At 39.8% G+C, this 115,343-nt stretch carries 87 protein-coding genes and 1 tRNA gene (1 of these 88 running past the window's edge); 54 read left to right on the top strand and 34 right to left on the bottom strand.

Annotated features, from left to right (window positions below):
* The 3 genes from cydD to trxB form a co-directional block, all read right to left on the bottom strand.
* On the bottom strand, nt 1-1,328 hold the 5' portion of the coding sequence (gene cydD / locus PSF67_RS10590; protein WP_272676884.1) for a heme ABC transporter permease/ATP-binding protein CydD. Its footprint begins 439 nt before the window's first position; the window shows 1,328 of its 1,767 coding nt (coding positions 1-1,328); it begins with the start codon at nt 1,326-1,328; its stop codon lies beyond the left edge, outside the window.
* A 414-nt stretch (nt 1,329-1,742) separates the two neighbouring features.
* A complete protein-coding gene (locus PSF67_RS10585) occupies nt 1,743-3,422 on the bottom strand; it encodes a DUF7057 domain-containing protein (RefSeq protein ID WP_166266516.1) in 1,680 nt (559 codons plus the stop codon).
* Nucleotides 3,423-3,604: 182 nt separating this feature from the next.
* Nucleotides 3,605-4,564, bottom strand: a complete 960-nt coding sequence (gene trxB / locus PSF67_RS10580) for a thioredoxin-disulfide reductase (RefSeq protein WP_004909448.1) — start codon at nt 4,562-4,564, stop codon at nt 3,605-3,607.
* A gap of 536 nt (nt 4,565-5,100) precedes the next feature.
* On the opposite strand from trxB, the gene lrp reads away from it, so the two are divergent.
* The 6 genes from lrp (at nt 5,101) to PSF67_RS10550 (ending at nt 14,135) form a co-directional block, all read left to right on the top strand.
* On the top strand, nt 5,101-5,595 hold the full coding sequence (gene lrp, locus PSF67_RS10575) for a leucine-responsive transcriptional regulator Lrp (protein WP_004256338.1): 495 nt from the start codon (nt 5,101-5,103) through the stop codon (nt 5,593-5,595).
* A 424-nt stretch (nt 5,596-6,019) separates the two neighbouring features.
* Complete coding sequence (locus PSF67_RS10570; protein ID WP_272676883.1) at nt 6,020-9,682, top strand: DNA translocase FtsK 4TM domain-containing protein; 3,663 nt, start codon at nt 6,020-6,022, stop codon at nt 9,680-9,682.
* A gap of 88 nt (nt 9,683-9,770) precedes the next feature.
* Nucleotides 9,771-10,391: an outer membrane lipoprotein chaperone LolA gene (gene lolA / locus PSF67_RS10565; protein WP_102138454.1), complete on the top strand. Its 621-nt coding sequence runs from the start codon at nt 9,771-9,773 to the stop codon at nt 10,389-10,391.
* Nucleotides 10,392-10,477: 86 nt separating this feature from the next.
* Nucleotides 10,478-11,821 carry a replication-associated recombination protein A gene (locus PSF67_RS10560; protein WP_272676882.1) on the top strand — a complete coding sequence of 448 codons (1,344 nt, stop codon included), beginning with the start codon at nt 10,478-10,480 and terminating at the stop codon, nt 11,819-11,821.
* A 108-nt stretch (nt 11,822-11,929) separates the two neighbouring features.
* Entirely contained in the window at nt 11,930-13,222 is a 1,293-nt protein-coding gene (gene serS, locus PSF67_RS10555) for a serine--tRNA ligase (protein ID WP_004256329.1), read from the top strand.
* Nucleotides 13,223-13,406: 184 nt separating this feature from the next.
* A complete protein-coding gene (locus tag PSF67_RS10550; RefSeq protein WP_102138456.1) occupies nt 13,407-14,135 on the top strand; it encodes a sulfite exporter TauE/SafE family protein in 729 nt (242 codons plus the stop codon).
* On the opposite strand, the gene PSF67_RS10545 is transcribed toward PSF67_RS10550, so the two are convergent.
* From PSF67_RS10545 to PSF67_RS10535, 3 genes are all read right to left on the bottom strand, one after another.
* On the bottom strand, nt 14,121-15,014 hold the full coding sequence (locus PSF67_RS10545) for a LysR substrate-binding domain-containing protein (RefSeq protein ID WP_272676881.1): 894 nt from the start codon (nt 15,012-15,014) through the stop codon (nt 14,121-14,123). The genes PSF67_RS10550 and PSF67_RS10545 overlap by 15 nt on opposite strands.
* A gap of 152 nt (nt 15,015-15,166) precedes the next feature.
* Nucleotides 15,167-15,973 carry a BPSS1780 family membrane protein gene (locus PSF67_RS10540; RefSeq protein ID WP_102138458.1) on the bottom strand — a complete coding sequence of 269 codons (807 nt, stop codon included), beginning with the start codon at nt 15,971-15,973 and terminating at the stop codon, nt 15,167-15,169.
* Between the two features lie 345 nt (nt 15,974-16,318).
* Nucleotides 16,319-16,786, bottom strand: coding sequence for an Lrp/AsnC family transcriptional regulator (locus PSF67_RS10535; protein ID WP_166184659.1), 468 nt, complete (start codon nt 16,784-16,786; stop codon nt 16,319-16,321).
* Nucleotides 16,787-16,935: 149 nt separating this feature from the next.
* On the opposite strand from PSF67_RS10535, the gene PSF67_RS10530 reads away from it, so the two are divergent.
* Entirely contained in the window at nt 16,936-17,358 is a 423-nt protein-coding gene (locus PSF67_RS10530; protein ID WP_102138460.1) for a DUF2000 domain-containing protein, read from the top strand.
* A 47-nt stretch (nt 17,359-17,405) separates the two neighbouring features.
* Here the strand turns inward: PSF67_RS10530 and pflA are convergent, their stop codons facing one another.
* The 4 genes from pflA to PSF67_RS10510 form a co-directional block, all read right to left on the bottom strand.
* Complete coding sequence (pflA, locus tag PSF67_RS10525) at nt 17,406-18,203, bottom strand: pyruvate formate lyase 1-activating protein (protein WP_229597552.1); 798 nt, start codon at nt 18,201-18,203, stop codon at nt 17,406-17,408.
* Nucleotides 18,204-18,324: 121 nt separating this feature from the next.
* Nucleotides 18,325-20,607 (bottom strand): formate C-acetyltransferase, encoded by a 2,283-nt coding sequence (pflB, locus tag PSF67_RS10520; protein ID WP_102138461.1) that lies wholly within the window; start codon nt 20,605-20,607, stop codon nt 18,325-18,327.
* Nucleotides 20,608-20,677: 70 nt separating this feature from the next.
* A complete protein-coding gene (gene focA, locus PSF67_RS10515; RefSeq protein ID WP_166184656.1) occupies nt 20,678-21,535 on the bottom strand; it encodes a formate transporter FocA in 858 nt (285 codons plus the stop codon).
* Nucleotides 21,536-21,997: 462 nt separating this feature from the next.
* On the bottom strand, nt 21,998-22,771 hold the full coding sequence (locus PSF67_RS10510; RefSeq protein ID WP_166184653.1) for an IclR family transcriptional regulator: 774 nt from the start codon (nt 22,769-22,771) through the stop codon (nt 21,998-22,000).
* Between the two features lie 346 nt (nt 22,772-23,117).
* Between PSF67_RS10510 and PSF67_RS10505 the strand changes: the two genes are divergently transcribed.
* The 3 genes from PSF67_RS10505 to PSF67_RS10495 are packed head-to-tail and all read left to right on the top strand — an operon-like array spanning nt 23,118 to nt 26,997.
* On the top strand, nt 23,118-24,011 hold the full coding sequence (locus PSF67_RS10505; protein WP_166184650.1) for a dihydrodipicolinate synthase family protein: 894 nt from the start codon (nt 23,118-23,120) through the stop codon (nt 24,009-24,011).
* A 51-nt stretch (nt 24,012-24,062) separates the two neighbouring features.
* Nucleotides 24,063-25,376: an MFS transporter gene (locus tag PSF67_RS10500; RefSeq protein WP_102138465.1), complete on the top strand. Its 1,314-nt coding sequence runs from the start codon at nt 24,063-24,065 to the stop codon at nt 25,374-25,376.
* Between the two features lie 25 nt (nt 25,377-25,401).
* Nucleotides 25,402-26,997: a UxaA family hydrolase gene (locus tag PSF67_RS10495; protein WP_272676880.1), complete on the top strand. Its 1,596-nt coding sequence runs from the start codon at nt 25,402-25,404 to the stop codon at nt 26,995-26,997.
* A 67-nt stretch (nt 26,998-27,064) separates the two neighbouring features.
* On the opposite strand, the gene ycaO is transcribed toward PSF67_RS10495, so the two are convergent.
* Nucleotides 27,065-28,819, bottom strand: a complete 1,755-nt coding sequence (gene ycaO / locus PSF67_RS10490) for a 30S ribosomal protein S12 methylthiotransferase accessory factor YcaO (protein WP_272676879.1) — start codon at nt 28,817-28,819, stop codon at nt 27,065-27,067.
* A gap of 194 nt (nt 28,820-29,013) precedes the next feature.
* Here ycaO and ansB point away from each other — a divergent pair, with 194 nt between their 5' ends.
* Entirely contained in the window at nt 29,014-30,057 is a 1,044-nt protein-coding gene (gene ansB, locus PSF67_RS10485; protein WP_102138468.1) for an L-asparaginase 2, read from the top strand.
* 535 nt (nt 30,058-30,592) lie between these two features.
* Entirely contained in the window at nt 30,593-31,990 is a 1,398-nt protein-coding gene (chiP, locus tag PSF67_RS10480) for a chitoporin ChiP (protein WP_102138469.1), read from the top strand.
* Nucleotides 31,991-32,156: 166 nt separating this feature from the next.
* Here the strand turns inward: chiP and PSF67_RS10475 are convergent, their stop codons facing one another.
* From PSF67_RS10475 to ybfF, 8 genes are all read right to left on the bottom strand, one after another.
* Nucleotides 32,157-32,690 (bottom strand): bactofilin family protein, encoded by a 534-nt coding sequence (locus tag PSF67_RS10475; RefSeq protein WP_272676878.1) that lies wholly within the window; start codon nt 32,688-32,690, stop codon nt 32,157-32,159.
* A 634-nt stretch (nt 32,691-33,324) separates the two neighbouring features.
* Complete coding sequence (gene fur, locus PSF67_RS10470; RefSeq protein ID WP_004256285.1) at nt 33,325-33,774, bottom strand: ferric iron uptake transcriptional regulator; 450 nt, start codon at nt 33,772-33,774, stop codon at nt 33,325-33,327.
* 269 nt (nt 33,775-34,043) lie between these two features.
* The gene (fldA, locus tag PSF67_RS10465) at nt 34,044-34,571 is read right to left on the bottom strand and encodes a flavodoxin FldA (RefSeq protein ID WP_004256261.1); all 528 of its coding nucleotides are present in this window, start codon (nt 34,569-34,571) and stop codon (nt 34,044-34,046) included.
* Nucleotides 34,572-34,725: 154 nt separating this feature from the next.
* Nucleotides 34,726-35,019, bottom strand: coding sequence for a LexA regulated protein (ybfE, locus tag PSF67_RS10460; RefSeq protein WP_102138471.1), 294 nt, complete (start codon nt 35,017-35,019; stop codon nt 34,726-34,728).
* Between the two features lie 169 nt (nt 35,020-35,188).
* Nucleotides 35,189-37,288 (bottom strand): type I secretion system permease/ATPase, encoded by a 2,100-nt coding sequence (locus PSF67_RS10455; RefSeq protein WP_272676877.1) that lies wholly within the window; start codon nt 37,286-37,288, stop codon nt 35,189-35,191.
* 3 nt (nt 37,289-37,291) lie between these two features.
* Nucleotides 37,292-38,620, bottom strand: coding sequence for an HlyD family type I secretion periplasmic adaptor subunit (locus PSF67_RS10450; RefSeq protein ID WP_231068403.1), 1,329 nt, complete (start codon nt 38,618-38,620; stop codon nt 37,292-37,294).
* Complete coding sequence (locus tag PSF67_RS10445) at nt 38,617-40,722, bottom strand: peptidase domain-containing ABC transporter (protein ID WP_272676876.1); 2,106 nt, start codon at nt 40,720-40,722, stop codon at nt 38,617-38,619. The genes PSF67_RS10450 and PSF67_RS10445 overlap by 4 nt, the downstream gene beginning before the upstream one ends.
* A gap of 242 nt (nt 40,723-40,964) precedes the next feature.
* Nucleotides 40,965-41,741, bottom strand: coding sequence for an esterase (gene ybfF / locus PSF67_RS10440; RefSeq protein ID WP_166185614.1), 777 nt, complete (start codon nt 41,739-41,741; stop codon nt 40,965-40,967).
* A gap of 325 nt (nt 41,742-42,066) precedes the next feature.
* On the opposite strand from ybfF, the gene seqA reads away from it, so the two are divergent.
* From seqA to kdsB, 13 genes are all read left to right on the top strand, one after another.
* Nucleotides 42,067-42,612: a replication initiation negative regulator SeqA gene (gene seqA / locus PSF67_RS10435; protein ID WP_102138476.1), complete on the top strand. Its 546-nt coding sequence runs from the start codon at nt 42,067-42,069 to the stop codon at nt 42,610-42,612.
* 56 nt (nt 42,613-42,668) lie between these two features.
* Nucleotides 42,669-44,303, top strand: coding sequence for a phosphoglucomutase (alpha-D-glucose-1,6-bisphosphate-dependent) (pgm, locus tag PSF67_RS10430; RefSeq protein ID WP_272676875.1), 1,635 nt, complete (start codon nt 42,669-42,671; stop codon nt 44,301-44,303).
* Nucleotides 44,304-44,591: 288 nt separating this feature from the next.
* Nucleotides 44,592-45,683, top strand: coding sequence for a 3-phosphoserine/phosphohydroxythreonine transaminase (gene serC / locus PSF67_RS10425; RefSeq protein ID WP_272676874.1), 1,092 nt, complete (start codon nt 44,592-44,594; stop codon nt 45,681-45,683).
* Nucleotides 45,684-45,804: 121 nt separating this feature from the next.
* Complete coding sequence (gene aroA / locus PSF67_RS10420) at nt 45,805-47,082, top strand: 3-phosphoshikimate 1-carboxyvinyltransferase (RefSeq protein WP_195698462.1); 1,278 nt, start codon at nt 45,805-45,807, stop codon at nt 47,080-47,082.
* 188 nt (nt 47,083-47,270) lie between these two features.
* Nucleotides 47,271-47,954: a (d)CMP kinase gene (gene cmk / locus PSF67_RS10415; protein WP_102138480.1), complete on the top strand. Its 684-nt coding sequence runs from the start codon at nt 47,271-47,273 to the stop codon at nt 47,952-47,954.
* A gap of 173 nt (nt 47,955-48,127) precedes the next feature.
* On the top strand, nt 48,128-49,801 hold the full coding sequence (gene rpsA / locus PSF67_RS10410; protein ID WP_004909559.1) for a 30S ribosomal protein S1: 1,674 nt from the start codon (nt 48,128-48,130) through the stop codon (nt 49,799-49,801).
* Between the two features lie 56 nt (nt 49,802-49,857).
* Entirely contained in the window at nt 49,858-50,145 is a 288-nt protein-coding gene (ihfB, locus tag PSF67_RS10405) for an integration host factor subunit beta (protein WP_004256221.1), read from the top strand.
* Between the two features lie 461 nt (nt 50,146-50,606).
* Nucleotides 50,607-52,919 carry a DNA internalization-related competence protein ComEC/Rec2 gene (locus tag PSF67_RS10400; protein WP_272676873.1) on the top strand — a complete coding sequence of 771 codons (2,313 nt, stop codon included), beginning with the start codon at nt 50,607-50,609 and terminating at the stop codon, nt 52,917-52,919.
* A 36-nt stretch (nt 52,920-52,955) separates the two neighbouring features.
* On the top strand, nt 52,956-54,701 hold the full coding sequence (msbA, locus tag PSF67_RS10395; RefSeq protein ID WP_166268065.1) for a lipid A ABC transporter ATP-binding protein/permease MsbA: 1,746 nt from the start codon (nt 52,956-52,958) through the stop codon (nt 54,699-54,701).
* Nucleotides 54,698-55,696 carry a tetraacyldisaccharide 4'-kinase gene (gene lpxK, locus PSF67_RS10390; RefSeq protein ID WP_272676872.1) on the top strand — a complete coding sequence of 333 codons (999 nt, stop codon included), beginning with the start codon at nt 54,698-54,700 and terminating at the stop codon, nt 55,694-55,696. The genes msbA and lpxK overlap by 4 nt, the downstream gene beginning before the upstream one ends.
* A gap of 400 nt (nt 55,697-56,096) precedes the next feature.
* Nucleotides 56,097-56,312, top strand: a complete 216-nt coding sequence (locus tag PSF67_RS10385) for a cold-shock protein (RefSeq protein ID WP_102138484.1) — start codon at nt 56,097-56,099, stop codon at nt 56,310-56,312.
* A gap of 139 nt (nt 56,313-56,451) precedes the next feature.
* Nucleotides 56,452-56,631, top strand: coding sequence for a Trm112 family protein (locus PSF67_RS10380; RefSeq protein ID WP_004256203.1), 180 nt, complete (start codon nt 56,452-56,454; stop codon nt 56,629-56,631).
* Between the two features lie 5 nt (nt 56,632-56,636).
* Nucleotides 56,637-57,383 carry a 3-deoxy-manno-octulosonate cytidylyltransferase gene (gene kdsB / locus PSF67_RS10375; RefSeq protein WP_102138485.1) on the top strand — a complete coding sequence of 249 codons (747 nt, stop codon included), beginning with the start codon at nt 56,637-56,639 and terminating at the stop codon, nt 57,381-57,383.
* Nucleotides 57,384-57,470: 87 nt separating this feature from the next.
* Here kdsB and elyC read toward each other — a convergent pair whose 3' ends face one another.
* Nucleotides 57,471-58,298, bottom strand: coding sequence for an envelope biogenesis factor ElyC (elyC, locus tag PSF67_RS10370; RefSeq protein ID WP_272676871.1), 828 nt, complete (start codon nt 58,296-58,298; stop codon nt 57,471-57,473).
* Nucleotides 58,299-58,654: 356 nt separating this feature from the next.
* On the opposite strand from elyC, the gene cmoM reads away from it, so the two are divergent.
* The 9 genes from cmoM (at nt 58,655) to PSF67_RS10325 (ending at nt 77,075) form a co-directional block, all read left to right on the top strand.
* A complete protein-coding gene (cmoM, locus tag PSF67_RS10365; RefSeq protein ID WP_102138487.1) occupies nt 58,655-59,443 on the top strand; it encodes a tRNA uridine 5-oxyacetic acid(34) methyltransferase CmoM in 789 nt (262 codons plus the stop codon).
* Nucleotides 59,440-60,765: a chromosome partition protein MukF gene (mukF, locus tag PSF67_RS10360; RefSeq protein WP_272676870.1), complete on the top strand. Its 1,326-nt coding sequence runs from the start codon at nt 59,440-59,442 to the stop codon at nt 60,763-60,765. The genes cmoM and mukF overlap by 4 nt, the downstream gene beginning before the upstream one ends.
* Complete coding sequence (mukE, locus tag PSF67_RS10355) at nt 60,746-61,471, top strand: chromosome partition protein MukE (protein ID WP_102138489.1); 726 nt, start codon at nt 60,746-60,748, stop codon at nt 61,469-61,471. The genes mukF and mukE overlap by 20 nt, the downstream gene beginning before the upstream one ends.
* The gene (mukB, locus tag PSF67_RS10350) at nt 61,471-65,913 is read left to right on the top strand and encodes a chromosome partition protein MukB (RefSeq protein ID WP_272676869.1); all 4,443 of its coding nucleotides are present in this window, start codon (nt 61,471-61,473) and stop codon (nt 65,911-65,913) included. The genes mukE and mukB overlap by 1 nt, the downstream gene beginning before the upstream one ends.
* Before the next feature lie 318 nt (nt 65,914-66,231).
* Nucleotides 66,232-67,983 carry a L,D-transpeptidase gene (ldtD, locus tag PSF67_RS10345; protein WP_272676868.1) on the top strand — a complete coding sequence of 584 codons (1,752 nt, stop codon included), beginning with the start codon at nt 66,232-66,234 and terminating at the stop codon, nt 67,981-67,983.
* A gap of 389 nt (nt 67,984-68,372) precedes the next feature.
* Complete coding sequence (locus tag PSF67_RS10340; protein ID WP_102138492.1) at nt 68,373-68,921, top strand: YcbK family protein; 549 nt, start codon at nt 68,373-68,375, stop codon at nt 68,919-68,921.
* A 39-nt stretch (nt 68,922-68,960) separates the two neighbouring features.
* Nucleotides 68,961-69,608, top strand: a complete 648-nt coding sequence (locus tag PSF67_RS10335; protein ID WP_195698466.1) for an MBL fold metallo-hydrolase — start codon at nt 68,961-68,963, stop codon at nt 69,606-69,608.
* Nucleotides 69,609-69,837: 229 nt separating this feature from the next.
* Nucleotides 69,838-71,172, top strand: coding sequence for an anthrax toxin-like adenylyl cyclase domain-containing protein (locus PSF67_RS10330; RefSeq protein WP_272676867.1), 1,335 nt, complete (start codon nt 69,838-69,840; stop codon nt 71,170-71,172).
* A 77-nt stretch (nt 71,173-71,249) separates the two neighbouring features.
* On the top strand, nt 71,250-77,075 hold the full coding sequence (locus PSF67_RS10325; protein WP_272676866.1) for a calcium-binding protein: 5,826 nt from the start codon (nt 71,250-71,252) through the stop codon (nt 77,073-77,075).
* A gap of 102 nt (nt 77,076-77,177) precedes the next feature.
* On the opposite strand, the gene PSF67_RS10320 is transcribed toward PSF67_RS10325, so the two are convergent.
* The 4 genes from PSF67_RS10320 to pncB form a co-directional block, all read right to left on the bottom strand.
* A complete protein-coding gene (locus PSF67_RS10320) occupies nt 77,178-78,368 on the bottom strand; it encodes an amino acid aminotransferase (RefSeq protein ID WP_102138495.1) in 1,191 nt (396 codons plus the stop codon).
* A 406-nt stretch (nt 78,369-78,774) separates the two neighbouring features.
* Entirely contained in the window at nt 78,775-79,887 is a 1,113-nt protein-coding gene (gene ompC / locus PSF67_RS10315; RefSeq protein WP_272676865.1) for a porin OmpC, read from the bottom strand.
* Between the two features lie 672 nt (nt 79,888-80,559).
* Nucleotides 80,560-81,960, bottom strand: a complete 1,401-nt coding sequence (asnS, locus tag PSF67_RS10310; RefSeq protein ID WP_206276670.1) for an asparagine--tRNA ligase — start codon at nt 81,958-81,960, stop codon at nt 80,560-80,562.
* Between the two features lie 490 nt (nt 81,961-82,450).
* Nucleotides 82,451-83,665 carry a nicotinate phosphoribosyltransferase gene (pncB, locus tag PSF67_RS10305; RefSeq protein WP_102138499.1) on the bottom strand — a complete coding sequence of 405 codons (1,215 nt, stop codon included), beginning with the start codon at nt 83,663-83,665 and terminating at the stop codon, nt 82,451-82,453.
* Nucleotides 83,666-84,235: 570 nt separating this feature from the next.
* Between pncB and pepN the strand changes: the two genes are divergently transcribed.
* From pepN to PSF67_RS10290, 3 genes are all read left to right on the top strand, one after another.
* Nucleotides 84,236-86,854 carry an aminopeptidase N gene (pepN, locus tag PSF67_RS10300; RefSeq protein ID WP_272676864.1) on the top strand — a complete coding sequence of 873 codons (2,619 nt, stop codon included), beginning with the start codon at nt 84,236-84,238 and terminating at the stop codon, nt 86,852-86,854.
* A 325-nt stretch (nt 86,855-87,179) separates the two neighbouring features.
* On the top strand, nt 87,180-88,190 hold the full coding sequence (gene pyrD, locus PSF67_RS10295; protein ID WP_102138501.1) for a quinone-dependent dihydroorotate dehydrogenase: 1,011 nt from the start codon (nt 87,180-87,182) through the stop codon (nt 88,188-88,190).
* A gap of 265 nt (nt 88,191-88,455) precedes the next feature.
* Complete coding sequence (locus PSF67_RS10290) at nt 88,456-89,001, top strand: cell division protein ZapC (RefSeq protein ID WP_102138502.1); 546 nt, start codon at nt 88,456-88,458, stop codon at nt 88,999-89,001.
* 133 nt (nt 89,002-89,134) lie between these two features.
* Here the strand turns inward: PSF67_RS10290 and PSF67_RS10285 are convergent, their stop codons facing one another.
* Complete coding sequence (locus tag PSF67_RS10285) at nt 89,135-90,250, bottom strand: YcbX family protein (RefSeq protein ID WP_166268059.1); 1,116 nt, start codon at nt 90,248-90,250, stop codon at nt 89,135-89,137.
* Between the two features lie 98 nt (nt 90,251-90,348).
* Between PSF67_RS10285 and rlmKL the strand changes: the two genes are divergently transcribed.
* The 6 genes from rlmKL to rmf all read left to right on the top strand — a co-directional run bounded on the left by rlmKL (nt 90,349) and on the right by rmf (nt 98,408).
* Nucleotides 90,349-92,457: a bifunctional 23S rRNA (guanine(2069)-N(7))-methyltransferase RlmK/23S rRNA (guanine(2445)-N(2))-methyltransferase RlmL gene (gene rlmKL, locus PSF67_RS10280; RefSeq protein WP_272676863.1), complete on the top strand. Its 2,109-nt coding sequence runs from the start codon at nt 90,349-90,351 to the stop codon at nt 92,455-92,457.
* Nucleotides 92,458-92,468: 11 nt separating this feature from the next.
* On the top strand, nt 92,469-94,376 hold the full coding sequence (locus tag PSF67_RS10275) for an ABC transporter ATP-binding protein (RefSeq protein ID WP_272676862.1): 1,908 nt from the start codon (nt 92,469-92,471) through the stop codon (nt 94,374-94,376).
* Between the two features lie 30 nt (nt 94,377-94,406).
* Nucleotides 94,407-95,681: a membrane integrity-associated transporter subunit PqiA gene (gene pqiA / locus PSF67_RS10270; RefSeq protein WP_102138506.1), complete on the top strand. Its 1,275-nt coding sequence runs from the start codon at nt 94,407-94,409 to the stop codon at nt 95,679-95,681.
* A complete protein-coding gene (gene pqiB, locus PSF67_RS10265) occupies nt 95,678-97,327 on the top strand; it encodes an intermembrane transport protein PqiB (protein WP_102138507.1) in 1,650 nt (549 codons plus the stop codon). Before pqiA ends, pqiB begins: the two co-directional genes overlap by 4 nt.
* Nucleotides 97,327-97,881, top strand: a complete 555-nt coding sequence (gene pqiC / locus PSF67_RS10260) for a membrane integrity-associated transporter subunit PqiC (protein ID WP_166185312.1) — start codon at nt 97,327-97,329, stop codon at nt 97,879-97,881. Before pqiB ends, pqiC begins: the two co-directional genes overlap by 1 nt.
* Nucleotides 97,882-98,237: 356 nt before the next feature.
* Nucleotides 98,238-98,408 carry a ribosome modulation factor gene (gene rmf, locus PSF67_RS10255; protein ID WP_004256131.1) on the top strand — a complete coding sequence of 57 codons (171 nt, stop codon included), beginning with the start codon at nt 98,238-98,240 and terminating at the stop codon, nt 98,406-98,408.
* Nucleotides 98,409-98,539: 131 nt separating this feature from the next.
* On the opposite strand, the gene fabA is transcribed toward rmf, so the two are convergent.
* The 3 genes from fabA to PSF67_RS10240 form a co-directional block, all read right to left on the bottom strand.
* The gene (gene fabA / locus PSF67_RS10250) at nt 98,540-99,058 is read right to left on the bottom strand and encodes a bifunctional 3-hydroxydecanoyl-ACP dehydratase/trans-2-decenoyl-ACP isomerase (protein ID WP_004909641.1); all 519 of its coding nucleotides are present in this window, start codon (nt 99,056-99,058) and stop codon (nt 98,540-98,542) included.
* 96 nt (nt 99,059-99,154) lie between these two features.
* Complete coding sequence (locus tag PSF67_RS10245) at nt 99,155-100,891, bottom strand: AAA family ATPase (protein ID WP_195698471.1); 1,737 nt, start codon at nt 100,889-100,891, stop codon at nt 99,155-99,157.
* 208 nt (nt 100,892-101,099) lie between these two features.
* Complete coding sequence (locus PSF67_RS10240; protein ID WP_004909646.1) at nt 101,100-101,276, bottom strand: GhoT/OrtT family toxin; 177 nt, start codon at nt 101,274-101,276, stop codon at nt 101,100-101,102.
* Nucleotides 101,277-101,449: 173 nt separating this feature from the next.
* Here PSF67_RS10240 and matP point away from each other — a divergent pair, with 173 nt between their 5' ends.
* Nucleotides 101,450-101,917, top strand: coding sequence for a macrodomain Ter protein MatP (gene matP / locus PSF67_RS10235; protein ID WP_166185307.1), 468 nt, complete (start codon nt 101,450-101,452; stop codon nt 101,915-101,917).
* A gap of 182 nt (nt 101,918-102,099) precedes the next feature.
* Here the strand turns inward: matP and ompA are convergent, their stop codons facing one another.
* On the bottom strand, nt 102,100-103,158 hold the full coding sequence (gene ompA / locus PSF67_RS10230) for a porin OmpA (RefSeq protein WP_210850282.1): 1,059 nt from the start codon (nt 103,156-103,158) through the stop codon (nt 102,100-102,102).
* Between the two features lie 355 nt (nt 103,159-103,513).
* Nucleotides 103,514-104,035: an SOS-induced cell division inhibitor SulA gene (sulA, locus tag PSF67_RS10225; RefSeq protein ID WP_166268055.1), complete on the bottom strand. Its 522-nt coding sequence runs from the start codon at nt 104,033-104,035 to the stop codon at nt 103,514-103,516.
* Nucleotides 104,036-104,266: 231 nt separating this feature from the next.
* Between sulA and PSF67_RS10220 the strand changes: the two genes are divergently transcribed.
* On the top strand, nt 104,267-104,881 hold the full coding sequence (locus PSF67_RS10220; RefSeq protein ID WP_272676861.1) for a TfoX/Sxy family DNA transformation protein: 615 nt from the start codon (nt 104,267-104,269) through the stop codon (nt 104,879-104,881).
* A 99-nt stretch (nt 104,882-104,980) separates the two neighbouring features.
* On the opposite strand, the gene yccS is transcribed toward PSF67_RS10220, so the two are convergent.
* Nucleotides 104,981-107,131, bottom strand: a complete 2,151-nt coding sequence (yccS, locus tag PSF67_RS10215) for a YccS family putative transporter (RefSeq protein ID WP_148241594.1) — start codon at nt 107,129-107,131, stop codon at nt 104,981-104,983.
* Between the two features lie 123 nt (nt 107,132-107,254).
* Between yccS and helD the strand changes: the two genes are divergently transcribed.
* The gene (gene helD / locus PSF67_RS10210) at nt 107,255-109,306 is read left to right on the top strand and encodes a DNA helicase IV (RefSeq protein ID WP_231068986.1); all 2,052 of its coding nucleotides are present in this window, start codon (nt 107,255-107,257) and stop codon (nt 109,304-109,306) included.
* A 55-nt stretch (nt 109,307-109,361) separates the two neighbouring features.
* Here helD and PSF67_RS10205 read toward each other — a convergent pair whose 3' ends face one another.
* The gene (locus tag PSF67_RS10205; protein WP_102138515.1) at nt 109,362-109,820 is read right to left on the bottom strand and encodes a methylglyoxal synthase; all 459 of its coding nucleotides are present in this window, start codon (nt 109,818-109,820) and stop codon (nt 109,362-109,364) included.
* A gap of 114 nt (nt 109,821-109,934) precedes the next feature.
* On the opposite strand from PSF67_RS10205, the gene PSF67_RS10200 reads away from it, so the two are divergent.
* The gene (locus PSF67_RS10200; protein WP_102138516.1) at nt 109,935-110,348 is read left to right on the top strand and encodes a CoA-binding protein; all 414 of its coding nucleotides are present in this window, start codon (nt 109,935-109,937) and stop codon (nt 110,346-110,348) included.
* An 84-nt stretch (nt 110,349-110,432) separates the two neighbouring features.
* Here PSF67_RS10200 and hspQ read toward each other — a convergent pair whose 3' ends face one another.
* The gene (gene hspQ / locus PSF67_RS10195) at nt 110,433-110,753 is read right to left on the bottom strand and encodes a heat shock protein HspQ (RefSeq protein ID WP_004256095.1); all 321 of its coding nucleotides are present in this window, start codon (nt 110,751-110,753) and stop codon (nt 110,433-110,435) included.
* A 219-nt stretch (nt 110,754-110,972) separates the two neighbouring features.
* Here hspQ and PSF67_RS10190 point away from each other — a divergent pair, with 219 nt between their 5' ends.
* Nucleotides 110,973-111,251: an acylphosphatase gene (locus tag PSF67_RS10190; protein WP_195698474.1), complete on the top strand. Its 279-nt coding sequence runs from the start codon at nt 110,973-110,975 to the stop codon at nt 111,249-111,251.
* A 6-nt stretch (nt 111,252-111,257) separates the two neighbouring features.
* Here the strand turns inward: PSF67_RS10190 and PSF67_RS10185 are convergent, their stop codons facing one another.
* A complete protein-coding gene (locus PSF67_RS10185) occupies nt 111,258-111,587 on the bottom strand; it encodes a TusE/DsrC/DsvC family sulfur relay protein (protein ID WP_004256090.1) in 330 nt (109 codons plus the stop codon).
* A 183-nt stretch (nt 111,588-111,770) separates the two neighbouring features.
* Between PSF67_RS10185 and PSF67_RS10180 the strand changes: the two genes are divergently transcribed.
* The 6 genes from PSF67_RS10180 to PSF67_RS10155 all read left to right on the top strand — a co-directional run bounded on the left by PSF67_RS10180 (nt 111,771) and on the right by PSF67_RS10155 (nt 115,271).
* Nucleotides 111,771-111,858 (top strand) — tRNA-Ser (locus PSF67_RS10180).
* Between the two features lie 164 nt (nt 111,859-112,022).
* Nucleotides 112,023-113,234, top strand: a complete 1,212-nt coding sequence (locus PSF67_RS10175) for a tyrosine-type recombinase/integrase (RefSeq protein ID WP_272676860.1) — start codon at nt 112,023-112,025, stop codon at nt 113,232-113,234.
* Between the two features lie 212 nt (nt 113,235-113,446).
* Nucleotides 113,447-113,863 (top strand): hypothetical protein, encoded by a 417-nt coding sequence (locus PSF67_RS10170; protein ID WP_272676859.1) that lies wholly within the window; start codon nt 113,447-113,449, stop codon nt 113,861-113,863.
* 18 nt (nt 113,864-113,881) lie between these two features.
* On the top strand, nt 113,882-114,475 hold the full coding sequence (locus tag PSF67_RS10165) for a hypothetical protein (protein ID WP_272676858.1): 594 nt from the start codon (nt 113,882-113,884) through the stop codon (nt 114,473-114,475).
* Nucleotides 114,476-114,657: 182 nt separating this feature from the next.
* Entirely contained in the window at nt 114,658-114,876 is a 219-nt protein-coding gene (locus tag PSF67_RS10160; protein WP_172767332.1) for a helix-turn-helix transcriptional regulator, read from the top strand.
* A complete protein-coding gene (locus tag PSF67_RS10155) occupies nt 114,876-115,271 on the top strand; it encodes a hypothetical protein (protein ID WP_094960712.1) in 396 nt (131 codons plus the stop codon). The genes PSF67_RS10160 and PSF67_RS10155 overlap by 1 nt, the downstream gene beginning before the upstream one ends.
* Nucleotides 115,272-115,343 lie beyond the last annotated feature (72 nt).

Raw genomic sequence — 115,343 nt, 5'->3', positions numbered from 1 at the left:
ATATTTTCAATCAATGTTTGCTCTGGAAGGTGGGGGTTTTGCCCAACCCAACCCAGCAATTCACGCCATTTATCAGGGCATAATTCGCGAAGTTCAACGCCATTTATGGTGATGGAGCCGCGATAAGGTAGAAAGCCTAACAATAAATTCAGTAATGAGCTTTTCCCTGCACCACTTTGACCGACAATAGCAATACGTTGTTGTGGTTCAATATTGAAATCTAATGGCCCTGCAAGGCGCACGCCATCATGGGATAAAATTTCTAATTGTTTAGCTTGAATATAGATAGCTTCATTGCTCAGTGTTTGGGTGCCTTGTTGAGCTTTTTGTTCCCCCTCACTGTTTAATAGCGTTTCGAGTGTTTCAGCGGCACCAACAGCTTGTGCTTTAGCGTGGTAGTATGTGCCAAGGTCACGTAATGGTTGGAAAAACTCTGGAGAAAGTATCAAAGCAAGGAAGCCAGCAAACAGTGTGACAGGTAAACCATAGCTACCAAAGTTCATTTCACCAAGGTAGGAAAATCCAAAATAGACGGCAACAACAGCAATCGAAATCGACGCAAAAAACTCAAGTACGCCTGAAGACAGAAATGCCATTCTGAGTACTTCCATCGTTCTGGAACGAAAATCCTCTGTTGACTCGCGAATTTGCTTAATTTCTGCTTTCTCACGAAAAAATAACCGTAAGGTATCTAGGCCTCGTAACCTATCAAGAAAACTGCCACTTAAACGGCCTAATGCAATAAAATTACGACGGTTAGCGTCTGCCGCACCTAAGCCAACTAATGCCATAAAAATCGGGATCAGCGGGGCAGTGACAAATAAAATGAGGGCGGCTGCCCAGTTAAATGGGAAAATAGCAATCAGGATCATAATGGGGATGATCCCAGCTAAATACATTTGTGGAAGATAGCGTGAATAGTAATCTTGCATGTCTTCAATTTGTTCAAGAATAATCGTAGCCCAACTCCCCGCAGGCTTACCTTTAACCCACACAGGTCCAAGTTCTTGAAGTTTATCGAGTACCATGGTGCGTATTTCTTGGCGCACCACTTGGCCACAACGAAAGCCAACACGTTCTCGTATATAAGTGACAATTGCGCGTAAGACGAAAACGCAGATCAAAAGCATAAAAGGGGTTAATAGCTGTTCTCGAGGAACGTTATCCATAATCAATGCTTGTAAGATAACAGCTAAGAACCAGGCCTGAGCAATAATCAGTAATCCGCTCAAAATGCCTAGTAACATAGAGATCCGCAACCAGCGCTTGGCAGGGGCACTGTGTTGTTTTAACCAACGTACCAATTCAGTCTGTCTTGATTTATCCATAATGATTTAGTTAGCAGGTGTAGTTTTAATGTCATTGAGTATAGTTAGGAAATACCAACCTAACGTTGCTTTTACCATGCGTTATATTGCAGCTGGGCTGTTTTAAACCGCATGAGAACGATAACTTTTTGATCGGGTCACGCAATGGGTGATTATAAGAAAATCTGCGTTTTTGATCTTACCCATAAATTCGAGTATTAGGCTACATCATAACAGCTTCACCACCATATGTTGCATAATAAAAGTGGGTTATTTAAAGTGATTTGTGTTTTGTTATCAAATTGTTTTGTAAAGGTAAATTTAATATTTCAGTAGAGCTTGAGATGTAATAATATTGGGATGTTACTGTATTTTTACGTAATGAAAAGGCGGCTTAACAAAGAAATGTTAAGCCGCCTGCATTTTTAATTAGAATTAAGAAGAGGGGTCTATCATTAACCATTCTTTAGGTTTCAATTTAAAGTTTCCTTTCAATAAATTATCCCAAGCCTGATCTTTTTCTTTTATGGTATCAAATGAGTGAGTTTGCGTATCCATTAACTCCCAGCTTTGTTCCGTTTGTTGCCATATATGGCAATCAATATTAGAGCCACTTGGGTAGGAATAGCACATAACCACATCATCTTGATTGTTTTGGTTAATATCGGCCATAAAGCCAACACATGGGTATGGGTCGTATTGTGAAGTACAATACCATGCACTGCTAAGGTTTTCCCCGAGGTCGAACCAACTATCGGGTATTGTAGGGCTATTTTGAGCTTGAATTAAAACTGACTTTAGCGGTTTTCGCTGTTCTTCTTCATAAGGGCTAGTTTGGAATAGCTTTTGATATTCAGGGTTCTTATTGAGTTGTTCAAAAGCCTGTAGTCCTTTTTCACCTAATTGTTTTAAGTCATAAGCAAGGGAGCTATTGACTTTAATTTTGCCATTTTCAATACCTGCAAGAATACTGTTCAGTGTGATGCGTTTAAAATCAGCTATTGGGCTGTTAATAACTAATATAATGGCAATCAGAGATAAAATTCCTGCTTTATTGATAGACCCCAGATAGGACATCCAAGCTGATTTTTTATAGATAATGGCAATGCTATAAGCAAAAACCAGTGCAAATAGGAATAAGGCAATAGTAAAGGCATACAGGCGTTCAATACTCCAACTATACTGGTTTACTCGCACCAAAATGCCATAAAGAGAAAGCACTGAGAATGCATTGAGTAGAATAATGCTAATTAAAACAAAACCATTTAGGCCTGCACGGAATTGATATTGCGTTGTGCCATCGCCATACACAAAATTAATAAAAATGAGGTTTAAAATTAAAAACCATAGCATCACTGCGGAGCCTAAACCCGCAGAGGTTAAACCTGAAAAATGAGAAACAACGAAACCACCCAAGAAAATAACGGCAACAATATTTAAAAGAGGTAAGAAAAAACGAGCAATAAAGCTAACAAAATTACTGAGTTGTACATTCAATGTTGCGCGTAAAAAAGCTAAACTTACGTTGAAGCCAAGTGCAAAGCTCACCCAATAGATAACGTCGTTATCAAGAGCTTCACTCAAAAAAGTTAGGTTAACAATACCAAATAGAAAACTGGCTATTTTTACGATTAAAGTGAGTAACCCACCTATTGCAGAAGCTAGAACACCTAAAAAGGTATTTTTAATATATAGCCCCATCAAGCAACCGTAGTCGATTTTCCATGTTCTTGTGGTTTGCCACGATTGCATCCAAGGAAGCATAAAAAAGAGTAGAACAGTTAGGGTTATAAAGGCGAAGAATGGGTCTGCATCTGTCGGATTTTGAAAGTCTTGGGAATGCCAGTAATTGAGCCAGAAAATTAACCCAATAATGACAGCAATGTTGAGATAGAAAATAGCGGATTTTGCATTGGTAATTAGGTAACTTATTGCTGAAGGAACAAAAATGGCGAGCAAAATAGGTAGATACAGAGTGGTGGCGCTAAGTTGGCTTTCTAGACGGGTAGAGTAATCAGTCGTGGCTGTGATGACGATGCCTTGAATTACGGCAAGTATGACAATAATAAAATAAGAATAACCGCGAATGACATCACGTTCTGATTGTTGCCCCATACCTACACCTTATATTAATTAATGTTATGTAAAAACAGTATAGGCAGTATTAAAAAAGTACAATATAAACTTGGTCTTAAAAATATATGTAAAACTAATAGTTAAGATGGTTAACATAGGTAATAAAAAAGGCTTCAATTGAGGAAAAATTGAAGCCTATCTAAATCACAATAACTTATTGATTATTTAGATGCTAAACCATCAAGGTAGCGTTCTGCATCTAAGGCTGCCATACAACCTGTACCCGCAGAGGTAATTGCTTGGCGGTATATATGGTCCATGACATCACCTGCAGCGAACACACCTTCAACAGACGTTTGAGTTGCATTGCCTTGAGTGCCAGATTGCACTTTAATATAACCGTTGTCTAAATCTAATTGGCCTTCAAAAATACCGGTATTTGGGCTGTGGCCGATGGCAATAAATGCCCCCATAACAGGAATATCTTCTGTTACATGTGTTTTAGTACACTCTAAGCGCACACCCGTTACGCCCATATCATCACCTAATACTTCATTTAATGTACGGTCGGTATGCAGAATAATATTACCGTTCTCAACTTTATCCATTAAACGATTAATCAGGATTTTTTCTGCGCGGAAACTATCACGGCGATGAATTAAATGGACTTCTGAAGCAATGTTAGAAAGGTACAGTGCTTCTTCTACTGCAGTGTTTCCACCACCAACGACAGCGACTTTTTGGTTACGATAGAAGAAACCGTCACAGGTTGCACAAGCTGAAACGCCACGGCCTTTGAACGCTTCTTCTGAAGGTAGGCCGATATAACGAGCGGAAGCCCCTGTCGCAATAATCAGTGCATCACAGGTATATTCATTTTCATCGCCAATTAAACGGAAAGGACGTTGTTTTAAGTCCACTTTTTGGATATGGTCAGATATGATTTCGGTGTCAAATTTTGACGCGTGCTCATGCATGCGTTCCATAAGCCCTGGACCGGTTAAACCTTCTGGGTCACCAGGCCAGTTTTCAACTTCAGTTGTGGTGGTCAATTGACCGCCTTTTTCCACCCCAGTAATCAATGCTGGGTTTAAGTTTGCACGTGCAGCATAGACAGCCGCAGTATAGCCCGCAGGGCCAGAACCAAGAATGATTAACTTGCGATGTGTTGTTGTGCTCATGAATTCCTCTTTAATCTAAAAAGCATTTACGAGATTGTAGGAGAAATAAGAGGCTAACAAAAGTGGTTTAAGTGTAAGTTAGTTTCATTTAGCTTATTTCATCAATAGGTAATACCGACAAAATGTAAGAAAATGTGACAAAAAGTTGCTTGTGTCACGCATCACAATTTTTAGGAATTATCTTGAATTAAGGCTGCGAAACGTTTTACTGGAAAAAAAAGCGAAATCTTGTACTGATTTTTATTCATTTGCTTTGACAATCGGCTGCGCATTTGCGAAAACATCAGTGTAAGAGTTAATTATCTAGCGGATCAATGGAAATGGCGCATTTTTGTTCTTACTGGAAAATTAACTTTACACTACTTACAAATTTAAAATACAAGTAAAAATTGTGGGTGATAATTACATTCACACGAACTTCAGCATTATGAATAAAATTTGCTCCTGAACACGAATTCCTAAATAAATAGAGGTGGTGACTAAGGTGCTTATTTTTAGATGTAGAAAATAACAATTAGAGAAAGAGAGATAAAGAGATGATTGACAATAAAAAGCGTCCTGGCAAAGACCTTGACCGTATCGACAGGAATATATTAAACGAACTACAAAAAGACGGGCGAATTTCTAACGTAGAGCTATCTAAACGAGTTGGTTTATCTCCAACACCTTGTTTAGAGCGTGTACGTCGTCTTGAGAGACAAGGATTTATCTCTGGCTATACGGCGTTATTAAATCCACACTACTTAGATGCATCTTTGCTCGTGTTTGTTGAGATTACACTCAACCGTGGCGCTGCAGATGTGTTTGAGCAATTCAATACTGCAGTTCAAAAACTGGAAGAAATTCAGGAATGTCACCTAGTTTCTGGTGACTTTGACTACCTGTTGAAAACGCGTGTGCCAGATATGTCCGCATATCGTAAACTGTTAGGTGAAACTCTGTTACGTTTACCAGGCGTGAACGACACTCGTACCTATGTAGTTATGGAAGAAGTTAAACAAAGCAATCGCTTAGTGATCAAAACTCGCTAATTATTGCTTTTTAACCTCGATTCAGCACAGCATTTCAGCTTTGTTGCCGCACTGCAGTTTCAACGCTGAGTTTACTCAGCGTTGTTCCGTTTTTCTTACCCCATCTGTTGTTTTATCAAAACATCATGCTTTGTCGTTTAACTGCTTCAACAGGCTACTATCTGAGCCTTTCTATTGTGTTTTACGTAAATTACTTAGCAACTGATAAGTTTTATTTCCAATTTATTGATTCTAAAGCTATAAATATTTAGGATTTTTGACGAGAAATAGAAATTGAATCATCATACATTAGATGGAATACTGCATCTTAGTGCTTTGGTGAGGCCCTGATTTCCCTTAGTCGTTGTAAAGCAGGCAGAGTCAGGCGTTTAATGATAGAATAAACCTAGGTTAGTCAAGAATATCAGTTAGCAAAGAAACAATAATGAGCCAAGAATATACAGAAGATAAACATATCAAATTTAAAAAACTAAGTAGCGGAAGACGGCTATTAGAGGTTATTTTGCTCGCAATATGCTTGAGCGCACTCTTCTTAATGGTGGCTTTATTGAGCTTCAGCCCTTCAGATCCAAGCTGGTCACAAACGACTTGGAATGCCCCTGTGAAAAATTTAGGGGGGAGCGTTGGTTCATGGAGTGCAGATATCCTTTTCTCTGCTTTTGGTATTCTTGCATTTGCAATCCCTCCATTATTGCTTTTAGGGTGTTGGGCGATTTTCCAATATGAAAGTCAACGCCGATATATTGACTTTTTCTCTTTATCATTAAGATTAATTGGTGGGCTAGCGCTTATTTTATCCTCTTGTGGCCTCGCAGCTCTCAATTTTGACGACTTACCTAACTTCGCCTCTGGTGGTGTGATTGGCAGTGTATTTAGTAGTGCAATTATGCCGTGGTTCAATTCATTAGGTGCCACTTTAGCATTACTGTTTTTATGGGCGATAAGCTTTACGCTGTTTACTGGGTGGTCATGGCTTACCATTGCAGAAAAAATTGGTGCAGCCGTCCTTCTCCCGATTACGTTGCTAACAAATCGAGCAAGGGGAGACGATTTAGATGATTATGATTACGATGTTGAAGAAACTGAAGGGGCTTTACAGCGTGCGCAAGAAGCAGAGCACAGAGCCAATGATGACTTAGAACACATTGATGTTGATGATGTTTTATTTTCTGCACCCACAGTGGCTGAATTAGTCACAGAAGTCGACCCAACAACGGTAAAAACGACGAGCGAAGCGATTACAGCGCCAGAAAATCCAATCCCTTCGGTCAATCAAAATGAATTAGAACAAGATCCAGAACCCGCTTTCTCGACAGTGGATGAACCGAGCACATATCATTTTGAAGTACCAGAAGATTACCAACCTAAGCTCGGTGCTGGTTTTGATGCAATATCAGAAACAGCTAATGAGCCGTTAGTTCAATCGTCTGCGTATGTTGCACCAGAAGAACCGATGTTTGGTGTTCATCATAATCAACAAACAGAGCCTCAAAAACACGATAATATCGCTTCTCCAGGGTACTCGAATAATCAGGCAACATCTGTTAATCAAGCGGCGTTTGAACCACAGGCGACATCAGTGTCATCACTTGATCCTTCAAATATAACGCAAAACATTATTCCGTCATCTGTCACTGAAAGGGTTTCTAACCCGGCTGCATTAGCGGCTGCAGGTATTTCAGTCGCGGCACTGGAGCGTCATGCTCAAGTTAAACAAAATATGGAGCCAGAGCTTCCGCGACCTAATCCTGTTCGTTTACCGACGCGTCGTGAATTATATGGCATTCGCATTCCGTCGTTACGTGATGCAGAACTACAACGGCGTGAAGAAGAGGCCTCTAAACGTGAGCAGGTGTATCAGCAGTGGTCTGCAAGTGAGTCTGACGAACCTGCAACTGATGATGAAGCGCAACAAGACGAATTACTACGAGCGCAGTTTTTAGAACAGCAACGCGAACGTTATGGTGATGTTGATGAAACTGATTATGAAGCACCGTTAAATAGCGTGCATTCTAATGAAGACCAATTGCAAAATGAGCCAATGGCAGAAAATAAAGCCAGCGCATTTACGCAGCCAGAGATTGAACACCGCTGGGCGTCGGCTTCACAACAATCTAATAATACACATACAATTCCAGAGCCTGAGGAAGTCCCACCAACACTGGATAACAGCTATCAGCCGCAGTTTACGCAAGCGTATTCTTCTCAAGAACAAGAGGACTTTGAGCCTAAGATTGATTTAAGAAAAGAGTTTTCTGTACTGGATAGTTTTACTCCTGTTGATGATTTGGTTGACAATGAGCCTGCAGACCCATTATTTATGCCATCATTTAGCGCGACTTCCGTTCCACCTGCAGTTCCACAAAATAATATTGCAGAAGGGCTTGGCAATTCACCGTCAATAACTCAAACTTTTGCACAGCCACAGCAGCCACAGCAGCCACAGCAGCCACAGCAGCCACAGCAGCCACAGCAGCCACAGCAGCCACAGCAGCCACAGCAGCCACAGCAGCCACAGCAGCCACAGCAGCCACAGCAGCCACAGCAGGATAGCTTATTCCACCCGTTCTTAGTGCGTAATGACCAACCATTACCAAAGCCAACAACCCCAATGCCGTCTCTTGATTTGCTGGCAAGTCCGCCAGCGCAAGAAGAGCCAGTGGATATGTTCAAACTAGAACAAACAGCAAGGTTGATTGAAGCAAGGCTAAATGATTATCGTGTTAAAGCTGAAGTGGTTGGGTTCTCTCCAGGTCCTGTTATTACTCGGTTTGAACTTGACCTAGCACCGGGAGTAAAAGCGGCACGGATATCAACATTGTCACGTGACCTTGCTCGTTCATTATCAACCGTAGCTGTACGCGTTGTAGAAGTGATACCGGGTAAACCTTATGTGGGCCTTGAACTCCCTAATGAGAAACGGCAAACCGTTTATTTAAGTGAAGTTTTAGATTGCGATGACTTCCGTAAAAATCCGTCACCACTGACAATCGTGCTAGGTAAAGATATTGAAGGCGACCCCGTTGTTGCTGATTTAGCGAAAATGCCGCACTTGCTCGTTGCAGGGACAACCGGCTCTGGTAAGTCGGTTGGGGTGAATGCAATGATCCTCAGCATCTTGTATAAAGCGAAACCAGAAGATGTCCGCTTTATCATGATTGACCCGAAAATGCTCGAGTTATCCATTTATGAAGGTATCCCGCACCTATTGACGGAAGTGGTTACTGACATGAAAGATGCAGCGAATGCTTTGCGTTGGTGTGTGAATGAAATGGAACGCCGTTATAAACTGATGTCTGCGTTAGGGGTACGTAACCTCGCGGGGTATAACGAGCGCATCAAAGCGGCAGAAGAAATGGGGCGGCCAATCCCTGATCCACATTGGAAACCCGGTGATAGCATGGATGTCGAACATCCAACGCTGAAAAAAGAGCCTTACATTGTCGTCATGGTTGATGAATTTGCTGACTTAATGATGACGGCAGGTAAAAAAGTGGAAGAGTTAATTGCACGGTTGGCTCAAAAAGCGCGTGCAGCAGGTATTCATTTGGTATTGGCAACTCAGCGGCCATCGGTTGATATCATTACTGGACTAATCAAAGCAAATATTCCAACGCGGATTGCATTTACGGTATCCAGTAAGATTGACTCACGCACGATCCTTGACCAAGGTGGAGCTGAGTCGTTATTAGGTATGGGGGATATGCTGTATTTACCACCAAACTCTTCAATACCTGTGCGGGTACACGGTGCCTTTGTTCGTGACCAAGAGGTTCATGCTGTTGTGAATGACTGGAAAGCTCGCGGTAAACCACAATATATTGATAGCATCACAACCTGTAGTGATGATAGCGAAGGTGGTGGTTATGATAGCGGAGGTGAAGAGCTCGACCCACTGTTTGACCAAGCAGTTGAGTTTGTTGTTGAGAAACAACGCGTTTCCATTTCTGGGGTTCAACGCCAATTTAGGATTGGTTATAACCGAGCTGCAAGGATTGTCGAGCAAATGGAAATCCAAGGTATTGTCAGTGAGCAAGGGCACAATGGTAACCGTGAAGTTCTGGCTCCTCCGTCAATGGGACATTAATAATTTAGTGTGCTAATTGCTGGTTTAATTTAAGGGGTGTATAAAGACGTAACACCTCTTATGGTAATAATTTTAAGGTCTTTCATCGATGAAAAAAATGATGTTATTGGGTGCGTTAGCCCTAAGTTTACATATTGGCCAAGTATTGGCAGACGCAAGCCAAGACCTTCAAGAACGTTTGAATAAGGTCAATAGCTTCCAAGCTAGCTTCTCGCAGAAGGTGACGAGTCCTGAAGGGGATTTGGTTCAAGAAGGTGTTGGGGACTTATGGCTTGAGCGTCCAAATTTATTTAATTGGAACATGACATCACCGGATGAAAGTGTACTTGTGTCTGATGGAAAAAATTTGTGGTTTTATAATCCGTTTGTCGAGCAAGTGACCGTGACTAATTTAGCGGATGCCACGCAGGATACGCCATTTTTACTGATTACGCGTAACGACCCGAAAGATTGGAAACAGTACTCAATCATTCAGCAGGGAAATACGTTTGATTTAAAACCAAAACAAACTAGTGGAACTTTAAAACGTTTTTCCATTACGGTTTCTCCCGAAGGGACGATTGAGCAGTTTTCAGCGGTTGAGCAAGATGGCCAAACTAGCGCTTACCAATTAAAAGAGCAGAAAAATGGTCGCGTTGATGCAAGTAAATTCAAATTTACAGTACCAAAAGGCGTCACTTTAGATGACCAGCGCTCAAATACCAAATAAGATTGATTAGAGAAAATATTAACCAGCAGTATTCATATTTGCTGGTTAATATATAAGATATTTTAAGAAGTAAAAAAGAGGATATCGTGGGTAACCTGTCTCTTGATTTTTCGCAGAATGAATTTCAACCTTTAGCAGCAAGAATGCGGCCTGAAACCCTTGAGCAATATATTGGGCAAAAGCATTTACTGGCAGAGGGGAAACCGTTGCCACGTGCGATTAAAGCGGGTCATCTGCACTCCATGATTTTATGGGGGCCGCCAGGAACAGGTAAAACAACGCTTGCTGAAATTATTGGTAATTATGCACAAGCCGATATTGAACGTATTTCAGCAGTCACCTCTGGTATTAAAGAAATTCGAGAATCCATTGAAAAAGCTCGGCAAAATCGCAGTGCAGGGCGAAGAACCATTTTATTTGTCGATGAGGTTCATCGTTTTAATAAAAGCCAGCAAGATGCATTTTTACCACACATAGAAGATGGCACGATTACATTTATTGGTGCGACAACAGAAAATCCATCATTTGAATTAAATTCTGCATTGTTATCGCGTGCTAGGGTGTATTTGCTTAAATCCCTTGAAGAAAATGATATTGAACAGGTATTGTTGCAAGCACTGGCTGACACCTCTCGTGGCCTTGGAGGGCAAAATGTTGTTCTGCCTGATAGCACGCGCAAAATGGTTGCTCAGTTGGTTAATGGGGATGCTAGGCGTTCATTAAATCTGCTGGAAATGATGGCGGATATGGCCGAAGCTGATAGCCAAGGGCAGCGTATTTTATCCGCTGATTTATTAAAAGAAGTCAGTGGTGAACGAACAGCAAGGTTTGATAACAAAGGCGACCGTTATTACGACTTAATTTCTGCTTTGCATAAGTCGATTAGAGGCTCAGCACCAGATGCCGCACTGTACTGGTTTGCAAGGATCATCACCGCGGGTGGTGACCCACTGTATGTTGCTCGCCGGCTACTTGCAATTGCATCAGAAGATGTGGGGAATGCGGATCCTCGTGCGATGCAAGTCGCCATTTCAGCTTGGGATTGCTTCACGCGTGTGGGGCCAACCGAAGGTGAGCGTGCGATTGCCCAAGCCATTGTTTATTTAGCATGTGCGCCGAAAAGTAATGCGGTTTATACCGCCTATAAGGCAGCGATTAAAGATGCGCAAATGCAGCCGGATTACGATGTGCCAGAACATCTTCGAAATGCCCCAACTAAACTATTAAAAGAAATGGGTGCAGGGAAAGAATATCGTTATGCGCATGATGAACCGAACGCATATGCTGCGGGGGAAAACTATTTTCCTGAACCTATGCAAACAACGCGTTATTACTACCCTACGAAGCGGGGTCAAGAAAGCAAGTTTGCTGAAAAACTAGACTGGTTAGCCCAACAGGATCAAATTAGCAACACAAAACGCTATCGCTAAACTGGGCAATGCGGTAAGGTTATATAGCGAAATACTTTACTTTATTTGTTGTGCTGGAATGCACCTCAAAAAGTGTCATTAATTACTAACAATAATCACAGGATAAGCATGCTCGATCCCAATTTACTGCGTACGGAGCTAGACGCGGTTGCTGAAAAACTGGCTCGCAGGGGTTTTACCCTTGATGTGGAAAAGCTGCGTGAATTAGAAGAACGCCGCAAAGTTTTACAAGTTGAAACTGAAACCCTGCAAGCAGACCGTAACTCGCGATCGAAAACTATTGGTGCGGCGAAGGCACGTGGTGAAGATATCGAACCATTACGTCTGGAAGTTAACCAATTAGGCGAAAAATTGGATTCTGCAAAAGCAGAGTTAGATAAGCTGCAACAAGAAATCCGTGATATTGCCTTAAGTATCCCGAATATCCCAGATGACCAAGTGCCTGATGGTAAAGATGATTCTGACAACGTTGAGGTTGCACGTTGGGGCGAGCCTCGTCAGTATGATTTCGAAGTTAAAGACCATGTCAGTCTTGGCGAGTTATCCGGTGGCTTAGACTTCCCAGCTGCGGTAAAACTGACTGGCGCTCGTTTTGTTGTTATGAAAGGGCAAATTGCTCGTATGCACCGTGCATTGGCACAATTCATGCTTGATTTGCATACTGAACAACATGGTTACCAAGAGTTGTATGTTCCGTATTTAGTCAACCATGACACGTTGTACGGAACTGGCCAATTACCAAAGTTTGGTGAAGATTTGTTCCATACTAAACCATTGGAAGAGGAAGCGGACAGCAGTACTTATGCGTTGATCCCAACCGCAGAAGTCCCGGTGACTAACTTAGTTCGCGATGAAATTTTAGATGAAGACTCACTTCCTCTGAAAATGACTGCACATACCCCTTGTTTCCGTTCTGAAGCAGGGTCTTATGGCCGTGACACACGCGGTTTGATCCGTATGCATCAGTTCGACAAAGTTGAGTTAGTGCAAATCGTTCATCCAGAAAAATCCATGGATGCATTGGAAGAGCTGACTGGCCATGCCGAAAAAGTATTACAATTACTGAACTTGCCTTATCGTAAAGTGATTTTATGCACTGGTGATATTGGTTTTGGTTCACGTAAAACCTATGACTTAGAAGTGTGGTTACCAGCGCAAAATACGTATCGTGAAATTTCATCTTGTTCCAACATGTGGGACTTCCAAGCGCGTCGTATGCAAGCTCGTTTCCGCGGTAAGAGTGATAAGAAAACACAACTTGTTCATACTCTGAATGGTTCTGGTTTAGCGGTTGGTCGTACATTGGTGGCGATTTTAGAAAACTACCAATTAGCAGATGGCCGTATTGAAGTTCCAGAAGTATTGCGCCCATATATGAAAGGGTTAGAGTTCATCGGTTAATTTCCGTTACTCCTTCAAACATAAAACGCGACTGATGGTAGTCGCGTTTTTTTTTGTGTAATTTAAAGTGTTTTGGTAAAAACATCCTCAGGCTAAGCCTGATCCCACCTCAATATTTTCCAAATAGCGACATTTAATGTAGGACATTAATCTACGGTAAAGTAAATTTATCGGAGTGATATTGATGGGTGTAATTATTGGTGTTTTCTTATTAGCAGGTATTGTAAAAGGAGTGATTGGACTAGGGTTACCAACAATCGCAATGGGGTTACTCAGTACGTCAATGGAGCCTGTTGCCGCTGCTAGCTTGTTAATTATTCCTTCGTTAATCACGAATATATGGCAGTTATTAATTGGTCCACAATTTATGGCGCTAATCAAACGGCTCAGTGGTTTTATTATTGGGGTTATGCTTGGCACATTATTCAGTTTTTTACCTTCTTTAACCTCGGCATCTCGCTGGACACTCCCTGCACTGGGTATCGTACTTATTATTTATGGGATATGGGGTTTAGTGGCTAAAAAAATGCCATCTTCCGAGAAATATGAAACATGGCTTTCGCCAACAGTGGGTTATATCACAGGTGTGATTACGGCTGCTACCGGAGTATTTGTTATTCCAGCTGTTCCGTATTTACAAACATTAAAATTAAATAAAGATGAGCTTATTCAGGCTCTAGGGTTAGCATTTACCGCATCAACAGTTGCATTAGCCATTAGATTATCCATTGACCAGCAACAGTATGATATTAATTGGAGTTTATCTGCCTTTGCCTTAATTCCTGCTATTGGTGGAATGTATCTTGGCCAATATTTTCGCCAGATCATTAGTGAAAAGGTATTTCGTCGTTGCTTTTTTATTGGGTTAACAGGATTAGGGATTTACATGGCGGCAAACTTAGCTTTCAGATGACCAGTTAATTAAAAAATGAATAAACTCGTTGGTATAATCAGGTAATTGGCTGAAATCTCGTGCGCAGATAACTAATTTTCGACATGCCCAATCTTCGGTCAATTGCACTATTTTAGTAGTAGAAAGTTGACTACGCTGTGCCGCTTGTTTGGGAATAATAGCAATGCCAATGCCATCATTAACCCCTTGCATTACAGCATCTAGAGTTGGCATGCGTACCCGGTAGTTGAGCCGTTTGCCTTGTTGTTTGGCATTATTATCAATATGTTTTTGTAATGGGTTATCTTCTATCAACCCCACAAATTCAGCATCAATAATATCAGAAAATGGAACACTTTTTTGGCTCGCCCAAAAGCTATCTTTATGGGCAAAAACGACTAATTCATCTGAGCTGAATGGTTGAATATCCAGACCAGTGAGGTCAGTAGAATCTGCGATAATACCAATATCTGCAATTTTATTTTTGATGGCAGTGACGATGTTAGCACTTGGCATTTCCTTCACGGATACAGACATAATGGGGTGTTGTCGTAAATATGCGCTAATACGGGCGGGTAAAAATTCCATTTGGGCAGAAGTATTACAAAGAATATTAATATGCCCGCGCAGGTGTTGACTATATTGTCGCAGTTCATCTTGCATTAATTCAATTTGCTGCAAAACTGTTTTCGCATGCTCAATAAATACATGGCCTGTATTCGATAATGAAACACCTTTCACTGAACGAATAAATATAACGATGTTTAATTCGTTTTCTAACCCACGTATTCGTTCACTTGCAGATTGCAGTGTAATATAAGTTAGTTTCGCTCCTTGGGTGATACTTCCTGCATTGGCGACATTAACACACAGTTTTAAATCAGTGATATCGAAATACATGGAAAACAACTCCAATTTATGAAAAGAAGAGGGAAATTATCATTTAAAGGAATATATGTGAATTTTTTTCGGGATAGCAAAAAGGAAAGCAAATGCTTTCCTTTTTTTAGAACTAATGATTTAACAAAGTCGTCAAATCATCATATTTTGGTTTATTTTACTTGCGAGAAAAACAGGCTACGGTAGCTGCTGTAATAGCAAACATACATAATTGGCATAGAAACTAATAAACCTAAACCTAATGGAATAACTGAAATTATCATTAAGATAGAGATAACGATAAAGAACAGAATACCTGGCAGGATGTTTTTCTTAACGGCTTGTAAGCTTGCAGAAATTGCAGCGCCAACCGTGAAATCATGGTTCATCACTAATGCAGGAGCAAACCAAGTTAAGGCTGTACCCACTAATGCTGCAACGGCCATGATGATGATTGCAAAGAAGAATGTACCTGAAGAGGCAAGGATAGCGGCATCTGATGGCGCACCATATTGGTTGCTTTCCATCAATAAACCGAACATTGCAGAACCACCGATAATAAATGCGATGATCATACCAACTAAGTTAGCAGCAAAGTTGATTGCGCCTACAGCAAACAACGTACCAAATTTATTTTGGAAGCCTGCAAATAGTAAGCCGATTTCTGCTTGACCTGTTTTACGTTGATTTTCACTGATAGCAATAATACCACCGATAAAAATAGGTGTAATAAATGTAATTAATAAATTTAAGAATGGGATCATTGAAATGATAAAGATCACAGCAAACAGAACAATGTTAATCAAGATCCACATTCCCAGTTTTTCTTTAACGAGAGACCATGATTGGCTGATCCAGTTAACACCTTCGCCTGCATCTACTGCACGCGGTTCTGCGTGAAAAACAAATGTATCAGCTTGCGTTTGCGCATTAATTGTAGGTGCAGGGTTGTTATCTGCACTGAAGTTTTCATTATTCATAATAAAAAAGGAACCTGTTAGTCGTAGTGAATTAGCGATTAATTATTATTAATAAGTTTTTTGAGCTTATACTCATTCTTGTAACTTATCGGCAGTAGTATGCAGATAAGTTAGCTTATTATAAAGCAGACTATTCTGGTAAGGTATTTTTGATTAGAATTTTCTTGTATAAAATATTTTCTATCGAACTAAGATAGTTATCTATGCCTTAATGCACTGAATAGAATACGAATATTTAGTATATTTAGTGAAAAAAGCTATTTTGGGTTCTATCAACAAGGTTGAATCGTCAATTAAATAATCACGATTCATAATAATTAAGTAAGATTTTATTTAATTTAAAAGCTAAATAAGTGATATTGGGTAAGCATCTAACGGCTTAATTTCTTTAAGTACAAACATACTTTGCATTTCTTTGATACCTGGTAGCCGGCGAATAACCGTCATAGCAAAGTCGGCATAGGAGTCTAAATCATGGGATACAACCTGTAGTAAAAAGTCAGAATCACCACCAATACTGTAGCAAGCGACGACATTTTCTAGCTCAGTCACTTCTTGTTCAAATTTTTGTGCTTCAGCCTCGCTATCACTATCAATAATGACGCGAACAAAAACCATGACGCCTAAGCCAATCTTTCTACGATTGAGAATGGCGCGATACCCTTGAATAACATTTTCTTCTTCTAATTTTTTAACCCTTCGCCAACAGGGAGAGGCCGACATGCCTACTTTTTCGGCAAGTACTTGGTTAGTTATTCGAGCGTCATCTTGTAGTAACTTCAGTATTTTTATTTCTGTCTTGTCTATTGCCATAAATGGAAAGCTCTACCTTGAAAGTGCTTTTAATGGGATAAATTTACCTAAATCTTAGCGTGTAATGACTGAGTTAGAAAGCCTATTTCTTTCTTTAAATGTCATAATTATTGGGAAATTGAATACACATAAAATAGTAGGGGACAGGAATGATATTTAATCCAGCTGAGCATCGTTGTGCTATCGTCGTTAATCAGGATTTATCTAACGGGTTGGCAATGAATGCCGCTAGTGTGATTGGTGTGAGTTTAGGAAATAAAGTTAACAATATAGTAGGGGAAGATTTGAATAGCACAGATAATATTAATTACCCCGGGGTGATTTATGTGCCATTACCGATTTTAAAATCACCAGAGCAGTATATTAAAGAGATTGAAGTGGCTGCATTAAAGGTAAATGAAATATACGTTATTCCTTTTAGTTTGCTCGCTCAATCTTGCCGGACTTATGATGAATATCAGCAAAAACTATCTGAGCAGCAATATAAAGATATTCAATTGGCAGGGATCGGCTTGGTGGGAAATAAAAAGGCAGTTACTCAGCTAATTGGCCATTTACCTTTGTTTAGATAGGAATAATAGCAGATAAAGTAGAGGCTCTATAAAGAGCCTCAAATTGGTTAGTACATCACTTTGTGACCATAACTTTCTAGAATACTTTTAACTCGTTCCATCACTTCTTTTGATGGTGGTCTAACGCCATCTAGTTTGTATTCTTCACCCATGGTTTCCCATTTGTGTTTACCAAGTTCGTGGTAGGGCAGTAATTCGATTTTTTCGATATTGCTCATATCTTTGGTAAATTCGCCCAGTAAATGTACTGAATGGTCATCATCACTCCAACCTGGCACGACAACATAGCGTACCCAAGTTTTCTGGTTACGTTTGGCAAGGTAACGGGCAAATTCCAAAGTACGATGGTTAGAAACACCTACTAATTTTTGATGAATATCGTCATCGATTTGTTTTAAATCTAACATCACCAAGTCAGTGACATCCATCAGTTCATCAATCACTGGGTCGTAGCGGCGCACGAATCCATTGGTATCAAGGCAAGTATGAATATTCTCTTTTTTACAGGCACGGAACCAGTCACGTACAAATTCAGCTTGTAAGATAGCTTCTCCGCCTGAGGCGGTAACACCTCCGCCAGTCGCATTCATAAAGTGGCGATAGGTTACGGCTTCTTTCATTAATTCTTCAACGGTAACAATGTTGCCACCGTGGGTATCCCAAGTATCGCGGTTATGGCAATACAGGCAGCGCATTAAGCAGCCTTGAAAAAATACAATAAAACGGATCCCAGGGCCATCGACGGTTCCGCATGATTCAAATGAATGAATACGGCCGAGTGTGGTTGGGGTTTCTGTCACATTAGTCGTCGCTATTGTTTTGGTTTTAGTATCATCGATAGACATAGCAGGCACTCCAAAATATCCTTCATACCGCAAAATTTAGAGAAAAATATCGTTGCTGGTATAGATAAAAAGACCCCGTAAAGCGGGGTCTTTAATTTACTTTATTTTAATGAGCTAATTATTACATTGTACTGGTGAAAGTACGAGTAATAACGTCTTGCTGTTGTTCTTTAGTCAGTGAGTTGAAACGTACAGCATAACCAGATACACGGATAGTCAGTTGTGGATACTTCTCTGGGTTTTCCATTGCATCTAACAGCATTTCACGGTTCATAACGTTAACGTTTAGGTGCTGGCCGCCTTCAATAGACGCTTCGTGGTGGAAGTAACCATCCATCAGACCCGCTAAGTTAGTTTTACGAACGTCGTCATCTTTACCTAATGCATTTGGTACGATAGAGAAAGTATAAGAAATACCATCTTTCGCGTAAGCAAATGGCAGTTTAGCAACAGAAGTCAGTGAAGCTACCGCACCTTTTTGGTCACGACCGTGCATTGGGTTTGCACCTGGTCCGAATGGCGCACCTGCACGACGACCATCTGGTGTATTACCTGTTTTCTTACCATACACAACGTTAGATGTGATGGTCAGGATTGACTGAGTTGGTACCGCGTTACGGTAAGTAGGCAGTTTCTGAATTTTCTTCATGAAACGTTCAACTAAGTCACACGCGATATCATCTACACGAGAGTCGTTGTTACCAAATTGTGGATATTCACCTTCGATTTCGAAGTCGATAGCGATACCGTCTTCATCACGAATTGGTTTAACTTTCGCATATTTGATTGCAGACAGTGAGTCAGCAGCAACAGATAGACCCGCGATACCACAAGCCATGGTGCGGTAAACATCACGGTCATGTAGTGCCATCAGTGAAGCTTCATAGCTATATTTGTCATGCATAAAGTGGATGCAGTTCAGTGCAGTGACGTACTGAGTTGCTAACCAGTCCATGAAGTGGTCCATTTGGTTCATCACAGTATCGAAATCTAAGACTTCATCCATGATTGGCGCATGTTTAGGACCTACTTGCATTTTCAGTTTTTCATCAACACCACCGTTGATGGTATACAGCATGGTTTTCGCTAAGTTTGCGCGAGCACCGAAGAACTGCATTTGTTTACCAACAATCATTGGGCTGACGCAACATGCGATTGCGTAGTCATCGTTATCGAAATCTGGACGCATCAAGTCATCGTTTTCATACTGAACTGATGAGGTATCGATAGACACTTTCGCCGCGAATTTTTTGAAATTCATTGGCAGTTTTTCTGACCACAGGATAGTCATGTTTGGCTCAGGAGATGGGCCCATGGTATACAGTGTGTTCAGGAAACGGAATGTGCTTTTCGTTACCAGAGTACGACCATCAAGGCCCATACCCGCTAATGATTCAGTTGCCCAGATTGGGTCACCAGAGAACAGCTCATCGTATTCAGGAGTACGTAAGAAACGTACCATACGCAGTTTCATGACTAAGTGGTCAATCAGTTCTTGCGCTTGTTGTTCGGTGATTTTACCTGCTTCTAAGTCACGTTGGATATACACGTCTAAGAAGGTAGATACACGACCAAATGACATTGCAGCACCGTTTTGTGATTTAACAGCGGCTAAGTAACCGAAGTAAGTCCACTGTACTGCTTCTTGTGCGTTTGTTGCTGGTGCAGAAATATCGTAACCGTATTTTGCAGCCATTTCTTTCATTTGACCCAATGCACGGTGCTGTTCAGCAATTTCTTCGCGCAGTTGGATAGTCATTTGTAAGTCTTCACCTTTTTCTAATCTTTCTTGCAAAGAGGTGAATTGGTTAAATTTGTCTTTCATCAGGAAATCAATACCGTACAGTGCAACACGACGGTAGTCACCGATGATACGACCACGACCATATGCATCAGGCAGACCCGTTAAGATACCTGATTTACGGCATTTTAAGATGTCTGGCGTGTAAACGTCGAAAACACCTTGGTTGTGAGTTTTACGGTATTCAGTGAAGATTTTTTTGATTTCTGGATCTAAAGTACGGTCGTATGCTTTACATGAGCCTTCAACCATTTTGATACCACCGAACGGGATAAGACCACGTTTCAGAGGTGCATCAGTTTGTAAACCAACGATTGTTTCTAATTCTTTAGTAATATAACCAGCATCATGGGAAGTGATGGTTGATGCGACATCTGTGTCAAAATCAACTGGCGCATGAGTGCGGTTTTCGATTTTGATCCCTTCCATGACTTTATCCCACAACTTGTCAGTTGCTGGAGTAGAGCCTGCTAAGAAAGATTCATCACCTTCATATGGAGTGTAGTTTTTCTGGATGAAGTCACGTACATCGACGTTGTCCTGCCAGTTACCTTGGTTAAAACCTTGCCATGCTAAAGCGAATTTTTCATTTAACTCGGACATGATACTTTTACCTTTTAACAATGGATCTTTTAGGGATCTTAATAAATCTTTTCGTGTGTGTCAGTGGCTATTAGTGTTTTTGGCCACTACGTAAATGCATAAACCAATAAATGAGGCCGACTAAAATCGCGCCGCCAATAATATTCCCGATAGTGACTGGAATTAAGTTATCTGTAATAAAATTACCAACCGTTAGATGTGAAAATTGGTCTGGAGACATATTTATTTGAGACCAATATTCAGCAGGAGCGAACTCTTTAATCATAATGCCTAACGGGATCATGAACATGTTTGCGATACTATGCTCAAAACCGCTCGCCACAAACATCGCGACAGGTAAAACTAAAACGACCAGTTTATCAGTTAAACTACGGCCGGAGTAACTCATCCAAACCGCAAGGCAAACCATTAAATTTGCTAAAATTCCTAATGCAACAGCTTCAATAAAGGTATGGTGTAATTTATGGCTGGTGGTTTGTAATACATTTAACCCCCATTGGCCATTGGCTGCGGTGTATTGCCCTGCAAACCAAATTAGTGCAACAAAGAATAACGCACCAATTAAGTTACCAATATAGACATTAAACCAGTTGCGGAACATTTGCCCCCAAGTAATTCTACCTGTGGCTTTTGAGACGATAGTGAGTACGGTGGAGGTGAAAAGGTCTGCGCCACATACAACCACTAACATCAGACCTAAGGAGAAACAAATCCCGCCAATAAGTTTAGTGAAACCATAAGGCGCTTCAGCTGCCCCAGTTGTTGCTGTGATATAGAATACAAACGCAATAGAGATAAAAATACCGGCAGTGAATGCTGACAAGTAAGTAATTGCAGGATGTTTATTTGCCTTATAAACAGAGGCATCATCCGCGACTTGCGCCATTACAGCTGGTGGCAATAAATTAAAAGGGTTGTCAGCTTTCATACCAACACTCTCTTACAAAGTTGATTAATTATAGCACGCAATAATAGTAACAAAGGGGATAAATGGGAAATTTGATATGGATCATGAACTCGCTAGAGAGAGAGGTAAAAATGGTTAATGCAATGTTAAAATTAAGCGTAACCTAATGAAATTAATGATAAAAATATTTTTTAAAATTTATTAAAAATTTTTATAAAGTCAATTTTAAGCATCAGAATAAGTAAAAATATACGCGTAAATGTTAACTATTTAACATGAATATGATCCCTTTGGCATAAAATTTAACTTATGTTTGCATAATACCCTATTTAATTAGGGGGGATCCCGATATATCTTTCTTAGCTAAACTGTCTTTTTGCAATATTTATCTAACAATTATGCAAATAATAAAAGATTCATATAAATTAATCTATGAATTAAAGTGATATGTCTTAATGAAGTAATCCGTTTTTATCGTTATGGCTAGGTATAAAACTCAATATTTTCCAGTGTATTCAGTTCTTGCTCGATGCGTTCACGGCACGTTAATAGTGTTTTGATGACCTGATCGATTTTTTGCTCATTGATACGGAAAGTGGGGATAGACACGCTAATTGCTGCTATGATTTTATCCCGCTGACGTAACGCGACAGCATAACAGGTTGTCTCTTCATTTATTTCTTTATTATCAATTGCATAGCTGTTTTTTCTGACGTCATCAAGTTGCTGGCGTAGTTCCGCTAGAGTTTGCACACTGTATTGAGTTAAAGGGGTAAAACCCGAAGGGTAAAGCTGGGAAATTTGCTGGTCACTGTAATTGAAAATCATGGCCTTACCCAGTGCAGAATATATAGCAGGTAAGCGAGTACCAATATTAGAGATTAATTGAACTTTTTGCGCTGATTGAACTTTATCAATGTATAGCACATCAGCGCCATCTAAAATCCCCATTTGGCACACTTCATTGCATTCATCTACGATATGTACCATTTCCCGATGAACCATTTTGAGCCAATAGGATTTTTCGAAAAATGAGCGGGAAAGGAGCGAGCAGGCGATACCTAAATAATATAGTTGGCTATTGTCATCATAATTAATATATCGATGTTCAACCAACGTTTTTAAGATAGGATAAATCGTCCCCTTTAAGATTTGTGTTTTATCAGAAAGTTGTGTCAAAGAAAGCCCTGTATTTTCAGCCGATAAAACTTGCAGTATTTCTAATACCCGAATTGTCGGCATGTGCCCCGTAGACATTAAACTACCTCCCTGATTAATTTTGTCGCTATTCTAGGTTTAAAATACCACTATGTAAATCATCTCAGAAATACCTTTAGTCTCAAATTGGTCATTCTTAATGATGGGTAAAGTCATCCAAAAGGCGTGAGCTTGCTCAAAATTTAGTAATAAAAAAAACAACTCCCAGCCAGTTTAATGGCTATTTTCTCACTTTAAATTCCTTTTTAATCAAATTGTTATATTTGGACTATATATGGATTGAATGAATTTGACTCAATCAGTAATTCATGATTTCTTGTTGTTTGTTTTTATTTGTGAATGCAGTTTGTATATATGAACAATAATCAGCAAGGAGATTATCGGTATGGAAAGTCGTTATATCACGCCAGTAGTGACCATTTTTGATGACAAAGGTCGAGTGGATACAGAACAAAACATACGTGTTTATGACTCATTGAAAGGCAAGGTCTCTGGTTTTGTCACTATGGGCAGCACGGGGGAATTTTTTGCGCTCAATATGCAGAGCTCAAAAACATTAATCGACCTATGTGGTCGTTATCCAAAGGAGGAAATGCGTGTTTATGCAGGGGCAAGCCGCCTTGATGTGCAAGAGTCGATTGAATTAGCTAACTACGCATACGAAAAAGGAATTGATGGAGTGATGATTATCAGTCCATATTATTTTCCGTTGGATGATGAAGGTGTTTTTCGTTTTTACAGTACGATAGCAGCAAAAACATCTGCTAACATTTTCATTTATAACTTTCCTGAACGAACAGGTTATTCTGTCTCTCCAGATGTTTGCCTACGTTTAGCGGATAAATACCCCAATATCATCGGGTTGAAAGATACCATTCCTGATACGACTCATACAGCCCAAGTAATTGAAACGGTGAAATCACGCTTGCCTCATTTTGAGGTATACGCAGGTTACGATAATAACTTTGCTCATGTGGTGCTATCGGGAGGAAATGGTTGTATTGGTGGGCTTTCAAATATTGTTCCGCAATTTTTCGCATCATGGATGCAGGCGTTTACCCAAGGTGATTTAGCGTTAATAGCGAAACACCAACAACGAGTAGACCAATTGATGGCTATATATGGTGTCAATGCGCCATTTATCCCAACCTTTAAAAAAGCGTTGCAACTAAAAGGTGTGATTAATTCAGACTATTGTACAGCTCCATTTATTGGGTTGAACAATAAACAGGTTGAGCAACTTCAGCAGTTATTAACCCTTGCTGATTCACCACTCTGACTTTTCCTGAATCAAACACAATAGAACATCTTATCAACAGGGAAAAATATCATGGCGACAATCAAAGCTTATAACAATCCTGTTTTAAATTCTGCGATAGCTAAATCGTGGAAACGTTTAGTACCTCTGATGTTTATTTTATATTTTGTTGCATTCATTGACCGGGTCAATGTGGGTTTTGCTAAAGATGCAATGCAAGTCGACATTGGTTTGTCTGATTCTGCGTTTGCTTTTGGTGCAGGTATTTTCTTTGCGGCATATGCGCTGTTTGGTATTCCCGCTAACTTAATTTTAAACAAAATTGGCGCACAAAAATGGCTGAGTATTACCACGGTAATCTGGGGCGTTCTGTCTGCAATGACAGGTTTTGTCACCAATGAGACGCAATTTATTATTTTACGCTTCTTATTGGGGTTGGGCGAAGCCGGGTTTTATCCAGGTATTCTATTATTAGCTTCCATTTATTTCCCCAACAATGTACGCGGCTCTGTAATTGGGATCTTCGTTTTAGGCGTACCTTTGGCGTTGACGCTGGGCTCACCATTATCAGGCGCATTACTGGAATTGCATGGCTGGTTAGGTCGGCCGGGTTGGTTCTGGATGTTTGTTATTGAAGGCCTTCCTGCTGTTGTGATTGGTATTTTTGCTTTCTTTTATTTGGATGACAGCCCTGAAAAAGCGCGTTTTTTAACTGAAGAAGAGAAAAAGGCCCTAATAGAACAATTAGCAAAAGAAAATGCAAAAACGGAAACCACATCGGTATCATCCGCACTGAAAAATATCAAAGTTTGGCACCTTGCACTGATTTACGGCACGATCCAAATTTCAGTATATGGTTTGATGTTCTTTCTGCCTTCCCAAGTTGCATCCTTAATGGGGGAAAGTTTAGGCTTTAAACAATCATTAGTTGCTGCAATACCTTGGGCTTGTTCTGCATTTGGGGTGTATTACATTCCTCGTTTTGCCGACCGCCATCCAACCCGTCGCATCGAAATCTCAGTTTTGTGTATGTTAGCTGCCGCATTAGGCTTGGCATTGTCAGCATTTGCTAGTCCTGTTTTTGCTATTGCGGCGTTATGTTTAAGCGCGGTTGGTTTTTTATCCGTTCAACCGGTGTTTTGGACGTTTCCACCTCAGTTATTAAGCGGCCCTGCATTAGCGGCTGGAATTGGTTTCTGTACCACTATGGGGGCATTTTGTTCATTCCTCGCACCAATAATTCGTGTTGAAGTCGATAAAATGATGAATAGCAATACCGCAGGTATCGTGACATTAGCGGTGATCACCGTCGGTTGTGCCATCTTAATCGCATTACTTAAAAAAAACGCCCACAACAATAACATAAAGGCTTTGTCATCCCATTAATGGCATGCTTTCTGGAAGGTGAGATATGCAAAAAATATTAAGAATCGATGAGAGCGACAACCTAATTGTTGCCTTAAAAGACCTGCAAGCAGGAGAGGCTTATCGCTGGGGAAATGAAGACGTGACCCTAGTGACAGATGTTAAAGCAAAACATAAGTTTGCGATGGAAGCGATACCTATTGATGGCATTGTTTCGATGTATGGCACCGCAGTAGGAAAAGCCACAAAGCCAATCGCAAAAGGAGAAGTTATCACCGTTGATAATATTCGCCATTACGCAGCCCCGGTTTCTTTAGAACAAGACGTACCATATGAGTGGAAAGCCCCTGATGTGTCTGCATATCAAGGGCGCACGTTTAAAGGCTATATCCGTGAGGATGGGCGAGTGGGAACCGCAAATTACTGGCTGATCTTTCCATTAGTATTTTGTGAAAACCGCAATGTAACAAAACTTACTGATGCCTTAAATGAGGCATTAGGTTATACCAATAATAGTTTGAAAAACTTTGCATTAGATTTAACTGTGGGTGAGCAAGGGGGCATCGCAAAACCTAAATTATTCCCACATATAGAAGGCGTGCGTTGCATTACGGTCACGAGTGGTTGCGGTGGCGCGACCTCTGACAGTAAGACCATGTGTGATGTGCTTGCTGCCTATGCGGATCACCCCAATGTCATCGGTATTACCGTCTTCAGTTTGGGCTGTGAAAAAGCACAGCGCAAAATGTTTAAAGAGTCACTCACCGCTCGTAACCCCAATTTTGCTAAACCTGCACTTTACTTCCGCCAGCAAGAATGGAATAGCGAAGAAGAAATGATGCAAACCGCTTTGAAGCAAACTTATGAATGCATGAAGGCTGTCATACCGCAATCACGTATGGATGTTCCGTTGTCCCATTTAAAACTCGGTGTGAAATGTGGTGCTTCTGACGGTTTTTCTGGGATTTCGGGTAATCCAGCGATGGGGCTAGTCTCTGATTGGCTCGTCACGTTGGGGGGCGCATCTGGGTTAGCTGAATTCCCTGAATTGTGTGGTGCAGAAGGGGATATGGTGAAGCGATGCATCTCTTTTGAGGATAAGAAAAAATTCTTAGACTTGATGGAATGTTATGAAAAAACAGCGAATTTCTTTAATACTACGATTGCGGATAACCCGAGTCCCGGCAATGTTGCGGACGGATTAATAACCGACGCGATTAAATCGACGGGAGCGGCTAAAAAGGGCGGAACATCACCGATTAGTGCGGTATGCGACTATGCGGAGCCAATGCCAGACAGCGGGTTATCATTAGTTTGCACTCCGGGTAATGATGTTGATGCGGTCACTGGCCTCGTTGCTGCAGGCTGCAATGTGGTTATTTTTTCAACAGGTCTCGGAACTCCCACAGGGAACCCGATTGTGCCAGTTTTAAAAATATCGACCAATAGCGCAATTGCAACACGTTTGTCAGACATGATTGATTATGATTGTGGGCCAATTATTGATGGGGTTCCATTACCTACAATAAGTAAAGGGTTATTTGAACGGGTGATTGAAACGGCAAGTGGTGACTATCAGGTCCAAGCGGATCGGCTAGAGCAGTTTGATTTCTTATTATGGAAACGTTCATTGGATTTATAATTAATATAAACCAATAAAATGTAAAAATGTTGACGGGGTGATCTCCCCGTCAACGAATCAATTCACATTATGCATTGTCACGCTTTGCTTTTTGCAGCTTTTCATAAGCTGCCAGCAAGGCTTGGTGCGCAGGAAGTGCTTTCAGTTCTTCGTCAATCGACCACAAACCATAAAAGCATGCTTCCCCAGCGATAGCAGCGGATGCCGCATCTACTGCTTCTTGCCCATACATACGTACAAATGCGTTGTAGTATTGCGCAGGGTCACGCTCTTCTTCTTGGGATAACAACAACAGGGTTTGCAAGCAACGATAATAATTTGCTCGCTCAGCAGTAAATACCGAACTATTGAAGTCTTGTGTCCATTCAACCCAAGCCAGTGCTTGTTCAAGATCACCACCCGCCAGTGCTAACATGGATTTTAGCTCGCCAATGCGCAGGTTACTCCACCCATTGTCTTTACCTACAGCCAAACCGAGTAATTCACGAACACGGGTAAAATCATCTAAACCGTCATCATCTAGTTGCTCGATAAGGGCAAGATAATCTTGTTTTTCCCATTGGCTATCAGGCAGGTTGATAATGGTGTCGCGTAAATAAGCGCCCATCGCGTTATTTGCGATATGTAAATCTTCTACTGGGTAAATATCAGACATACCCGGGACTAAAATACGGCAAGCGTAGACACCCAAATGGTTATAATCTGCAATATAGACTTCAGCATCTAATGTATTGAAAATACTGATAAGTGTTGCAAATTCCTCTTGAGTTGTGCCTTTAAAGCTCCAATCTACAAAGGCATAATCGGCATCATCTTTAAACAAATCCCAGCTAATTAAACCGCTTGAATCAATAAAGTGTGTTTCAAGGTTTGTGTGTTCAGCCACTTCCTCGTCATCAAAGGTCGGCGCATTAAACACATCGAGGTCTTTTAAGCCACGGCCTTGCAGCAATTCGGTGACGGTACGCTCAAGGGCAACACCAAAGTCAGGATGAGCACCAAATGAGGCAAAACAAGTCCCGTTCTGTGGGTTAAATAATACCACGCAAATTACAGGGTATTGGCCGCCCAGTGATGCGTCATAACAGAAAATTGGAAAACCTTCTTTTTCTAAGGTTTCAACGGCTTCAACTACTGCAGGGTAGCGTGCCATGACGTCAGCAGGGATAGCCGGTAAGCTAATACTTTCAGCAATGATTTTATTTTTTACAAAGCGTTCAAAGACTTCGGAAAGGCCTTGTACACGGGCTTCGTTGGCGGTATTTCCCGCAGACATTCCGTTAGAAACATATAGGTTGCCAACGATATTCATTGGAATGTACACGGTTTGGTTGTCTGATTGGCGGGTAAATGGCAGAGCGCAGATACCACGTTCTTCATTGCCGGACTGTAAGTCAATTAATTGGCTAGCGGCTAAGGCGTTGTCGGGGTCATAAAACTTAATCAAACGATTGTCTAATAACCCTTCAGGTAAACTGTCATCTTCGGTTAATGGGAACCATTTTTCATTAGGATAATGAACAAAATCCCCTTCAGCGATAGATTTACCGAGGTAAAAGTCCGCAAAGAAGTAATTCGTTGATAAACGCTCAAAATACTCACCAAGCGCTGAGGCTAATGCGGCTTTTTTGCTCGCCCCTTTACCATTAGTGAAGCAAAGCGGGCACGCTTTATCGCGAATATGTACAGACCAAACGTTGGGAACAGGGTTTAACCAAGAGGCTTCTTCAATATCAAACCCTAATTTCTTTAATTTGGTTTGAAATGCATCGATGGAATCTTCAAGAGCGGCATCTTTGCCGGGAATAAAAGTTTGGCTCATTGTCAGTCACTTGTGAATAGAGTGTTTCAAACGGCCTATGATACGGATTTTTGTCGTAAGCCTCACGCTTTTTATTTATTCACAGATAAATCATCTTAAAATTCATTATTTATCCTAAAATAATTGTATAGGTCACATAAAATTCAGCATAATTCCACATAATAACTGAAGTTTATTAATGAAAGGAAAATAGGATGAAAAACAGAAATAAAGCGCTTTTAGCGACATTGGTTTCACTGTTTGCCGTATCTGCTATCGCTCAACCTAATATTATGGTATTGGCGACAGGGGGAACGATAGCAGGTGGTGGTGATTCAGCCACATCTTCCAGTTATCAAGCGGGTAAAGTCGGGATTGATGCTTTAATTAATGCCGTGCCAGAAACCAAAAAAATTGCCAATTTAAGTGGTGAGCAGTTGGTGAATATTGGTTCACAAGATATGAATGACCAAGTCTGGCTGACACTGGCGAAAAAAATTAACCAAGATTGCGATAAAACAGATGGTTTTGTAATCACTCATGGTACTGATACTTTAGAAGAAACGGCATTTTTCCTTGATTTAACCACGCAATGTAAAAAGCCAATTGTCTTGGTTGGTGCAATGCGTCCTTCAACAGCTTTGGGCGCTGATGGTCCTTTGAACCTGTATAATGCAGTAGTTTTAGCGACGGATAAGTCTGCTGGAGAGCGTGGTGTTTTGATGGCAATGAACGATAAAGTCGTGCAAGGCCGTAATGTGATGAAAATGAGCACCACTGAAGTACAGGCATTTGATGCCGTTAATAGTGGGGCAGAAGGTTTTATTCATGATGGTAAAGTCACCTATTTCCAAGCACCACAACCACGTGGTGACAAAGCGGCATTTGATGTAAGCAAACTCGAAAAGCTCCCTGCGGTAGGTATCGTTTATAATTATGCGAATGCATCAGCAGCTCCTGTGAAAGCCTTGAGAGAAGAAGGGGTTGAAGGAATTGTAAGCGCAGGTGTGGGTAACGGTAATATGTATAAAGTGGTATTTGACGCTTTAGCAAAAGCAGCGAAAGAAGACGTGGTTGTCGTTCGTTCAAGCCGTGTACCAACAGGTTATACAACAAGAAATGCTGAAGTAGATGACAATTTATATGGTTTTGTAGCTTCAGAAAGGTTGAACCCGCAAAAAGCGCGTGTATTGCTGCAATTAGCCTTAACCCAGACTAAAGATCCCCAGCAAATTCAGGCATTATTTGAAAAATATTAATTATCAAAACAAGTGTTAATTCAATACAGCGGGGTGCAGTAGCCTGTACCCCGTTAGTTTTATTGTTGCTAAGAAATTTCATATTTATGTATGTTATTTTTCAGCATAACAACATTTATCCTAATCATTTCACTCAGTATCTGATTTTTTTTAAGACAATTAGGTCAATGTGGTGATAGAAATTAGAGAATTCTTATCAAATAGCAAAAATTAAGGTCCAAAGGGTTAATTTACAGATTTTATCTTAAGCCCCACCGAATGTGTTTCTCTTCATTATTTTTCATATTTATCAATATATTAAATTTTATTTTTAGTAAGGTCATCACCGGTGATAATGGCAGTTAATTAAAATTAATGTGCCGTTGATCATATTTTGGCAACAAAGCCTGTATCTGTGTTGATAATTCGCGTTGCAAAAAATAGGCTAAATACATCGCAAGAGGCATAACTCATTGTGAATATTTAGATTTAAATGGAAAGTTAAATCGTATTTCGGCCGAAAAATAAAATTAAAAAATATTAGAGGAATACAAGAATGGTTAATAAAAATGTCAATACTGGCAGGAAATTGCTCGTCTTAAAAATTGCAATAGCGATGCTTCCTATTGGTTACCAGCCAATTATGCATGCGGAGCAATTTCTTGAAGATTCAAAACTTACTGGTGGCCTTTACTACTGGCAACGAGATCGTTCACGTAAGGATTTAGACCCAAATAGCGATAAATATAAAAAATATGCGGATAATCTTAAACACTCAACGTTTAATGCCAGCCTAGATTTCTCATCCGGCTACTTCCAGGACATCATTGGGCTTGATTTAGCCGGTTTTACAGCTATTGAGCTATCAAATAGTGGGCCTGCTGCGCCAAATGAAATCGGCTTTAGTGATGCGAAATCACGTTGGGATGAAAAATGGACAGGGGATCGCAGTGGTGTGACTTTTTATAAGGCTGCTGCAAAATTGAAATATGGCCCTTTCTGGGGGAGAGGCGGCTATATTCAGCCAACGGGGCAAACGCTTTTAGCATCCCATTGGAGTTATATGCCTGGAACATACCGCGGATTAGAGCTGGGTGGGGTGTTTGATTTTGAGCAAAATGGTGAACTCAGCATGTCTTATATGTGGACCGACCGCTATAAAGCGCCTTGGTACCGTAGTATGTATGACTTTCGTGAAGCGGATGGTAAAACTGGGATCAGCTATTTACACTCAATTGGCTTTAAATATGACTTTAAAAACAATCTAGTCCTTGAAGGTGCATATGGGCAAGCTAAAAGTTATATGGATCAATATTTTGCCAAGGTTTCCTATGCTACTCCTGTTGTAGGCCGTGACTTACGTATGTCTTATCAATTTTATGGAGCAAAAGACAAGGTTTCAGACGGCGGAGTTAACGATGTTTATGACGGTTTAGCTTGGTTGCAAGCGATGACATTAGGTTACACCTACGATGAATTTGATTTTAAAGTTGAGGGAACCTATGTAAAAGCTAAAGGCAATCAAGGTTATTTCCTACAGCGTATGACCCCTGGCTGGGCAACATCAAATGGCCGTATGGATATTTGGTGGGATGGCCGTTCAGACTGGAATGCTAATAATGAAAAAGCAGTAATGGCAGGTGTCATGTATGATTTAAAAAATTGGGATTTAGCCGGATGGAAGGTCGGAACCTCATATATTTATGGATGGGATGCAAAACCAAGTACGAATAGCCAATATGCTCAAGATGTACGTTTGAAAGAAAGTGCATGGAACTTTGATATTTTATATACCGTACAGTCAGGTAGAGCGAAAGATACGTTGTTTAAACTGCATTTTACCAAATATGATAACCATACAGATATTCCGAGCTATGGCGGTGGTTACGGAAATATCTTCCAAGATGAAAAAGATATTAAATTTATGGTGATGATGCCATTTACTGTATTTTAAAGTATAAAACATTTTAGTCACAATGACTGCTATAGGGGAAACCATGGCAGTCATTAAAGGGTATTACCTTATATTTTTAATAATGAATAAGATATTAGCGTAAGGATAAATGCCTATATTAAAGCTTAAAAATAAGGTGAGTATTTTCACCTTATTTTTATTGTAATTATAAAGATGCATTATTTACACTTTCATTGAGTATGAAAGTGTCTTGTTTTAGTTTATCTTTTAATACGGTAACTTTTTCTGAATGATGAGCTGGGTTTTTAACTTGTGCTTGACCAGATAAAATCCCACCTTTTTTAATTGATAAACTGCTGTAATGGATCGTGCCGTGGATTTCTCCATTATTTTCAATACAAATAGTATCAGAGTGGCATTCACCTTCAATTCGCCCATTTACCACCAGTTCTTTGCAGGTGATATTTCCTGTCACTTGGCCGTTTAACATGACTTTAACCATATTATCTTTTCCAGTTATATTCCCAATGACTTTTCCGTAGATATGCACTTGCTCATTAGAGGTAATATTTCCTTCAAAAATAACGTCCCTAGAGATAATCGTATTCGATTTTTCTTCACTAATAGTTGGAGTTGATAGTCTGACTTGTTCTTCTATCTTTATGGTCACTTCAGGCTCACTACTTATCGAAGGGGGCGTTGCTGTAGGTGCGGGCTTGTTTTGTCTTTTGGTGAACATTTTACTTACCTTTTTTTGATTGAAGTATACGATCAAGAACAGTATTGATAATGCAAACGAAAATAAGGCGATAGTTAAATAGCTAAAAAACCACCCTATTAAAGTAAGAAACCAGAAGAAAAAACTTGTATTGAGAAAAAGATATGTTTTTTTCATCAGTTAATCTCTTACAAATTACTAAAGTACTAAATAAGTTTAGTCAATAAATGTAATTACACACTTAAATTGTACGTTAACGTTATGGCTACATTTGAATCATTAACTCTCTAATCTAGAGTTAAAATTATAGTAAGGTAATAAAATAATTTTATATAGTATGAAACACTAGAAATCATCTATAATATTATTTATATACTACTTTGATATGTAAGTGTAATTCTAGATAATAGAATATATTCATCGGTGAAATAATATAAAGGTTTTGATTTGAATTGCAACTATTATAGTTTCTAGGGGAAATTTTTACTAACTAAAAATTTTAGTGATAAATAGTTAAATTTAAGTTATTCACCAGAAATTATCACTAATCGATTGAAAAAATATCGATACTTAAAATAAAAAACCCTGATAAAGTTTATTATCAGGGTTTTGGTATTTTTAACCATTACGCTTTATCAACGATGGCTGAATACTATTACTCTTTTGCTTCGTGTGCGTCAGCATTATCACGGCAATCACCGTCTGCGCAATGACCATATAGATATAAACTATGGTTAGATAGTTTAATGCCATGGCGAGCAGCGATATTTTTTTGGCGAGTTTCAATGGATTCGTCAGTAAACTCAATCACTTTTCCACAATCTAAACAGATTAAATGGTCATGGTGATGTTGCTGAGTTAACTCGAATACAGATTTACCACCCTCGAAGTTGTGACGGGTTACGATACCAGCATCATCAAATTGGTTTAACACGCGGTATACGGTTGCTAACCCGATCTCTTCACCCATATCGATCAGCTTTTTATAGAGATCTTCCGCACTGACGTGGTGGCACTCAGGCTCTTGAAGTACTTCCAAAATTTTTAATCTTGGAAGAGTGACTTTGAGTCCAGCATTTTTCAATGCTTTATTGTTGTCTGTCATGCGGGTTTGTCCTGTATCTTAAATCATAAATTTAACAATAATGAGACATTTTTAACATCAATACAGTTGTCTTCTAAACTGATTTACAATTATAGGCATGGAAAATAAAAATAGAAACCATGCATTGTCTCATTATTTTGATAATCTCTTGAGAACCTATCCTATTAGGATACCTTATCGGTTATTTTAGTTCACACCACTGGTTTAGGTGATTCATTTTGTGCAAAACAGTGGTGCAATCTATGGGTAAGGGTTCTTTATATGAACTATTAGCCTAAAATTTCAGCTAAAGACATTTCTTCAGAGATTTGTTTTACCCATGCATCAACACGTTCATCTGTTAGCTCAGGTTGACGATCTTCATCAATAGCTAAACCAATAAAGTGGTTGTCATCTGCCATGCCTTTGGATACTTCAAAGTGATAACCTTCTGTTGGCCAATGGCCAACAATAACAGCACCACGAGGTTCGATAATATCGCGGATCGTACCCATAGCATCACAGAAATATTCAGCGTAGTCTTCTTGGTCTCCACAACCAAATAAGGCGACAAGTTTACCTTCGAAATCAATTTCTTCGAGAGTAGGGAAGAAATCATCCCAATCACATTGGGCTTCACCATAATACCAAGTTGGAATACCGAGAAGTAGAATGTCAAAAGCTTCAATATCTTCTTTGCTACATTTTGCGATATCGTGAACTTCTGCTACATCTTTGCCTAATCTTTCTTGGATCATTTTGGCAATATTTTCTGTGTTACCTGTGTCACTTCCGAAGAAAATGCCTATGACTGCCATAAAGTGATTAACCTCTTGTTTTTCTAAGAGAGCTAGAGGCGATAATTTGCTTTCTAGAGCCCATTTAGAACGAAAATAGATAGAATATTACGCCTTATTCTGGCGAAAAAATGTTGCTAAGTCTGTCAAATTTGTGTGATTTATCAAGATAACGTTATTTGAGTATTGATGTATCGACATGCTCAAGTTGTGACATTAAAATTTCTTCGATCAATTCACTACGGCTTATATTTTTATCTTCAGCTAACTGATTCAATACCGCGACAGCTTCTTCGTTCAGCTTCAATTCAACCCTGCGCAATCCCTTCACTTTATCTCGTTTCAGTTGGTTGCGTTTGTTGATCCTTAATTGTTCATCCCGTGATAGCGGGCTTGTTTTAGGTCGCCCAGGCCTTCGTTCCTCAGCGAACAAATCTAGCGTAGTTCGATCTGTTTGTTCTTTTGCCATGTTTATAACTGCTAAAAGGGTGTGCCAGTAATTCAGCGCGCCATGATACCCTAGCTAATTCCCTTGTGCTATAGCTTCATCTATGATGATTTGGTTTAATTGGTTGTAAAGTGAGCACTTTTAGTAAAAAAGCACCACTTGTTATAGCCGTGATGCTTTTTTATACGCATTATTGTGTTTGTTGGTACCATAAATTGGCGTATAAGCCATTTGATTTGAGTAAGTTTTCATGTGAATTCATTTCGTGTACTTCTCCTTGGCAAATCACACATATCCTATCTGCGTGCATAATCGTATTTAACCGATGCGCAATACTAATAACGGTTCTTCCTTGAGTAATTAATGGCATGTTTTCCATAATGGCGGCTTCTGATTCATAATCGAGTGCGGAAGTAGCTTCATCGAGAATTAAAATATCGGGTTCGGTGAGCAAAGCACGCGCAAGCGCAATTCGTTGACGTTGACCGCCTGAAAGGTTTAAGCCTTTTTCTGATAAGGGGTAACTAAAATTATCAGGTAATGACATTATAAAGTCATAAGCGCCAGCTAATTTTGCTGCGTGAATAACTTGTTCATCAGTCGCTTGTGGATGACTTAATCGAATGTTATCAGCGATAGAGCCGACGAATAAGGTACTTTCTTGTAATACGACGCTCATTTTTCGGCGTAATGAAACGGTATCTGCAACCGCGAGATCCATACCATCAACAATAACTTGCCCGTGCTGTGGGACATAAAGTCGTTGTAATAATTTTGTTAGGGTACTTTTCCCGGAACCTGAGGGGCCGGTAATGCCAATAAATTCACCTGCATTAACCGTTAATGACAAATTATTGAGAACTTCGGGCGTATCAGGTTGATAACGAAAGCGAATATTTTGAAACTCGATTTTTCCGTGAATATTTGACGTATTTGCAATCCCCTTACGTTCATTTTCTACGGGCTCATCAAGAATATCTCCCACTCGACGTAATGAAATGATGGTGTGTTGGAAATCCTGCCAAACTTGGGCAAACCGCAACACAGGCTGTGTAACATGTGCACTTAGCATATTAAATGCCACTAATTCGCCAGGCGAAATCCCACCATTTAGCACCTCTTTGACACCAACCCACAAAAGGATTGCGGTAGTTATTTTGCTCACGAATGTCATTAATTGAGAGGCCACCTCACTGCGCATTGAAACTTTAAAGCTTTGAGTTAGCTGTTTACTAAATATTTTTTTCCAGCGTTGGTTAAAGTACTTTTCTGTTGCTGTCGTTTTTATGGTTTCAATCCCAGTAATACTTTCAGTAAGAAATGTGAGACCATTTTCATCGGCTTGATAGGATTTTTCAGTTTGCTGGCGAATAATTGGGCCTAGGACCATCCATAAAACAAAGAATACCCCCATAGAGCCTAATAAAATCCAAGTCATCAAACTACTGTAGGAAAATAAAACCGCGACAAAAAGAATGACAAAGATAAAGTCTATAAATAGCATCAGAGTTGAACCCGTTAAGAATTGCCTTATATGGGCTAATTCACGGATCCTTGCGATAATTTTACCGGTTGGTCTTAGCTTAAAATAATTTAGAGGTAAGGCCATTAAATGGCGATAAATTTTGCCTGATAATTCAGCGCTGATCTGGCTGCTACTATGACTAAAAATTTTATTACGAATAAAGCCATATATCGGCTCTGCAACAGCAATGGCAAAAATTGCCAATGCAATGACATGCAAATTTGAGAGACTGCGTCCAACTAACACTTTGTCGATTAAATTTTGAAATAATAAAGGGCTAATTAAGGCAAAAAGCTGAATAATGGCAGAGAGAATAAAAATATTTCGTAATTTAACGTGTTGGCGCAAAATATAGGGAATAAACCAACTAAAGCCAAAGGCTTTTTTTTGCTCGGGCTCTAATTGTTCTTTAATGAGTAATACGTCAAATTCAGTTTCTGGAAGTACAGTAGAGTTATGAATGGGTTCCTGTTCGTCATTGGCGGGGTTTATGAGTACCAGTTCATTTTCTTGGCTAATAACTTGCCAAAAACCCGCTACATAGATTAAAGCAGGTAAAGGCAGCGTGCTTAATTGTGTATATTGCGCGGTAATAAGCTCGGTTTCATACCCTAATGTATGTGCGCATTCTCTAATTTCCCACTCAGTAGGGGATAAAGTTTGCATACCAATTGCATGCCTGAGTTGATCAGATGAAACATTGTTTTGGTAATATTTAGCCACCCAAACTAAAGCATCCAAGCCATGATTATTTAATTGTTCCATCGATTATTTCTCTCTCATCGCGTTTGAGGTGTATTCATTGATAGGGCTGAGCAAGTAATCAATAATGCGACGTTTATCCGTTTTTATTTCAGCTACAATGGATAAACCGGGAGTCAGTTCAATGGACTCACCATCGACGAGTAGTTCTTTTTGATTAAGACCGATTTGTCCTAAGAATACTAATCCAAGGTTTTCATCGAGAGTACTGTCACGAGATATGGAAATCACTTCACCTTCAACCGTGCCATAACGAGTGTAAGGGAAAGCATCTATTTTCACTTCTGCTCTCAACCCTTCATAGATGAACCCAATATCTTTGTTCAAGATTTTAATTTCAGCTAATTGAACATGATTATTAGGAACTACCGCCATTAACTGCTGTGCCGGTTGTAGCACAGCCCCTAAAGTATGTGTAGCAAGCTGCTGAATAGTGCCATCAACGGGAGCTCGTATAATCTCTAATTGATTCCTCTCTTTATTTTTTAATAATTCTTGTTCAAGAGAAACTCGCTTAAAGTCGGCTTGTTTGTATTTTTCATCCCACTCTTGGTTTTTTTGTGCTTTCATTCTGCCCATCTTTTCATTTAAGGCGTGATGCTGGCTTTTTAGAATTGATAACTCAGATAATTTGGTGACTTTTTCTTTTTTAGCGATTAATAGTTCCCGCTCTTGTTCTAAAAACTCTTTCTGGCTGATTAACTGCTTTTCTGTTAACGAATGGTGTGCATCAAGGCGCTTTTTGATGTTCACAATGAGGGAGTTGATGGTTAGTAATTCATCTTTTCTAGCTTGTTGATTAACAATATTTAATTGAATTTCATTGTTAAGTTCATTAATTAATGAATCAAATTCTATTTTTTGTGTTTGAAAGCTAGCCCGCGTATTGTTCTGTTCTGTTTCAGTTAATTGACTAAATAAAGGTAATTGTTCAAGGGGCTGTTGTGAAATCAATGATTGATAAATTAGTATTTCAGATACATGGAAGTTATGTTGATAATTTAAACTTAGGATATCTTGGTCAACGCCGAGCACATTGACAGTAATTAAAGGATCCCCTTGTTTTACTACTTGCCCATCAGTAACATGAATATGTTCTAAACGGCTTAATTCAAACGCTTGAATTAACTGTGTTCGTCCCGAAACAATCAGTTTCCCCTGAGTCGTTGCTTGAATATCCAATTTGCCAAAAAATGACCAAGTCACGGCAAGAAAAACGCCTATACCAATAGAAATAGCGACATATAGAGCCAAATAAGACGGTGGTGTCTTTAATATTGCCAAGTGTGAAGGCAAAAAGCTGTTATAACGGTTTTTATCTAATCGATGTTTCATTTTACGTCCATGTCTGATTTCAGAGACTGCTGTAGAGTCCACAAGTGTTTATAAAAATCACCTTGTTCAATAAGTTGCTGGTGGCTACCTTGCTCAATGATTTCCCCATTTTGCATCACAATGATCCGCTGGTGATGGCGAATGGTTGATAAGCGATGAGCAATTGTGATGATGGTTCTTCCTTTTGCAATAATATGCATATTTTCTTGAATAACGGCTTGGGACTCGTCATCTAACGCGCTAGTTGCCTCATCAAAAATAATCACTTTAGGGTTAGAGAGTAGTGTTCGAGCAATAGCAATGCGCTGGCGTTGACCGCCAGAAAGAGATGTTCCTCCCTCGGCAAGAACGGTGTCGTAACCTTTGGGTAATTTCAAAATAAAATCGTGTGCTCCTGCCATTTTGGCCGCATGAACGACTTCCTCCATGGAAGCATCCGGTGAGGTTTGAGCGATATTGTGAAAAACGGATTGGCTGAATAAAAAATTCTCTTGCAGCACAATGCCAATTTGTTGACGAAGGGAGTGTAAGTTAATCGCGGATATGGGCGTGTTATCCACAAAAATGGCGCCACTCTCTGGGGTATAGAGCCGTAGTAACAATTTAGCAAGGGTACTTTTACCTGACCCGGACGTACCGACAATGCCAATGGTTTCTCCCGCTTTAATATTTAAATTAAAGTTTTTTAGAACAAACGGCATGTTTGGTTGGTAACGGAACGAGATATTTTTTAAATTTAAATGCCCTTGAAGGGGCAATTTATTTTCTTGCTGAGATTGTTCGATAGGTAAGTTGATAATTTGGGAGAGTTTTTCGATAGCGACACGGGTTCGAATGTAGTCCCCCCATAGTTTAGTGAGTTTGATGAGAGGCTGATTAGCGTGGCTAACCATCATGTGAAAGGCAATAAGCTGGCCAATCGTCATTTGCAATGCTAAAACTTCAGAGGCACCAACCCACAAAACAATCGCACTGGTGATTTTTTCAATAGCCATCACCAAATGTTCAGAACGCGAGCTTATTTGCCCTGATACAAAGTTAGTTTGGCTCATATCAGAGGTTTGACCGTCCCAGCGACGAGTAAAATTTGGTTCTACGGATAAGCTTTTCGCGGTTTCGATTCCATTAATACTTTCAGTCAAAAAAGAGGTATTGATGGCGATGTTGGTAAACTGTTGTTGTGCTGCGGATTCAATTTTAGGCGTTAACCACCAAGCTAATGAAAGATAAAATGGAATAGAACACAGAAATATTATTGTGAGTGTTGTGGAGATTAAATTCATCACAAAAATAAATACAAATAAAAATAATACATCTACACATAGAGTGAAAAAACTACTGGTTAAAAATTCACGAATAGTTTCGAGCTCTTTCACTCGGGTGACAATTGCGCCTATTTGCCTACTTTTAAAAAAGGGAATAGGTAGTCTAAGTAAATGATTAACCAGTTTTAAGCCAAGTGTCATATCAATACGGTTAACTGTATGATGATAAATGTACTCACGTAACCCTTTTAGCGTCACTTCTATTAGTGCTGCTATCATTAACCCAAAAATTAAAACATCCAAGGTGACTAAGCTATTGTGAACGAGCACCTTATCCATAATAACTTGCATAACTATAGGGGATACTAATGCGAGGATTTGCAATATAAATGAAAAGAATAGAACCCACAAAATAATGGATTTATATTTCATAAATTCAACTTGGAACCAAGTGATGTCAAATTGCCCCTGTTTAAGGCTTACCTGTAACCAATGGCCACTCCATTGTTGATTCAGTTCTTCAATACTCCATATTTCTGGAGGGGTATTTCCAAATTGCTGAACGAGCACTTGCTCTTGGTTGCGGTTAGCTAATAGAAAGGCTTCTCCTTTGACATTATATAAAATAGCAGGGCAAACTATTTTAGTTAGATTTTTATTTTTCTGATGTTTATTCCTACAGCGAATGGAGTACTTTGATTTAATAATGTTAAGTTTTTCATTGTAACCAATAGGTTTATTGAGTGTTTGTTCTAGTTCTTTAGGGTTTATTCCCCCTGACAACTTAGCAATAACACTAATAAAGTATAATGTCGATTCTAATTTGAGACTATCCATTTTCTATATTAATAAATTCCTTAAGTTATTTTAATTTTAAAATTAAATTGTGCATTAATAAAATATACAGTAGATAACAATAAAATAGGGTGGAATTTGGATAATACAGGGTTTGTAATTCGCTGTGTATTGAAGTTAGTCTTATTATGTAGTTAATAAAGAAATTATATTTAACTACAAATATATTTAAAGATATTGAAAAGTTATATGTCTTTTCAATATCTATATTTAAATGTAATTAATTATTCGGGGATAGATAAAAAACGATGGATAGCTCTTAAAACATGGTCTGGTTTTTCTGCATGAACCCAGTGCCCTGTATCAGCGACAACCCACGCTTTGGCTTGCGGAAATTGTTGTGCGATTTGTTCTTTATATTCAGCTTGCACATAGGGGGAGTTTCCTCCGGGGATTAACAACACGGGTTTGTCCCAAGCAGGTACTGTTTCCCAACCAATAATACTTTCATAATTAGCTTTGAGAGCGGGTAAATTAAATTTCCACTCACCTTGTTTAAACGACTTAAGCAGAAATTGGATTACGCCATCCTCATTAATGTAATCATGCATAATCACGGTAGCTTCTTGGCGAGTTTTCGCATTTTTTGCTGTGGCCGCATCAAGAGCTGCAAATATTTTATCATGACGACGGACTTGGTAAGCGACGGGCGCCATATCAATCGCAACGATGCTATCAATAAAATTAGGGGCTATTGCGGTTGCTGCCATGGCAATTTTCCCCCCCATTGAGTGGCCAATTAAAATAGCATTTTCGTAACCTAAAGATTTTACTAATGTAATAACATCTTGAGCCATTTGCTGGTAACTCATTTGCTCATCACGAAATGAGTCACCATGATTACGAACATCAATTTGAATCGTATCGAAATATTGTTGTAAATTACGCCCTAAAACACCTAAGTTGTTGAGGTCACCAAATAGCCCATGGATGAGTACTACTGGGCTATTTGAGATTGGATTTTCAGGTTTATGAATAGTATGGTTAAGTAATACAGTCATATTTGTTTGATCAATTCGTCAGCGGTACATGTGGTCTTATCATGTCACGGCTCTGAGTAAAATCCAAATGGTCAAATAAACTGCAATCTTGGTTGAGGTAAGTTAATGAGGCGATAACTAAGAGGATCATCGCCAGTAAATTTCAGAAAATTGAATTTGGCTACGGAGGTAAAATACTGAAAGTAATGGCATGATAACCTACTGAATTATCTTCGAACTTAGAATAATGTTTACTTTAAGTTATTGAAATTTTAATTGTTTTGTTTTTTTTAAATCTGTCTTATAATCACACCGCAAATTTTAGTTAAATAAGTACTGGGAAAAAATGAAAACAATAGACGTTGATGAAGAGCTTTACCGCTATATTGCGAGCCATACACAGCATATCGGTGAAAGTGCATCGGATATTTTGCGCCGTATGTTAAATTTCAAATCCGGGCAGCCAGTACAAGCAAAAGAAATGAGTCAGGAACATGCTGTTATTAAGGCTGAACCTGCGACGAGTATACCTGCTGTTGCATTAAATCCTGTTAGGGTCATTAGAGAGCTCCTGTTATCTGACGCTTATGCAGAAAAAAATAAAGCGATTGACCGCTTTATGTTGATTTTATCTACTTTATATAGTTTAGATGCGAATCGTTTTGCGAGTGCAACAGAGTTAATGCATGGTCGAACTCGTATTTATTTTGCTGGCGATGAGCAAACATTACTTGCAGCCGGTAAACAATCTAAGCCTCGCCATATTCCTGGGACACCGTATTGGGTGATCACAAATACGAATACGAATCGTAAACGTAGTATGGTTGATGCGATTATGCAGGAAATGCAATTTCCAACCAATGTGATTGAAAAAGTTTGTAATACTATTTAAAAACTGAAAGGCCACTGATGTTGATAACAAAGCATCAGTGCTTTGGGAGAAAACAAGTGACAATACATGAACGTGCAGGGCAGCTTCCGTTTCAAAGTGACTTGATCAATGTCGCTCAATTAACCGCTCAATATTATACGCAGCAACCACAACCTGGAAATGCATCTCAAGCTGTTAAGTTTGGAACATCAGGGCATCGTGGTAGCTCATTGCGTAAAAACTTTAATGAAAACCACATATTAGCTATTGCACAAGCGATAGCTGATTTACGCAAAAAGCAAGGCGTAACAGGCCCTTGTTTTGTGGGGAAAGACACCCATGCGTTATCAGAAGCGGCATTTATCACTGTGGTTGAAGTCTTAGCGGCAAATCAAGTTCATGTTATTGTTCAGGAAAATAATGGATTTACCCCAACGCCTGCTGTCTCTCATGCCATTTTAAGTTATAACCAATCACATCAAGATGTTGCGGATGGTATTGTTATTACACCATCACATAACCCACCTGAAGATGGCGGTATTAAATATAATCCTGCGAATGGTGGGCCGGCAGATACCGATTTAACGTCTGTCATTGAGAAAAATGCTAACCAATTGCTAGCCAATAACCTTGAAGGAATTAAAAGAACCAACTTTGATAGTGCGATGGCGAGTGAGTACGTCATTCAGAAAGATTTGGTTATGCCTTATGTCTCTGCATTAGGTGAAGTTGTTGATATGCAAGCAATTGCTAAGTCTGGTTTAAAAATTGGCGTTGACCCTCTAGGCGGCTCTGGTATTGAGTACTGGAAAAAAATTGCTGAATATTATCAATTAGATATTGAAATCGTAAATGACCAATTAGACCAAACATTCCGTTTTATGCCTTTAGACCATGATGGTGTCATCCGTATGGACTGCTCATCAAGTTGGGCAATGGCGGGTTTGCTTGGGATGAAAGAAAAATTTGATTTAGCTTTCGCTAATGACCCTGACTATGACCGTCATGGCATTGTCACCCCCGATGGTTTAATGAACCCAAATCACTATCTTGCTGTGGCAATCGACTACCTATTCCAACACCGCCCTCAGTGGGGAAAAAATGTTGCGGTAGGGAAAACCCTTGTCTCAAGTGCGATGATTGACCGTGTTGTTAACGATATAGGGCGTGAATTAGTTGAAGTACCAGTAGGGTTCAAATGGTTTGTTGATGGGTTATTCAGCGGCCAGCTAGGTTTTGGCGGTGAGGAAAGTGCTGGGGCATCATTTTTGAAATTCGATGGCACACCTTGGTCAACAGACAAAGACGGTATCATTCTTTGCTTACTCGCTGCAGAAATTACGGCGGTTACGGGTGAAAACACGCAGCAACGTTATAATAACCTCGCTAAGAAATTTGGCGCACCGATTTACAACCGTATTCAAGCGAAAGCGACTCACGAGGAAAAAGCGAAGCTAAGTAAATTATCACCGGAAATGGTTGCAGCAGATACATTGGCTGGAGATAAAATTACACAGCGTTTAACTGCTGCCCCTGGTAATAATGCACCAATTGGCGGTTTAAAAATCATGACTGATTATGGCTGGTTCGCAGCAAGACCATCAGGCACGGAAGAAGCGTATAAAATTTATTGTGAAAGCTTCCGCGGAGAAGAGCATTTACGCCAAATAGAAAAAGAAGCGATTGAGATCGTAAGCAAAGTTATTCGCTAATTTTTTAATTTTTTATAAAAGACATTTCAATGAATATCCCGAAACACAGCGCAATGATGTAATTCGGGATATTATCGCTTATTTATTGTTAATTTCTCCATAAAATTGTGCTTGTCGAGAGTGTGACAAGATTAACAAAATTCTTTTTTCCATTATCAAAAAATAACCCCCCTTTCATTTTTGGGCTTGCTGACAATAACCGTTGCAGCTAAAGGCTTGGAGTGGTACAACTTTAAGTATCTGAGTGAATTTTATTAACCATAATTGAAGATGGATAGGGTGAGGTCAATGAGTCAGGTTTATAATTTCAGTGCAGGCCCAGCTATGCTACCTGTTGAAGTCATGCGTCGTGCTGAACAAGAGTTTTGTAATTGGAAGGGATTAGGCGTTTCTGTCATGGAAGTTAGCCATCGCGGAAAAGACTTTATCGAAGTGGCAACAGAAGCAGAACAAAATTTACGTGATCTATTAAACATTCCTGATAACTATAAAGTTTTATTTTGTCACGGTGGGGCTCGAGCCCATTTTGCTACATTACCGATGAATTTATTAGGTGATAAAACGACCGCTGACTATATTGTGAGTGGCTATTGGTCAGAGTCAGCAGCAAAAGAAGCTGAAAAATACTGCACACCTAATGTAATTCAAATTACTGAAGAAAAAGACGGTGTTGTGAGTTTAAAACCCATGAAAGAATGGCCATTAAGTGATGATGCCGCTTATGTCCACTATTGCCCAAATGAAACCATTGGTGGCTTAGCTATTCATGAAGAACCTGACTTCCCTGAAGATAAAATTATTGTTGCTGACTATTCCTCTTCTATCTTATCTAAACCGATCGATGTAAGTCGTTATGGTGTCATTTATGCGGGAGCTCAAAAAAATATTGGGCCAGCTGGATTAACTATCGTTATTATCCGAGAAGACCTGCTCGGTAAAGCTTCGCCTCAGACTCCATCTGTATTTGATTACACGGTATTAGCAAAACACGATTCAATGTTTAATACCCCACCGACCTTTGCTTGGTATCTTGCGGGGATGGTCTTCAAATGGTTAAAAGAACAAGGTGGTTTGCAAGAAATGGCTAAGCGTAATTATGAAAAATCACAATTACTCTACAATGCAATTGATGATAGCCAGTTCTACATTAACCGTGTTGCGGTTGAAAACCGTTCTTGGATGAATGTACCGTTCCAAATGCAAAACCCGGCTCTTGATGCGAAATTTATTGATGGAGCCAAAGAGCAAGGCTTACTTTCTCTAAAAGGCCATAAAGTGGCTGGTGGTATGCGTGCGTCAATCTATAATGCGATGCCATTAGCGGGTGTACAGGCTTTGGTTGATTTTATGGCTGATTTGGAACGTCATAACGCTCAATAATGAGATTTGCCGACTGAAATAGGATGTTCAGTCGGTTATTTGTGCTCTTTACATTTGACTTAAAAGAAAATAGAGCCAGATTTTATTTACTTGCAAAACTTCACTGGAGAAACTGCTTTTTATGCAATCCCTGACATTACAACCTATCTCTTCAATTAACGGCACAATTAATTTGCCAGGGTCAAAAAGTGTCTCAAACCGCGCACTATTATTAGCAGCGATGGCTAAAGGAACGACCACACTCACTAACTTATTGGACAGTGATGATATTCGCCATATGCTGAATGCATTAACCCAGTTAGGCGTTAGCTACCAACTATCGGAAGATAAAACACGTTGTCGTGTGGAAGGTTTAGGTGGAAACTTATCTCATCCAAATGCTCTAGAGATATTTTTAGGCAATGCCGGAACGGCAATGCGCCCACTGGCTGCTGCATTATCACTAAGTCACAATAATATTATTTTAACGGGTGAGCCTCGCATGAAAGAGCGCCCAATTGGGCATTTGGTCGATGCATTAAGGGAAGGTGGCGCAGAAATTGAATATTTAGAGCAGGAAAACTACCCGCCACTACGATTGAAAGGTGGTTTTATCGGTGGTCAAATTTCAGTCGATGGGTCTGTTTCCAGCCAGTTTTTAACTGCATTGTTAATGGCGGCTCCGCGTGCAGAGCAAGATACAACAATTACAATTATTGGCGAGTTAGTCTCTAAACCTTATATTGATATCACGTTAGCATTAATGAAAACATTTGGTGTTAATGTCGAAAATCATCAATATGAACATTTCGTTATCAAAGGGCAGCAACAATACCAATCACCAGGTGAATATTTAGTGGAAGGTGATGCTTCATCAGCGTCTTATTTCCTCGCTGCGGCTGCCATTAAGGGAGGCGTAGTGCGTGTAACAGGAATTGGGCGTAATAGTTTGCAAGGGGATACTAAATTTGCCAACGTATTAGAAAAAATGGGCGCGACTATTCGTTGGGGTGATGACTACGTTGAGTGTGAACGCGGAACGTTGACAGGTATTGATATGGACATGAATGCGATCCCTGATGCGGCAATGACTATTGGAACGGTTGCTCTGTTTGCTGAAGGCGAAACGGTTATTCGTAATATTTATAACTGGCGAGTAAAAGAGACCGACCGGTTATATGCGATGGCGACAGAGTTACGAAAAGTTGGCGCTGAAGTGGAAGAAGGACATGATTATATTCGTGTCGTTCCACCGAAAAAATTACAGCATGCTGAAATTGAAACTTATAACGACCATCGTATTGCAATGTGTTTTTCGTTAGTTGCATTATCAGATACGCCAGTAACAATTTTGGATCCCGGCTGCACTGCAAAAACTTTTCCTGATTACTTCGAACAGTTGGCACGTTTAAGTCATTAATCTATTGGTTGGGTTGATATTATTTTCTTTGATATCAACCTGATTTTTACGATCCAAACATCAATTTTCTCTTATTTTTTAGCAATCATCAGAACCTGCTTATTTCACAAATCTACTGAATTGGTATAATACCTTCACAGATTTTAATTGCGGGTAGCTAGGCTATTTGCAGAAAAGGAGATTTTTATATGGTGGCGATAGCCCCTGTAATCACCGTTGATGGACCAAGCGGAGCAGGTAAAGGTACACTTTGCCAAGCATTAGCAAACGAATTTGGATGGCAGCTTTTAGACTCTGGCGCAATTTATCGTGTATTAGCGTTAGCTGCGTTACATCACCATGTTGATATCCAATCCGAAGATGCGTTAGTTCCTTTGGCTGCAAATTTAGATGTGAAATTTGTTCCTGAAGATAATGTACTGAAAGTCATTCTGGAAGGGGAAGATGTTTCGAATCAAATTAGAACCGAAACAGTAGGGAATACAGCATCCCAAACAGCAACTTTTCCTCGCGTACGTGAAGCTTTACTTCGACGCCAACGTGCATTTAGAACGCTACCTGGACTTATTGCCGATGGCCGTGATATGGGAACGGTGGTTTTCCCCGATGCTCCAGTAAAAATTTTTCTTGATGCGTCAGCTGAAGAACGTGCTCATCGGCGGATGAAGCAGTTGCAAGAAAAAGGTTTTGATGTTAATTTTGAACGTCTTTTAAGCGAAATTGAAGAGCGAGATTTTCGTGATCGTAATCGCTCTGTTGCACCTCTTATTGCCGCGAAAGACGCATTAGTGCTGGATTCCACAAGTATGTCTATTGAGGAAGTTATTGAAAAAGCACACACCTATGCAAAAAAAATTCTACAATTATCGTGATAATAGGCTTTATTTTAGCTTATAATTAGATAATATACGCAGTTACCGCTATGTGATTATATTATTAGCATAGCATCAACCTTGCGACATGGAATGTTGTGGGGTATGTGAAACAACCCCATTTGGCGGGAAGCTAAGTGGACGTTAATTTAAAACTCTTGAAGATCATTAATATGACTGAATCTTTTGCTCAACTCTTTGAAGAATCCCTGCAGAATATTGAAACTCGTCCTGGTTCTATCGTCCGTGGTACTGTTGTTGCCATCGATAAAGACGTAGTCCTTGTTGACGCAGGTCTTAAATCAGAATCTGCTATCCCAGTAGAACAGTTCAAAAATGCTCAGGGTGAGCTAGAAATCCAAGTTGGCGACGAAATCGATGTAGCTCTGGATGCAGTAGAAGATGGTTTCGGTGAAACTATCCTGTCTCGTGAGAAAGCTAAACGTCATGAAGCATGGCTGATGCTGGAAAAAGCTTACGAAGAAGCTGAAACTGTAACTGGTGTTATCAACGGTAAAGTTAAAGGTGGTTTCACTGTTGAGCTGAACGGTATTCGTGCGTTCTTACCAGGTTCACTGGTTGATGTACGTCCAGTTCGTGATACTACTCACTTGGAAGGCAAAGAGCTTGAGTTCAAAGTAATCAAGCTGGATCAGAAACGCAACAACGTTGTTGTTTCTCGTCGTGCTGTAATTGAATCTGAAAGCAGCGCTGAGCGCGATCAACTGCTGGAAAATCTGCAAGAAGGCATGGAAGTTAAAGGTATCGTTAAGAACCTTACTGACTACGGTGCATTCGTTGATCTGGGCGGTGTTGACGGCCTGCTGCATATCACTGACATGGCTTGGAAACGTGTTAAACACCCAAGCGAAATCGTCAACGTTGGTGATGAAATCAATGTTAAAGTTCTGAAATTCGACCGTGAGCGCACTCGTGTTTCTCTGGGTCTGAAACAACTGGGCGAAGATCCTTGGGTCGCAATCGCTAAACGTTACCCAGAAGGTACTAAACTGACTGGTCGCGTTACTAACCTGACTGACTACGGCTGCTTCGTAGAAATCGAAGAAGGCGTTGAAGGTTTAGTTCACGTTTCAGAAATGGATTGGACTAACAAAAACATCCACCCATCTAAAGTTGTTAACGTTGGTGATGTTGTTGAAGTTATGGTTCTGGATATCGATGAAGAACGTCGTCGTATCTCACTGGGCCTGAAACAGTGCAAATCTAACCCATGGCAGCAATTTGCAGAAACTCACAACAAAGGCGACCGCGTTGAAGGTAAAATCAAGTCTATCACTGACTTCGGTATCTTCATCGGTCTGGACGGCGGCATCGATGGCCTGGTTCACCTGTCTGACATCTCCTGGAACGTTGCAGGCGAAGAAGCAGTTCGTGAATACAAAAAAGGTGATGAAATCGCAGCTGTTGTTCTGCAAGTCGACGCAGAGCGTGAGCGTATTTCTTTAGGTGTTAAACAGTTAGCTGAAGATCCATTCAATAACTACTTAGCAGCAACTAAGAAAGGCGCAATCGTAACTGGTAAAGTAATCGCAGTTGATGCTAAAGGTGCAACTGTTGAGCTGACACTGGGCGTTGAAGGTTACCTGCGTGCATCAGAAGCTTCACGTGACCGTGTTGAAGATGCAACACTGGTTCTGAACGTTGGTGATGATGTTGAAGCTAAATACACTGGTGTTGATCGTAAAAACCGTGTAATCAACCTGTCTGTTCGCGCTAAAGACGAAGCTGATGAGAAAGACGCTGTCGCAGCTGTGAACAAACAAGAAGATACAGCATTCGGCAACAATGCTATGGCTGAAGCTTTCAAAGCAGCTAAAGGCGAATAATTAAGTGGGGGCAACAGTAGCGTTGCCCCTTTGTAACGGTAGTTTAGGGAGGTACTATGACCAAGTCTGAATTAATTGAAAGACTGGCTAGCCAGCAGTCTCATCTTTCAGCAAAAACCGTTGAGGAAGCTGTAAAGGAAATTCTTGAGCATATGGCGGATACGTTAGCTAACGGTGAGCGTATTGAAGTCCGTGGTTTCGGCAGTTTTTCTCTTCACTACCGTGCTCCACGCGTTGGCCGTAACCCAAAAACTGGTGATAAAGTGGAACTAGAAGGTAAATATGTTCCTCATTTTAAACCAGGTAAAGAATTACGTGATCGTGTAAATATTTACGGCCAATAATCAGGCTGTAAATCTTAATTATTACATCAAAACAGTGCTTGTATTTTATACGGCACTGTTTTTTATATCTAGCCAACACCAACACCAACACCAACACCAACACCAACACCAACACCAACACCAACACCAACACCAACACCAACACCAACACCGCTTCTATACTTTTAAAGCCTATAAAAATAATAAAATAAATCCAAAAGCAGCTTTAGAGATATATACGTGTCTTGCGAAGCTCCTCGCAAACTAATATGTATATTTTTATCAGTAAAAAACATATTGGGAAGCGCTACGAAAAATAAAACAAAGAGACTTAAAAAATTCATAGGAATAAATAAACTAAAGCAAATAAACGCTATGTAGGGATACAAAAGTTGATAAAAAATATCATCTACATAATAAGATGGCTAAATAATTCAATCAAAAAATGTAATTTAATCTTTAATGGGAAATTGTCTGTTTCGATGACAAAGGCTTCTATTGCTTTGATTTTAGGTACATTACCACTTTTATTTATACCTAAAATTTTAATGCTGAGTGAATTATTATTTGTTTCTTTGTTTGTATCGGTATTAATAATATTCTTTATATTTGGTAAATCATGCAAGTTTTTAGCACTAATTATTATGTTTTTTCTATGGGCTAATTGGCATGGAATTAACATCATTAATCATATTAATTATCTACCTAAAAAAAATAACGATATTGATGTGGTTATTGTTGGTATTCCTTTGAGTAGCAAAGAGCAAAAAATCAAAGTACGTATTGATAAAATTAACAATCGCATTGTTTTTCCTCCGTTATATGCTACATGGAAAACAAAGGAAACTGTTTGCGCAGGGCAGTCTTGGCGGATCAATGGCAAAATAAAGCCATTGCATAGTTCACTAAATGAAGGCGGATTTAATCTACAACGTTACTATTTAGCTAATAGGGTCATAGGGGGATTGAAAAGCCAAAAAATAGAACCATTAGAAATGGCGTGTTCTGTAAGACAAAAAATTATTTATAACTATATGGAGCTAATTAGCTCATTATCTAATAAAGGAATTATTTATGGGTTAATGTTTGGCGATAGAAATTTACTGCCTACAGATCAAGCCTATTTACTACAGAAAACAGGTTTGACACATTTAATGGCTATCTCGGGTTTACATATTGGTTTAGCCTACTTGTTTGGTTTTCTTATTGCTCGAGGAATTCAATATTTTTTACCAATAAAATATATTAGTGAAATACTTCCAGTAGTAATAGGTATGGTGCTAGCTATTTTTTATGCATGGATCTCGGGGTTTGCTATCCCTGCAACACGGGCACTGTTTGCCTTACTATTATGGGTATATATTAGAAATAAGCCTGCAAGGCATTTTGCTTGGCAATGGGCGCTTTGGAGCATAGCGGGAATATTACTATTTGACCCATTGGCTATTTTGTCAGATAGTTTTTGGTTATCTAGCTTCGCTGTACTAGCCATTCTCTATTGGTTATCAATATTTCCATTAGCCTACCATTTAGCTAGAGGGATAAAAGGTAAAATTATAGGGTTAGCACATTTGCAAATAGGCTTGCTCATCTTACTAATTCCAATGCAACTTATTATATTTAATGGTATTAACATAATGGGGTTAGTGGCTAATATTTGGTTTGTTCCGTTAATTTCTTGGTGTGTTGTCCCTGCTATTTTGATCGTATTTTTAGTGCCAATAGAGGTAGTTCAGCGGTCTTTTCTATATGCGATAGATAGGGTGATAGATTTAGGGTTAAAGCCATTACCTTATTTCAGTACTTTTTGGTCAGAGTTCATTAATGTACCTTATTATTTATTCTTAATATGTTGGCTAAGCATCATTGTCATCTTATTTAAGTGGTACAAACGTTACTTTGGGCTTATTGGGTGTGTGGTTATCTCAATCTTTCTAGAAAGGGGAAGTGGTAAACAACTCAAAGAAGGCTGGAAAATGACGGTATTAGATATCGGGCACGGTTTAGCTGTTGTGATAGAGCAAAATGACTTGGCATTTCTCTATGATACTGGAAATACTTGGAAAGAAGGGAGTAATGCACAGCGTCAAATTGTTCCTTTTCTTAAATATCATGATATAACCCCTATTGGCTTAATTTTAAGCCATAATCATTTAGACCATACAGGGGGAGTGAATTATTTAATTCAACAATACCCATGGTTAAGTGTAAGAAGTAGTTTTGGGCCACAGGATACTTTGGCATACAAGAAAAAAAGTAATAATATTAATAATATAAAAAAGATGAAGCACCTTCCCTGTTTTAAAGGTCAAAAATGGCAGTGGGGAATATTAACTTTTGAAGTATTATGGCCTGAAAAGTTAGCACCAATATCGCATAATGATGATTCTTGTGTCATTCAATTGACGGATGGGTTTCATAAAATTTTATTAACAGGAGATATCGAAAAACAAGGGGAAAAATCACTTGTCGCAATGTACAAGAACCGGTTACGTTCGAATCTTCTTTTCGCCCCTCATCATGGAAGCAGCACTTCATCAACTGATTTATTGTTAAGAAATGTTCAACCTTCAATGGTAGTCGTCTCATCTGCAAGGTACAGTGCATGGAAAATTCCGTCGCCAAAAGTCTATTTTAGATATAAAAATAGTAATATTAAGTGGTTAAATACAGCAGAAGATGGTCAGTTAACTATATGGTTTAAAAGGGAAAATATCCAAGTTTCACGTTACCGCTATGAAATTCAGCCCCGCTGGTATCATCTGTGGTTTGGCTTACCGCTATTTCCCGAGTAGAATAGTGCGCTTACATTAAGTCTGGTAATTAAAAGTATGAATGATAAAGACCTTTCGACAAAACAAACTTTTCGTCGCTTGTGGCCGATAATTGCGCCTTTTAAAGCGGGTTTAATCGTTGCAGCAATAGCACTTATCATAAACGCAGCGGGTGACGCATTTATGATTTCTTTATTAAAACCTTTATTGGATGAAGGCTTTGATAAAGCAGATAATGACGTTTTAAAATGGCTTCCGCTTGCGGTGTTAGGGTTAATGGTTGTTCGTGGTGGGTCTAGCTTTGTTTCAACCTATTGTGTTTCATGGGTTGCAGGTAAAGTCGTGATGAACATGCGACGTAAACTGTTTGGCCATATGATGGGAATGCCCGTTAGTTTTTTTGACCAACAATCAACAGGAACACTGTTATCTAGAATTACTTATGATTCAGAACAAGTTGCATCTTCTTCTTCTGGGGCATTAATTACAATTATTCGTGAAAGTGCTTATATCATCGGGTTATTTGCGATGATGTTCTATTATAGCTGGCAGCTTTCTCTTATTTTAATCGTGATCGCCCCTGTTGTATCAGTCACTATTCGTATCGTTTCTAAGCGTTTTCGTAAGATTAGTAAAAACATGCAAACGGGTATGGGGCATGTGACGGCAAGTGCAGAACAAATGCTAAAAGGGCACAAAGAGGTTTTAATTTTTGGTGGCCAGAAAGTTGAAACTGAACGTTTTAATAAAGTCAGTAACAACATGCGCCGTCAAAATATGAAAATGGTAACCGCTTCAGCAATCTCAGACCCTATTGTTCAGTTAATTGCATCATTTGCATTAGCATTTGTTCTTTATGCTGCGAGCTTTCCCGAAATTCGCGATGAATTAACATCAGGAACAATTGCAGTTGTTTTCTCATCAATGTTTGCCTTGATGCGTCCATTAAAATCATTAACTAACGTTAACTCACAATTCCAACGTGGTATGGCGGCTTGCCAAACGTTATTTGCAATCTTAGATTCGGAACAAGAAAAAGATAACGGAACTAAAGTACTTAAAGAGGTTAAAGGGGATATTAAATTTGAACATGTCACCTTTACCTATGCAACCAAAGAACATCCTGCGTTAGATGATGTATCGTTTATTTTGCCTGCAGGGAAATCAGTTGCTCTAGTTGGGCGATCAGGCTCAGGTAAGTCCACTATTGCAAATTTGATTACACGTTTTTATGACATTGATGAAGGCTCTATTCAAATTGATGGTCATGATATCCGTGAATACACATTATCCTCATTACGTAGCCAAGTCGCGTTAGTTTCTCAACATGTTTATCTATTTAACGATACGATAGCGAATAATATTGCTTATGCAACAGACGGTAGCTACAGCCGCGAACAAATAGAGAAAGCAGCAGAAATGGCCTATGCAATGGATTTCATTGTTAAACTTGAGAAAGGCCTAGATACAGTTATTGGCGAAAATGGTGTGATGCTTTCTGGCGGACAACGTCAAAGAATAGCGATTGCTCGAGCGCTGCTACGCGACGCCCCAATTCTTATTCTTGATGAGGCAACATCTGCACTAGATACAGAGTCTGAGCGTGCTATTCAAGCGGCTCTTGATGAGTTACAGAAAAATAGAACATCCTTGGTCATTGCTCATCGGTTATCGACGATAGAAAATGCGGATGAAATATTAGTTGTACAAGATGGCCGGATCATTGAGCGTGGTGACCATAAATCGCTATTAGCTCAAGATGGCGCATATTCACAGTTACATAGTATTCAGTTTAAACAATGATAGAACGTATTTGGTCTGGTAAATCATGGCTGTATCTTTTATTACTGCCGTTGTCTTTCCTTTATGGATTGGTAACGGTAATTAGGGATATAGCTTATAAAATCGGGCTGAAACGTTCATGGAAAGCGCCAATTCCAGTGGTCGTGGTGGGAAACCTGACAGCGGGGGGGAATGGTAAAACCCCTGTTGTTATCTGGTTGGTGGAATCACTCACCAAAGAAGGCTACCGCGTGGGGGTTGTTTCTCGAGGGTATGGCGGTAAAGCTGAAAAGTACCCGTTGATACTCGATGAAACGACCACAACTGAAGTTGCAGGGGATGAACCTGTATTAATTTTTCATCGTACTAAATCCCCTGTAGCCGTTGCACCCAAGCGCAGTGATGCAGTTAAAGCCTTACTAGAAAAGTTTCCACTAGATGTAATTATTACTGATGATGGGTTGCAACACTATGCATTGCAACGTGACTACGAAATAGTCGTTATTGATGGTCAACGTCGTTTTGGTAATGGGTGGTGGTTACCCGCAGGGCCTATGCGCGAAAGAGCTGGGCGTTTGAAGAGTGTTAACGCTGTCATTGTTAACGGTGGTGAAGCTCAAAAAAATGAAGCTTTAATGGCCCTTGAAGGTGATGTTGCTTGTAACCTTGTTAGTGGTGAAAAACGAGCGGTTACACAATTGCCTGCAGTTATCGCAATGGCAGGTATTGGTCATCCTCCTCGTTTTTTTGCCTCATTAGAAAATAAAGGGGTCGAGGTCATTAGTACCCATGCTTTTGCTGATCACCAGTCATATGAATTAAAACAGCTTTCACGGTTAGTTAAAAATGAGCAAAACTTATTGATGACCGAAAAAGATGCTGTAAAGTGCCGTGCTTTTGCACAACCCAATTGGTGGTTCCTTCCAGTCCAAGCGTATTTACAAGCTCCTGACGCTGAAAAAATCTTAAGCGGAATAAAAAAACTTATCACAAATAACAAAAAAACTTGTCTATAACGTTCCTCTGTGATAATAATATCGCCAATGTGATATAGATCCACTTATTATGTATCTAGATGCAATACATTAATAATTGGATTTTATACTAGCTTAAATTTTACGCTCCGTTCTTTAGTTAGTCTTCATATCCTCGCATAATCTATATTGTAAAGTCGCTGTCATCGTGTTTTGTCATCATAATGTCAAAATAGACTGTTAACTTCGCAGTAGATTTGCGGTGTCTGAAATTTACATACATGAGCGTTATAAAATATGCACAATGATTTGTGCGCATGAATTGGTAAAGTTTAATTACTCTTTGATGTATTAATAGATCAGCAGTTTATAAATGGGAAGCAAGAAAGAGTAATGATACAAAGATAAAAAATATTGTTCTCAGAACAAAAGGAGTTTTAATATGAATTTTCAATTACATATGGGTCGAGTTAAATGGTTTGATGCAAAAGAAGGTTACGGTTTTATTTCCCCATTCAATGGTGGTGATGATGTATTTGTGACAACAAAGTCAATTGCTAATAAAAAAATCAAATCATTATTCGAAGGTCAAAACGTTGAGTTCTCTGTTACTCGTAATTCGAATGGCATAACGGCAGCTGACGTTATTGCTTATTAAATAATAAACAGAACAATTTCTCCTGCTTTTATCCTCTCATCTCACGCAGGAGATCTTATTCAGGAAGATTAAAGTTAACGGTGATATCTGCATGTGATATCCTGACTCCAAGTGAGTTAAAATCCATTCAGGAGAAAACATGGATCACCGTTTACTTGAAATCGTTGCCTGTCCTGTATGCCACGGCAAATTAAGTTATAACAAAGAAAACCTCGAACTTATTTGTAAGTTTGATCATCTAGCCTATCCCATTCGTGATGGCATCCCTGTATTGCTAGAAAATGAAGCCCGCCCTGTTTCATTAGATGAAGGCCAGTAATCATCATGTTTACGGTTATTATTCCTGCTCGTTATGCATCAACACGTCTACCCGGTAAACCTTTGGCTGATATCCATGGCAAGCCAATGGTTGTTCGAGTGATGGAGCAAGCTATTAAGTCGGGGGCTAGCCGGGTGATAGTTGCGACAGATCACTCTGATGTTGCTAAAGCGGTGATTGAAGCAGGCGGTGAAGCCTGTATGACAGACCCAAATCATCAGTCTGGAACAGAAAGGTTGGCTGAAGTTATTGATACATACGCTTTTTCTGACAATGAAATTATCGTAAATGTGCAAGGCGATGAACCTTTAATTCCACCTGAGATTATAAGCCAAGTGGCTCATAACCTTCAGGGGAGCAAAGCTGAAATGGGGACACTGGCTGTGCCCATTAATGATGCTCATGAAGCGTTTAATCCAAATGCAGTCAAGGTTGTTACTGACCACGAAGGTTATGCACTGTATTTTTCTCGGGCAACCATTCCTTGGGATAGAGACAACTTTGCGAAAAGCCAAGACACAATAGGTGATACCTTTTTACGCCATATTGGTATATATGCTTATCGCGCAGGGTTTATTCGTCGTTATATTAAGTGGGAAGCGAGTCCATTAGAAAAAATCGAAATGCTAGAGCAACTTAGGGTGCTTTGGTACGGAGAAAAAATTCATGTGGATGTTGCGAAAACCACGCCAGGCGCTGGTGTTGATACCCCTGAAGATCTTGAACTCGTTAGAAAGCAATTTATTCAGTAGTCAGTATTTTCTTAATAGCCAAAATGGCCAATATACGATTTAGCTAAACGAAAGGTGTAATCTCAATAGGTTACACCTTTTTTGTTGTTATTCAGCAGCAATAGCTTCAGGCGTGGCAAGCTGTTCTTCTAACGCTTGTGTATTATTGGGTTTTAAATGCCACCAAATGGTACCAAGAAATTCATACCAAGCACGTTCACTATGACCAAAATAATATGAGGAAGGAATGTATTTCTCCCATGGATTAATTTCACTCGTGATAACCAACTGATTTGCGGGTGCAGGGAAAGGGGTCATTCCTCGTTGAGTAAACATGGTCATCGCTCGAGGCAGGTGATTAGCAGAAGTTACTAATAAAAAAGGTGATTTCCCAATAATTTTTTCAACTTCATAAGCTTCCTCTTGTGTATCTTTGGGTTCAGTGAGGGGGATAGTATCTTGTGCTGGGACACTCAAGGATTGCGCAACTTGTGCGGCAACTTCGGCACTGCTGATGGTGCTACTCGCTTTACCGCCAGTGAAAATAAGTTTACTACCAGGGTGTTTAAGATAAAGGCGAACACCTTCAGTCACTCTAGGTAAGCTATTATTCAATAGATTAGAGCTTGGGCTCCAATCCGGGTTATATGTAAAGCCACCTCCTAGCACAACAATGTAACGTACATCTTGAGGAGGTGTTTCAGTAATCAGTTCATAGCGTTTATTAAATTGCTTTTCTGCAGGGGCAAGCAAAGTATCTGAAATAGGCTGTAATCCCAACAAGGTTATGAAAACTAAACTTAGAGTAGTCAACGTCTTCCCACAACGCTGCCAGCGTGTGAACCAGAGCAAAAGCAGCCCAATAAACCCGACGATGAGCAATAATGGTAATGGCATCAATAGAGAACCAATATATTTTTTTAAGATAAATAACATAACTAAGCCTATTCTTATGGGGTATCGAGCCACCATTGCGGTGGTATCTGCAGAAAAAATACGTAATAAAACGGCTAAACTAGAGGAAAAATAACAACATGGTGTTTAATAGCGCCAAAATGAAATTTGCTGGGCACAATAAAGTACTATGCAAAAATATAGCTATTATCTGTTATAATTCCTGTTTTAACAGTCGCCTCGCATTGTATGTGATAAGTGCAATGTAATGTGAGAATATTTCTGGTTAGCGTTGATTTTCTCCATAATCAAGATGTAATCAACCATTTTACGTTTTTTCGCGACAAATTGGCTCATAAACCGCTTTAAATAATAGATGATAGGTAACCGGATAGCACATGGCAGACCGCAACTTTGATGATATTGTCGATAAATTTGCAAAAAATATCTACGGAACGACAAAAGGAAAAATACGAGAAGCGGTAGTTTGGCAAGATTTAACTCAATTATTGCACAGCCAATTTGAGGGTAAAACCCTAAAAATACTTGATGCAGGCGGTGGTGAAGGGCACTTTTCACGCAAACTCGCCGAAATGGGGCATCAGGTGATACTTTGCGATTTATCTGAAGAGATGTTAGAACGAGGCAGTGAGCTTGCCAAGGAACAAGGTATTAGCGATAACATGCGTTTTGTACATTGTGCGGTGCAAGATGTTGCACAATACATTGATGAACCTGTTGACCTTGTTCTGTTTCATGCGGTACTTGAATGGATTAGCGATCAAAAATATGCAATTGAACAACTGGTAGATATAATTAGACCAGAAGGCGTATTTTCTGTCATGTTCTATAATGCAAATGGTCTGGTGATGCGTAACGCAATTTTGGGAAATTTTCATCTTGCAACGCCACATATTCAACGTCGTCGTAAACGCTCGTTATCACCGCAAAAACCGCTTTTTCCTCATCAAGTTGATGCTTGGTTGAGTGAGTGTAATATGCAAATTATCGGTAAAAGTGGTGTTAGGGTATTTCATGACTATTTACAGAGTCGGCAGTTACAGCAAAAAGATTTTCCAGCATTGTTGGCATTAGAGCAGCAGTATTGCCGTGAAGAACCCTATATTAGTATGGGTCGTTATATTCATGTCATGGCACGCAAACAAATACAAAAGGACGATTTATGAGTGATTTTTCCCAGACCGTCCCTGAACTTGTGTCTTGGGCACGAAAAAATGATTTTTCGATTTCACTTCCTGCTGAACGTTTAGCATTTTTGCTTGCGGTGGCGGTATTAAATAGTGAAAGAGTCAATGGTGAAATGAGTGAAGTGGAGCTGGTTGATGCCTTTCGTGAGGTCTGCAAAGGGTTTGAACAGACCACAGAATCTTTGGCAGTAAGAGCCAATAATGCCATCAATGATATGGTTCGCCAGAAGATATTTAACCGTTTTGCCAGTGACATTGTTGAAGGTAATGCCATTTACCGCTTAACCCCTCTGGGGATCGGTATCAGCGATTATTATATTCGTCAGCGAGAGTTCTCAACATTAAGACTTTCTATGCAGCTTTCTATTGTCGCAGGAGAACTGCAACGTGCCGCTGAAGCCGCAGAAGAAGGGGGCGATGAATTTTATTGGCATCGTTACGTGTTTGCTCCACTAAAATATTCAGTTGCTGAAATTTTTGACAGTATTGATTTATCGCAACGCATTATGGATGAACAACAAAATTCAGTAAAAGAAGATATTGCGGCATTATTAAATCAAGACTGGCAGGCAGCTATTGCTAACTGTGAGCAATTACTATCAGAAACATCAGGTACATTGCGTGAGTTGCAAGACACATTGGAAGCCGCAGGGGATAAACTGCAAGCGAATTTATTACGTATTCAAGAAGCCAATATGAATGCGCCGGTGTTCTCTGACTTAGTGGATAGGTTGGTTTTTGACCTGCAAAATAAACTAGACCGTATTGTTAGCTGGGGTCAACAATCTATCGATTTATGGATTGGTTATGATCGTCATGTTCATAAGTTTATCCGTACAGCTATCGATATGGATAAAAATAGAATATTTTCTCAGCGATTACGTCAATCCGTTCAGCACTACCTTGATAGCCCTTGGGCACTCACTTACGCCAATGCGGATCGGTTATTCGATATGCGTGATGAAGAGCTCGCATTGCATGATGAAGAAGTGATGGGTGAATTACCATCAGAGCTTGAATTTGAAGAGTTTAGTGAATTGAATGACAAGCTTGCAGAGCTAATGGAAGTTGAGTTAGCCATTTATAAAGCAGAGCAACGGCCGCTCGATGTTGGCCGTGTGTTGCATGACTATTTACTGCAATATCCACAAAAACGTCATTTTGATGTAGCTCGAATTATTATCGACCAAGCTGTTAAATTAGGTATCGCAGAGGCTGATTTGGCGGGGTTACCGGCAGAATGGCAAGCTATTAATGATCACGGAGCCAAGGTACAGGCACATGTCATCGACAAATATTGAACAATTTATGCCAGTTAAGCTGGCTCAAGCATTAGCTAACCCGATTTTTCCAGAGCTAGACAGCCAATTGCGTTCAGGTCGCCATATTAGTGTTGATGACCTTGATAACCACGCATTTTTGATGGATTTTCAGGAAGCATTAGAACAATTTTATGCACGATATAACGTAGAATTAATTCGTGCCCCTGAGGGGTTTTTCTATTTACGCCCACGCTCAACAACTCTCATACCACGCTCGGTGTTGTCTGAATTAGATATGATGGTTGGGAAAATCCTTTGTTATCTCTATCTCAGCCCTGAACGCTTGAGTAACCAAGGTATTTTTACCTCACAAGAGTTATTTGAAGAATTACTATCATTAGCGGATGAAAGCAAATTACTTAAATTTGTTAATCAACGTTCGACAGGTTCTGACTTAGATAAACAAAAACTGCAGGAAAAACTCAGAACATCACTCAACCGTTTACGTCGCTTGGGAATGGTACACTTTCTGCAGAATGATCCGAGTAAATTTATTATTAGCGAATCTGTATTTCGTTTTGGCGCTGATGTGCGTAGTGGTGATAACCCACAAGATGCACAGTTACGGATGATCCGTGATGGTGAAGCTATCTCTCTTGAAGGGGAATTATCGCTGAAAGACAGTGAAGAAGAGGGTGGCGAAGAGAATCAAGAACCGGCAGAAAGTGATGAGGATGAAGAATAATGATTGAACGCGGAAAATTTCGCTCACTGACGCTGGTGAATTGGAACGGTTTTTTTGCCCGAACTTTTGACCTTGATGAATTAGTGACCACATTATCGGGTGGTAATGGTGCGGGTAAATCAACCACAATGGCGGCGTTTATTACCGCGATGATCCCTGATTTAACCTTACTTCACTTCCGTAACACAACGGAAGCGGGCGCGACCTCTGGTTCTCGTGATAAAGGCTTACACGGGAAATTACGCCCAGGTGTCTGTTACGCAATTTTGGATGTGTTAAATTCGAAGCACCAGCGTGTCATGGTGGGTGTGCGTTTACAACAAGTCGCAGGGCGCGATAAAAAAGTTGATATTAAGCCGTTTATGGTACAAGGCATTCCACTGGCGACGGTGCCAACGGAAATATTGACAGAGGTTATCGATGGCCGCCAAGCAAAAGTGATCCCACTTAATGAACTAAAAGAGCGCCTTGAGGAACAGGAAGGCGTTTTGTTCAAGCAGTTTAACTCAATTACTGACTACCATTCGATTCTGTTTGAATTAGGGGTTTTACCTAAACGTTTACGTTCCGCGAGTGACCGAAGCAAATATTATCGCCTGATTGAAGCGTCACTATATGGTGGTATTTCTAGTGCCATTACTCGCTCATTACGTGATTATTTATTACCTGAAAACAGTGGGGTACGTAAAGCATTCCAAGATATGGAAGCGGCTTTGCGTGAAAACCGTTTAACATTAGAAGCCATTCGTGTAACGCAATCAGACCGTGACTTATTCAAGCATTTGATTAGCCAAGCGACTGATTACGTTTCTGCGGATTATATGCGCCATTCCAATGAAAGACGTATTCACCTTGATGCAGCACTGGCTGCACGCAATGAGCTATTAGCCAGCCGTAAACAATTGCGTGTTGAACAGGTTCGAAGCGTCGAAATGGCGCGTGAGTTGAATGAGCAAAATGGCGCTTCTACAGAATTAGAAGCAGACTACCAAGCGGCCAGTGACCACTTGAATTTAGTACAAGCCGCGCTGCGTCAGCAAGAGAAAATTGACCGTTATCAAGCGGATATCGAAGAACTGAGGTATCGTCTTGAAGAACAAAGTGAAGTCGTTGCTGAAGCAACTGAAACTCAAGAAGAATATGAAGCGCGAGCTGAAGCTGCTGAAATTGAAGTTGACGAATTAAAAAATCAACTCGCCGATTACCAACAAGCTCTGGATGTACAACAAACACGCGCTATTCAGTACCAGCAAGCCTTGCATGCCTTAACGCGTGCTCGTGAATTGTGCCAACTTCCTGAATTATCCATTGATAATGCAGATGAATGGTTAGATACCTTCGAAGCACGCGAACAGCAAGCAACCCAAGCGTTATTAGCGCTTGAGCAAAAAATGAGTGTGGCAGATGCCGCACATAGCCAATTTGAGCAAGCCTATCAATTAGTTAGAAGTATGATAGGGGAAGTTAGCCGCAGTGATGCATACCAACAAGCGCGTACATTACTACGTGATTGGTCCTCACAACAACATTTAGCGGATCGCGTACAGCCATTGCGTATGCAGCTATCTGAATTGCAACAACGTCTGAATAGCCAGCAAAATGCTGAACGCTTATTGGCAGAGTTTTGTAAGCGTCATGGCCAAAGTTATGAGCCCGATGAGCTTGATGCATTAATGGCTGAGCTGGAAGCACAGCAAGAAGAGCTTAGTATTGGTGTGAATGAGAGTGGCGAAAAACGGATGCAAATGCGCCAAGAATTGGAGCAGATCCGCCAGCGTATTAGCCAACTTTCATCTAAAGCCCCTGCATGGATTATGGCTCAAGAAGCGCTAACACAGCTTAATGAGCAGTCCCATGAAACGTTTGAGTCAAGTACTGCTGTGACTGAGTTTATGCAGCAACTCCTCGAACAAGAGCGGGAAATAACGGTTGAACGAGATGAAGTTGCTGCGCAACGTAAAGATCTCGAAAAGCAAATTGAGCGACTAAGCCAGCCAAGTGGTGCGGAAGATAGCCGCATGTTAGCGTTGGCAGAGCGTTTCAATGGTGTGTTGTTATCTGAAATTTATGATGATATTACCATCGAAGACGCAGCTTATTTCTCCGCGCTATATGGTCCTGCGCGTCACGGAATTGTGGTGCAAGACCTTGATGCAGTTCGCAATCAACTGGATTCGTTACAAGATTGCCCAGATGATGTGTATTTTATCGAGGGAGATCCATCTTCTTTCGACGATAGCGTTTTTGATGCGCAAGAGTTTGAAAATGCGGTATTAGTCCGTTCGTCTGAGCGTCAATGGCGTTACTCTCGTTATCCTGAGTTGCCTTTGTTTGGTCGTGCCGCACGTGAAAGCCATTTAGAGTCGTTAACGGCTGAACGTGATGAGCTCGCTGAGCGCTATGCGAATCTGTCATTTGACGTACAGAAAATTCAGCGTTCACACCAAGCATTCAGCCGGTTTATAGGCCAACACATTTCAGTGGCCTTTGAAGATGATCCAGAAGCTGAAATTCGTACACTCAACCAAAAACGTTCGGAAATTGAACGTGCTTTAGCTCAATTTGAAGAGCAAACTCAGCAACAGCGTCAACAATTTGCCCAAGGTAAAGAAAGCCTTGCGGCTCTTAATCGCTTATTACCTCAAATGGGGTTATTACTCGATGAAACATTGGCGGACAGAGTTGAAGAGATAAACGAAGAGCTAACGGAAGCGGAAGAAGCGGCACATTTCCTGAATAAACATGGTGATGCGTTAGAAAAATTAGAGCCGATTGTGACAGTGTTACTCAGTGATCCTGAACAACACGAGCAATTACGCAAAGATTATGAGTCAGCAAAACACAGCCAGCAAAATGCGAAACAGCAAGCTTTTGCATTAGTAGAGGTTGTTCAGCGCCGTGCTCACTTTAGTTACAGTGATTCAACCGGAATGGTGAATGAAAACGCGGACCTGAATGAAAAACTACGTCAGCGTTTAGAGCAGGCAGAAACCGAGCGTACACGTGCTCGTGAACAATTACGCCAGCACCAAGCACAAAGTGCACAGTTCCATCAAGTTCTTGCCTCGTTACGCAGTTCTTTCGATACCAAACAAGAGATGCTAAAAGAGCTCGAAGTCGAGATGCAAGAAATTGGCGTAAAAGCCGACCCTGACGCCCAAGAGCGCGCTCGTATCCGACGCGATGAGCTGCACCAGCGGGTTATGGAAAACCGTAGTCGTATTAACCAGTTAGAAAAACAGCTGACATTATGTGAAGCTGAAATGGATAACTTACAGAAGCGCCTTCGTAAGTTAGAAAAAGACTACTATATGCTGCGTGAGCAGGTCGTGACAGCAAAAGCAGGTTGGTGTGCGGTAATGCGCTTGGTGAAAGACAATGGCGTTGAGCGTCGTCTACACCGCCGTGAGTTGGCTTATACTGACGGTGATAGCTTACGCTCGATGTCGGATAAAGCCTTAGGAGCGTTGCGTTTAGCGGTTGCAGATAACGAACATTTACGCGATGTACTGCGTTTATCCGAAGATCCAAAACACCCAGAACGGAAGATAAAATTCTTTATCGCAGTATATCAACACCTACGTGAACGTATTCGCCAAGATATTATTCGAACTGATGACCCGATTGATGCAATCGAGCAAATGGAAATTGAACTGGCGCGTTTAACGGAAGAGCTAACAGCGCGTGAGCAAAAATTGGCGATCAGTTCAAAAAGTGTGGCGAATATTATTCGTAAAACCATTCAGCGCGAACAGAATCGCATTCGTATGCTAAACCAAGGGCTGCAAGCTGTAGCATTTGGTCAGGTTAAAGGGGTTCGCCTCAATGTGAATATTCGTGAAAGTCATGCATTGTTACTGAGTGTGCTTTCTGAAGAGAGCGAAATGCATCAAGACTTATTCACCAGCCAACGGTTAACATTCTCTGAAGCAATGGCTAAGTTATACCAACGCCTCAACCCTCAAGTGGATGTTGGGCAACGCTTGCCGCAAACTATTGGTGAAGAATTACTCGATTACCGCAACTACTTAGAATTAGAAGTTGAGGTTAACCGAGGCTCTGATGGTTGGTTAAAAGCAGAAAGTGGTGCGTTATCAACCGGTGAAGCGATTGGTACGGGGATGTCCATTTTAGTGATGGTAGTACAAAGCTGGGAAGAAGAGTCCCGCCGTTTGCGTGCGAAAGATATTATTCCTTGCCGTTTATTATTCTTAGATGAAGCTGCACGATTAGATGCTAAATCAATTGCAACCCTATTTGAACTGTGCGACAGATTAGAAATGCAGTTAATTATTGCGGCACCAGAGAATATTAGTCCTGAGAAGGGCACAACCTATAAGCTAGTTCGTAAAGTGGTCGGTAATCATGAACATGTGCATGTAGTTGGCTTAAAAGGCTTTGGGCAAGAAAACCCGACTGTACAAGCCCCAACATTGCAGTAATAGTTTTTGTGAGTGAAACAAAGGCCGGTATTTAGGAATAAATATCGGTTTTTTTTATATGCTAATTAGGCGGCAAAGAAAGCGTCAGGTAAAACTTTTAATTAAAATAAAATTCATCTATGTTTAAACCACTAATACACTTTTGAATTCATTATGATGAAAATAATTCTTTTTCTCATTAATCGTTAGCTTAGCTGTACATAATCTGAAAAAAGGAAAATTAGTCTATTCCTATAACATTACTGCTAAAATTAAATACAATAAAATTGTAATTATAATAAAAATATTATTATCCATGTTGTAAATTAAGGTGGATGTATGGCAAAGAGAAGAGTGAGAGCTCTGCAAGTCTCGGTAATATGCGGGTTGATGGCGTTACAGTTTCCCGCATTCTCAAATGAAGAAAATACGCAGCAAAGTGTTTCTGAAGTTCAAACGATAGCTTCGGTAACACCAGCAGAAAGTTTAGTCAAAATAACACAGTCGCTTCCTGCGGATGTGAAACCTATTTTTTCTACGCAATTAGCAAAATTATACGCTGATAGGCAAATGCAGTTATTGTGGCAAGATGAAACGGCAATTAGCCAATTTCAGCAACAACTGGCAGAATTATCCCTTTCTGGAGTTCAGCCTCAATTTGGGGAGTGGCTAGCGATACTGGAAAATAACCAGTTAAATGAGCTAGGCCGTGACGTTATTTTATCTGATGCCATGCTTGGCTATTTACAGTATTTATCTTCGATAGAAGCGAGTGGGCAATATTGGTTATACACCAATCGGCCTTATAAAATTATTGCTCCAACGGCCGCTCAAATGAAACCATGGATAGATGCCGTCGAGTCTAATAATTTAAGTGGCTGGGTTAAATCGCAAGCCCCGAGTCACCCAATGTATTTGCCAATGCGCAAAGAAATGTTGAAATTATTGGCGATCCCGGAAGATAACCTGGAAATTGTGGGGACGAAAACATTAAAGCCAGGGCAGTCTAGCGATGATGTGGTTATTTTGCGTCAAATCTTGCAACGTGAAGGGTTACTTGAAGGTGGAAATGTAACCGAAGACATCGCACCTCCTGAAACAATGGCTCAAGTTGCAGAACTGGCAACTGAACAAACCGCTGAATCGACAGGAACACTTGATGCACCTGCGAGCTCCGTGTCGAAAGTATATGATCAAGAACTCGTCGATGCGGTAAAAAAATTCCAATTGCAATATGGCTTAGAAGCAGACGGTGTTGTTGGAAAAGGCACGCGTGTTTGGTTAAACATGCAGCCTAAGCAGAAAGCAGGTTTAATGGCACTCAATATTCAACGCTTACGTATTATACCAGCAAGTAGTGGGACAGGGATTTTAGTTAATATTCCTGGCTACTCTTTAGATTTCTATTTAAATGACGAAGTGATTTTAGACTCTAAAGTGATTGTTGGCCGTGCTGATCGCAAAACACCGATCATGAGCAGTGCGTTAAATAACGTAGTCATTAACCCGCCTTGGAGTGTGCCGACCAGTATGGCACGTAAAGATATCGCTCCAAGAGGAAAACAAGATCCAAGTTATTTTAGCCGTAAAGGGTATACGGTTTATTCAGGTTGGGGAGCCGACTCATATGAAATCAACCCATATGCTATTGATTGGGATAATATCACCCCAGCTAATTTTCCATATCGCATTCGACAGGCACCGGGCCCGACTAACTCATTAGGGCGCTATAAGTTTAATATGCCGAGTTCAGATGCGATTTATTTACACGATACACCAAACCATAGTTTATTTAATCGCAATGCGCGTGCAATAAGCTCTGGATGTGTGCGAGTGAATAAGGCAAGTGAGTTAGCCAGTATTTTATTAGGTGATGCAGGTTGGGAACAAAAACGCATTGATGGTGCGTTGAAAGAGGGGTCAACACGGTATGTGAATATACCCGATAGGATCCCAGTTTTTCTGTACTATCAAACTGCTTGGGTAGATAAAGACCAGCAACCACAATATCGAGCCGATATTTATCAGTATGATAATTCGATTAATAATGCAGATAAATATTTGCCAATATTGAAAAAGATTTTACACTAATTGTAGGTTTTAATTTGAAGGGGGGGATTTCTCCCCTTAATTATTTTAAGAGTTAACTGCTTGAGCGCTGTTTTTTACACATTTCCATTCTGTGACCTTACCTCTAGAATCCGTTTTTATCTTATTTATTCCGTTGTTTTATGGTTCCTCAATCATTACTATTTTGTTTATCTTTGATAAAGGCAGCATGTTTTGTGTCTTAAATTGCATGTTTCGAGCAGTTCTAGTGATAAAACTCTCTTTTTGACGAAAAATGCAATAAAATTTCCGCGAAGTATGCATATCTTTACATAATTATACATTAAAGATAAGCATGATTTGCTAGACTCAATAGGTTGCCAAAATTTTATCGATTAATACTGAAAATATTAGAGTCTGAGCTATCACCTATGGATATAATTGATCAATCCCGCAGAAAGTGGTTAGGTATTGGGGCCGCAACAGTTGGCCTTAGTTTATTACCAAGCCATGTATTTGCTGCGATGACGACCCCTCGACCACGTATTTTGCGTTTTCAAAACATTAATACAGGCGAATCGCTAAAAACCGAGTTTTTTGACGGGCGCCGTTATAATAAGTCTGAATTAGCGCGTTTAAATCATTTTTTCCGTGACTACCGTTGCGACAAAGTAAAAACTATTGACCCAAAACTGTTTGACCAAATCTATTTATTACAAATGATGATGGGAACAAACAAACCTGTCCAACTGATCTCTGGTTATCGTTCTTTAGAGACTAACAATAAATTGCGTAGTAAAAGCTCTGGCGTGGCAAAGAAAAGTTACCATACCCGTGGGCAAGCGATGGATTTCCATATCGAAGGGCTACAACTGAGTAATATCCGCAAGGCTGCGCTAAAAATGAAAGCGGGTGGCGTTGGTTATTATCCTCGAAGCAATTTTATACATATTGATACAGGACCTGCAAGAACGTGGTAATCTGTGCATAGGTGACACAGATTACGGAGTAATTGCTCGATGAAATATACTATTATCCCAGTAACACCATTTATGCAAAATTGCCACGTTATTTGGGATGAAAATACGTTAGATGCAGTCGTTGTTGACCCCGGCGGAGAAGCTGAAAAATTAATTTCTGCTATTGAAAACCTTGGGCTGAAGTTAACTAAAATTCTGTTAACGCATGGCCATTCTGATCATATCGGCGCATCAGCTATCCTTTCTAAGCATTTTTCAGTGCCTATTTATGGCCCACAAAAAGAAGACGCCTTTTGGATTGAAAACCTCGCGGAACAAAATGCGATGTTTTATATTGGTGAATGCCCTGACTTTACGCCGGATTACTGGTTAGAAGAAGGGGACAGAGTGACTTGCGGCAATATTACATTTGATGTACTGCATTGTCCTGGTCATACACCCGGCCACATTATTTTTGTGAATCACACCGATAAATTAATTTCAATGGGTGATGTCCTTTTTAAAGGGGGCGTCGGCCGAAGCGATTTTCCACGCGGTAACCATCAAGACTTAATTTCCTCTATAAAAAACAAAGTATTACCTTTAGGTGATGATTTTCAGTTCATTCCAGGACATGGCCCCATGTCAAATTTAGGTTTTGAGCGTAAAACAAACCCTTTCTTGCAAGATGAGTTACCCGTTTGGTAATTATCTAATCTGACTTAACCCCCTTAATTACAGGGGGTTTTTATAACTTACTATTAATCATCTCATAAAAAATAATCACTAACACTATGTCCTAATTGTTCCCAACTTAGTTTGGGAATGCCTGGAATTTTGCTATTTTCTTATCGAACAAATAATTGTTTGTTTTAATAATAAACAAATAATTAATTGAAATAATTAGTGAAATTACAATCTTCAGGGAAATAAGAGCATGGATGATAAGGATGTTAACGCTGCAACTCAAGGTAATGGCAAAACAGGACGAGACTATTCGAGTATCAATTTACAACTTAAACCGTTGGCAGAAACAACCCCGCAAGTCAAAACGGGCATTCCAGTTAGTCATCAACACATTTTTACGAAAATAGCGAGTGAAGAAAATATTATTATTGGTATACGGCCGATAGATGCTAAATCAACGAATTTAATTGAGTCGGGGGAGTACAGTAGTAAGGGATTGGCTATCAAAGGTAAAAGTGCAGATTGGGGGCCTCATAGTGGTTTTATCCCAGTACAACAGGAGTTTGCTAAAAAATCAGGCCGAGCTAACAGTGACGAACTTAATCGCCAGCTTCAAGGGCTAATTCAATCCGGTAAGGTAATTAGTGTCCATTTAGAGATTAGCACTCAGCGAATAAATGAATTATGTCAACTTAGTGCTGTCTCACCATTAGAACTCATCAATGATGAGGGTTATTATCGTACTACATCCATTGTTGATGGCATCGAAAAAGTTTTTTTCTTGAAAAAAAATGCGGATAAAACATCAGATAGCTGGAAAGTTTACTATCTGGAAAACGAACAGTTTACTGAGTTCTTTGTTATTGGTGATACTAAAACGGGTAGGCCAATCACGGCAGATTATGATTTATTTAGCATTATATTTCCAATATCAGATTTAGAGCATTATATCAATGTGAGAGAAATGCCATCTTGGGAAAAATGGAAGGCTAGTGTCAATTATGATGAATTATCAGTAAAGGAAAAAAAATTATTTAATAATAAAGCTGAATATGATCGCTATGAGGGACAGGATAACGGCTTTAGTAATAAGAAAATAAAACAGCTCAAGGATAAGATGAATCACCAGCTAGGCCGAAAGAGTGGATTTGAATTAGTCCATCACGGTGCTGATGATGCTAACCCAGCCAGCGTTATGAGTGAAAATTTTCCGATAACTTTTTTCTTACCTGAAAATTTGAAAGGAAAAAATAAACTTAAAGGGACAACTGAATCAATTGAGACTTATTTTCCAATGAATTCTAATGGCTCTATTATTATTGATAATGTAGAACAATTATCTAATTTTCAACAATTGTTAATTAATCAGGGATATCGTGCCCCATTAAATAAAAGATGGAGCGAAGGTGATAATGGGAAATTATTTGAACCAAAAAGGAAAATATCAGATAGTTATTTAAAAGGGTTAGCATTAATTAACCGAAAAAAAGCATTAATGATAATGCTGAAAGTAAAGAAAGTAATAAAAAATCCAATGATAAATTTATTACAGATATTGATGATGAATTCAAAGATATCCATCTAGATGACAATAAGCGTAAACCTACTCTTGCAGAAGAGCACGGAACAGAAATCAAGAATGCAGTTCTCTTTGATAACCATTTGAATAAAAACAAAAAAATAAATGGACTGGAAATAGTTGAAAATTCACATCATTCTATTATTAATACATTAGAAAAAATAGCACTAAAAGAAATTTCTATTCAAAATGTCAATAATACTGAACATGCCTATTTATTGAAGTATTTTTCAGATGAAAATAGAAACATAGATGTTGAAAAATTAAACATTGCAGTTTCTGATCCGTTAGTAAACCGAAAGCTAAATGCAACGTTAAGTCAAAAATTTGAAGCTAATTCACTATTACTGAAGCCATTTTTAGAATTAGAAATATCAAGTCATTATCAACAACAAGCAGTTGACATTCAGACATTATTGTCCGCGATAAGAGATGACATGTCGATATTAAATCACTTAAGTGAGCGTTCACAGACGTTATTAATGAAGCTATTTCCTGCAGGTAGTGGGGTCGATAAAGGAAAAATTTTAGCGATAGTTGCAGATGATCATAAATTTATTCTATTTAATAATAAATTGATGGAGTTTAGTAAATTATCTCCAACCAATTTTATTGGAGAAAATGCGCCGTTAAAACAGTATTCTTTTGCAGAAGCATTTAGTATTTATGAAGATAACCAAGAACAGCGATTGGCTCAATTTAACCAACAATTAATTAATGGTAGTAAAGTTGAATTAGTGGACCATGGGGTTATTCGTTCAGGCCCTCAAAGTCGAGTGATGGACCAAATTTTGGGGGGGGTATACGCGGTTGAGTTGTATTTAGCGGGGAGTGACTCAGCTCGAAATTTTATAGAACGCAAAGCACAAATAGAGAGAGTCACAGTGAAAAAGGTATCGACATCTTCAGAAAAATCTTTGTTGATGAAGATGGCACAGTACAGTCAAGATATTAATACTGAGATTAATAAAAATGGAATATCAATAGCGGATCAACCGATAAGAAATTTATTTTCAACAGTTAAGGATACCAATAACGTAATAATATTCTTAAAGGATAAATCGGTCACTTACACGGTAACTCATGTGCAACGTTATGGCGGTTACGAAATTAGCTTGTTTGATCCCCAAGGACTCCAGCTTAGTGTAAAAAATAAGACTTCTTGGCAAGCTCAACAACAATTCAAACAGCGAATTAAGCATTATTTTAATGAAAATGTCGAATTTTCTGATGGTGAATTTAGAGCCGATCTCCAGTTTATTGATTTAGACTCTACGGATTTTAAAAGCGCATTATCTTCTTTACGTAACCAACGACAATCAATTATTGAACAACCTGAATTTACATTACCAAAAAACTGCTGGGTCACTATTAATGGTGAAAAAATTGCGTTTGCCAAATTACAACAATTAGGTGCCACTATTGATGGAAAAACGATTTCCTTAAGTGATATCAATAGCCCTGATCTACATCATAAAATTCGTTTTTCCCCAGATAAGCTAGCGATGTATTTCACATTAATGGAAGGTGGGAAAGAAGATCTCTCTTTTATTAAAGTGTTCCATGAGCAATTAAAATCTGCGGATATCCACCAATTAATTGAGCGCCAAACTAACTTTACTGAGTCGGGTGTATTAAGAAAACAGTTTGAATACTTAGCGAATAACATTGATATTCAGCAAGATGCTATCTCTTCTTCTGTTTTATTTAAGGTTCGTCAAGAAGGTAAGAGGCTTTCTCAACTTCGACGTTTGACAAATCGTTCAGGGCAAATAATGGGGACAGCCGGAGCTATTCAAAGTTTGATTAGCGCGTATGCAATTTTGGATAAATTAGATAACCCCGATATTAGTGATGAGGAAATTAAAGAGTTAGAAAAACAGTTTTATTTACTTGCAGCATCTGCCTTGTTTAATTATGGCGATATGATAGTGCGACCGATGCTATTAAATATTGCCTCCAGTAAGGGAGCAACTTCGTTGGTTCGTGCGAGGATTGCCTCGGGAACAGTCGTGATTTTCAATTTGGTCGGGATGGGAATTGATGTTTACCAAGCCTACGATAGTTTATCTAAATTAGACAGTGTCACAGACCCGAAACAACGCCAAGATCTTATCGTAAACGCATCTTTCTCTATTGCTAGCGCAGTGGTCAATGGGGTTACCATTATTGGTATTTTAGTGGGTTCTTCTGTTATTCCTGTCGCTGGGTTAGTTATTGGAGGTATATTGCTGGTGGGGGGCTGGGTTTATAACGGTGTTCGTGCGGTTGAAAACATCAAAGGAGTTATTGATATTGACTGGGATCGTGAATTAGAGGAGGGGATCCGTGGTGCTTTAGGTTTAGACCCAACCATACGTACTCAGCAAGAAATGAATACACAACATTATATTAATGCTTTCAAAGAGCAAGATTGGAATATGGATCTGGCTTTATTTGAAAATAATATTGCGCAAGCCGGGTTTGATCACCATCTCAGTATTATTGAAAAACCTACCTATGAAAATGAGCTTCGATATTATCTGGTTGATAATAATGATAACTATTTCTATGGCAAGTTGGGGAATTTATATGTAGAGGCAGGAAATACGACAGTGCGGTTTTTACGCAAAGAAGCGCCTTCATTTACTGCTGAAGAAATTGAGTTCATTTTACAAAATGAAATTGTCAGAACAACTGCGTGGTTTAGAAGTTTAGGGCATCTTTATGAAGATATAGGGCTGTCTATTCACCATGATTTTTTTATTAAATCAAAAGAGAAAGAGGTTTTTGATCTTAAAAATACCGGTAGTATAGCTACTCATGAGCGTTATTCTTTAAATTCTACTTATAAAAACTTGTTATTAGATGAATTTAAAGTACGACACCAAATTTTAAATGATGAATTATCAATACCTTTTCAAGGTCAGTTAATAAATTCCAATCCAGAACAAATTAGTTTTTATTCGAAAAAAACCGAATTTGGAGTATTAGGGCAACAGATATTCAGAGAAAACGAACGTATTTTCAGTGAGCATTTAGTGAATAACATTCAACGAACAGCCTTATATATTGAAAATGCCAGTAGTAAAGGGACTAGCTGGAATACGGCTAATGGTAATGACGTTGTAATTGGTAAAAAAACACAGAAAAATGCTTTTCAAGTACTATCAGGTGAGAAGTATTTTGCAGGGGGAGATAAAAACGATCTATTTTTTATTCGAGATAGCTGTTTAGCATCGTTAACCTCTCGAGGGGGAAATAAGCCGACTAAGTACCTAGATGGCCAAGGAGGACAGGATACCGTTATTATTGATAGCCTACCAGATGGCTATCGTGTGTATGCAGATCTCAACAGAAATATATTGCACTATCAGCGACAAGGAAATCATCCCTATACTCCCGTTGCCCATTTACAAAGCATGGAAAACCTGATGGTAAGAGGGAGTAGTAATGATTGTTTACAGGGAAATGATACGGCAAACATATTAGATGGTGGGTTAGGTAACGATAGATTAGAGGGGAAAGGAGGAGATGATAAACTCATTTTAACTCAAGGTATTGCTGTTGGTGGTGAGGGAAATGATAGTTACCATATTCGCCGTTATGAGTGGCTTGACCATGCTGACAACTTGTATCTTACAGAGCGCTATTTTGATGGAAAAGAAAAAGCAGTTAAAACGCGAAAACAGCTAAACCCTATTTATACACAAAGTCGCCATAAGTTTCAGGCGAAAGTGGTTATAAAAGAAGCTAATTGCCAACAAAGTCGAGTCGCTTTAGAGTATTTTTTTAATGAAATAAAGCAAGTTCAGCTAGACGGCAACAATTTGGTTTTAACAGTTAAACAACCCAAAAATAGTATTGATGGCCACTTTTTTCAAAATGTGGAAAGTGAAGTCATTATTGTTCTTGAAAATGTGAAAGATGCTAATTCGAATACGCCTCACCATGTATATCGGTTACAAACCCTTGATGGTTGGATGATGACAACGGTAATAGATGAAAAACATCCTAACCAGTATTTCAATTTAAGCTATATACAAGAAGGGGATCAATTAGCATCTAAAGACGAAAAGTCTGTCAAAATAGATGAGTCAACAGGTACCATAACGATAGATCAATCTCGCCATTATAAAGCGCCTAAATGGGGGCGGTTTATTCCAATAGGTCATGCTGAACACTTAACCTACCGTGGAAATAGCCAAAACAATGTATTACTACTAATAAAATTAGGTAGTTACATTGAAGTTAGCCATGGAATAGATACCTATCAAATTGTACAAAATAAAGATGAGTACGGTGAGGTTGAGTTCGATTTTTCTAAAGTTAATAACAGCTATACGGATAAGGACAGCTTGTGCCTATTATTGCCTACTGTAAATGGTTATTCGCTGAATATGGATGATGGACAGCTATACAGCTTAGATAAATTTGGGCAAAAAAAATTGACTATTAAGTTTACTAATGTGGGCAATAATCTCTCTGATATTGTCTTAATTCAAGATAAGCATAGCAACTTATTTAAAGCCAATTTACAGGAAAATAGCCTATCACCAGTAAACCCAGTTAAAGAAAGTAGTGCGGGTGACGATCAAATTATATTGCCAATGGGCTATCACTCCGAAAAGCATATCATTGATGCTCAAAATGGTGATGACACTATTATCAATAAGGGCTCAGAAAGCTATGTCCTGCTGGGAGGAGATGGTGATGATAATATTAAAGCCAGCGGTGGAAATAACCTATTATATGGTGGTGCTGGGGACAACTTTATTAGTGGTGGCTCGGGGGATGATTTACTGTTATCCAGTCGAGGAAACGATACGTTAATGGGTGGTGCAGGTGATGACCACTACTTAATTGATGGTCATCAGCCTGGTGTTGTTTATATTGAAGACCTGATTGGAAATAACCATATTCACTTGGTCAATTTTAAACGCGAACAAATTGAAGGTGGTGATTCAAAATATCAACTTTATGTTTCAGCAGCCGGTAAATTGGTAAAAATTAAGGTATCTCATGATGATGAAGGGAACTTTAACATTCATCACTATGAAAGGCTGGACGAAAAATTTAACTCCTCTACCGCTGACGGGATGACGACTCTCACTAATTATTTATCTGAAAAACTCTATAAAGCAAAACAATCAGGGGAATTCACGACTTGGAAACCGGTTGATGAGCTTGCAAGCACATTAAATGGCGTGGTAGTCAATAAGGGTGAAGCTAGACCTTTAAACCTAACATCGAGAGATGATGGTATTGTATTACATCAGGAAAACTCTAGAAATAATTGGCTTATTGATACGTTAGCTGGCAATGATAACGTTATGGATATGACTCAACATGGGCGAATTATCAAAGGCGAGAGTGGTAACGATAAGTTGATAACCCTTGGTGGTGAAAATGTGCTATATGGTGGGCAAGGTAATGATATTTTATTGGCTCAAGGTATGCATCGAGATGTGCTCATCTCTTTAGATGGAAAAGACCAATTAGGGGCAGCTCAAGGGGACGACCTCTATATTGTCAGTGGTCATGGTAAAGGAGATGTGAAGATCACTGATTTTGAGGGGAGTAATCAGGTGGTACTAATTGATTTTGATACTGATGAAGTCAATTATGAACAATTGTCAGATAAGGTTGCTGAAACAACATATCGCTCAAAAAGCGGCAGGCAGGTGACGCTATCCCATAACAACCATATTGGGTCAATGAATAGTGTCATGCAGGTGCGTCATCTCAATAGTTACCAGCAATTATCAAAACAACATATAGAGCAAACCGTCGACCGTTTGGTTCAGTTGCTTGTTGAGGAGCGAATTGATTATGAAAGTAATCTCGACCTTAGTATAAATAACAGTAATTATAGAAAGAATTGGGGGGCGGTACACATAACTGAGCGCTTCCTTAGCCACCTTAAATAGTTGTTGATAAAAATAGCCAGTCAGTAATGCTACTGACTGGCATGATATTAAAGATGCTGTTTTATTCTTTTCAAAAGGTTAAGTATCAACAAATTTGAATGATTACAGCACTTTAACGATAGCATCACACAGAGGAACCATGTTCTCTAAGGTTAAGCCTGCCACGTTAATACGGCCAGAGCTAACAGCATAGATACCAAATTCGCTACGTAGACGCTCTACCTGCTCTTTTGTTAAGCCACTGAAGGAGAACATCCCATTTTGGTTGATAATGAAGCTGAAGTCCTGTTTAGCGCCTTTTTCTTCCAATGTTTTCACTAACAGTTGGCGCATGCGTTTAATACGCTCGCGCATTGCGGTTAATTCTTGGATCCATTCCGCTTTTAACACTTCATCAGAAAGGATAGTTGTCACCACTGCCGCACCGTGTGCTGGTGGGTTTGAGTAGTTGGCACGAATAACCGCTTTAGCTTGGCTAAATGCACGCTCTGCGTTATCACTGTCTTTGGCAATGATGGTACAAGCACCAACACGCTCATTGTATAAACCGAAGTTTTTAGAGAACGAGCTCGCAACAATCATTTCAGGGTTATTTTTGGTGAAAATGCGCAGGCCTTCGGCATCTTCATCTAAGCCTTTTGCGAAACCTTGGTAGGCAAAGTCAAAAACTGCTAATAAACCTTTTTCTGCACATAATGCAGCTAGTTTTGTCCATTGCTCAGCCGTTGGGTCAATACCTGTTGGGTTGTGGCAGCAGCCGTGTAGAACAATCACATCACCGGCCACAGCAGATGACAGGCTGTTAAGCATACCGTCGAAATCCATACCATGTTTGGCAGCGTCATAGTAGTTGTAAGTTAAAACTTCTAAACCAGCTGCTTCAAAGATATTTTTGTGGTTAGGCCAAGTTGGGTTGCTGATCCAAACACGCTTTGCGTTGGTTTGTTTAGCGATAAAATCTGCAGCGATACGCAGTGCACCAGTACCACCCGGTGCTTGTGCTGTACGTGCACGTTTTGAGGTGACAATTTCATGTTGTGCACCGAATAACAGTTCTTGTGTTACACGGCCAAATTCTGGCATTCCGCTAATCGCAAGATAGTTTTTGGTGTTTTCGTTATCCAGCAGGAATTTTTCTGCTTTTTTAACGGTATCAAGCACAGGGGTTTTCCCTGATTCGTCCTTATAGACGCCAATACCTAAGTTGATTTTATTATCGCGGGGATCAGCACGGAAACTATCAGCAAGACCTAAGATTGGGTCAGCAGGGGCAGAAGTAATTTTTTCAAACATGTTGTCGATTCCAAAGCTCTGTAGTGGTACCCAAGACAATTTACAGTGTATGAAGGCGTAAGTGAGAATGCTTTTGGCTATCCTTGCTTGTAAACAGCCCATACAACTGAAATTGATGGATATAGCTGAAAACGGGTTTAGTCGAACGAGTCGAGTTCTCAGGTTAACGTGATAAAGGCTTTTTGCCAACCGTTTTACCAAAAATTGGCGAGATCTTGTGAGCTAGGTAGGAATTGCATGTAATCTAACCATAAATATCTATAAGGGTGGTGAATCAGTCTGTCTTACCGATAATTTAGGTGTTTTTTAGGGGGAAGTTTGAGAGAGGGGGAAAATAAAAAAGCAGCGCCGAAGCGCTGCTTACAAAAACATGTTACCGTTTTCTAACTTATCAGTTAACTGATAATTAGAATTGGTAAACTAAACCTAAACCAACAACGTTGTCAGTGTTGATACCAGCAGCTTTAGTGAAGCTGTTGTCATCTAACAGGTTGATTTTATAGTCAACAACTGCAGACATGTTTTTGTTGAAGTAGTAGTAAGAACCAACAGAAATATATTTCAGGACGTCTTCATTACCATAGCTAACACCAGCACGGCTGTTCAGGCTCTTACCTTTAGACTGTACATAAGCAACAGATGGTTTTAAACCGAAATCAAACAGATATTGACCTACTAACTCAATGTTTTCAGTTTTGTTAGCAACTAAATCATATTTACCGTAGTGAGTCATGTTCAGAGTTTGACCATACATCGCTGCTAAGTAAACGTTGTTAGCGTCGAATTTAGCACCAACGTTCCATGCTTGAGCACGGTCACCAGTAGCTTCTGATGTTTTCTGGTTTTTAGTACGAGCAGAGTTAGAATAACCACCACCCAGTGTTACACCCCAGCCTAAGTCATAAGCTGTTGAGAAACCATAACCATCGCCGTTGTTTTTGTAAACTTCAGAAACACCAGATTTGTTAGTTTCGGTATTTTTACCTTGGTATTGCAGCGCGAAGCTTAAGCCATCAACATAACCGAACATGTCGCTGTTGCGGTAAGTTAACAGGTTACGGTTACGACCAGTCATGTAAGTATCAGTCTGAGCCATAGAGTCGCCGCCCCATAATGGCAGAACGTCGGTCCATGCAGCTGTATCATATACCACACCGTAGTTACGGCCGTAGTCGATTGAACCGAAATCAGCAAATTTCAGACCCGCATACGCTAAACGGTTTTTGTTGGTATTATCGTCTTCGCCTTTATTGGTTTTAGTTTCCCACTCGAAACGACCAAAACCAGTCAGTTGATCAGTGATTTGAGTATCACCTTTCAGGCCTAAACGAACGCGTGAATCATCACCATCTTCACTTTTTCCATTGCTACCTTTGCCATCTGCAAAGTAGTGACGAACGTCAACTTTACCGTAAACGTCTAATTTGTTGCCGTCTTTGTTGTATACTTCAGCTGCGTTTGCTGCACCAGCAGCTAACAGAGCTGGGATAACCATTGCAAGAATATTGCGTTTCATCATTATTATTACCCTCATTGGTGTTATTCGGACACCTGCCACTGCCAAAAATAATTCGCAAAAAATAATTGGAACTATTTGTGAGAGATTAGTGTCGTCTATGTCGGCGACCAGTGTTCCATTGCTAAATAAAATTATCTACCCTCAAAGTGCTACAAAATCAAAGTTTCTGAAACAAATGGTAACAATGTGTTTCAAAATGTAAAAAATAGAGCAATAAACGACCACTCATCGTACCAGTTTAAAAAATATTACAAAAATTAGGGAACTTTTTCAAAAGACAAATTGAGTTTTTTTTGAGCAGTTTAGCGAATGTAAAGCGGTTATCTACCACTCGCAAAAAGAGAATTGTGACATAAAAAAGCAGATTATTCTTAGTGGTAGCAGATTGGTGCCATTTTGGGGTGAATTATAAGGTGATAACGTAAAAATTGTGATCAGGTTATCATGCGGCTGCAATTTTATGTAATGGACTGAAATAGTCTGCAGTTAAAAATATATTAGAGTGAAAAAATAACGGGCCAATACAAGATTGGCCCGATACTCGTCATACTTCAAGCCGCATGGGTGTTGACTGTGTTCAGCTTGCCGAATCACATACTTGTGTATGCTTATCGGCTATCTTCACTTGTCGCCTACATGCCACTCGAATTATTTAGAGTGTAAAGAATGCACTTAGAATGCCGCATTACGTGGGGTACGCGGGAATGGAATAACTTCACGTACGTTACCCACACCAGTGACATAAGCCACTAAACGCTCAAAACCAAGGCCGAAACCTGAGTGAGGAACGGTGCCATAACGACGCAGATCACGGTACCACCAGTAATCTTCTTTATTCATACCCATTTCTTCAAGGCGTGCATCTAGCATATCAAGACGTTCTTCACGCTGTGAGCCACCGATGATTTCACCAATACCCGGTGCTAATACGTCCATCGCGGCAACCGTTTTACCATCTTCATTGAGGCGCATATAGAAAGCTTTGATGTCTTTCGGGTAGTTTTTCACAACAACAGGTGCTTTAAAATGTTGTTCTGCTAAGTAGCGCTCATGTTCAGACGACATATCGACGCCCCAATAAACTGGGTTTTCGAATTTTTGACCACAAGTTTCAAGGATTTTAATGGCGTCTGTGTAATCAACTTGTGCAAAGTCTGAATTCACAAAGCTTTCTAAGCGGTTGATAACGTCTTTATCAACACGCTGAGCAAAGAACTCTAAGTCGTCGCGGCGTTCTTCAAGAGCAGCTTTGAATGCGAATTTCAGCATTTTTTCTGCCAGACCTGCGACATCATCTAAGTTTGCAAACGCAACTTCAGGTTCAACCATCCAGAACTCAGCCAAGTGGCGGCTGGTATTTGAGTTTTCAGCACGGAAAGTTGGGCCGAAAGTATAGACTTTGCTAATTGCGGTTGCGTAAGCTTCACCATTCAGTTGGCCTGAAACGGTTAAGAAAGCTTCGCGGCCAAAGAAATCTTCGCTGAAATCTACTTCGCCTTTGTCATTACGTGGCAAGTTGTTGTAGTCCAGTGTGGAGACACGGAACATTTCACCTGCGCCTTCGGTATCGGAAGCGGTAATGATTGGCGTAGAAACCCAGAAGTAGCCTTGTTCATCAAAGAAACGGTGGATTGCTTGCGCTAAAGTGTGGCGTACACGTGCAACAGCACCAATTAAGTTAGTGCGCGGGCGCAAGTGCGCTGCTTCACGTAAAAACTCAACACTGTGGCGTTTTGCTGCCATTGGGTAGGTGTCAGGGTCTTCAACCCAACCAACGACTTTTACAGCAGTGGCTTCAAGTTCAAATGATTGGCCTTGGCCTGGGGATTCTTTTACGGTACCCGTAACTTCAACGGAACAGCCAGTTGTGAGGTGCAGGACTTCGTCATTATAATTAGGTAAATTATTATTAATGATAGCCTGTAACGGATTAAAGCAAGAACCGTCATAAACGGCGAGGAAAGAAAAACCAGCATTTGAATCTCTCCTTGTACGTACCCAGCCTTGAACGGTGACTTCTGTGCCTACCGCCACTCGGCCTTGCAGTACGTCGACTACAGGCGCTACTATCATATAATTCACTCTCTTCATATTTAACGATATCTACTTCGACTATCTCAATCCGTCATACTTCGAGCCGTAGATGCGTTGGCTTCACAAACCGACCCTAGTCACATACTCATGTATGCTCCTAGGGCTCACTTTGTTTGCCGCCTTCCTACAACTCGAATTATTTAGGATGTAATTCAAATTGTTTTAAATCCATTCGACCGCTTATATCTATGAATATTATTCAAAAAATGTCATCGGTTTATGGCGATTAAAATAGTTAAAGTAGGGATATTAACGAAATCCCATTTTTCAGGGGCCAAAGCTCTATGTTACTTGCCATTTATTAGGAAACAAGTAAAAAATCGCGATAAAACATTTCTGTTGAAGCGAAGCGTGGTTATTGAGCTTAAAAGCTATAGTAATAGTAAGTGAATAAAAGAAAAAGAGGGTTTTGAAGCTCTGGGCAAGAAAAGTGCAAATTCTTACCCAGAGCTGGGGAAAAGCGACTTAATTAACTGGCTTTTTCCATTTTAGGCAGGTCAAACGCTTTTCTGAGTTGATTGACGAACTCATCATCTTCACAAATAGTTTTTCCTGGGCTATCAGATAGCTTAGCGACAGGCTTACCATTGCACTCCACTAGCTTAATCACAATATTCAACGGGGTTACATTTGGTATATTGCAGGTTAGACGCGTGCCGATACCAAAAACAAGGTTAACTCGTTGATGAAAATAACGATATAATTCAAGTGCTTTCTGCAAGTCTAAACTGTCTGAGAACACCAGCGTTTTGCTCATAGGGTCAATACCCAATTTTTGATAGTGAGCAATGGCTTTTTCTCCCCATTCGATCGGGTCCCCCGAATCATGACGCAATCCTTGGTAGCGGTTCGCAAAGTTAGCATCAAAATCACGCAAAAAGGCATCCATGGTGATACAGTCAGTTAATGCGACACCCAAGTGATTAGGATATTCATCTAGCCAACTCTGTAATGCCTCGCGTTGGCTATTTGCTAACTCCGGGCTGATTTGCTGGTGGGCTTGGAACCACTCATGGGCTTGTGTGCCAACAGGGGCTAAGTCTAACTCGTGAGCAAGTTTGTAGTTGCTTGTTCCTACAAGATGAGGAAATTCTTGTTTAAGCATCGAAACGATGGCGGATTGCACATCGTAGGAAAAACGGCGGCGTGTCCCGAAGTCCATCAGCTTAAACTTAGACAAATCGAGTTGGTGCTCATCGGCTTGTCGGTAGAATACATTCAATAGCTTTCTAAGTTGTTGAACGGCATCATCAGCAGTGATATCTGGGTGCCGGTCTTTTTGCACAATTTCACTGACTAAAGCAAGGAGAGGGACTTCCCACATGATGACTTCACGCCAAGGCCCGCTTATGCGGATTGCTAATTGGCCTTGGTCTGTGACACTGACAGCAACTTGTTCTGGGTTAAAGCGAAATGACTTTAACCACATAAGATAGTCTTCTTGGAAGAAAGGTAAACAGCGGAGAAAATTCAGTTCATCATCAGAAAGTGATAACTTAGCCATCAACTGAATTTGTTGCCTGATTTCATTGGCGTAAGCACCTAAGATCTCACTGCTACGACAGCGGAATTCAGCGACAACCGGTACCTGATAGTAACGGTGGAAAACGGCCTGCTGCATATGAAGCTTGTAAGCATCGGTATCAAGCAGTGATGTAATAATTGGTGTAGCGTCTAAATTCATGGCACGCAGACATCCTCGCGGAGCTTATCTTTACCACTAATGCTGTTAATTTTTACTCTTGTTTCCCTTGAAACCTGTTTGATTTTCAAAAGTCACAATGAGATAAAAGCGGCAATAGTTGTTAGCTAAATCGTTAAAGTTGCAAAAGTATACCCACTTTAGCAAAAGATAGAAGTGTTATTCCACCTCTTGCTTTCAAGGAGCACGGCAATCTAAATTCGCGCATTGCTTTTCTGTATAACTATTTTCTGTATTACTATGAAATCAAATAAATACGCTTTATTTGTATTGTGTCTCATAAATTGTGTCCCATAGAAACAGACAAAAGCATTAATCACCAAAAGATACTAACACGCCATAGAATATTTAATAGTGCTATAGCACCAACAAGCAAACGAGTTTTTAACAAAATTAAGTACGGTGAGCCATATAAAATTAACATAACCATAAAAATAGATAACATTTTTTGATGAAAATGTTTCTCAAATCCATTCACATTATTGTGGCTTATAGTATTGTATAAGTAATAAAGCAGTACGATATTGAATATAACGAATTAAAAGGTTACTTATGACCCAGTTAAGACAAGCGAAATATCGTCAGGATTATCAAGCACCTGATTACACAATTACAGAGATTGACCTCGATTTTAATCTTGACCCAGTGAAAACGATTGTTACCGCAGTAAGTAAGGTAAAACGCCTTAATCCGCAATCATCAACGCTTGAGCTCAATGGCGAAGACTTATCGTTAGTCAGCATCGAAGTCGATGGCAAAGCGTGGCAAAACTATAAAGAATCTGAAGGTAAATTGATTATTGAATCATTACCTGAATCTTTCACACTACGGATTGTGAATGAAATTAACCCTGAGAAAAATACCGCCCTAGAAGGGTTATATGTTTCAGGTGAGGCGTTATGCACACAATGTGAAGCGGAAGGTTTCCGCCATATTACCTATTACCAAGACCGACCAGATGTATTAGCGCGCTATACCACCACAATTACAGCTGATAAATCACGTTATCCTTATTTACTTTCAAATGGTAACCGTATTGCAGAAGGCGAACTGAATGATGGGCGCCATTGGGTGAAGTGGGAAGACCCATTCCCAAAACCAAGTTATTTATTTGCCTTAGTTGCAGGTGATTTTGACGTTTTAAAAGACACCTTTGTCACTCGCAGTGGTCGTGAAGTTGCGTTAGAGCTCTTTGTTGATAAAGGCAATTTAGATCGCGCACCTTGGGCAATGCAGTCCCTGAAAAATGCCATGAAATGGGATGAAGAGCGCTTTGGTTTAGAGTATGACCTTGATATCTATATGATTGTTGCTGTTGATTTCTTCAACATGGGAGCAATGGAAAATAAAGGGTTGAATGTCTTTAACTCTAAATATGTTTTAGCTAAAAGCGAGACAGCGACGGATAAAGACTATCTGAATATCGAATCCGTAATTGGCCACGAGTATTTCCATAATTGGACAGGAAACCGCATTACTTGTCGTGATTGGTTCCAATTGAGCCTTAAAGAAGGGCTAACCGTTTTTCGCGACCAAGAATTTAGTTCAGATTTAGGCTCTCGCTCTGTTAACCGTATCAACAATGTCAAAGTAATGCGTTCGGCTCAGTTTGCTGAGGATGCAAGCCCAATGGCGCACCCAATTCGCCCAGACAAAGTTATTGAAATGAACAACTTTTATACTTTGACGGTATATGAAAAAGGATCGGAAGTCATTCGCATGATCCACACTCTGCTGGGTGAGGAGATGTTCCAAGCAGGTATACAACTTTATGTTCATCGCCATGATGGCAGTGCGGCAACCTGTGACGATTTTGTGCAGGCGATGGAAGATGCGTCAAATGTTGATTTATCATTATTTCGTCGTTGGTATAGCCAATCAGGGACACCAGTTTTAACTGTTCGTGATGAATATGCACCAGAAAAACAGCAATATACGCTACATGTTAGCCAAATGACGCCACCTACGGCAGATCAAGCTGAAAAGCAACCATTGCATATCCCATTGGATATTGAGCTCTATGATGAACAAGGTGAAATTATCACGCTAAAACGTGAGGGTAGCGTGGTAAATTCGGTGCTAAACATTACGCAAGAAACTCAAACGTTTGTTTTTGATGAGGTGACAAGCCGCCCAGTTCCATCCTTATTGCGTGAGTTTTCAGCCCCTGTAAAATTAGATTACAACTACACTGATGAGCAACTAGCTTTCTTGATGCAGCATGCAAGTAATGAATTTGCTCGTTGGGATGCGGCTCAGCAACTCATTAATAATTATGTAAAAATTAATGTAGCTCATTATCAAAAAGGTGAAACATTAGTTTTACCTGAGCCAGTGGTAGATGCTTTTCGCGGTGTATTATTAAGTGATTCGATTGATCCTGCATTAGTCGCATTGATCTTAACGTTACCTTCCGAAAATGAGCTGGCAGAATTATTTACGGTTATCAACCCTGTTGCGATCCACGAAGTTGTAAACTTTATTCATCATCATTTAGCGGTAGAAATGCATGATGAACTTCTCTCGGTTTATCGCTCCATTAATATTGATGGCTATCGTGTTGATCACCAAGATATCGCTAAACGCTCATTGCGTAACATTTGCCTGCAATACTTAGCCGCGGGTGATGATAGCGAGCTGGCGAACAAATTAGTGTTGGAACAATACCAATCTGCCGATAACATGACGGATTCATTGGCCGCATTGACCGCAGCTAACGAATCACTGTTACCTTGTAAAGCACAGTTAATGGCAGACTTTGATGAGCGTTGGCACCATGACGGGTTAGTTATGGATAAGTGGTTTACCCTACAAGGGGCGAACCCTGCGAAAGAAGCCCTTGCTAATGTACGTGAATTATTGGGGCACCGCTCATTTAGCATGAGTAACCCTAACCGTGTTCGCTCACTTGTTGGTGCTTTCACAGCGGGGAATCCTGTTAATTTCCATGCGGAAGATAGCAGTGGTTATCAATTCCTGTATGAAATTTTAGTCGATCTGAATACACGCAACCCGCAAGTGGCTTCAAGACTGATTGAACCGTTGATCCGTTTAAAACGTTATGACGAAAAGCGTCAAGCGCAGATGCGCAAAGTGCTTGAGCAATTAAAAGTGCTCGATAACCTTTCTGGTGATCTATTTGAAAAAATTACCAAAGCGTTAGAAAGCTGATTTATATATAGCTAACCAATTATTGGTTTTAATAAGCCGCTAAAATTTAATTTAGCGGCTTATTTGTTTATGGCAAGAATGGAATATTAAATGAGAGATAACTATCATAAAGTGGTTGTTTTCCTCAAAAAACTAGGCAAATGAATTTTTATTGATTTTTTCATGGTAAAAGGGCGGTGAGATAGGGTAATCTATAGCGCGTTTTATCCGACGAAAAAAATCGCATGTATGAATGGCAGCTCGGCAAATCGTATTTGGCGGGGTTTTAGCATGCGACATGATGTCTACTCTATTGAAACGTACTAGTAAAAATAGGTTATTGGATATGCTATATCACCTTGCCCGCAAGGCACTATTCCAGTTCGACCCTGAAAAAGCTCATGAATTGACTTTTCGCCAGCTTCAACGTTTAAATCATTCTCCTTTTCAATGCCTTATTCGCCAATCTGTTGCCACTAAGCCCGTTCAATGCATGGGACTTTCCTTCAAAAACCCACTAGGACTCGCAGCGGGTTTAGATAAAGATGGTGAGTGTATTGATGCATTCGGTGCCATGGGATTTGGGTTTATCGAAATTGGTACGGTAACTCCTCGTCCTCAGTCTGGTAATGACAAACCGCGGTTATTTCGACTTGTAGAAGCTGAAGGTTTAATTAACCGGATGGGGTTTAATAATAAAGGTGTCGATAACCTTGTCGAGAATGTTAAAAAATCGAATTACGGTGGGATCATCGGTATCAATATTGGTAAAAATAAAGATACGCCTGTCGAACAAGGTAAAGATGACTATTTAATTTGCATGGATAAGGTCTATGCACATGCCGGTTATATTGCTATTAATATTTCTTCCCCAAATACACCAGGGTTGCGAACATTACAATATGGCGAAGCACTGGATGATTTATTAAGTAGCATAAAAGCAAAACAACTTGAATTACAATTACAGCACCAAAAATATGTGCCAGTTGCTGTCAAAGTTGCGCCTGATTTATCTGAAGAGGAAATTATCCAAGTTTCAGATAGCCTAGTTAGACATAATATCGATGGCGTTATTGCAACGAATACCACGTTAGACCGCTCTTTGGTTCAAGGGATTAATCATTGCAATGAAGCGGGTGGGTTAAGTGGTCGTCCTGTGCAATTAAAAAGTACGCAAGTTATTAAACTTATTTCACGTGAGTTAAATGGAAAACTGCCAATAATTGGAGTCGGTGGAATTGATTCCCTTACCGCGGCACGTGAAAAAATGGAAGCGGGTGCCTCTTTAATTCAAATTTATTCTGGTTTTATTTACCATGGGCCAAAATTAATTAAAGATATTGTTAATCATATCTAGTAATAAATTGTAAATTTACGTATCAAGGGGGTTTATTTATTCCCCCTTTTAAACTATATTGCTAATAGTGGCTATTTTTATATCAAATTGATACCAATTTGCAGCTAGTTTGCTATTTAGATAACGACATTATCCGACTATTTATAAAGTAATTTATTTAGCAGATAATTTAGCGCATAAAAATACGCTTTAGAGTAAATTTAGAGAAGATCATGATATCGATCCTTTCTATTATATTTACCGGTAAATCGCTAAAGGATCGTTTATGAATATTAAACCTGATGATCATTGGCGTTGGTATTTTGATCATGACCATAATAGGGTGATGTTAGATCTCGCCAACGGCATGATATTTCGTTCATGTTTTCCTGCTAAGATGCTAACGGTTTTTGCTCGTAATGAGATGCCATTTAGTATCGAAGATGCAGGTGAATATTATTTATTCGATGAGCAGGCTAAAAGATTAAATATTACTCATGAAGAAAGAGCTGAATTAGTCTTAAATAGCTTAGTTGCTTTTCGTTTTTTAAAACCACAGATGCCAAAGAGTTGGTATTTTTCTTCATTTCACTATATTCGTGAGCCTAAGCAAGGGCAAATAATTCAAGTGTGTTTAGAAAATACGAACCGTTACTTCACATTTATTATTGCGGAAGCTGGTCCATCTGCTAGTTTATGTTTATTAGCTGAACCAATATTAGAATTACCCGATCGAACTTTACGGTTTTGCGATCCAATTAAGATTATGAACGATCGCATGCTTGAATATTCATCTAAAGTGAAACGTCAACTATACGGTAATGCTATTTAGGTGATCGCCAAAGATCGTGGAAAAAAGAATAACTAAATAAATAGGCTTTTGTTAATTTAATTAATCTCGTTTTGAGTGTTTAACACCATCATAGAATTGAACCCTTGATGGTGTTAAAAAGCAAAACCAACGCTTAATTAAATGCTAATTTAACGGATGTTTTCGGGATACAGCTACAAGCGAGTATATAACCATTTTCTTTAATGGCGCTTTGTTTTAACGGGGTGACTTCCCCCGAAATCAGTTTAATTTTACAGCGGCCACAGATACCAGCACGACATGAATAAGGGATCGTTAGACCATTGGATTCTAATTGCTCAAGGATCACATTTTGGTTATCACCTTCATATTCTGTTTCTTCAAAAATTAAACTGACATTATTGGCTTGAGTTTTTAAACTATTAGCAGCTAGATCACTTTCCCGTTCTTGAACTAAATATTGTTTTGCTGGTTTAGTTTCTAATACCGTCAGGGTATCACCAACACGAATAACCCCCGTATTTTTAATAATCACATTTTGTCCGAAATCGACATCACCAGTTTCATCTGAACGGAAGGTTTGCAGTGTTGCAAGTGGTTCACTGTGAGGATGTTTAATTCCTTTTTCTGGGCTAACGGTCGTTAAAATGCACCGGCTACATGGCCTATCTAATGTAAAGACGACATCACCTATTTGAATGGTTTTCCATGTATCTTCTTCAAAAGGCTTGGCACCTGTAATAATTAAATTGCCACGAAACTGCTCTAATTTAATACTAGCAGGGCAACGGCGCTGTAGTTCTTGGACTGAAGCTTCGTTGATCAGTAAGAAAGGGTAGCCATCAGCAAAAGACATCGGCACATCTTGGTGTTCTTTGACACGGCGAGAAAGCTGTGGGCTCAGCCAGCGTAGTTGTACGGGCTCATCAAAAAAGGTACTTAACCAACTATTTATCGCTTCAGGCGCAATAAGTGCATGAAAATGATTGCCCCAAACTTCAGTAGGGCTCTGCTTATCGTTAAAGTCCTGATACAATACCGTTGCACTTTCGCCATTTGGTGCTCGCAAGTGAAGACCATTATTGAGCATTACCGGTGTAAAAAGTAACATTTGTGGATATTTTCTCGCCGTAATAAATTTACCTTCCAGCGTGGTTACCATAAAATTACGATCAAAAGTCAAACCGCTAATATCAGCGAAGGCGTGGGATAAACGAACTCCTCGCATAGATTTAACTGGGTGTGTGTAAAGGCGCGAAAGCGTTATCATTTTTTAATCCTTATAATTGTGCGTAGCAACTTTATGACAACTGCATAAGATTAGCTATAATGCGCAACAATTTTTCATCCAAATTGGTAATAAATACTATGAATTCTCTGTTTGCCAGCACAGCTCGCGGCCTTGAAGAACTACTGAAAACGGAATTAGAATCGCTTGGCGCTAGCCAATGCAAAGTGGCCCAAGGGGGTGTCTATTTTCAAGCCGACGAACGTGTCATGTACCAAAGCCTACTGTGGAGTCGGCTGGCATCGCGTATTTTATTGCCACTGAATGATTTTGATGTCTACAGTGACTTAGATTTGTACCTCGGTGTACAAGCTATCGACTGGAGTGAAATTTTTTCAGTCAATGATACCTTTGTTGTTCATTTTACTGGGACTAACGAAGAAATTCGCAATAGCCAATACGGTGCATTGAAAGTGAAAGATGCTATCGTTGACAGCTTCGTACGCAAGCTTGACCAGCGCCCTGATGTGGCTCGTCAACAAGCAGATATTCGTATCAACGTCTACCTGAATAAAGAGAGAGCCAGTGTGGCACTCGATTTAAGTGGTGATTCATTACATATTCGTGGCTACCGCGATTTGGCAGGCCAAGCGCCCTTAAAAGAGACACTGGCGGCGGCAATTATTAACCGCTCAGGTTGGCAGCAAGGAACCCCATTGGTCGACCCGATGTGCGGTTCAGGAACATTATTAATTGAAGCTGCAATGATGGCAACGGATAAAGCCCTCGGCTTACACCGTACGCATTGGGGTTTCTATGCGTGGTCTAAATTTAACGCGGAACTTTGGCGCGAATTAACTACGGAAGCACAAGTGCGTTTTCGCCAAGGTTTGAAAGAGACGACATCCCGCTTTTATGGTTTTGATATCGACAAGCGTGTACTTGAAATGGCTCGTGCTAACGCGCGTCGCGCAGGGTTACAAGATTTAATTACCTTTAAGCAAGGTGATGCAGCAGCATTAGAAAACCCAGTTAATACTGATACGCTAGGCACCATTATCAGTAACCCACCTTATGGTGAGCGTTTAGAAAGTGAGCCTGCTTTAATTGCGCTACATAGCCAGTTAGGGCGTATCGTGAAGGCTCGATTCCCCGGGTGGCGTTTATCAATTTTTAGTGCTTCTCCTGAGCTACTCAGCTGCTTGCAACTGCGTTCAGAGCGTGAGTTTAAAGCCAAAAACGGCCCTTTAGATTGCGTTCAAAAGAATTATCAATTAGCGGCTACACCGTCAGAAACCATTGCGGAAATATCACCTGATTTTGCAAATCGTTTACGTAAAAATATCAAGAAATTAAGTAAATGGGCGAAGCAGCAAGGGATCGATTGCTACCGTGTTTATGATGCCGACCTACCTGAATACAATGTTGCGGTTGATATTTATGGCGATAAAGTCGTGATCCAAGAATACGCGCCACCGAAAACCGTTGATGAACGCAAAGCTCGTCAACGCCTATTTGATGTGATTACTGCAACAATGAATGTGTTAGAACTGACATCGAATCAGCTAGTGTTAAAAACGCGCCAGCGCCAAAAGGGCAAGCAGCAGTATGAGAAATTAGCACAAAAAGACGATTTCTTTTTAGTACAAGAATACAATGCGAAAATGTTGGTGAATTTGACGGACTATCTGGATACGGGGTTATTTCTTGACCACCGTATTGCCCGTAAAATGTTAGGCCAGATGAGTAAAGATGCGGACTTTTTAAATTTGTTCTGTTACACCGGTACTGCTACTGTGCATGCAGGGCTTGGTGGCGCGAAAAGCACCACTTCCGTTGATATGTCGCGTACATATCTTGAGTGGGCTGAAAAAAACCTACAAGCGAACGGGCTAACAGGTCGTCAACACCGTTTAATTCAAGCGGATTGCTTGAGTTGGCTGGCGAATAGCCAGGAACAATTTGATTTGATCTTTATTGATCCCCCAACATTTTCAAATTCAAAACGTATGGATGGTACATTTGATGTACAACGGGATCATATCCAGTTGATTACCCATCTAAAACGGTTATTACGCCGTGGTGGAACCGTGATGTTCTCTAATAACAAACGTGGTTTCAAAACGGATCTTGAAGCAATTAAAGAATTAGGATTACAAGCACAAGAAATCACAGCGAAAACACTGTCAGAAGATTTTGCTCGTAACCGTCAAATACATAACTGCTGGCTAATTAGCCACGCAGAGTAAGGATAGAATCAATGGCTTTAATTAATTTGTCGGGTGCATACCTTTCGTTTAGCGATGCCCCATTACTCGATAATACTGAAATTCATATCGAAGATAACGAACGTGTATGTTTGGTTGGCCGCAATGGTGCGGGTAAATCAACGTTAATGCGTGTGTTAACGAAAGAGCAGCCGCTGGATGACGGTCAATTAATTTACGAACAAGACTTGATTGTCGCTCGCTTACAGCAAGATCCACCGCGTAATATTGAAGGCACTATTTTTGATTTTGTGGCTGAAGGCGTTGCGGAACAAGCTCAGTACCTTAAAGATTATCACCATGTTGCGAAAGAGGTCGAAACCGACCCGAGCGAAAAAAACCTAAATAAATTAGCTGAATTACAAGAGGTGTTAGATAACCGTAATTTATGGTTATTGGACTCTCGTATTAGTGATGTACTGAAAAAACTTGGTTTACCTGCGGATGCAGAACTGTCTTCATTATCAGGTGGTTGGCTACGTAAAGCGGCGTTGGGCCGTGCGTTAGTGAGTAACCCGCGAGTACTCTTTTTAGATGAGCCAACTAACCACTTAGATATTGAAACGATCCTTTGGCTGGAAAATTTCCTAAAAGACTTCCAAGGTAGCATCGTATTTATTTCCCATGACCGTTCATTTATCCGCAATATGGCAACCCGTATTATTGATTTAGACCGTGGGCAATTGTCTTCTTGGCCGGGTAATTATGATGACTACTTGGTGAATAAAGAAGAAGCTTTGCGTGTTGAAGAGATGCAAAATGCAGAATTCGACCGTAAATTAGCCCAAGAAGAGACGTGGATCCGCCAAGGTATTAAAGCGCGACGGACTCGTAACGAAGGGCGTGTTCGTGCGTTGAAAGCGTTACGCGTAGAGCGCTCAGAGCGTCGTGAAGTGATGGGCACAGCGAAAATGCAAGTAGGTGAAGCTGCCCGTTCTGGAAAAATTGTGTTTGAAATGGAAAATGTGAATTACCAGGTTGATAATAAAGTACTGGTAAAAGATTTTTCAGCTCAAGTATTACGTGGTGATAAAATCGCTTTAGTTGGGCCAAACGGTTGTGGTAAAACAACATTGTTGCGTTTAATGCTGGGGGATTTACAAGCAGATAGCGGACGAGTGCATTGTGGTACTAAGTTGGAAGTCGCTTATTTCGACCAGCACCGTGCGGCATTGGACCCAGATAAAACCGTGATGGATAACTTAGCGGAAGGCAAACAAGAAGTCATGGTGAATGGTAAGCCACGTCATGTTCTTGGTTATTTGCAAGACTTTATGTTTCCACCAAAACGTGCGATGACCCCTGTTAGGGCGCTTTCTGGTGGTGAACGTAACCGCTTGTTACTTGCACGTTTATTCCTAAAACCAAGTAACTTATTGATCCTCGATGAACCGACTAACGACCTTGATGTCGAAACTTTAGAGTTACTCGAAGAGTTAGTTGATGGTTACCAAGGAACGGTTTTATTGGTTAGCCATGATCGAGAGTTTGTCGATAACAGCGTGACAGAGTGCTGGATCTTCGAAGGTAATGGGGTCATTAACCGTTTTGCTGGCGGGTATTACGATGCTCAACAGCAAAGAGCACAAACCGTGAGTTTGAAAGCAGAACAAACAGGTAAAGTAGCTGGCCAAGATAAACCGACGAAACCGAAAGAAGCGGTAAAACGGTCAAATAAGCTCAGTTATAATTTATTACGTGAATTGGAACAATTGCCAGCAAAATTGGAGCAACTTGAACGTGATATTGAAACACTGCAAGCTCAAGTTGGTGATGCTGATTTTTTCAACCAACCACATGATGTAACAGAAAAAACGCTGAGTCAGCTATCTTCAAAAGAAGCTGAATTGGAGCAAGCGTTTGATCGTTGGCAAGAGCTTGAATTGCTGAAAAACGGCTAATAACGCTTTAATTAAAGGAGCAAATACACTTTGTGCAACCATGAGTCTCATGAACATGTGCTTTGTCCTCAGTGTGACATGTTGGTTGCGGTTCCTGAATTGGAGCAAGGAAGCAAGGCAACATGTCCACGCTGCGAAACCACATTGGTCTCAAAGTGGCGATATCCGTATAAGCAGCCAGCAGCATATGCATTCAGCGCATTAATTATGCTATTTGTTGCCTGCTTATTCCCCTTTGTTAAGATGGGCGCCGCAGGGATTGAAAATGAAATCTCGCTATTCCAAATTATTGAAATTATAGCCGCCACGCGCTATAGCGGTTTGGCACTCTTTTTTCTATTCTTTTCATTGATTATCCCTGCATTTTGCATGGTCACAATTATCCTTTTAGGGTTGCAAGTTCATATTCCTAAAGGCATTAAAGTGGTGATCACCCGTATTTTGTTCCAAATGAAAGCGTGGTGTATGGCTGAGATTTTTCTAGCGGGGGTCTTAGTCAGTTTTGTTAAATTAATCGCTTATGGCGATATTGGCATTGGGTTAAGCTTTTTACCTTATTGTGTATTTTGTATGCTGCAAGTGAGGGCTTTTCAATGCTTAGACCGCCATTGGCTATGGAACCGAATTGAAGCAGCACCGAAATTAGATAGGCCGTTAATCGTCGGCCAGACGGGTATTAAGCAAGATGTACGTTTATGTCTTGTGTGTACGGCAATTTTACCTGCTGAACAATCAAAGTGCCCACGCTGCCACTCTCATGGTAGTGTACGGAAAAATCAAAGTTTACAATGGACTTTGGCACTTTTAGTGACATCAATTATGTTGTATATCCCTGCAAATGTGTTGCCAATGATGACCACAAATACGTTGGGAACAGCATTAAATTCGACCATTATTGATGGCGTCATCTTGCTGTGGGAAGACGGATCATATCCTGTTGCCATGGTGATTTTTATTGCCAGTATCATGGTGCCTACATTGAAAATGATTGGAATTGCATGGCTTTGCCTAGATTCCAAAGGGTACGGTAATCGCGACCCGCATCGTATGCATTTTATTTATGAGTTAGTGGAATATGTTGGCCGTTGGTCAATGATAGATGTGTTTGTTATCACTATTTTAGCCTCTTTGGTTCAAATGGGGCAGTTGATGAATATTGTCCCTGCGATGGGGATTATTTTCTTTGGTGTGGTTGTTATTCTCACAATGTTTGCAGCGATGACCTTTGACCCTAGATTAACTTGGGATCGCTGTGAAAGAAAAAATGCAGTAAATACTGTTGAACAAGAAGGAGTCATCGGGTGACTGATAAAGAAACACCACAGGCCAATGCCAAAATTAGCAAGCTAAAAAGTTGGTCGCCTGTATGGGTGATCCCAATAGTGACAGTCTTGCTTGGTGCTTGGGTCTTATTTTACCACTTTAGCAACCAAGGCCCTGAAGTGACATTAATCACTTACAATGCCGAAGGAATAGAAGCGGGTAAAACCAAAATTAAAAGCCGCAGCGTTGATATTGGCGTTGTCGAAAGTGTGACACTTGATGATAACTTTAGTCGAGTGATCATTAAAGCGCGCTTGAATAACGAAATGAAAGAGTTGTTGCGTACCGATTCCGCGTTTTGGATTGTAAAACCGACAATCGGGCGTGATGGCGTCACCGGGCTGGGCACATTACTTTCAGGTGCTTATATTGAGCTTCAGCCGGGGTTAGCGGCAAAAGAGCATTTCGAGTTCACTCTATTGGATACTCCGCCTCTTGCATCACCAGATGCCAAGGGAATTCGTGTCGTATTGGTGAGCGATAAGGCAGGGCAGCTAAACCCGGGTGACCCAGTGTTATTCCGTGGTTATCGAGTCGGTTCTGTTGAAACCAGCGACTTTGATATGGATAAACGCGATATGCGCTATCAATTATTTATCAATGCACCTTATGACAAATTGATTAGTTCAAATGTACGTTTTTGGAAAGACAGCGGTATTGCTTTTGATATGTCATCCCAAGGTGTTCATGTTGAAATGGGCTCAATTGCTACACTGCTTACCGGTGGTGTAAGTTTTGATGTTCCAACGGGGTGGGTTCCTGGTGCAAATGTGAAGGAAAATACTGAATTCCAACTGTTTGACAACCAAAGCAGTATTCAAAACTCCTTGTATACACAGTATCAAGACTTTGTCTTATTTTTCTCAGACTCAGTGCGAGGCTTGCAACCGGGTGCACCGGTAGAGTTCCGTGGTATTCGTTTAGGTACCGTTGCACAAGTGCCTTTTTATACGGAAGGTTTAGACCAATCTCTGGATAATGACTTCAGAATTCCTGTTTTGATCCACATTGAGCCGGAACGTTTCTCTAAGGATGTCGGTAAGAACTTTAATTTGAAAAATGAATTAAATTTAGCCTTGAAAGATGGCTTGAGGGCATCATTAAAGTCAGGGAATTTACTCACTGGCGCATTATTTGTTGATCTAGATTTTGTGCAAAATGCTGAGCCTTATAAAGGCCCAACTGTGGTTGCTGGCTATAAAATCATCCCAACAACCAGTGCAGGTTTAGCGCAAATTCAACAAAAAGTCATTGCGGTGTTGGATAAAATCAACAATATGCCAATTGAACCGATGCTTAACCAAACAACACAAACATTGGCAGAAGGGCAGAAAGTTGTTAAAGAAGCTAATGCGATGTTGGCACAACTCAACAAAGTTATGGCGAGTAAAGAGTTCCAAAATTTACCTCATGACTTGCAAAAAACACTGCAAGAAATGAACCGTGCAATGCAAGGTTTCCAACCTGGCTCACCAGCCTATAATAAAATGGTGGACAACATGCAGCGTTTAGACCAAGTATTGAGAGAAGTTCAGCCGCTTTTACGTACTTTGAATAATAAGAGTAATGCGTTAGTTTTCGAAGCTGAACCAACGAAGGATGTTGAGCCTAAAGGAGTGAAAAAATAATGAGATATTTACTATCGATATTTGTTTTATTATTGGCAGCTTGTAGTAGTACTCCAGAGAAAAAGTACTACCAATTGCCAATGAAAACTCCTCAGACACAATCTGCAGAGGTGATGAATAAAGGCCAAGTATGGTTGCAACGCATTATGTTATCAGATGTGCTGACATCAAATGGGATTACCTACCAGACGACAGATGTCAGTTATACCAATGCAAGTACACATCTATGGGCTAGCCCATTAGAGCAACAGCTTGGTCAGTCGATGGTGAGTGAATTATCTGCAGCGTTACCTGAAAAACTGGTGTCTTTGCAGCCATTACAGAACTCACCGGATACACTTGATATTACTTTAACAGCCTTTAATGGGCGATATGACGGCAAAGTATTAATCCAAGGTTTTTGGACTTACTCTCATGATAAAAATGTGATCCGCCGTAATTTTGATGTGCAGCTAGACCAAAATGAAGATGGCTACCCTGAGCTGGTTCGTACGTTATCGATGGGTTGGCAACAAGTGGCTGAGAGTATTGCGAAAGAGATAGATAAATACTAATCTTTGGTTATTACTTAAGTAATTTATATTAAATGCACCTTGAATATATGTGGTTTATATATTCAAGGTGCATTTTTAATTTAATTAAATATAGATATTCTTTTAATTTATATATTAGTGAATAATAATTGCTTTTGTTCTCTAATATTATGATAAATAAAAGAATGTTTTTATTTTAAATTAAAATCAATAGGTTATGTTAATTGTCATATACAAGTCACATTTATGCTATTTATGACAAATATATGAAAATCTTTACTTGATTTTTTTATCAACGGGCGCTATTTCTATAGGGTACCTATTAAAAATAGTAGGTGCTGTTTTCTTTTCCATTTAAATGATGAGGGAAGTAAGGCATGAAAAGACAGAAGCGAGACCGTTTAGAAAGAGCTTTATCAAGAGGTTATCAAGCAGGTTTAGCAGGGCGCTCTAAAGAGTTGTGCCCGTATCAAGCAGTAGATGCTCGGTCGCATTGGCTAGGTGGTTGGCGAAAGGCGATGGAGGATCGAACCATAGCGGTGGTGTAACCCCCACATTCTTTGATCGTTTAGCTTAAATAACCTGTACTCGTTTTCTTGAGTATTTTTCGGGTTTTTAAGTTTAAGATATCAATTCATTTAAGAACCTCCGCGATTGCGGAGGTTTGCATTTCAAATGTTTAGAATGCGCTCGTATCTTTAAAAAGACCCACTTTTAAGTCCGTTGCAGTATAAATTAATTTACCGTCAACTAATACTTCACCGTCAGCTAACCCCATGATCAGCTTACGGTTGATCACGCGCTTAAAGCTGATGCGGTAAGTGACTTTTTTCGCAGTAGGCAGAACTTGGCCAGTAAATTTAACTTCGCCAACACCTAAAGCACGTCCTTTACCTTCACCACCGAGCCAGCCAAGGTAGAAGCCAACTAGCTGCCACATTGCATCGAGGCCCAAACAGCCTGGCATGACAGGGTCGTTTGTAAAGTGGCAGCCAAAAAACCAAAGGTCTGGATTAATATCCAGTTCAGCTTCCACATAACCTTTGTTAAATGTACCGCCATCTTCAGTCATACTGACGATACGATCCATCATCAACATGTTTCCTGATGGGAGTGGAGGACCATTTTCTCCAAATAACTCACCTTTACCAGAAGCAATTAAATCATCTTTTGTGTAGGATCCGCGTTTCTCAACCATGTTCTTAAGATAGCCTTTATTATGTGTAGGGCTACAGGATAGCTTACACTTGTACGCTGAACAACTCCGATCTGCTATTTTTTACGCAATCTTTACTTAACTAATCCATTTTAAGAACCAAGGAAGTCTGGCTTTATCAGGTGAGTTTGCTTGATTGATTCGTTCTTGAATTAAAGCTAACAGGTGTACATTTTCTTCTTCAGCTTGTTGTTCAAAGTAAGGTTGCTTAGTCAGTAAAGTAATGGCTTGGGCGACATGTTCAACAGGCCAAATATGGAATTGGCCTTCTTGTACGGCTTCAACGACAGCTGATTTAGTACATAAGTGGCGAACATTTGCCATTGGGATAATGACACCTTGGTTGCCTGTTAACCCACGCTTTTCACAGATATCAAAGAAACCTTCAATTTTTTCATTCACCCCGCCAATAGGCTGAACATAGCCAAATTGGTCAACCGCACCTGTGATAGCAACTTGTTGATCAATAGGCTGTAGTGATAATGCGCTAATTAAAGCGCACAGCTCTGCGAGTGATGCGCTATCACCATCAACTTCACCATAAGATTGCTCAAAGACGATAGAGGCGGAGAAAGGCTGAGGTTGCTCTAATTTAAGCTCGTAATTTAAATAGGCTTGCATGATCATCATGCCTTTGGCATGGATATTCCCACCCAGCTCTGCTTTACGTTCTACATCTGTGAATTCACCGTCACCTAAATGTGCGACACAGGTAATACGGGATGGCTCACCAATGGCGTCAGGGTGCCCTGGATATTGCAAGACAGACAAGCCATTAACTTGGCCGATAACTTCGCCCTCAGTTTTAACGAAGATTTGTTCTTGCAGAATATCGTCCTGAGTACGTTCAGCAAGAAAACTGTGGCGCCATTGGCGGTTTTCATTTGCTTGCTTAAATGACTCTTGAGTCAACAAATGGTTAACATGGTAATGGCTGGCATCAACAAGAGAGCGAACTAACCAAAGAATATCAAGAGGAAGATTAAATTTATCCTCACAGTAACGTACAGCTTGTTGGATAAAAGGGACCCATCCATCAGGCGAAATATGTGGTAATTTATTGGAGTCAATAATGGATTTTATATAACGCATCCATAAGCTCAATTGTTCCTCATCTTCGAAGAACATAACAGGCTCATATTCGCCATAAATAGCGCAGCTAAATAGCTCCGGTGATGTAAATTCAAATTCTTCTAAAGCTAATCTATCACCAACAATAATAACTTTAAGCTCTAAAGGTTGTGGCTCAATTTCAATCGGTAAAGGCTGATTTTCAGAATAAGGCAACCATTCAAGTTGTTGACGGTTAACCATATTTTTTAGGCGAGCCCACATTAAAGGTTGGTTGATTAATGCGCTAGCTGCGATAACTAAGATCCCGCCATTAATTTTGTGGAGTAATCCTGGCACTAAATTCAATGAAGGGGTGACATAGCCAAATAATTGTTCGGGTTCTATCCAACTACGGTAAGCGATTTTTTCATGAGAAGAGAAACGGCTTTTAACACCACTTTTCCACTGAAAAAGACGGCTATCTTCAGATAATTGATAATCACCATCAATGGTATTTATCTCTGCCAGTAAGGGGGTAATTGCATTAGCATAAAGGCTAAGATACGCCTCACTTTCATCAGACTTGATAAACATAAAGCGTGTTTGGGCAAATTCATCAACGAAATGTTGTATGCCATCAGATAGCCTAGGCTGAATATCTGATAAAACTGTAGGGGTCAACGTTTCTGAAGATACAAATTTCGTCTGAAATGACGATAAGTTAGGAATTAGGCCTTGCCATGTTAGTTCTTGACTGATCACTATAATTATCTGCTATTAATAGGGTTATAAATAAAATGCCTGCCAATAAGCTGGGCGTATATACCTGAATAAGGTTTATTTAATAAATTTGCTAAATAACATTGTTTGTTTTATAAACAAATTTCAGGCTCATTCATTACCCAATGGGCAAGCTTGCTATATTAGCCTTTGATAGGCAATCTTGCAGCAATAATTGTTGAATTATCGACTAGAATAACGAAAACATAAATACAATTGGTAGTGTCATTGGCCAAGTTAAGCCAATAAGTATGGCGCTCAGTAAGCGCATAAAACAGTTAGGGTCTTTTGTTACGAGTAGGGTAAATAGCATTGCGCATACACCGCCAATCCCATAGATGACGAGTATGTATTCAAATGTGGACATGCAGTTTTATTAATTTGTTAACAGATAGGGGCAGATTGTACACTATTTTCACAAGGGCAGGTTATCTTCTTTATTGAAAGAGTGAATATTCCACTAAATCGAATATCTGCTTGAGTATTTTGTATATAATCTTGCTAATATAAAGATAGGTTCAATTTTCTTCAGGAAAAATTATGAAATATCAGCAGCTTGAAAATCTTGAATGTGGCTGGAAATGGGAATACCTCGTCAATAAGGCAAGGGGTGGCGAAGCAATTACCCGCTATATAGAAAGAAGCGCAGAAAAAGAAGCGATAGACTTGCTGCTAAAAATGGAAAATAGACCGATTGATGTACTAAAGTGGATCACTCTGCATATGAATCCAGAGCTTGATAATCGAATGAAACAGAGTATTCGAGCGAGGCGCAAGCGTCATTTTAATGCAGAACACCCACATACACGTAAGAAATCAATAGATTTAAACTTTTCGGTGTGGCAGCGTTTGTCTAATCTTGCTGTGAAGCGTAATAAGACGTTGTCTGAAACTATTATTCAGTTGATTGAGGACGCGGAACATAAAGATAAATATGAAAGCCAGATGAGCTCATTGAAACAAGATTTACAAGCGATCCTTGGGACCCCAAAGGGAACGGATAATTAAAGAAAATCAGTGATGAGCGTCGCTTAATCGTGTGTGTCCAAGCAAGATACCCTTATTACAGAATTAGATTTTTGAAAGTAAATTTTGGGGTTGTACTTGTTTTGTTATTTCTGACAATAAAAAACCCCAATATTCATTGGGGTTTTTGTTTTTCAGTTCGAAATTCAAACTAGGGCTAAGAATTAAGCACCTGGTTGAGTTACAACTTCAGTTGTACCTTGGATTTCGATTTCAACGCGACGGTCTGGCGCTAAACACTCGATCAGAGCAGCACGGCCTTTAACATCGTCACATTTGTTACCAGTTACTGGATCTTCTTTACCACGGCCTTCTGCAGCGATTGCGCTAGCTGGAACGCCTTTAGCAACTAAGTAGTCAACTACAGACTGAGCACGTTTTTGTGACAGTGGCAGGTTGTAGTTTTGTGAACCGATACGGTCAGTGAAACCAACTACCAGTACGCGACCTTGAGTTGGGTCGATGCTGCTCAGTTCGTTGTACAGCTCATTCAGAGCTTCTTGACCTTCTGGTTTCAGGCTTGCTTTGTTGAAGTTAAACAGAACGTCTGAACGCAGAGTAAAGCGTTTGTTTTCAACAACTGGAGCTGGAGCAACAACCGGAGCTGGAGCAACAACTGGAGCATCAGCTTGACCGAAACGGTAAGCAACACCAACGCTCAGCATGCCGTTGTCTGGACGAGTACCGATGTTGTCTTTGTCACCTAAGTTGCTAACCCATTGGTAGTCTAAACGAGTAGCCCACTCTGGAGTGATTGCGTACTCAAGACCCAGTGCGTATACAGGTGCAACGCCAGTGTCAGTTTCTTTGTAGTTACGTTGGTTAGCTTTAGCTTCTGTACGGTAAACCATACCACCTAAACGAGTGTAAACGTCTAAGTCATCCATGATTGGATAGCTTAATTTAGTAGTTAATGAAACACCCATAGATGTTAAGTCGCCTTTGTCAGCGCCTTTGTATTTCATTTTACCAAACCAGTCATAACCTAATTCGAAGCCCATGTACTGGTTGTATTGGTAACCAGCAAATGCACCCGCACCTAAAGTATCACGTTCGGTAGAACTACCTACTGAAGGGCCATCGTTAGGAGTGAATTTAGTGTCTTCATAGTGAGACCAACCTAATTTAGCACCGGTATACCAAGTGTTATCTTTTGGAGCTGCTTGTGCAACGGTTGCAAAAGCTGCTACTGCCACTGCTACTGCGATAGCTGTTTTTTTCATTTTTACGCCTCGTTATCATCCAATATTGGCTTGGCTTCGCTGAGCCTTATTATATGCCATTGGTTTAATTTACTTGCTAGGTTTCGCAGACATTATCTACAAAAAAATAAGAAAAGTAAAAAAATAATGCCATAAGCCGAACAAGCTAAAGTCTACAACGAACTTAAAAAGATACAAGTAGAGTGAGCAATAATCGTTAAAAAAAGTGTTTTTTTAGTGTATAAATCAGAGAGATATGTATATTTTTAGCAATGATTATTTTTAATCTATCTGATTGATCTACAATACTTTTAATTTAACTTTAGAGACAAATATGTCTAAAGGTTAAATTTAGTAAGAAAATTCTTAATCTTGCCTAGTGGTAATGATTTGAATGAATTTTTAAGTGGTTTGACTGTCTTGCTTGTGTACTAACCATATCATATGTTTTCTGTGGGCGCATAATTAAACCGATAGAACGGCCTTCTTGAGCAGCATATTGCAAACGAATAAAATCTTGCTCGCTTATTTCCGGCAGCCACCCCAAAACCACACTATAATTACCACTTCTTAATGCTTTTTCCATGGCATCAATCGTAGTGATATCTTCCATATGATTTAATTGCATAACTTTATTGGTGGGTATACCTGATTGTTCTAACCAGTGTTTACTGAGTTTTTTATTAGGACTTAGCCAGAGTAACCAGCGTGATTGAACCCCAAACTGGCGAAGCATGGGTAATAAAATGTAATCCATAATAGGGTGTTTTTCATCGTAAACAAGTTCGCTCACCATACCTTGTTGCATAGAGCTGTTAGTAAGCCCTGTCGCAGGGATTGATTGTGCGTAATTATTAAGAGAATGTTCTGTTGAGTTGTTCCAAGAATAGATGCTCATAATTTACCTCGTTACAATGCTGTATAAACATACAGTAACTGTATATCCATCCAATATCAAGACTATTTTTTCAAAGCGCTTCGCAACTTTGTTGTTTTTTTCTGCATTCTTCTTGGCATTTTTTATGGATACTCTCAAAATTGGTTATGCGTAATTATCTGTAAAAAAAGAAATTATAAAATTAATTTTCTCAAGGATGAAAATTGAGCATACCCAAAAAGGAGTTTGGTAATGTTGTTAGAAGAAGAAAAAAATTTTTATTTATCTCATTTGTTAAGTCAGTTTGGCGAGTTAAAACGTAAAAATCATTTCGGTGGGTTTTGTCTATTAGTCGATGATGCAATTGTAGGGTTGGTACTCGACGGTTGTTTTTATTTGCGTGGCTGCTTAGTGGCAAGAAGTCACTTTGAAGCGTCAGGGTTTAATCGATTAGTTTATACTAAAAAAGGCATTCCATTGGAAATGCGTTACTACCAACTTTCGGAACAAGTTTGGCATGACGAGTCCTTGTTTCTTCAATATATTGAGCTGGCATACCGTTCAGCTATCGAGGAATTAAAACAAAAGCAATCAATGACTATGCGTATAAAAGATTTGCCTAATATGAATATGTCGGTTGAGCGCGCACTAGGGAAAATAGGTGTATCTCATGTTGATGATTTGCGTTTGATGGGCGCAAAGGCTTGTTTTATGAAGTTAAAAAAACATGGTAGGAATAACCCCAGTATTAAGTTACTCATTGGCTTAGCCGCTGCAATAGAGGGGTGCCATAGTGCTGTTTTACCCAAGGATATCAAACAAGAGTTAATCGCTTGGTATAATAGTTTTGAGTTGACGTCAGCCTAAACCTGCGAAAGTGGACTGGTATTTTTGTAGTTAATATTACATTACGCCATATGAAGATGGGCGGGTATTTAGAATTTCAATACCCGCTCATCGGTATATTTATGACGCACTAATGGTTCGAATTATTTGTTTTATCTCAGGAATTAGTTCGAGCAATAACTTAGTTTGTTCCATGATAAGTAACGTTTTTTCGTCATCACTGGTTGAAATGTTATCTATGCGCTGCAATAAACTGTGGCGAAGTTTATCTGATTTTTCATCAATAACGAGTGGGTCAATGGTTGTGATTTGTAGCGATGATTCAACATAACAAATAGCGTCGTTGAGTAATGAAAGATTACCTTCATTTTGCATTTTTTCACGATGCGCACCTAATGCAGAGATATAGCTGAGTAAAGTGTGGTTTAAGCAGAGAAGGCGAAAAGCTTGTTCTTGAGTGATTCGATAAGACTTAGGGTCAGAAGCCATATTGGAGACAATAGAAGCGAATTCTGCATCATTATTATGTGCGTCTCTTCGTGCGATTCGATATTCAAGGCGGTTGTCTTTACCTTGGTAGTACTGTTGTAAAATAGCATCTAAATAACGGCAGTTGCTATCCATGGTTTTTTGTATGACCTGGGGAAGTTGACGGAATTTCCAGTCAGGCCAAATGAAGCTGACGGCAAGTAATGCAATAAAGCAACCAATTAATGTGTCAATGATCCGTGGAAGTGCAACGTCAAACCCTTCGCCAAGTAGGTTAAAACAAAACAAGACGAGTAGCGTGATAAATAAGGTTGCTTGGGCGTATTGGCTACTGCGAAACATAAAGAACAGCAAACCAGAAATAACGATTAGCGTGAGTTGGCCTTCCATTGAAGGGATTAAATTCAGCAAGGGTAAGCCAATGAGAATACCAACAATCGTGCCTATTATACGTAGAGCTAAACGGCGTTTAGTGGCGCTGTAGTTAGGTTGGCATACAAATAAGCTAGTGAGTAATATCCAATATCCTCTTTCCATATCAAATAGTTGGATGATGATATAGCCAGTACAAAGGAGAATTGACATTCTGACCGCATGGCGAAATAAAGAGGATTTCGGGGTTAAATGGTGTTTAACTCGCGAAATAATATCACTAATACCTGATAACGATTCGTCAGATAATTGCTCTATTTGTTTATTATTTTGCTGCCATGTACTTTGCTCAAGGCTTAGGCCTTTAAGTTGAACGTCAATGCCTTTTAAGTTTTTAAGCAAGTTATACAGAGCTTTAATTTCATGAAGCTCAGGTGATTGCTGTTTTAGTAGCTGTAGCGATTTTTCAATGTAAGTGAAGGTACGTTCAAAACGAGGGTTATGTTGGTATTGTTTACGCCATAAAACCGATTGAGCAACTTGCTGGCAGGCTCTTGCTTGCATGGTTAGTAGGCGTTGGAAACGAAATAAAATATCACAATGACGTAAAGTACGGCTAAGTTGTTGGTATTGTATGTGAGATGAACTTGCTCGTTCGTGAATATCTTGGGCAACAAAATAATAATGCAGTGAATTTCGCGTGCCTTTTTGTCCCCGATCTCCTTTTAATCGGCTCAGTAATGCAATTTTAGCTTGGTTCATGGTGCTAACTAAATGACTGTTTACTAAAGCTAAATCATAAACTGAACGTTGGTAGTCATCTTCTAAGTCTGGGTCAAATAAGTTGGCTTTTGCATCTAGATAAGCTGAAAGTTGCTGGTAGCATTGGGTTATTGCATCTTGTAGTGGCCTAACAGGAAATAAAATATGGCCAATCAAAGTTAAGATATTATACCAAATTGCCCCTGTGAGTAATAATGCAGGTTGTTGGTACCAAGTATCAAAAATAGGTACACCGAGCATGGTATAAATGGCAATTAACAGTGCACCAAATGCGATGGTTGCGTATCGCTGCCCTAAAGCACCAAGAAGAATAAAACCACACGTGGAAAAGGCGAGGCCAAAAAAGAAAAACAAAGGGTATGGAAACAGCAGTTCAATTGAAACGGATGCAATAAAAAAACAAAAAAGTGTAATAATTAAATTTTTTATTCTGCCAGTTAGCCTATCATCTAAGTCAGTCAGTGCTGCAGCAACCACGCCCAAGGTAAGTGGGATAGTGATTTTAGGCTCTTGGTTTAATAACCACGGCACCAAGGTTGCGCCTGTCAGGGCTATAAAGATTCGGATATAATATAAAATATGGCTGTTATATAGCACACGACGATAACTGGTAAGCAGTGTTAGCACAAAGTACCTCAAAGGTAAGACAAGCCCTAATCTATATAGGATAGCTTGTTTGCAAGGAATAAAAAACCGTTTGGAATCAAGCCAACCGTATTTTTGTCATTGATTTTCTCAGGTGCAGGACGTATGGAACTGAAATCAACACAGATTGGACAGCGTCTGGCTCAGCATCCCTACAATCGGGTTCGCTTGCTCAACGCAGGTATTGAAGTGAGTGGTGAAAACCACCAATATCTTATCCCATTTAATGAACTCATTGATATTCGTTGTAAGAGAGGGATTGTTTGGGGGGAGTTAGAATTTGAAATTGTGAATGAGCAGGTTGTTCGTTTACATGGTACGGAATGGAAGCAAACTCAGCGCTTTTATCATTACTTAAATGAAAAATGGCAACAATGGAGCACTGAAATGAGCCACGTCAGTGCTAGTGTATTGAGTGAATTAGTTAATTCGATTGAACAATTGACGCAACAAGATCATTGGTTGACGTTGCGCCACTTAGCCGAGATAAAAGATAAAATATCACAGAAATTCTCATCGCTACCTATGCCTTTGGCGCGCCTTTTATTATTTGAAAATTGTGCACCACAATATCACGAATGCTTAAATTGGCTAAATAATGGCCAAAACTGTCGGCGGCAAATTAACGATCACTGGTGTGAGTCTGTCTTAGTTCACTATCACGATTTTTTCCAGCAAGTAGAAACATCACCACTCAATTATTCACAGTCTTTATCTGTAATTAATGGTGAGGATAACGTATTAGTACTGGCGGGGGCTGGGAGTGGTAAAACATCAGTCCTCGTGGCTAGGGCTGGCTGGTTGATCTTGCGAGGTTTGGCAAAACCAGAACAAATTCTATTGTTAGCTTTTGGTCGCAAAGCGGCAGATGAAATGAATGAACGTATTCATTCACGACTACAACAAGATATTGAAGCAAAAACTTTCCATGCTCTTGCTTTACACATTATTCGTGAAGGTAGCAAAAAATCGCCAGTAATTAGTGAGTTAGAAACTGACACTCAAAAACGGCAAACACTATTATTAAATGAATGGCGAGAACAATGTTCAGCAAAGAAAGCACAAGCAAAAGGCTGGCGAGAATGGCTTTCTGAAGAATTGCAGTGGGAAATTCCAGACGGTGAGTTTTGGAAAGACGAAAAATTAAGCAATAAAGTGGCTGCTAGGTTAGACCGTTGGCTAAGCTTAATGCGTATGCATGGCGGTAGCCAGAAGGACATGATTGATAATACGGAAGAAGAAATAAGGGACCTTTTCCAAAAGCGCATTCGTTTAATGGCGCCGTTATTGAAAGTGTGGAAAAGCGCTTTGAAAGATGAAGGTGCAATTGATTTTTCTGGATTAATTCATCAGGCCATTAACATTTTAGAGAAAGGGCGTTTTATTAGCCCATGGAAACATATTTTAGTCGATGAGTTCCAAGATATTTCGCCTCTTAGAGCTAAATTATTGCAGGTACTACGACAGCAGAATAAGCAAACGACGTTATTTGCTGTTGGAGACGATTGGCAGGCTATCTATCGGTTTAGTGGTGCAGAATTAGACTTAACAACATCGTTTGAGCATAACTTTGGCATTGGAGAACTTTGCGCTTTAGACACCACTTATCGTTTTAATGAGCGTATTGGTGAAGTGGCTAACCAGTTTATTTTACAAAACCCAATGCAGCTAGATAAACCATTGAATAGCTTAACGAAAGGGAATAAAAAATCGGTTGTTCTTCTTTGTGAGGATGCCTTTGAACGTTTGTTGGACAAAATGAGTGGCTATGTGCTTGATGATGAAACGGTATTAGTGCTAGCCCGCTACCATTATTTAAAACCTACTATTTTAGATAAAGCCAAAACTCGTTGGCCAAAATTAAATATTCAGTTTATGACGATTCATGCCTCAAAAGGGCAGCAAGCAGACCATGTCATCATTTGTGGTCTGAATAGTGGAAAGGATGGTTTCCCTGCTCCTGCGCGCGAATCAATCATTGAGCGAGCTTTATTGCCTAAACCAGAAGATTTTGATCACGCAGAAGAAAGACGTTTGCTGTATGTCGCATTAACACGGGCTAAGCAGCAAGTTTGGTTACTCTATGACCCAGAAAAACCGTCAGAATTTGTTGATGAACTCAAGCAATTGGGCGTTCCAAAGCAAAAGAAACCTTAAGGTAATCTTATTTTGTATTAAGCGCCAGAATGCTGTGGCGCTTAATATTGGTAGATTAGTTAGTTCGTTTATTTAAATAGCTTTCGTAATCAGGAATAACGACGTCTATTACATTATCAAAATAGGGTGATGTGATTAAAAAATCAGCAGTTGCAGGGTTGGTCGCGACAGGAATATTCCAAACTGTAGCCAAACGTAACAATGCTTTAACATCAGGGTCATGAGGTACAGCATTAAGAGGGTCCCAGAAGAAAATCAAGAGGTCGATTTTTTGTTCTGCGATCATTGAGCCTATTTGCTGGTCTCCCCCCATAGGGCCACTTAGCATACTGGTGACTGGCAACCCAGTGTGCTGGTGGATTAAATTACCTGTTGTGCCGGTTGCGTATAATTTGTGAGTTTGGAGCCGTTCATTGTTTTTCTTAGTCCAAGATAATAATGAAGGTTTACAGTGGTCATGGGCAACCAAAGCAATATTTTTTGAGGCTGTAATTTTACGGGTTGTTGATTCCATGATATTCCCTTAAGTAAGATGCGAGATAAACATCTTTAAAAATTGAATGAGCAAAGATATACAACATATATCATAATGCTAGTGAATAGTTTATAGGTTTTGGGAGATATTTTGATGAGAGATCAAGAAATTGCTGAAATTTTAAAGTGTGTTCGAACTATTGCTTTAGTGGGAGCGAGTGATAAGGCAAATAGGCCGAGTTATGAAGTTATGGAATATCTTTTGCATCAAGGCTATACCGTTATTCCAGTGAGCCCCAAATTGGCTGGGCAAACTTTATTAGGGCAGCTTGTATACGAAAAACTTAGTGATATACCAGAGCCTATTGACATGGTCGATGTGTTTCGTAATGCAGAAGCTGCAGTAGGAGTGGCCAGAGAAGCAGTGGAAATTAAAGCTAAAGTTTTGTGGTTACAAAAAGGGGTGATTAGTGAAGAAGCACAGCAAATCGCTTTGCAGGCTGGTTTGCAGTTTGTTATGGATAAATGCCCAAAACAAGAAATACCTGCTTTAGGTCTTGAAAAATAAAGTATTTCTAGCGTTAAAAAAGTAAAGCAGCTAGTGAGCTGCTTTACGGTTGCGTTCATAAATAACAATATAAATATTTGAAGGTTAGTTGCGAAGGCGAGGTGCTTGCAACTGAGACCTTATTGATTCCGCTAGTTCATCCATTGATGGTTGCTCTGGATGGTCTTCTACGGTTTCATAAGTAATTTGAGCTTCAGCCAAATAAGTATGAACAGCATCCCCATTGTCATCTTCCATAACAACATGATACCAAGGTAGATCGCGTAGTGTGCTGTTAGCGGCAATATCATCATCATGTGGTTGTTCGAGCGAATACTCAGCGTCTACATCGACAACAACGCCTAAGTAGCCGAGAAGTTTGTGTCTAACTTGTTGCCCGATTCCATATTTACTGGTGATCATCATAGCGACCTCCTAAAAGCCTTGCTTATACTTCAAACTATATATGGGCAGTGCTACGCGTTTTCAAGCTAAGATATAGACAATTATCAATAACGCAATACACTGTCTTTATACGTAACGATCAAAAGCAGTGCCTCATTTAGCAGATTATCTGTTCAATGAATAAAAAACAACTGTTAAAAGAAGGTATCAATACATTATGCTCTGACAATGGAGGCTCACATGATTACATCAGGTCGATATTTTTATATTTATGGTCGTGTTCAAGGGGTTGGGTTTCGTTACCAGACCTATCATTGGGCTAATCAGAATGGCATAAAAGGCTTTGTGTGTAACCGGGATGACGGTAGTGTTAAGCTAGCTATTTATGGCTCAGAGCAAGATATTGAGTTTGTTGATGAGTGGCTGAAAGCTGGGGGGCCTCCAGGGGCAAAGGTAGACCATTTTTTTACCGAAAACTGGAAAACCGAGCCAATAGCGGACTTTAGTGTCCGCTATTAGCGGAAATTAAATGCATTTCACCGGTTTTGGCAGGCCTGCAAGTTTAGTCGCTTGTTTAGCAGGACCTTTAGGAAATAACCGGTATAAATAACGGCTATTGCCTTTTTCTTCCCCAAACTGCTGGGAAACTGCTTTAACTAACATACGAATAGCAGGAGAGGTATTAAATTCCAAATAGAAATTCCTGACGAAACGGATAATTTCGAGGTGTTCATTGGTAATTTCAATATCTTCTTGCTGTGCGAGTAAAGGAATTAATTCTTCACTCCATTGTTGGCTGTCAAGCAGGTAACCTTGCGCATCTGTTTCTATTTCTTGATTATTAAAAACCAACATACTCTTTTTCAACTCAAATAAAATTAGAACGTAAATTTAGCAAAAATAGAGATGTAACCCAAGTAAAGTCGTTAGAATGTTGATATTTTCGCCTAACAGTATGAAAGACGTATGTTTTTAAAGCGAATGATCACATTAGGGGTTTACATCCAATGAGAGGATGTTTATAGTGCACGTCATTGCGGAGGGGTGGCCGAGCGGCTGAAGGCAGCGGTCTTGAAAACCGCCGATGGGAAACCATCCGAGAGTTCGAATCTCTCCTCCTCCGCCATCTTCACTTCCAATCAAGTCTACTAAAGTCTTCCAATCCCAAGTAAATCAAGCATTCCAACTGAATTCCATTATTCCAACGTCTACTATCGTCTATTGAAAACTACCCCCTTTAGGTGGTACATATGGGGGTACATTTATACCCCATGATTTGAGTACCCCCAAATGAAACTAACCGTTAAGCAAATTGATTCCAGCAAGCCTAAAGAAAAAGACTACAAACTGTCAGATGGTGGTGGGCTGTATCTATTGGTTAAAACTAATGGCGGAAAGTATTGGCGGTTAAAATACCGAATTGATGGCAAAGAGAAACTTTTAGCTATTGGAATTTATCCAACCGTTACACTAGCTGATGCCAGAAGAAAGCGTGATGATGCAAAGAGATTGCTGGCGGATGGAATTGACCCAAACCAACAACGCAAAGAACAAAAGCAAGCCTCAAAGATTGACAGTGTAAACACCTTTAAAAATATTGCCCTTGAATGGTATGAGGGCAGAAAGGATCGCTGGTCTGTTGGTTATCGTGATGACATGATGGACGCATTTGAGAAAGACGTTTTTCCTTATATAGGTAATCGCCCGATTGCTGAAATCAAACCCATGGAACTACTCGAAGTACTTTCTATTATGGAAAAGCGCGGAGCAACCGAGAAGCTAAAGAAAGTGCGTCAACGTTGTGGCGAGGTATGGAAGTACGCCATTATTACTGGTAGGGCTGAGTATAACCCTGCGCCAGATTTAGCCAGTGCCTTTGTTCCACATAAGCGTGAGCACTACGCCCATCTTTCAGTAAGTGAATTACCAGAGTTTCTTTCTTCTATTGATAAGTACATGGGAAGCCAGATTGTAAGAGTGGCATTAAGGGTGCTTATATTAACTGGAGTTCGACCAGGCGAATTGAGAAAGGCGGAATGGTCAGAAATTAACTTTGATACTGGAGTATGGGAAATACCGGCTGAAAAAATGAAGATGCGCCGCCCTCATATTGTACCACTATCAGAGCAGGTTATTGATTTGTTGAAACAGATACACCCTATCAGTGGCAGTTATCAATATATATTCCCTAGCCGCACTGATTATAGAAAACATATATCAGATATGGCACTGAATACGATGATTAGGCGCATGGGTTACAGTGGCAGAGCCACAGGCCACGGCTTCAGACACACAATGAGCACTATCCTACACGAACAAGGTTATAACACCGCATGGATTGAGACACAGCTAGCGCACGTTGATAAGAACTCTATTCGTGGAACGTATAACCATGCTCAGTACCTTGATGGCCGTAGAGAAATGCTTCAATGGTACGCTGATTACATGGGGGCATTAGAGAACGGGGGTAATGTAGTCCACGGCAATTTTAAACGTGCTTAGTCCACCAGCAACCAGATACAGAACCAGACAATAAAAGGTCTGGTTTTTTGTACCTGAAATAGTCACAACTGGACAAATAGACAGTAATTATAGACTGTAGTAGACTTGTGTAGACTATAAAGAATAAAGCTATGTCTAGGGTAGCTCCCGAAAACTAGTACACCTCTACTAGCTGGCATAGCTCCTATCAAAAGAGGGCGTGAGGTGGCGTTGTGACAGATTTAGATAAGATTGAATTGGTAAGTTATCATGCAAAAAAAATATATCTATTCATTTGGGATATTTACTACTGCGTTGCTGCTGCTCCAACAAAGAGAAATGATGATAATGACAGAAAAATTTTAATTGCTAGAGCTTGTGATGAAATAATAAAAAAAGAAGAGATAAGGCAAGGCTTGAAGGAATCATACAGCTATTTGTCCAAGTTTTTAGAAGAAGTTCATTTAACTAAAGCCATCCAGTCACTGGGCATAGATACTGATTTTAATATTGATTTTTATCCATTTATTTTGGAGATAGTAAATAACAATCGTAATACATCTTCTTACTATAAAAAAAATGAAATCAGTAGGAATATGGTTGCTGACTTAAGGGTTGTCTGTTCTGTTTTTTTTAAAATAGCCTCATAATTGAGAAACGAAGACAATGTGAAATATATAGAGTATAAAATCGCTTTTTTAGAGGATTACAAATCTAAATTAGAGGATTTAATACAATTGAATAATCATTGGATTTTATCTGATTATAATTATAGCGCTCAATTTAAAATTACAAATGGCGACAATAGCTTCAATCCTCTATGGATTGAGACTGAAATAAACATATTGAAAAGTGAATTAATAACAAGTAGAAATGATCAAACAAAAAATGATAGGGCGTTATTAGCATCGTTAGCTGTTTTATTCATTGAAAATGGATTTGAGAATATAAATAAAGCTATTAATTTGATAGCAGCTTCCACTGTAATCGATAATTATATTGACCAAAGGACAGTATCTAGGATTATTTCAAAAGCCAAGAGCAATAATATAAAAAAACAAGAAGTGCTAGTTGGGTATGACAACGCACTGAATGAGAAAAGAGATAGAATGAGAAGCATCATTGACTCTCAAATGGCTTATAAGTATACGCATAGGGAAGAAAAAATATTTATGAATCCACTGGCTGGGCGAAGAAGTTTTATGTTGAATAAATTCAATTATGAGTTTGAGTTATTAAAAATTAAGGACAAAACTATGTAAAATTAAGCGCTCTTATGTCATGACGTTGAATGATGTATAAATGAATAAAATGGTCATGATAAAGTAGCGGAAATTTATTAGTTTAAGCGTCATTTTTAATTTATAAAACTATATATAGCATACCTCCTGAGATATACGGGCGTCCATCAAGGCGTATCATTAATCAGATAACAGGGGGCATCATGCCAACAGTAACAACCTTAAAAGAAAACCTCATTCGCTTACCTGAAGTTATGCGTCGTACTGGCTATGGTAAGGCGTGGATTTATCGCCTCATTGAAGCAGGTCAATTCCCTAAATCAGTAAAGATAGGTACTCGTTCTATTGCTTTTGTTGAGTCAGAAGTCGATGAGTGGGTAGCAAATAAGATTGCTGAATCACGCACTGGCGAGGTGGCATAATGGAAAAGAAAAACCACCCGCTACAGGTGGCTTCTCAGGATAACGCGACAGCATCTATTCTATCAAAGAACCCACCGAAAAAACACCGTGCCCGTTTATATATGTTAGGTACTGGCATTAATGGATTTACTGAGAATGAAATATTAATTCATTGTCGCTTATCGTCAGGTCGTAATTATCCAAATGAATTGGAACGTTTATTAAATATCGAACTAGAACGTATTGATGAGCCTAATCCTGATGGTATTGGCTCACACTACCGCTACCGCTTTAAGACGGCTCAGGACGCGCAAAAGGTCATCAATTTAATTAATGAACGCGCTGAACAAGGTAATTACCAAACACTGGATAAAGCACACGTAAATAACATTTTAAGCCTCTACCCGACAAAATAACGGAATAAGAAAATGAAACTAAAAAATAACAGCTTAAATGCTGGTGGATTCGCTCACCCTGAAAACAGCCAA

Source organism: Providencia sp. PROV076 (assembly GCF_028483405.1).
GTDB lineage: Bacteria > Pseudomonadota > Gammaproteobacteria > Enterobacterales > Enterobacteriaceae > Providencia > Providencia huaxiensis.
The sequence above is the reverse complement of the archived record's forward strand: the minus strand, read 5'-3'. Positions and strand labels throughout refer to the sequence as shown.

Coding starts and splice junctions, on each gene's coding strand:
- PSF67_RS10155 (WP_094960712.1), top strand. CDS start 114,876: ATGGAAAAGAAAAACCACCCGCTACAGGTGGCTTCTCAGGATAACGCG.
- chiP (WP_102138469.1), top strand. CDS start 30,593: ATGGTTAATAAAAATGTCAATACTGGCAGGAAATTGCTCGTCTTAAAA.
- focA (WP_166184656.1), bottom strand. CDS start 21,535: ATGAAAGCTGACAACCCTTTTAATTTATTGCCACCAGCTGTAATGGCG.
- PSF67_RS10175 (WP_272676860.1), top strand. CDS start 112,023: ATGAAACTAACCGTTAAGCAAATTGATTCCAGCAAGCCTAAAGAAAAA.
- trxB (WP_004909448.1), bottom strand. CDS start 4,564: ATGAGCACAACAACACATCGCAAGTTAATCATTCTTGGTTCTGGCCCT.
- PSF67_RS10160 (WP_172767332.1), top strand. CDS start 114,658: ATGCCAACAGTAACAACCTTAAAAGAAAACCTCATTCGCTTACCTGAA.
- PSF67_RS10495 (WP_272676880.1), top strand. CDS start 25,402: ATGCAAAAAATATTAAGAATCGATGAGAGCGACAACCTAATTGTTGCC.
- rpsA (WP_004909559.1), top strand. CDS start 48,128: ATGACTGAATCTTTTGCTCAACTCTTTGAAGAATCCCTGCAGAATATT.
- mukF (WP_272676870.1), top strand. CDS start 59,440: ATGAGTGATTTTTCCCAGACCGTCCCTGAACTTGTGTCTTGGGCACGA.
- ompC (WP_272676865.1), bottom strand. CDS start 79,887: ATGATGAAACGCAATATTCTTGCAATGGTTATCCCAGCTCTGTTAGCT.
- ybfF (WP_166185614.1), bottom strand. CDS start 41,741: ATGACTGTATTACTTAACCATACTATTCATAAACCTGAAAATCCAATC.
- PSF67_RS10275 (WP_272676862.1), top strand. CDS start 92,469: ATGGCTTTAATTAATTTGTCGGGTGCATACCTTTCGTTTAGCGATGCC.
- pepN (WP_272676864.1), top strand. CDS start 84,236: ATGACCCAGTTAAGACAAGCGAAATATCGTCAGGATTATCAAGCACCT.
- PSF67_RS10205 (WP_102138515.1), bottom strand. CDS start 109,820: ATGGAATCAACAACCCGTAAAATTACAGCCTCAAAAAATATTGCTTTG.
- PSF67_RS10510 (WP_166184653.1), bottom strand. CDS start 22,771: ATGTCTACGGGGCACATGCCGACAATTCGGGTATTAGAAATACTGCAA.
- fldA (WP_004256261.1), bottom strand. CDS start 34,571: ATGGCAGTCATAGGCATTTTCTTCGGAAGTGACACAGGTAACACAGAA.
- fur (WP_004256285.1), bottom strand. CDS start 33,774: ATGACAGACAACAATAAAGCATTGAAAAATGCTGGACTCAAAGTCACT.
- PSF67_RS10380 (WP_004256203.1), top strand. CDS start 56,452: ATGGATCACCGTTTACTTGAAATCGTTGCCTGTCCTGTATGCCACGGC.
- ybfE (WP_102138471.1), bottom strand. CDS start 35,019: ATGGCAAAAGAACAAACAGATCGAACTACGCTAGATTTGTTCGCTGAG.
- PSF67_RS10545 (WP_272676881.1), bottom strand. CDS start 15,014: ATGTATTTCGATATCACTGATTTAAAACTGTGTGTTAATGTCGCCAAT.
- lpxK (WP_272676872.1), top strand. CDS start 54,698: ATGATAGAACGTATTTGGTCTGGTAAATCATGGCTGTATCTTTTATTA.
- PSF67_RS10330 (WP_272676867.1), top strand. CDS start 69,838: ATGGATGATAAGGATGTTAACGCTGCAACTCAAGGTAATGGCAAAACA.
- matP (WP_166185307.1), top strand. CDS start 101,450: ATGAAATATCAGCAGCTTGAAAATCTTGAATGTGGCTGGAAATGGGAA.
- PSF67_RS10530 (WP_102138460.1), top strand. CDS start 16,936: ATGATATTTAATCCAGCTGAGCATCGTTGTGCTATCGTCGTTAATCAG.
- PSF67_RS10570 (WP_272676883.1), top strand. CDS start 6,020: ATGAGCCAAGAATATACAGAAGATAAACATATCAAATTTAAAAAACTA.
- PSF67_RS10285 (WP_166268059.1), bottom strand. CDS start 90,250: ATGATAACGCTTTCGCGCCTTTACACACACCCAGTTAAATCTATGCGA.
- pncB (WP_102138499.1), bottom strand. CDS start 83,665: ATGAATTTAGACGCTACACCAATTATTACATCACTGCTTGATACCGAT.
- elyC (WP_272676871.1), bottom strand. CDS start 58,298: ATGTTATTTATCTTAAAAAAATATATTGGTTCTCTATTGATGCCATTA.
- ycaO (WP_272676879.1), bottom strand. CDS start 28,819: ATGAGCCAAACTTTTATTCCCGGCAAAGATGCCGCTCTTGAAGATTCC.
- pflA (WP_229597552.1), bottom strand. CDS start 18,203: ATGTCTATCGATGATACTAAAACCAAAACAATAGCGACGACTAATGTG.
- pyrD (WP_102138501.1), top strand. CDS start 87,180: ATGCTATATCACCTTGCCCGCAAGGCACTATTCCAGTTCGACCCTGAA.
- PSF67_RS10455 (WP_272676877.1), bottom strand. CDS start 37,288: ATGGAACAATTAAATAATCATGGCTTGGATGCTTTAGTTTGGGTGGCT.
- PSF67_RS10200 (WP_102138516.1), top strand. CDS start 109,935: ATGAGAGATCAAGAAATTGCTGAAATTTTAAAGTGTGTTCGAACTATT.
- kdsB (WP_102138485.1), top strand. CDS start 56,637: ATGTTTACGGTTATTATTCCTGCTCGTTATGCATCAACACGTCTACCC.
- PSF67_RS10400 (WP_272676873.1), top strand. CDS start 50,607: ATGACAAAGGCTTCTATTGCTTTGATTTTAGGTACATTACCACTTTTA.
- PSF67_RS10550 (WP_102138456.1), top strand. CDS start 13,407: ATGGGTGTAATTATTGGTGTTTTCTTATTAGCAGGTATTGTAAAAGGA.
- PSF67_RS10185 (WP_004256090.1), bottom strand. CDS start 111,587: ATGTTGGTTTTTAATAATCAAGAAATAGAAACAGATGCGCAAGGTTAC.
- PSF67_RS10500 (WP_102138465.1), top strand. CDS start 24,063: ATGGCGACAATCAAAGCTTATAACAATCCTGTTTTAAATTCTGCGATA.
- ompA (WP_210850282.1), bottom strand. CDS start 103,158: ATGAAAAAAACAGCTATCGCAGTAGCAGTGGCAGTAGCAGCTTTTGCA.
- ldtD (WP_272676868.1), top strand. CDS start 66,232: ATGGCAAAGAGAAGAGTGAGAGCTCTGCAAGTCTCGGTAATATGCGGG.
- serS (WP_004256329.1), top strand. CDS start 11,930: ATGCTCGATCCCAATTTACTGCGTACGGAGCTAGACGCGGTTGCTGAA.
- helD (WP_231068986.1), top strand. CDS start 107,255: ATGGAACTGAAATCAACACAGATTGGACAGCGTCTGGCTCAGCATCCC.
- PSF67_RS10445 (WP_272676876.1), bottom strand. CDS start 40,722: ATGGATAGTCTCAAATTAGAATCGACATTATACTTTATTAGTGTTATT.
- PSF67_RS10335 (WP_195698466.1), top strand. CDS start 68,961: ATGAAATATACTATTATCCCAGTAACACCATTTATGCAAAATTGCCAC.
- PSF67_RS10475 (WP_272676878.1), bottom strand. CDS start 32,690: ATGTTCACCAAAAGACAAAACAAGCCCGCACCTACAGCAACGCCCCCT.
- serC (WP_272676874.1), top strand. CDS start 44,592: ATGAGTCAGGTTTATAATTTCAGTGCAGGCCCAGCTATGCTACCTGTT.
- pflB (WP_102138461.1), bottom strand. CDS start 20,607: ATGTCCGAGTTAAATGAAAAATTCGCTTTAGCATGGCAAGGTTTTAAC.
- PSF67_RS10320 (WP_102138495.1), bottom strand. CDS start 78,368: ATGTTTGAAAAAATTACTTCTGCCCCTGCTGACCCAATCTTAGGTCTT.
- rmf (WP_004256131.1), top strand. CDS start 98,238: ATGAAAAGACAGAAGCGAGACCGTTTAGAAAGAGCTTTATCAAGAGGT.
- PSF67_RS10535 (WP_166184659.1), bottom strand. CDS start 16,786: ATGGCAATAGACAAGACAGAAATAAAAATACTGAAGTTACTACAAGAT.
- hspQ (WP_004256095.1), bottom strand. CDS start 110,753: ATGATGATCACCAGTAAATATGGAATCGGGCAACAAGTTAGACACAAA.
- PSF67_RS10540 (WP_102138458.1), bottom strand. CDS start 15,973: ATGAATAATGAAAACTTCAGTGCAGATAACAACCCTGCACCTACAATT.
- PSF67_RS10240 (WP_004909646.1), bottom strand. CDS start 101,276: ATGTCCACATTTGAATACATACTCGTCATCTATGGGATTGGCGGTGTA.
- lolA (WP_102138454.1), top strand. CDS start 9,771: ATGAAAAAAATGATGTTATTGGGTGCGTTAGCCCTAAGTTTACATATT.
- msbA (WP_166268065.1), top strand. CDS start 52,956: ATGAATGATAAAGACCTTTCGACAAAACAAACTTTTCGTCGCTTGTGG.
- lrp (WP_004256338.1), top strand. CDS start 5,101: ATGATTGACAATAAAAAGCGTCCTGGCAAAGACCTTGACCGTATCGAC.
- mukB (WP_272676869.1), top strand. CDS start 61,471: ATGATTGAACGCGGAAAATTTCGCTCACTGACGCTGGTGAATTGGAAC.
- ihfB (WP_004256221.1), top strand. CDS start 49,858: ATGACCAAGTCTGAATTAATTGAAAGACTGGCTAGCCAGCAGTCTCAT.
- fabA (WP_004909641.1), bottom strand. CDS start 99,058: ATGGTTGAGAAACGCGGATCCTACACAAAAGATGATTTAATTGCTTCT.
- aroA (WP_195698462.1), top strand. CDS start 45,805: ATGCAATCCCTGACATTACAACCTATCTCTTCAATTAACGGCACAATT.
- PSF67_RS10385 (WP_102138484.1), top strand. CDS start 56,097: ATGAATTTTCAATTACATATGGGTCGAGTTAAATGGTTTGATGCAAAA.
- PSF67_RS10450 (WP_231068403.1), bottom strand. CDS start 38,620: ATGAAACATCGATTAGATAAAAACCGTTATAACAGCTTTTTGCCTTCA.
- PSF67_RS10505 (WP_166184650.1), top strand. CDS start 23,118: ATGGAAAGTCGTTATATCACGCCAGTAGTGACCATTTTTGATGACAAA.
- cmoM (WP_102138487.1), top strand. CDS start 58,655: ATGGCAGACCGCAACTTTGATGATATTGTCGATAAATTTGCAAAAAAT.
- seqA (WP_102138476.1), top strand. CDS start 42,067: ATGAAAACAATAGACGTTGATGAAGAGCTTTACCGCTATATTGCGAGC.
- asnS (WP_206276670.1), bottom strand. CDS start 81,960: ATGATAGTAGCGCCTGTAGTCGACGTACTGCAAGGCCGAGTGGCGGTA.
- PSF67_RS10290 (WP_102138502.1), top strand. CDS start 88,456: ATGAATATTAAACCTGATGATCATTGGCGTTGGTATTTTGATCATGAC.
- pqiC (WP_166185312.1), top strand. CDS start 97,327: ATGAGATATTTACTATCGATATTTGTTTTATTATTGGCAGCTTGTAGT.
- mukE (WP_102138489.1), top strand. CDS start 60,746: ATGTCATCGACAAATATTGAACAATTTATGCCAGTTAAGCTGGCTCAA.
- PSF67_RS10585 (WP_166266516.1), bottom strand. CDS start 3,422: ATGGGGCAACAATCAGAACGTGATGTCATTCGCGGTTATTCTTATTTT.
- cmk (WP_102138480.1), top strand. CDS start 47,271: ATGGTGGCGATAGCCCCTGTAATCACCGTTGATGGACCAAGCGGAGCA.
- sulA (WP_166268055.1), bottom strand. CDS start 104,035: ATGAGCATCTATTCTTGGAACAACTCAACAGAACATTCTCTTAATAAT.
- PSF67_RS10220 (WP_272676861.1), top strand. CDS start 104,267: ATGTTGTTAGAAGAAGAAAAAAATTTTTATTTATCTCATTTGTTAAGT.
- PSF67_RS10190 (WP_195698474.1), top strand. CDS start 110,973: ATGATTACATCAGGTCGATATTTTTATATTTATGGTCGTGTTCAAGGG.
- PSF67_RS10340 (WP_102138492.1), top strand. CDS start 68,373: ATGGATATAATTGATCAATCCCGCAGAAAGTGGTTAGGTATTGGGGCC.
- rlmKL (WP_272676863.1), top strand. CDS start 90,349: ATGAATTCTCTGTTTGCCAGCACAGCTCGCGGCCTTGAAGAACTACTG.
- ansB (WP_102138468.1), top strand. CDS start 29,014: ATGAAAAACAGAAATAAAGCGCTTTTAGCGACATTGGTTTCACTGTTT.